Source organism: Amycolatopsis sp. NPDC052450, assembly GCF_044547565.1.
Lineage (GTDB): Bacteria > Actinomycetota > Actinomycetes > Mycobacteriales > Pseudonocardiaceae > Amycolatopsis.
Genome location: NZ_JBIUAQ010000018.1, coordinates 55,342 through 159,044 on the forward strand (window position 1 = coordinate 55,342; position 103,703 = coordinate 159,044).

89 protein-coding genes and 2 tRNA genes (1 of these 91 running past the window's edge) are annotated in these 103,703 nt (G+C 69.7%); 39 read left to right on the forward strand and 52 right to left on the reverse strand.

Features of this window, described 5'->3' with window-relative positions; translation table 11 throughout:
• The 3 genes from ACIHAO_RS26750 to leuC form a co-directional block, all read right to left on the reverse strand.
• A protein-coding gene (locus tag ACIHAO_RS26750; protein ID WP_396562234.1) for an HU family DNA-binding protein crosses the window boundary here: on the reverse strand, window positions 1-465 show its 5' portion. Its footprint begins 204 nt before the window's first position; the window shows 465 of its 669 coding nt (coding positions 1-465); its start codon is at window positions 463-465; its stop codon lies beyond the left edge, outside the window.
• Between the two features lie 253 nt (window positions 466-718).
• Window positions 719-1,321, reverse strand: coding sequence for a 3-isopropylmalate dehydratase small subunit (gene leuD, locus ACIHAO_RS26755; RefSeq protein WP_396562236.1), 603 nt, complete (start codon window positions 1,319-1,321; stop codon window positions 719-721).
• A 31-nt stretch (window positions 1,322-1,352) separates the two neighbouring features.
• The gene (gene leuC / locus ACIHAO_RS26760) at window positions 1,353-2,771 is read right to left on the reverse strand and encodes a 3-isopropylmalate dehydratase large subunit (RefSeq protein WP_396562238.1); all 1,419 of its coding nucleotides are present in this window, start codon (window positions 2,769-2,771) and stop codon (window positions 1,353-1,355) included.
• An 80-nt stretch (window positions 2,772-2,851) separates the two neighbouring features.
• Between leuC and ACIHAO_RS26765 the strand changes: the two genes are divergently transcribed.
• The gene (locus tag ACIHAO_RS26765) at window positions 2,852-3,553 is read left to right on the forward strand and encodes an IclR family transcriptional regulator (protein ID WP_007031477.1); all 702 of its coding nucleotides are present in this window, start codon (window positions 2,852-2,854) and stop codon (window positions 3,551-3,553) included.
• Window positions 3,554-3,771: 218 nt separating this feature from the next.
• Here the strand turns inward: ACIHAO_RS26765 and ACIHAO_RS26770 are convergent, their stop codons facing one another.
• The 6 genes from ACIHAO_RS26770 to eccCa form a co-directional block, all read right to left on the reverse strand.
• Complete coding sequence (locus tag ACIHAO_RS26770; protein ID WP_396562240.1) at window positions 3,772-4,164, reverse strand: hypothetical protein; 393 nt, start codon at window positions 4,162-4,164, stop codon at window positions 3,772-3,774.
• A gap of 103 nt (window positions 4,165-4,267) precedes the next feature.
• Window positions 4,268-5,452: a hypothetical protein gene (locus tag ACIHAO_RS26775; protein WP_396562242.1), complete on the reverse strand. Its 1,185-nt coding sequence runs from the start codon at window positions 5,450-5,452 to the stop codon at window positions 4,268-4,270.
• 43 nt (window positions 5,453-5,495) lie between these two features.
• On the reverse strand, window positions 5,496-5,912 hold the full coding sequence (locus ACIHAO_RS26780; RefSeq protein ID WP_396562244.1) for a hypothetical protein: 417 nt from the start codon (window positions 5,910-5,912) through the stop codon (window positions 5,496-5,498).
• 12 nt (window positions 5,913-5,924) lie between these two features.
• The gene (locus tag ACIHAO_RS26785) at window positions 5,925-7,418 is read right to left on the reverse strand and encodes a hypothetical protein (protein WP_396562246.1); all 1,494 of its coding nucleotides are present in this window, start codon (window positions 7,416-7,418) and stop codon (window positions 5,925-5,927) included.
• Window positions 7,419-7,425: 7 nt separating this feature from the next.
• Window positions 7,426-7,809, reverse strand: coding sequence for a hypothetical protein (locus ACIHAO_RS26790; RefSeq protein WP_396562248.1), 384 nt, complete (start codon window positions 7,807-7,809; stop codon window positions 7,426-7,428).
• 85 nt (window positions 7,810-7,894) lie between these two features.
• Window positions 7,895-11,863: a type VII secretion protein EccCa gene (gene eccCa, locus ACIHAO_RS26795; RefSeq protein ID WP_396562250.1), complete on the reverse strand. Its 3,969-nt coding sequence runs from the start codon at window positions 11,861-11,863 to the stop codon at window positions 7,895-7,897.
• A gap of 140 nt (window positions 11,864-12,003) precedes the next feature.
• Here eccCa and ACIHAO_RS26800 point away from each other — a divergent pair, with 140 nt between their 5' ends.
• A complete protein-coding gene (locus ACIHAO_RS26800; RefSeq protein WP_396562252.1) occupies window positions 12,004-12,306 on the forward strand; it encodes a hypothetical protein in 303 nt (100 codons plus the stop codon).
• A 4-nt stretch (window positions 12,307-12,310) separates the two neighbouring features.
• Window positions 12,311-12,613 (forward strand): hypothetical protein, encoded by a 303-nt coding sequence (locus ACIHAO_RS26805; protein WP_396562254.1) that lies wholly within the window; start codon window positions 12,311-12,313, stop codon window positions 12,611-12,613.
• 205 nt (window positions 12,614-12,818) lie between these two features.
• On the opposite strand, the gene mycP is transcribed toward ACIHAO_RS26805, so the two are convergent.
• Complete coding sequence (gene mycP / locus ACIHAO_RS26810; RefSeq protein ID WP_396562256.1) at window positions 12,819-14,099, reverse strand: type VII secretion-associated serine protease mycosin; 1,281 nt, start codon at window positions 14,097-14,099, stop codon at window positions 12,819-12,821.
• Window positions 14,100-14,216: 117 nt separating this feature from the next.
• Between mycP and ACIHAO_RS26815 the strand changes: the two genes are divergently transcribed.
• Genes ACIHAO_RS26815 through ACIHAO_RS26830 form a run of 4 tightly spaced genes read left to right on the forward strand, consistent with a single transcriptional unit; the run spans window position 14,217 to window position 26,892 of the window.
• Window positions 14,217-14,588, forward strand: coding sequence for a YbaB/EbfC family nucleoid-associated protein (locus ACIHAO_RS26815; protein WP_396562258.1), 372 nt, complete (start codon window positions 14,217-14,219; stop codon window positions 14,586-14,588).
• Window positions 14,585-14,929 (forward strand): hypothetical protein, encoded by a 345-nt coding sequence (locus tag ACIHAO_RS26820; RefSeq protein WP_396562260.1) that lies wholly within the window; start codon window positions 14,585-14,587, stop codon window positions 14,927-14,929. Before ACIHAO_RS26815 ends, ACIHAO_RS26820 begins: the two co-directional genes overlap by 4 nt.
• A gap of 15 nt (window positions 14,930-14,944) precedes the next feature.
• Window positions 14,945-24,817 carry a toxin glutamine deamidase domain-containing protein gene (locus tag ACIHAO_RS26825; protein ID WP_396562262.1) on the forward strand — a complete coding sequence of 3,291 codons (9,873 nt, stop codon included), beginning with the start codon at window positions 14,945-14,947 and terminating at the stop codon, window positions 24,815-24,817.
• Window positions 24,817-26,892 carry a YrhB domain-containing protein gene (locus ACIHAO_RS26830; RefSeq protein WP_396562264.1) on the forward strand — a complete coding sequence of 692 codons (2,076 nt, stop codon included), beginning with the start codon at window positions 24,817-24,819 and terminating at the stop codon, window positions 26,890-26,892. The genes ACIHAO_RS26825 and ACIHAO_RS26830 overlap by 1 nt, the downstream gene beginning before the upstream one ends.
• 146 nt (window positions 26,893-27,038) lie before the next feature.
• On the opposite strand, the gene ACIHAO_RS26835 is transcribed toward ACIHAO_RS26830, so the two are convergent.
• From ACIHAO_RS26835 to ACIHAO_RS26855, 5 genes are all read right to left on the reverse strand, one after another.
• Window positions 27,039-28,001, reverse strand: a complete 963-nt coding sequence (locus ACIHAO_RS26835; RefSeq protein ID WP_396562266.1) for a DUF6177 family protein — start codon at window positions 27,999-28,001, stop codon at window positions 27,039-27,041.
• On the reverse strand, window positions 27,986-28,342 hold the full coding sequence (locus ACIHAO_RS26840; protein WP_396562268.1) for a hypothetical protein: 357 nt from the start codon (window positions 28,340-28,342) through the stop codon (window positions 27,986-27,988). The genes ACIHAO_RS26835 and ACIHAO_RS26840 overlap by 16 nt, the downstream gene beginning before the upstream one ends.
• A gap of 63 nt (window positions 28,343-28,405) precedes the next feature.
• On the reverse strand, window positions 28,406-29,068 hold the full coding sequence (locus tag ACIHAO_RS26845; protein ID WP_396562270.1) for a winged helix-turn-helix domain-containing protein: 663 nt from the start codon (window positions 29,066-29,068) through the stop codon (window positions 28,406-28,408).
• Between the two features lie 108 nt (window positions 29,069-29,176).
• Window positions 29,177-30,835: a right-handed parallel beta-helix repeat-containing protein gene (locus tag ACIHAO_RS26850; protein ID WP_396562272.1), complete on the reverse strand. Its 1,659-nt coding sequence runs from the start codon at window positions 30,833-30,835 to the stop codon at window positions 29,177-29,179.
• Window positions 30,835-31,488, reverse strand: coding sequence for a LuxR C-terminal-related transcriptional regulator (locus ACIHAO_RS26855; RefSeq protein ID WP_396562274.1), 654 nt, complete (start codon window positions 31,486-31,488; stop codon window positions 30,835-30,837). The genes ACIHAO_RS26850 and ACIHAO_RS26855 overlap by 1 nt, the downstream gene beginning before the upstream one ends.
• Before the next feature lie 180 nt (window positions 31,489-31,668).
• On the opposite strand from ACIHAO_RS26855, the gene ACIHAO_RS26860 reads away from it, so the two are divergent.
• A complete protein-coding gene (locus ACIHAO_RS26860) occupies window positions 31,669-32,334 on the forward strand; it encodes a response regulator transcription factor (RefSeq protein ID WP_396562276.1) in 666 nt (221 codons plus the stop codon).
• Window positions 32,331-33,584: a sensor histidine kinase gene (locus ACIHAO_RS26865; RefSeq protein ID WP_396562278.1), complete on the forward strand. Its 1,254-nt coding sequence runs from the start codon at window positions 32,331-32,333 to the stop codon at window positions 33,582-33,584. The genes ACIHAO_RS26860 and ACIHAO_RS26865 overlap by 4 nt, the downstream gene beginning before the upstream one ends.
• A gap of 118 nt (window positions 33,585-33,702) precedes the next feature.
• Here ACIHAO_RS26865 and eccB read toward each other — a convergent pair whose 3' ends face one another.
• Both eccB and eccD read right to left on the reverse strand, forming a co-directional pair.
• On the reverse strand, window positions 33,703-35,136 hold the full coding sequence (gene eccB, locus ACIHAO_RS26870) for a type VII secretion protein EccB (protein ID WP_396562280.1): 1,434 nt from the start codon (window positions 35,134-35,136) through the stop codon (window positions 33,703-33,705).
• A gap of 3 nt (window positions 35,137-35,139) precedes the next feature.
• Entirely contained in the window at window positions 35,140-36,516 is a 1,377-nt protein-coding gene (gene eccD / locus ACIHAO_RS26875) for a type VII secretion integral membrane protein EccD (RefSeq protein ID WP_396562282.1), read from the reverse strand.
• A gap of 102 nt (window positions 36,517-36,618) precedes the next feature.
• On the opposite strand from eccD, the gene ACIHAO_RS26880 reads away from it, so the two are divergent.
• A complete protein-coding gene (locus ACIHAO_RS26880) occupies window positions 36,619-38,040 on the forward strand; it encodes a serine/threonine protein kinase (RefSeq protein ID WP_396562284.1) in 1,422 nt (473 codons plus the stop codon).
• A 335-nt stretch (window positions 38,041-38,375) separates the two neighbouring features.
• On the opposite strand, the gene ACIHAO_RS26885 is transcribed toward ACIHAO_RS26880, so the two are convergent.
• Genes ACIHAO_RS26885 through ACIHAO_RS26900 form a run of 4 tightly spaced genes read right to left on the reverse strand, consistent with a single transcriptional unit; the run spans window position 38,376 to window position 44,756 of the window.
• Complete coding sequence (locus ACIHAO_RS26885) at window positions 38,376-40,547, reverse strand: DUF3488 and DUF4129 domain-containing transglutaminase family protein (protein ID WP_396562286.1); 2,172 nt, start codon at window positions 40,545-40,547, stop codon at window positions 38,376-38,378.
• Window positions 40,544-41,671 carry a DUF58 domain-containing protein gene (locus ACIHAO_RS26890; RefSeq protein ID WP_396562288.1) on the reverse strand — a complete coding sequence of 376 codons (1,128 nt, stop codon included), beginning with the start codon at window positions 41,669-41,671 and terminating at the stop codon, window positions 40,544-40,546. Before ACIHAO_RS26890 ends, ACIHAO_RS26885 begins: the two co-directional genes overlap by 4 nt.
• A 2-nt stretch (window positions 41,672-41,673) precedes the next feature.
• Complete coding sequence (locus ACIHAO_RS26895; protein WP_125786723.1) at window positions 41,674-42,627, reverse strand: MoxR family ATPase; 954 nt, start codon at window positions 42,625-42,627, stop codon at window positions 41,674-41,676.
• On the reverse strand, window positions 42,624-44,756 hold the full coding sequence (locus ACIHAO_RS26900; protein WP_396562290.1) for a fibronectin type III domain-containing protein: 2,133 nt from the start codon (window positions 44,754-44,756) through the stop codon (window positions 42,624-42,626). Before ACIHAO_RS26900 ends, ACIHAO_RS26895 begins: the two co-directional genes overlap by 4 nt.
• Window positions 44,757-45,057: 301 nt before the next feature.
• Here ACIHAO_RS26900 and ACIHAO_RS26905 point away from each other — a divergent pair, with 301 nt between their 5' ends.
• A complete protein-coding gene (locus tag ACIHAO_RS26905; RefSeq protein ID WP_396562292.1) occupies window positions 45,058-46,374 on the forward strand; it encodes a type VII secretion protein EccE in 1,317 nt (438 codons plus the stop codon).
• Here the strand turns inward: ACIHAO_RS26905 and ACIHAO_RS26910 are convergent.
• Window positions 46,367-46,843 (reverse strand): TspO/MBR family protein, encoded by a 477-nt coding sequence (locus ACIHAO_RS26910; RefSeq protein WP_396562294.1) that lies wholly within the window; start codon window positions 46,841-46,843, stop codon window positions 46,367-46,369. The genes ACIHAO_RS26905 and ACIHAO_RS26910 overlap by 8 nt on opposite strands.
• A gap of 270 nt (window positions 46,844-47,113) precedes the next feature.
• Here ACIHAO_RS26910 and ACIHAO_RS26915 point away from each other — a divergent pair, with 270 nt between their 5' ends.
• Window positions 47,114-49,252: an ATP-binding protein gene (locus tag ACIHAO_RS26915; RefSeq protein ID WP_396562296.1), complete on the forward strand. Its 2,139-nt coding sequence runs from the start codon at window positions 47,114-47,116 to the stop codon at window positions 49,250-49,252.
• Here ACIHAO_RS26915 and ACIHAO_RS26920 read toward each other — a convergent pair.
• Both ACIHAO_RS26920 and ACIHAO_RS26925 read right to left on the reverse strand, forming a co-directional pair.
• On the reverse strand, window positions 49,153-49,530 hold the full coding sequence (locus ACIHAO_RS26920; protein WP_396562298.1) for a hypothetical protein: 378 nt from the start codon (window positions 49,528-49,530) through the stop codon (window positions 49,153-49,155). The two genes, ACIHAO_RS26915 and ACIHAO_RS26920, sit on opposite strands and share 100 nt — an antisense overlap.
• Window positions 49,515-50,717: a hypothetical protein gene (locus tag ACIHAO_RS26925; protein ID WP_396562300.1), complete on the reverse strand. Its 1,203-nt coding sequence runs from the start codon at window positions 50,715-50,717 to the stop codon at window positions 49,515-49,517. Before ACIHAO_RS26925 ends, ACIHAO_RS26920 begins: the two co-directional genes overlap by 16 nt.
• A 318-nt stretch (window positions 50,718-51,035) precedes the next feature.
• On the opposite strand from ACIHAO_RS26925, the gene ACIHAO_RS26930 reads away from it, so the two are divergent.
• From ACIHAO_RS26930 to ACIHAO_RS26945, 4 genes are all read left to right on the forward strand, one after another.
• Window positions 51,036-54,050 carry an AfsR/SARP family transcriptional regulator gene (locus tag ACIHAO_RS26930; protein ID WP_396562302.1) on the forward strand — a complete coding sequence of 1,005 codons (3,015 nt, stop codon included), beginning with the start codon at window positions 51,036-51,038 and terminating at the stop codon, window positions 54,048-54,050.
• A 333-nt stretch (window positions 54,051-54,383) separates the two neighbouring features.
• Entirely contained in the window at window positions 54,384-54,728 is a 345-nt protein-coding gene (locus ACIHAO_RS26935; RefSeq protein WP_396562304.1) for a hypothetical protein, read from the forward strand.
• 59 nt (window positions 54,729-54,787) lie between these two features.
• Window positions 54,788-55,549 (forward strand): nucleotidyltransferase domain-containing protein, encoded by a 762-nt coding sequence (locus ACIHAO_RS26940; protein ID WP_396562306.1) that lies wholly within the window; start codon window positions 54,788-54,790, stop codon window positions 55,547-55,549.
• A 90-nt stretch (window positions 55,550-55,639) separates the two neighbouring features.
• Complete coding sequence (locus tag ACIHAO_RS26945) at window positions 55,640-55,765, forward strand: hypothetical protein (protein WP_007031507.1); 126 nt, start codon at window positions 55,640-55,642, stop codon at window positions 55,763-55,765.
• Window positions 55,766-56,265: 500 nt separating this feature from the next.
• On the opposite strand, the gene ACIHAO_RS26950 is transcribed toward ACIHAO_RS26945, so the two are convergent.
• Window positions 56,266-56,445, reverse strand: coding sequence for a hypothetical protein (locus tag ACIHAO_RS26950; RefSeq protein WP_396562308.1), 180 nt, complete (start codon window positions 56,443-56,445; stop codon window positions 56,266-56,268).
• A 77-nt stretch (window positions 56,446-56,522) separates the two neighbouring features.
• The gene (locus ACIHAO_RS26955) at window positions 56,523-57,128 is read right to left on the reverse strand and encodes an HSP18 transcriptional regulator (RefSeq protein WP_396562310.1); all 606 of its coding nucleotides are present in this window, start codon (window positions 57,126-57,128) and stop codon (window positions 56,523-56,525) included.
• A gap of 117 nt (window positions 57,129-57,245) precedes the next feature.
• Between ACIHAO_RS26955 and ACIHAO_RS26960 the strand changes: the two genes are divergently transcribed.
• The 3 genes from ACIHAO_RS26960 to ACIHAO_RS26970 all read left to right on the forward strand — a co-directional run bounded on the left by ACIHAO_RS26960 (window position 57,246) and on the right by ACIHAO_RS26970 (window position 59,110).
• Entirely contained in the window at window positions 57,246-57,686 is a 441-nt protein-coding gene (locus ACIHAO_RS26960; RefSeq protein WP_396562312.1) for an Hsp20/alpha crystallin family protein, read from the forward strand.
• 79 nt (window positions 57,687-57,765) lie between these two features.
• Window positions 57,766-58,146 (forward strand): DUF6292 family protein, encoded by a 381-nt coding sequence (locus ACIHAO_RS26965; protein WP_396562403.1) that lies wholly within the window; start codon window positions 57,766-57,768, stop codon window positions 58,144-58,146.
• Window positions 58,147-58,360: 214 nt separating this feature from the next.
• A complete protein-coding gene (locus ACIHAO_RS26970) occupies window positions 58,361-59,110 on the forward strand; it encodes a decarboxylase (RefSeq protein WP_396562314.1) in 750 nt (249 codons plus the stop codon).
• Here ACIHAO_RS26970 and ACIHAO_RS26975 read toward each other — a convergent pair.
• A complete protein-coding gene (locus ACIHAO_RS26975) occupies window positions 59,100-59,957 on the reverse strand; it encodes a SigB/SigF/SigG family RNA polymerase sigma factor (RefSeq protein WP_396562316.1) in 858 nt (285 codons plus the stop codon). The two genes, ACIHAO_RS26970 and ACIHAO_RS26975, sit on opposite strands and share 11 nt — an antisense overlap.
• 171 nt (window positions 59,958-60,128) lie before the next feature.
• Between ACIHAO_RS26975 and ACIHAO_RS26980 the strand changes: the two genes are divergently transcribed.
• Window positions 60,129-60,461, forward strand: a complete 333-nt coding sequence (locus ACIHAO_RS26980; RefSeq protein WP_396562318.1) for a plasmid stabilization protein — start codon at window positions 60,129-60,131, stop codon at window positions 60,459-60,461.
• A gap of 11 nt (window positions 60,462-60,472) precedes the next feature.
• A complete protein-coding gene (locus ACIHAO_RS26985; protein ID WP_396562320.1) occupies window positions 60,473-61,915 on the forward strand; it encodes an aminotransferase class I/II-fold pyridoxal phosphate-dependent enzyme in 1,443 nt (480 codons plus the stop codon).
• A gap of 10 nt (window positions 61,916-61,925) precedes the next feature.
• Here the strand turns inward: ACIHAO_RS26985 and ACIHAO_RS26990 are convergent, their stop codons facing one another.
• Entirely contained in the window at window positions 61,926-62,276 is a 351-nt protein-coding gene (locus ACIHAO_RS26990; protein WP_396562322.1) for an STAS domain-containing protein, read from the reverse strand.
• Window positions 62,277-62,323: 47 nt separating this feature from the next.
• Window positions 62,324-62,875, reverse strand: a complete 552-nt coding sequence (locus ACIHAO_RS26995; RefSeq protein WP_396562324.1) for a hemerythrin domain-containing protein — start codon at window positions 62,873-62,875, stop codon at window positions 62,324-62,326.
• Window positions 62,876-62,966: 91 nt separating this feature from the next.
• Here ACIHAO_RS26995 and ACIHAO_RS27000 point away from each other — a divergent pair, with 91 nt between their 5' ends.
• Together ACIHAO_RS27000 and ACIHAO_RS27005 are read left to right on the forward strand one after the other, a co-directional pair.
• Window positions 62,967-63,344, forward strand: a complete 378-nt coding sequence (locus ACIHAO_RS27000; protein ID WP_396562326.1) for a VOC family protein — start codon at window positions 62,967-62,969, stop codon at window positions 63,342-63,344.
• 85 nt (window positions 63,345-63,429) lie between these two features.
• Window positions 63,430-64,212, forward strand: coding sequence for a GAF and ANTAR domain-containing protein (locus ACIHAO_RS27005; RefSeq protein ID WP_396562328.1), 783 nt, complete (start codon window positions 63,430-63,432; stop codon window positions 64,210-64,212).
• A 74-nt stretch (window positions 64,213-64,286) separates the two neighbouring features.
• Here the strand turns inward: ACIHAO_RS27005 and katG are convergent, their stop codons facing one another.
• Together katG and ACIHAO_RS27015 are read right to left on the reverse strand one after the other, a co-directional pair.
• Window positions 64,287-66,521 (reverse strand): catalase/peroxidase HPI, encoded by a 2,235-nt coding sequence (gene katG / locus ACIHAO_RS27010; RefSeq protein ID WP_396562330.1) that lies wholly within the window; start codon window positions 66,519-66,521, stop codon window positions 64,287-64,289.
• A gap of 25 nt (window positions 66,522-66,546) precedes the next feature.
• On the reverse strand, window positions 66,547-66,972 hold the full coding sequence (locus ACIHAO_RS27015) for a Fur family transcriptional regulator (protein ID WP_396562332.1): 426 nt from the start codon (window positions 66,970-66,972) through the stop codon (window positions 66,547-66,549).
• Window positions 66,973-67,098: 126 nt separating this feature from the next.
• On the opposite strand from ACIHAO_RS27015, the gene ACIHAO_RS27020 reads away from it, so the two are divergent.
• Complete coding sequence (locus tag ACIHAO_RS27020) at window positions 67,099-68,154, forward strand: hypothetical protein (protein ID WP_396562334.1); 1,056 nt, start codon at window positions 67,099-67,101, stop codon at window positions 68,152-68,154.
• Here the strand turns inward: ACIHAO_RS27020 and ACIHAO_RS27025 are convergent.
• The 4 genes from ACIHAO_RS27025 to ACIHAO_RS27040 are packed head-to-tail and all read right to left on the reverse strand — an operon-like array spanning window position 68,037 to window position 72,785.
• Complete coding sequence (locus ACIHAO_RS27025; RefSeq protein WP_396562336.1) at window positions 68,037-69,419, reverse strand: MATE family efflux transporter; 1,383 nt, start codon at window positions 69,417-69,419, stop codon at window positions 68,037-68,039. The genes ACIHAO_RS27020 and ACIHAO_RS27025 overlap by 118 nt on opposite strands.
• Window positions 69,416-70,468, reverse strand: a complete 1,053-nt coding sequence (locus ACIHAO_RS27030; protein ID WP_396562338.1) for a PLP-dependent cysteine synthase family protein — start codon at window positions 70,466-70,468, stop codon at window positions 69,416-69,418. The genes ACIHAO_RS27025 and ACIHAO_RS27030 overlap by 4 nt, the downstream gene beginning before the upstream one ends.
• Window positions 70,465-71,811 (reverse strand): alanine racemase, encoded by a 1,347-nt coding sequence (locus ACIHAO_RS27035; RefSeq protein WP_396562340.1) that lies wholly within the window; start codon window positions 71,809-71,811, stop codon window positions 70,465-70,467. The genes ACIHAO_RS27030 and ACIHAO_RS27035 overlap by 4 nt, the downstream gene beginning before the upstream one ends.
• Window positions 71,802-72,785, reverse strand: a complete 984-nt coding sequence (locus ACIHAO_RS27040; protein ID WP_396562342.1) for an ornithine cyclodeaminase — start codon at window positions 72,783-72,785, stop codon at window positions 71,802-71,804. The genes ACIHAO_RS27035 and ACIHAO_RS27040 overlap by 10 nt, the downstream gene beginning before the upstream one ends.
• 291 nt (window positions 72,786-73,076) lie before the next feature.
• Between ACIHAO_RS27040 and ACIHAO_RS27045 the strand changes: the two genes are divergently transcribed.
• Complete coding sequence (locus ACIHAO_RS27045; RefSeq protein ID WP_396562344.1) at window positions 73,077-74,351, forward strand: amidase family protein; 1,275 nt, start codon at window positions 73,077-73,079, stop codon at window positions 74,349-74,351.
• A gap of 169 nt (window positions 74,352-74,520) precedes the next feature.
• Here the strand turns inward: ACIHAO_RS27045 and ACIHAO_RS27050 are convergent, their stop codons facing one another.
• Window positions 74,521-74,664, reverse strand: a complete 144-nt coding sequence (locus tag ACIHAO_RS27050) for a hypothetical protein (RefSeq protein WP_396562346.1) — start codon at window positions 74,662-74,664, stop codon at window positions 74,521-74,523.
• 83 nt (window positions 74,665-74,747) lie between these two features.
• Here ACIHAO_RS27050 and ACIHAO_RS27055 point away from each other — a divergent pair, with 83 nt between their 5' ends.
• The gene (locus ACIHAO_RS27055; protein ID WP_396562348.1) at window positions 74,748-75,227 is read left to right on the forward strand and encodes a hypothetical protein; all 480 of its coding nucleotides are present in this window, start codon (window positions 74,748-74,750) and stop codon (window positions 75,225-75,227) included.
• 24 nt (window positions 75,228-75,251) lie between these two features.
• Here the strand turns inward: ACIHAO_RS27055 and ACIHAO_RS27060 are convergent, their stop codons facing one another.
• Together ACIHAO_RS27060 and ACIHAO_RS27065 are read right to left on the reverse strand one after the other, a co-directional pair.
• Window positions 75,252-76,052 (reverse strand): SDR family NAD(P)-dependent oxidoreductase, encoded by an 801-nt coding sequence (locus ACIHAO_RS27060; RefSeq protein WP_396562350.1) that lies wholly within the window; start codon window positions 76,050-76,052, stop codon window positions 75,252-75,254.
• A 102-nt stretch (window positions 76,053-76,154) separates the two neighbouring features.
• Window positions 76,155-76,343, reverse strand: a complete 189-nt coding sequence (locus ACIHAO_RS27065; RefSeq protein WP_396562352.1) for a DUF2795 domain-containing protein — start codon at window positions 76,341-76,343, stop codon at window positions 76,155-76,157.
• Window positions 76,344-76,500: 157 nt separating this feature from the next.
• On the opposite strand from ACIHAO_RS27065, the gene ACIHAO_RS27070 reads away from it, so the two are divergent.
• Window positions 76,501-76,716 carry a hypothetical protein gene (locus ACIHAO_RS27070; protein WP_396562354.1) on the forward strand — a complete coding sequence of 72 codons (216 nt, stop codon included), beginning with the start codon at window positions 76,501-76,503 and terminating at the stop codon, window positions 76,714-76,716.
• 23 nt (window positions 76,717-76,739) lie between these two features.
• The gene (locus tag ACIHAO_RS27075) at window positions 76,740-76,937 is read left to right on the forward strand and encodes a hypothetical protein (RefSeq protein ID WP_396562356.1); all 198 of its coding nucleotides are present in this window, start codon (window positions 76,740-76,742) and stop codon (window positions 76,935-76,937) included.
• A gap of 12 nt (window positions 76,938-76,949) precedes the next feature.
• On the opposite strand, the gene ACIHAO_RS27080 is transcribed toward ACIHAO_RS27075, so the two are convergent.
• Window positions 76,950-77,687, reverse strand: coding sequence for an ANTAR domain-containing protein (locus ACIHAO_RS27080; RefSeq protein WP_396562358.1), 738 nt, complete (start codon window positions 77,685-77,687; stop codon window positions 76,950-76,952).
• A gap of 199 nt (window positions 77,688-77,886) precedes the next feature.
• Here ACIHAO_RS27080 and ACIHAO_RS27085 point away from each other — a divergent pair, with 199 nt between their 5' ends.
• Window positions 77,887-78,723 carry an SDR family oxidoreductase gene (locus ACIHAO_RS27085; RefSeq protein ID WP_396562360.1) on the forward strand — a complete coding sequence of 279 codons (837 nt, stop codon included), beginning with the start codon at window positions 77,887-77,889 and terminating at the stop codon, window positions 78,721-78,723.
• A gap of 157 nt (window positions 78,724-78,880) precedes the next feature.
• Window positions 78,881-79,396, forward strand: coding sequence for a DUF4188 domain-containing protein (locus ACIHAO_RS27090; protein ID WP_396562362.1), 516 nt, complete (start codon window positions 78,881-78,883; stop codon window positions 79,394-79,396).
• Here ACIHAO_RS27090 and ACIHAO_RS27095 read toward each other — a convergent pair.
• Both ACIHAO_RS27095 and ACIHAO_RS27100 read right to left on the reverse strand, forming a co-directional pair.
• Window positions 79,372-80,412: an AraC family transcriptional regulator gene (locus tag ACIHAO_RS27095; RefSeq protein ID WP_396562364.1), complete on the reverse strand. Its 1,041-nt coding sequence runs from the start codon at window positions 80,410-80,412 to the stop codon at window positions 79,372-79,374. The two genes, ACIHAO_RS27090 and ACIHAO_RS27095, sit on opposite strands and share 25 nt — an antisense overlap.
• A 519-nt stretch (window positions 80,413-80,931) precedes the next feature.
• Window positions 80,932-81,978, reverse strand: a complete 1,047-nt coding sequence (locus ACIHAO_RS27100; protein ID WP_396562366.1) for a ferritin-like protein — start codon at window positions 81,976-81,978, stop codon at window positions 80,932-80,934.
• A gap of 154 nt (window positions 81,979-82,132) precedes the next feature.
• On the opposite strand from ACIHAO_RS27100, the gene ACIHAO_RS27105 reads away from it, so the two are divergent.
• The 4 genes from ACIHAO_RS27105 to ACIHAO_RS27120 all read left to right on the forward strand — a co-directional run bounded on the left by ACIHAO_RS27105 (window position 82,133) and on the right by ACIHAO_RS27120 (window position 85,975).
• A complete protein-coding gene (locus ACIHAO_RS27105; RefSeq protein WP_396562368.1) occupies window positions 82,133-82,891 on the forward strand; it encodes an SDR family oxidoreductase in 759 nt (252 codons plus the stop codon).
• Window positions 82,858-84,618 (forward strand): L-aspartate oxidase, encoded by a 1,761-nt coding sequence (locus ACIHAO_RS27110; protein ID WP_396562370.1) that lies wholly within the window; start codon window positions 82,858-82,860, stop codon window positions 84,616-84,618. Before ACIHAO_RS27105 ends, ACIHAO_RS27110 begins: the two co-directional genes overlap by 34 nt.
• 62 nt (window positions 84,619-84,680) lie before the next feature.
• Window positions 84,681-85,589 (forward strand): RNA polymerase sigma-70 factor, encoded by a 909-nt coding sequence (locus tag ACIHAO_RS27115; protein WP_396562372.1) that lies wholly within the window; start codon window positions 84,681-84,683, stop codon window positions 85,587-85,589.
• A 20-nt stretch (window positions 85,590-85,609) separates the two neighbouring features.
• Window positions 85,610-85,975, forward strand: coding sequence for a hypothetical protein (locus ACIHAO_RS27120; protein ID WP_396562374.1), 366 nt, complete (start codon window positions 85,610-85,612; stop codon window positions 85,973-85,975).
• Window positions 85,976-86,108: 133 nt separating this feature from the next.
• Here the strand turns inward: ACIHAO_RS27120 and ACIHAO_RS27125 are convergent, their stop codons facing one another.
• The gene (locus ACIHAO_RS27125) at window positions 86,109-86,435 is read right to left on the reverse strand and encodes a cupin domain-containing protein (RefSeq protein ID WP_396562376.1); all 327 of its coding nucleotides are present in this window, start codon (window positions 86,433-86,435) and stop codon (window positions 86,109-86,111) included.
• 149 nt (window positions 86,436-86,584) lie between these two features.
• Here ACIHAO_RS27125 and ACIHAO_RS27130 point away from each other — a divergent pair, with 149 nt between their 5' ends.
• Complete coding sequence (locus tag ACIHAO_RS27130; RefSeq protein WP_396562378.1) at window positions 86,585-86,752, forward strand: hypothetical protein; 168 nt, start codon at window positions 86,585-86,587, stop codon at window positions 86,750-86,752.
• Here ACIHAO_RS27130 and ACIHAO_RS27135 read toward each other — a convergent pair.
• The 4 genes from ACIHAO_RS27135 to ACIHAO_RS27150 form a co-directional block, all read right to left on the reverse strand.
• On the reverse strand, window positions 86,731-87,480 hold the full coding sequence (locus ACIHAO_RS27135; protein WP_396562380.1) for a hypothetical protein: 750 nt from the start codon (window positions 87,478-87,480) through the stop codon (window positions 86,731-86,733). The two genes, ACIHAO_RS27130 and ACIHAO_RS27135, sit on opposite strands and share 22 nt — an antisense overlap.
• Before the next feature lie 266 nt (window positions 87,481-87,746).
• A tRNA-Glu gene (locus ACIHAO_RS27140) sits at window positions 87,747-87,819 on the reverse strand.
• Window positions 87,820-87,949: 130 nt separating this feature from the next.
• Window positions 87,950-88,021: transfer RNA gene (locus ACIHAO_RS27145), tRNA-Gln, on the reverse strand.
• 51 nt (window positions 88,022-88,072) lie between these two features.
• Window positions 88,073-88,807, reverse strand: coding sequence for an HAD family hydrolase (locus tag ACIHAO_RS27150; protein ID WP_396562405.1), 735 nt, complete (start codon window positions 88,805-88,807; stop codon window positions 88,073-88,075).
• 555 nt (window positions 88,808-89,362) lie between these two features.
• Between ACIHAO_RS27150 and ACIHAO_RS27155 the strand changes: the two genes are divergently transcribed.
• Window positions 89,363-90,601, forward strand: a complete 1,239-nt coding sequence (locus tag ACIHAO_RS27155) for an FAD-dependent oxidoreductase (RefSeq protein WP_396562382.1) — start codon at window positions 89,363-89,365, stop codon at window positions 90,599-90,601.
• Window positions 90,602-90,671: 70 nt separating this feature from the next.
• Here ACIHAO_RS27155 and ACIHAO_RS27160 read toward each other — a convergent pair whose 3' ends face one another.
• From ACIHAO_RS27160 to ACIHAO_RS27185, 6 genes are all read right to left on the reverse strand, one after another.
• On the reverse strand, window positions 90,672-91,442 hold the full coding sequence (locus ACIHAO_RS27160) for a fumarylacetoacetate hydrolase family protein (protein ID WP_125786767.1): 771 nt from the start codon (window positions 91,440-91,442) through the stop codon (window positions 90,672-90,674).
• Between the two features lie 9 nt (window positions 91,443-91,451).
• Complete coding sequence (cimA, locus tag ACIHAO_RS27165; protein WP_396562384.1) at window positions 91,452-93,086, reverse strand: citramalate synthase; 1,635 nt, start codon at window positions 93,084-93,086, stop codon at window positions 91,452-91,454.
• A 286-nt stretch (window positions 93,087-93,372) separates the two neighbouring features.
• Window positions 93,373-94,416: a 3-isopropylmalate dehydrogenase gene (locus ACIHAO_RS27170; RefSeq protein WP_125786769.1), complete on the reverse strand. Its 1,044-nt coding sequence runs from the start codon at window positions 94,414-94,416 to the stop codon at window positions 93,373-93,375.
• Between the two features lie 236 nt (window positions 94,417-94,652).
• Window positions 94,653-98,057, reverse strand: coding sequence for a S8 family serine peptidase (locus ACIHAO_RS27175; protein ID WP_396562386.1), 3,405 nt, complete (start codon window positions 98,055-98,057; stop codon window positions 94,653-94,655).
• 320 nt (window positions 98,058-98,377) lie between these two features.
• Entirely contained in the window at window positions 98,378-99,976 is a 1,599-nt protein-coding gene (serA, locus tag ACIHAO_RS27180; RefSeq protein ID WP_396562388.1) for a phosphoglycerate dehydrogenase, read from the reverse strand.
• 101 nt (window positions 99,977-100,077) lie between these two features.
• Window positions 100,078-100,644 carry a TetR/AcrR family transcriptional regulator gene (locus ACIHAO_RS27185; RefSeq protein ID WP_396562390.1) on the reverse strand — a complete coding sequence of 189 codons (567 nt, stop codon included), beginning with the start codon at window positions 100,642-100,644 and terminating at the stop codon, window positions 100,078-100,080.
• 97 nt (window positions 100,645-100,741) lie between these two features.
• Here ACIHAO_RS27185 and ACIHAO_RS27190 point away from each other — a divergent pair, with 97 nt between their 5' ends.
• The 3 genes from ACIHAO_RS27190 to ACIHAO_RS27200 are packed head-to-tail and all read left to right on the forward strand — an operon-like array spanning window position 100,742 to window position 103,423.
• Entirely contained in the window at window positions 100,742-101,650 is a 909-nt protein-coding gene (locus tag ACIHAO_RS27190) for a TIGR03620 family F420-dependent LLM class oxidoreductase (protein ID WP_396562392.1), read from the forward strand.
• Window positions 101,647-102,483 (forward strand): TIGR03620 family F420-dependent LLM class oxidoreductase, encoded by an 837-nt coding sequence (locus tag ACIHAO_RS27195; protein WP_396562394.1) that lies wholly within the window; start codon window positions 101,647-101,649, stop codon window positions 102,481-102,483. Before ACIHAO_RS27190 ends, ACIHAO_RS27195 begins: the two co-directional genes overlap by 4 nt.
• Entirely contained in the window at window positions 102,467-103,423 is a 957-nt protein-coding gene (locus tag ACIHAO_RS27200; protein ID WP_396562396.1) for an ankyrin repeat domain-containing protein, read from the forward strand. The genes ACIHAO_RS27195 and ACIHAO_RS27200 overlap by 17 nt, the downstream gene beginning before the upstream one ends.
• Window positions 103,424-103,703 lie beyond the last annotated feature (280 nt).

The window sequence follows — 103,703 nt, forward strand, 5'->3', positions numbered from 1 at the left end:
CGCCTTGGCGGCCGGCTTCGCAGCCGTACGCGTCGTGGCGGCGGCGGCGCGGGTCCGCGTGGTGGTGGAACGCGTCGCGGCCGGGCGGCTGGCGGCCGTCCGGGTCGTCGTCGCGCGGGTGGTGGTGGCGGCGCGAGTGGTGGTGCCGGCGGTCGCGCGCTTCACAGCGGTGGCCTTCGGCAGCTTCTTCGAACCACTGATGACGTCCTTGAAGGTCGTGCCGGCGCGGAAAGCGGGCACGTTGGTCTTCTTGACGCGAACGGTCTCACCGGTGCGCGGGTTCCGCGCGGTGCGGGCGGCGCGGGCGCGCTTCTCGAACACACCGAAGCCGGTGATGTTCACCTTCTCGCCCTTGTTGACCGTCCGGATGATGATGTCGACAAGGCCATCGACGGCCTCCGACGCGACCTTCTTGTCGCCCAGGCGCTCCGACAGCGCCTCGATCAGCTGGGCCTTGTTGGCCATTCCAGTCCTCCAAGAAGAACTACTTGTACACGGCCCCGTCGGCCGACTTAGCGCACACGGTATTACCAATGCAGCACAAATTCCAAACGACGCGCGGAAATTTCCCTTGTCTCGGGGGCTGTTCCGCCTCCCGAGGGACCCCTTCAGGGCCTCTCGAGGTGCCGTTCGGTGTGGTTTCGGGGCTGTGTCGAGTACCCCCGGCCGGGGTGCGGATTCCCTGCTCAGCAAGGGAATCCGCCCCCTTTGACCGGCCCTAGGAGTGGGCGGCCGGGAGGGTCACCGGCTTCCAGGAGGGGCGCTGGGTCTCGAAAGTGTCGATCTCCTCCGCGTGGCGGAGTGTCAGGGCGATGTCGTCGAGCCCTTCGAGGAGCCGCCAGCGGGTGTAGTCGTCGATCTGGAAGGGCGCGGTGAAGTCCTTGGCTCGTACCGTCTTCGACTCGAGGTCCACCGTGACCTCCGTCCCCGGCTCGTTTTCGAGCAGCTTCCAGAGCAGTTCGACGTCCGCCTGCTCGACCTGAGCGGCGACGAGACCCTGCTTGCCGGAGTTGCCGCGGAAGATGTCCGCGAACCGGGAGGAGATCACGACCCGGAAGCCGTAGTCCATCAAGGCCCAGACGGCGTGCTCGCGGGAGGAACCGGTGCCGAAGTCCGGGCCCGCGACCAGGACCGACCCGCTTTTGAAGGGCTCCTGGTTGAGGATGAACGACTCCTCGGAGCGCCAGGCGGCGAAGAGCCCGTCCTCGAAGCCGGTGCGGCTCACGCGCTTGAGGTAGACCGCCGGGATGATCTGGTCAGTGTCCACGTTGGACCTGCGCAGCGGGACCCCGACGCCGGTGTGGTGGGTGAACGCGTCCATGTTGGGAACTCCTTCGCGGATGTCAGCGATGTCAGCGGGCGACGGCGGGCTGCAGGTCTTCGGGGCTGGACAGGGTTCCCCGCACGGCCGTGGCGGCCGCCACGAGCGGTGAGACCAGATGCGTCCGGCCGCCCTTGCCCTGCCTGCCTTCGAAGTTGCGGTTCGAGGTCGACGCGCTCCGCTCGCCCGGCTTCAGCTGGTCCGGGTTCATGCCGAGGCACATCGAACAGCCCGCCTGACGCCATTCCGCGCCCGCTTCGGTGAAGATCCGGTCCAGCCCTTCGGCTTCCGCCGCCTGGCGGACCCGCATCGAGCCGGGGACGACGAGCATCCGGACCGAATCGGCGACCTTGTGCCCGCGCAGGACGTCCGCGGCGGCCCTCAGATCCTCGATACGGCCGTTCGTGCACGAGCCGAGGAAGACGGTGTCCACCGCGATCTCCCGCAGCGGCGTGCCCGGCTTCAGGTCCATATAGGACAGGGCCTTCTCAGCGGCGATGCGCTCGTTCTCGTCACCGATCCGCTCCGGGTCGGGCACCTCGGCGCCCAGCGGGAGCCCCTGGCCCGGGTTCGTGCCCCAGGTCACGAAAGGCGTGAGCTCGTCGGCGTTCAGGTGCACCTCGGCGTCGAAGACGGCGTCGTCGTCGGTGCGGAGTTCGCGCCAGTTTTCGACAGCCGCGTCCCAATCCGCGCCCCGCGGCGCGTGCGGACGGCCCTTCAGGTACGCGAACGTCGTCTCGTCCGGCGCGATGAGCCCGGCGCGCGCGCCGGCTTCGATGGACATGTTGCACACCGTCATGCGGGCTTCCATCGACAGCTTTTCGATGGCCTCGCCGCGGTACTCGAGGACGTAACCCTGCCCGCCGCCGGTGCCGATCTTCGCGATCACCGCGAGGATGACGTCCTTCGCGGTGACGCCGGGGCGCAGGGCGCCGTCGACCGTGATCGCCATCGTCTTGAATGGACGGAGCGGCAGGGTCTGGGTCGCCATCACGTGTTCGACCTCGGAGGTGCCGATCCCGAAGGCCATCGCGCCGAAGGCACCGTGCGTCGAGGTGTGACTGTCACCGCACACCACGGTCATTCCCGGCTGGGTCAGGCCCAGCTGCGGGCCGATGACGTGCACGATGCCCTGTTCGTCGTCGCCCATCGGGTGCAGCCGGACGCCGAACTCCTCGCAGTTGGCGCGAAGGGTGTCGACCTGGGTGCGGGACACGGGATCCGCGATCGGCAACTCGATGTCGATCGTCGGGACGTTGTGGTCCTCGGTCGCGATGGTGAGATCGGGGCGGCGCAGTTTCCGGCCTGCCAGACGGAGTCCGTCGAACGCCTGCGGGCTGGTGACCTCGTGCAGCAGGTGCAGATCGATGTAGAGCAGGTCAGGCTCGGCCCCCTCGCCGCGCCGCACCAGGTGCGACTCCCACACTTTCTCGGCCAGTGTCCGGGGCATTTTCCGGCTCCTCACATGCGGTGAAATCGGTACTTCCCACCATCTGGACATCTCAAACTTCGGGAAGATAGTATCGGCTTGTGGGACAGCATAGCGGTATCGGAGTACTCGACAAGGCCGTGGCCGTGCTTCAGGCCGTGGCCGAAGATCCTTGTGGCCTGGCGGAACTGTGCACGCGGACCGGTCTGCCGCGCGCGACGGCGCACCGGCTCGCGGTCGGCCTCGAAGTGCATCGCCTGTTGCGCCGCGGCCCCGACGGCCGCTGGCGGCCGGGTACCGCACTCGCGGAACTGGCGGGCGGTTCGACCGACCCGCTGCTCGACGCGGCGAGTTCGGTGCTGCCGAAATTGCGCGACATCACCGGCGAAAGCGTTCAGCTGTACCGCCGCGACGGCGTCCAGCGCGTCTGCGTCTCGACCGCGGAACCGCCGAGCGGGCTCCGTGACACGGTGCCGATCGGTTCACGGCTGCCGATGACCGCGGGCTCCGGCGCGAAGGTGCTCGCCGCGTGGTCGGATCCGCACACGCAGCGGACGATCCTCACCGAGGCGGTGTACGGAGAGCGCACACTGCTCGAAGTCCGCCGCCGCGGCTGGGCCCAGAGCGTGGCGGAACGGGAACCCGGTGTGGCGAGTGTCTCGGCGCCGGTACGGGATTCGACGGGCACCGTCGTCGCCGCGGTGTCGGTTTCCGGGCCCATCGAACGCATAGGGCGTAAACCGGGGGCGCGCTGGGCCGCGGACCTGCTCGCCGCCGCGGACGCGCTCCAGGAGCGCCTCTGAGCCCGACACGCGGCGCCGGGCGAGCCGTCCGTGTCGCGAAAGCCACTTTCGGGACGCCAGACGTCGCGAAAGTGGCTTTCGCGACACGCCTTGGACTCGGTTTCGCCCGGGGACCGCAGGCGAACACCGGGAAGGCACAAGTCCTGCCTCAAGACGAGTGAAGGCCCCCTGCGGCGCAGGGGGCCTTCACCGTTTCCGTCCTGAATGGACCGGCGGGCTCAGAACTCGTCGGCCTCGGTCAGCTCGTGTTCGAGGGCGTCGGCACGCGCGACGAGGGACTTCAGCGGGTGTTCGAACTCGTTGACCAGGTTCAGGTCGACCAGCGGGACCGTGTGCTTGAGCAGTGCGACACCGTCCACCACCGCCGCGCCGCCGACCGAGTCGCCGCCCGCCAGCTCGAGCAGGCGCCGCAGATCGATCTTGTCGGCCCAGCCGACCGGAGACGAGATCTCCACCCACTCCGCGCCGTCGTGTTCGGGCAAGTGGTGCAAGGACACCTGCTGGCCGCGGCCGTCGCCGGTGTCGACCCGGAACCGGAGCCAGCCGTCCCGCTCTTCGAGCACCTCGTACCGGCCCCGGACGAAATTGATCACGCCTGCCCAGATGGACACCCTCGTCACCTCTCGGTTTCGCCGCCTCGTGCGCTGTCGAGCATGGCACATCCGGGGCAAAGGAGTGTCGATGGTCTCGTTGAGCCGAGGTGCGGGGGCCGACTCACTGCCAGGTGTCGTCCTCCAGCAGTTGCAGCGATCCCGTGTCCGACTCGGCCGCCCGCCGGTGGCCAGGGATCGTGAAGCCGTTCCCGTCACCGTCGACGGACCGGCCCCGCAGTGCGGCCACCACACCGTCGGCTCCCGAAGCGGGCCTTGGCGCGTCTTCGGAACGCTCCTGCGGGTGCTCGGCCGCTCCCGGTCGCACCGTTCCGGCCGTCCCCGCGGCGTGCTGCGGCATCCCCGGCGGCATCATCCCGCCTGCGGCGCCCTTCGCCGAACCGATCGTGCCGCCCGGCGGGATCTCCGCAATCGAACCGAGGGCGCGCTTTCCCGAGCCTGCCCGCGATGCCGCCGGAACCCCGCCGAGTCCACCGGCGGCGCCGAGCGTTCCCAGCGGCATGGGCGGCAGCGACCCGAGGCCGCCCGACGGCAGGCCGCCGCCGGACAGGCCGCTCAGCGGGCCGCCGGAAAGGTTGCCGGACGCCATGGTGTTCGGCGCCAGCCCGGCCAGCGTCGGCCCGTTCCCGGCGGACGAGGCGAGGCCGGACGCGGACGGCGCTTCAGACCCGTTCCAGCCGTCGAGAAGGCCGGACGAGTCCGGCAGCTTCCCGCCCGCCCCGCCACCGAGGGATTCGCTCAGGCTCTGCACCTCGGTGAGCAGGTTCACCGCCGCGTCGGCCGTTTTCACCGCGTCCGCGGCGGAACCGGTGACCTGGGGGAAACCTGGCAGGAGATCGGCCGGATTCGCGATCCCGGCGGCGGCGCACATCGACAGCATCGTCGTGTCGAAGCGAGTACCCAATCCGCTCAGGAAGACGCCCGCCTGCTGCTGAACCCCGAACGCTCCCGGGAAGTTGAGACTGAGCAACATGGCCTCGTACTCGGCGGCCATCCCGAGCACGATCCCCTGTGCCTCCGGCAGGGCGGCCGCCAGCGAGGCCAGTTTCTCCGACACCTGGGAGTCGTCGATCCGCTGACCCCACATCGTCAGGTCGGCCAGTGACAACTTGGTCTTCTCCTCGAACGCCCGGCCCGCGTCGTCGGTCCAGTCCGGGGCGAGGTCGTTGGCGCGGGTCTGCAACTCGACCTTGGCCTCTTCGACCCAGACGCGCGCCTCCTTCCACATCGTCGACTTCTGCATGAGGACCGGGACACAGGCCTGCGTCTGTGTGATGCACCCGACCATGACTTCCATCGGAAGTACGCCATACGGGAACAAGAAAGGCTCCTTAGGTCGTCTGCGGCGAGCCGTCGCCCGCGGCCGTCTGGGTGGGATCCGTCGTGCCGGACTGCGAGCCCGCGGCCCCGGACACCTGCTTCGCGACGCCGACCACCTTCTGGCCGAGCTTGACCCCGGACGTGGCCAGGTCGAGCGCGCTGGTGATGTCGGCGAGGGAATAGGTCGCGGCCGCTTGCTTGACCTTCGCGCCGTAAGTGACCATGTCCGCGGTGACAACGCCCAAATAGGCGTTGATCTCGGCGGTGACGGCCGTGTCCAGCACCGACAAGAGCGCGCTTTCGACCATCCCGGACAGATTCGCCGGTGTCGCGAGGCCCGCGGTCACCGAGGCCGGTATCGGTGGTGCCTTGAGTTGCTGGGAATAAGCGAACATCGAACTGGTGTCGCCGTCTACGACGTCGGACATGAGCCCCTCCTCCTAGTATCCGGTGCGGTATTTCGGTTGATCGGTGGCCGGGTCGAGTTGCCACAGGTCTTCGTCGAGCACGTGCACGACGTCGTTTTCGACGGCCGGGCGCTGCCGGGTGCCCGGCGGGCGCGGCGCCGTTCCCGCCCTGCCTCGCAGTGCCACGCCCGGTTCGCCCTCGGGTTTGCGCGAACGGACCGCGTTGACGTGTTCGGCGGCTCCCGGCCTGATGTCGCCGCCGCCGCCCGCTCGCCCGCCCGCGCCGTTCTGCGGATACATCGGCATCATCCCCGGGCTTCCGCCGAGGCCCGCCGTTCCGCCCGCCGACCCCACCGCGGCGGAGGTTCCCGGCACCGCGGCCCCGAATCCCGCGACGCCGGCCGCCGGGGAAGCGGTGCCGGGCATCGGCGAAACGCCGCCACCCGAGCCGATTCCGCCCGCCCCCAGGCCAGCGCCGATTCCGCCGCCACCGTCGCCGAGGCCCGCGAGGGTCGGCAGGCCCAGCGGATTGTCCGGGGACGAGAGGCCGCTCAGCGACGGAGACTCGCCGGGCTTCCAGCCTTCCAACGGGTTCGGCACGGTCGCCGGATCCGGCACGTCCACCGATCCGGCCCCGCCCGCGCCGAGCAACTGTTCGGCGACCTTGCTCCCGAGGTCGACCGCCTTGCTCGCGACGTCGAGCCCCGACGAGGCCAGATCCAGCTGTTCCTGGAGCGTGAGCGGCTTCTGTTCTTCGGGGGTCTCCGGAGTGTCTGCGGGATTCGGTTCTTGGGTCTCACCGGGGTTCGCCGCTCCCGGGTCGCCTCCGGTGCTGCTCGGGTCCCCGCCTCCCCCGGGGTCGGTCGCCGGTGAATCGGATTTCACCGTTGGGACGACGTCGCTGCGCGGGCCGGTCCACTGCAGTCCCCTGGCGTCGGGCAGCGCGTTGTCCGAGACATCCCGGTAGTGGCGCGCGAGGTTGTCGAGCGCCATGCCCGCCTTCACCCGGTAGTCGTCCTCGACCGCCTTCCTGTCCTCGGCCTGGACGCCCGGCCTGTTGTCGAACAGGGCGTGATAGTCGCGGTACAGGGTGTCCACATAGTCGAACGTCCTCTGGATGTCACCGGCCAGCTCGCGAAGCCGTTCGGCCACATTGGACATCGTGATTCCGTGCGAAGGGCGGCTCAGCGGCGAGTGGACGGTACTCGGCAGCATCGGGAGGATGATCCCGTTGTCCACCGGGATCGGCGCGTCCGCCGTCTGCACCCAGGAACGCAGGGTGTCGATGTCCTGCTTGGCCACGGCACCGAAGGTGGCTCCCGCCGCGTCCGGCCAGTTCGAGACCAGGTTCTCCACCTGCTGGTGAAAGGCGACGGCCTTGTCCGCTATCCAGGTGGCCGCTTCGACCCACATGTCGGCCGCCGCGTGAAGCCTCGCGACATGCGGGAGTTCGGCCGTGATCTTGTCGTGCTGCTCCTTGAGTCCGTACAGGCTGTACCCGAATTGGGACTCCCAAACTCCGCCCATGGCCGCCCTACTTCGTCTGCGGGGCGCCGGACACCCCGGGAGGAGACGGCTGCGTGATGTTCGGAAGCCCGGCTCCCTTGTCGTCGCGCCATTCCTTGAGAATTCCCGCCGCGGCCGCTTCGTCCGCGTCCCGGTAGGCGATTCCGGAGCGCTGGGCGAACTTCCCGTACGCCGCGATGCCGTACCTGACGTCCTGGACGAACGTTTGCAACGCGTTCGTCGCGTAGGCGTCGGCCTGCACGAGCGGACCGCATTCGGTCAGGCCGCCGCCGCACGCGCCGTCGACGGAACGGCCCATCAGCTTCGGGACGTCCTGCACGATGTTGTGGAAACTCTGCGCGGCCTGCATCATCACCGCGACGTCGCCGTCGACGGAATCACCGGATCCCATTGTCCCGCTCCTCATTTTTTCGGTCTGGTGAAGGCAACCACGCCGGCGGCGTGGCGGGCGGGCCGCGACAGGAAGCGGCCACGGGTCATTCCTTCGGTGGCAACCAGGCGACCTGGGTCAGGCTCTTGGTCCCGCGCCGGTCGACGAGCCAGCCACGGCCGGGTGGGAGCACCTGAGGCCGCATTCCGCCGAGCAGCGGCCCCTCGTCCCGGTCACCCGACATCATCAGGCCGGACGCGCCGACGTCGCGCAGCCTGGCGAGGAACGGCTCGCCGAGGCCGAGACCCGCGCCACCGCTGCGGCGGGCCAGCACGACGTGCAGGCCGATGTCCGAAGCCTGTGCGATCAACGGGAAGAGCGCGAACAGCGGATGGTCCTTGTGCGTCGCCACCAGGTCGTAGTCGTCGACGAGCACGAAGATCTCCGGACCGGTCCACCAGCTGCGGTTCCGCAGCTGGTCGGTGGTGACGTCCGGGCCCGGCAGCCGGGCGGTGAGCCGCTCGGCCACCTGTGCCAGCAACTCGGAACTGTGGGAATCGTTGACACCCATGCCGATCAGGTACTCGCCGTCGACCTCACCGAGCAGTCCCCTGCGGTGGTCGACGAGGACGATCTGTGCCTCTTCCGGCGTGTACGCCTGGCAGATCCGCCTGGCGAGCACCCGGAGGAAGTTGGTCTTGCCGCTGCGGATGTCCGCCAGGACCAGGAAATGCGGGTCGTCGGCGAAGTCGAGGCGCAACGGGCTGAGGTCCCGCTCGTGGATGCCGACGGCGAAGCCGGCGTCCGATCCGGACAGTTCGTCGGTCGCGGGGAGTTCCAGGTAGGGCAGGACCGGCGGCAGCAGCCGGACCGAGGGAGCGGGCGCTCCCGGCCATGCCTTCTTGACCGCGTCCACCAGCGTCGCCACCCCGGCCGCCAGATCCTCGGTGCCGGACACGCCGTCCACCCTCGGCAGCGAGACGAGCATCTGGTGCCCGCTCATCGCGACGCCTCGTCCCGGCGAATCGGGCGGCACACTCATCGCGGCCCGCCGGTCGATCACCGAATCGATCGGGTCGCCGATCTTCAGCTCCAGCGTGCTGACGAAGAGATCCCGGACGTTCATCCGCAGATCGAAGGCACGGGTGGCACCGGCGATGACGTGGACACCGAAGGCGAGGCCACGCACGATGATGTCGTTGACCGTCTCCTCGAGGTCCATGAAGTCGTTGCGCAGCGTCAGCCAGCCGTCGATGACGAGGAACACGTCACCGTGGAGGTCTTCGGCGAAGCCACCCTCGGCCCGGAGCTTGCGATAGGTGGCCATCCCGTCGATCTGATGCTGGGCGAACAGCCGTTCCCGTTGCGCGAGCAGCGTCGCCACTTCGGCGATGGTGCGCCGGACCGCGCCCGTGTCGAGACGGCCGGAGACACCGCCGACATGCGGCAGGCCGGCGACGGAGCCGAGTGCGCCACCGCCGAAATCGAGGCAGTAGAAGGTCGTTTCCCGCGGCGTGTGCGTGAGCGCGACGCTGGTGATGATCGTGCGCAGCGTGGTGCTCTTGCCCGAACGCGGCCCCCCGAGCACCAGGACATGCCCGGCGCCACCGGACAGATCCAGCATCAGCGGGTCGCGTCGTTGCTCGTACGGCCGGTCGACGATGCCGAGCACCGGACGCAGCGCGCCCGCCGCCTCCGCCGAATTCGGGGTCACCCCGCGCTGCGGATGGATGACCAGCGAGGGCAGCAACTGGTCCAGGGTCGGCGAGTCGCCCAACGGCGGCAGCCACACCTGATGCGCGGCTCCCCGTCCTTCCAACCGGTCGACCAGGATGTCCAGCAGGGTCTCGCCGGCGCTCAGGTCCGGATCGTCGTTTCCGGTGGGCTCCTCCAGCGGATCGTCGAGTTCCGGGGCGAGGTACGCGGTGGTGTACTCGTGCAGCGCGAACGCCTCGGCGGACGCCGACGCCGAGCCCGCCCCCGTGGCGCGCTGGTACACGCCGGACACGTAGGCGGACCGGAAGCGGTCCATCGGTTCGGTGCCGACCTTGAGAAAGCCGTGCCCCGGCGCCCTCGGCAGTTTGAACGCGTCCGGCACCCCGAGCACCGCGCGACTGTCCATATCGGAGAAGGTGCGCAGCCCGATCCGATACGACAGGTGGGCTTCGAGACCGCGCAGCCTGCCTTCGTCCAACCGCTGGGAGGCGAGCAGCAGATGCACGCCGAGCGACCGGCCGACCCGTCCGATTTGGACGAACATGTCGATGAAGTCGGGCTTGGCGGAGAGCAGTTCGGAGAACTCGTCGCAGATCACCAGGAGCGTCGGCACCTCCGGGAGCGGCGCACCCGCGGCCCTCGCCTTCTCGTAGTCGCGCAAGGAGGAAAAGTTCCCGGCCGCGCGAAGCAGTTCCTGACGGCGGATCAACTCACCGTTGATCGCGTCGGCCATCCGGTCGACCAGGTGCAGCTCGTCGGCGAGGTTCGTGATCACGGCACTGGTGTGCGGGAGCTTGTCCAGCCTGCTGAAGGTGGCGCCACCCTTGAAGTCGACCAAGGCGAAGTTCAGCGAGTTCGGCGGATGGGTGACCGCCAGTGCCAGCACGAGTGTGCGCAGCAGCTCCGACTTGCCCGAGCCGGTCGCGCCGATCAGCAGGCCGTGCGGGCCCATCCCGTCCTGAGCGGATTCCTTCAGGTCGATCTCGATCGGGGTCCCGTCCTCCTTGATCCCCAGCTTGATCCGGAGTCGGTCGCGATTGGGGCGGGGAACCCAGGTGTCATCGGGATGGAAGTCGTAAGGGTCACCCAGTTCCAGCAGTTCGGCGAGACCGAGTTCACCGCTCATCGGCGCTTCCCCAGGCAGGCCCGAGGTCAGCCGCAACGGCGCCAGCTGCCTGGCGAGGCCTTCGGCGGCCACCGCGCCGAGCCGGTCGGCCCGGCCGAGTGAGACCGCGCCGTCGACGGTCTCACTGAGCAGATCGCCGTCCGCGGCGACGTCGAGCAGCACGGTGGTCCGGTCGAAAGCCCTTGGCGGCGCGGTGCTCAGGTCCACCACGGTCACCCCTTCGACACCGCCACCGGTCATCAAATGGTCCGAACCGGCGACCGCACCGCCGTCCAAGACCACCACCAGATGCGGGCCGGGCAGGCGCGTCGCCGCCTCCGGGTCGAACCTCGGCCGTTTGGTGAGCTCCTCTTCGAGCATCGACTCCAGCGCGGGAATCGTCGTCGCGACCAGGCGCAGCGGGCCGAGTGCGTCGGTGCGCTCCGGGTGCAGCACGTGCGGAAGCCACTTGACCCATTCCCAGTCGGCGCGGCGATCTTCGCCGACGCAGACCGCGACGCGCAGATCGTCCGGGGACTGCATGACGGCCAGCTGCGCCAGCAGCGCGCGCACCATGCCCAGTACGGCGTCGCGATCGCCGCGCGCGTGGATCCGGCTGAACCCGTTGACCGCGATGGCGATCGGCAGCCGGTCGATCGTGGCGTAGGTCGTGACGAACCGGCGCAACGCCAAGGCGGACAGCGGTTCGAGCTCTTCGAGCGGCTTCGTGTCCGGGGCGACCACGGTGAGCGCGGGACGCTGCCGCCCGCGGGCGATGCGGGCGACGGCGAAGTCGGGGTCTTCCTTGCGCCGTTCCCAGAGCCGGTAACTGACGGCAAGCGACCACAACGAGGCGGGATCCGGATGCAGGTACTCCATCGCCGCACGCTGTTTGCGGGCCGATCGGCGCAGCCGCAACCGATGCTGGGAAAGGTGGCGCAGGTACTTCCGCCTGGCGTGGCCCATCTCCCGTTTACTCGGGCCGCCTCCCTGCAGGAACCCCATGGCGACCATGCCGAGCATGCCGACGCCCATCAGGCCATAGACGACGAAGCGCATGGATCCGCCGATGGATCCGGAGTACATCAGCAGCATCGCCGCCATCATCGCCACCATCGGCAGCACCATGAAAATCTGCGCCCACTGCCTCGACGGCGGTGGCGGAATCTCCGGCGGCGGCTGCAGGAGCAGCTCTCCGGCGGGCATGTCCGGAGCGGGCCGGCGGGCCGGCCTCTTCACGACGACTGTCGACATACCCGAATCGTCCGCGCCCACACGGTCTCCGCGACGGCGATGGCAGGAAGATGCCGGGCGGTCGAGTGAGGGCGCCACACCGCCTACCTTCGCTGAAGAAGGACATTGATCGTCGATCCGGCGAAGGAAAGGAGAGCCCCTTGTCGCATCCAGATGTCGATCTCGATCTCGTGCGGGGTGAACGCCAGGTTTCGTTCATCACCGAGTCGGTCGGCCTGATCAACGACGGCCAGCAGCGGCTGAACGGCACCACCCAGGAGATGATCGCGCATAACAGCGGCCGGATGAACATCGCGGCCAACGACACCTTTGACCAGCTCGGGACACAGGTCACCAAGGTGGGCACCCAATACAGCGATACCGCCGACGGGATCCACTACGGTCTGCGGACTCACGAGTCCGCAGACGGGGACGCCGCGGGCGGATTCCCCTACGGAAGGTAGAAGGATGGCGTATAATCCGGACAGGGTCACCGTCCATGTGGGCCAGACTCTCGATACGGCTCAGACCACCAAGAAGACCGGCGCCGAAGCGCGCGACAACACCGATCTCCTGCACCAGCGCGCTCAGAACTTCAGTTATGAAGGCGCCCAGGGCGAATACGGCCAGGCCGTCTTGGAGAAGGACCGCTTGAACAAGGCTCTCGCCAATGAGCAGTGGGACGGTCACGACCGGACGAGCTACGCCCTGACCAACGGGACCCACTCGATGGTCAACGCGCGTGACATGTCGATCAATCACCTGCTCTGACTCCGTTCCAAGTACGTGAAGGCCCCCTTCATTGCGCTAGACGCGGTGAAGGGGGCCTTTACGTACTTGGGGCTTGGGGCGGCCCGTGACACGACACTGGCTTTCGTCTCGGCGCGCGCCGGCGCTCACCCTGAGTCTCGGTGCGCCCAATGCGGCATTGGGGACGTTCAATGCCTCCGATGCCACATTGGGCGCACCGAGACGGTCACCGTTCGCGGATCAGGAAAACCTGCTCGGGAGGTTCCACCACGCGCGGCCCGGCGGCTACCGAAGCCACCTTTCCCGGCCGCCAACGGCGCCTGTTCCCCCGCGGGACGAGGGCCGCGACCAGCCCGGCCAGTACCAGCGCGCCGATCGCGGCGACGGTCAGCCACTTCGCCGTGGTCCCGGTTTCCTCGATCCGCGCGGCCTTCTCGAGTCCCGCGAGATCCGGAGGCGGCGGCAGGTAGACGGGCATCGCCGCGGGTTTCTCCGGATCGAGACCGTCGGTCACCGCGCGGTACGGGTCGACCAGTCCGGCGCCATATGCGTCGCTGCCGAGTCCGCCTCGCGCCGGATCCGCCGTGGCCTTCAGCCGCTGGATCACCTGCGGGGCGGGCAATCCCGGCCACGCGGAGCGCACCAGAGCCGCGGTCGCGGCGACGAAGGGCGCGGCGAAACTGGTTCCGTCGACCTGTGCGTGCCCGTCCGCTCTGGTCGTGGTCAGCACCTCCGCGCCAGGCGCGACGATACCGACGTACGGGCCGATCTGAGAGGTGCCCGTCCGTGCACCCGCCCGGTCCACCGCGCCGACGCCGAGCACGCCGGGATACGCCGCCGGATAGGACGGCATTCCGGCAGGCGCGTTCTGCTGCGCGTTGCCTGCCGCGGCCACCACGACCACGTCCCTGGCCACCGCGTGCGCCACCGCCGCCCGGATGGCGGGGAAGTCGTTGAACGCCGCCAGCGACAGGTTGAGCACCCGGGCACCTTGATCGGCCGCGTACCGGATGCCCGCGGCCACCGCGTCCGGGTTGATCCGCAGCGAATCCCCCCGGTCGCTGATGTCCCGGTCGGTGATCCGTACCGGCAGGATCTCCGCGTCGGGCGCCAGGCCGTGGAAGCCGACGCCGGGCAACGGATCGGCGGCGATGATGCCCGCGACCCCGGTCCCGTGCGACACACAGTCGAACGAGCCGGGCAACCCCCCGGGCAGGTAGAAGTCACGACCGGTACGCACTTTGCCCGGCCTGCGCAACTGGGGATGGTCGGCGTCGACGCCCGAATCGACCACCGCGACCAGCACTCCCGCGCCCCGGGTTCGCGGCCAGACCCGTTGCGGGTCCAGGGTTTGCTGAGGCCAGGGAAGGGCTTGGACCCGTTCGTGAGCCGGTTCGGGATCGTGACACACCCCTGCCGGTGGAGCCGCGGACGCCGGAACGGCCCCGCCGACCAGATGTACCGCGGCCAGCGCGCCGGCCGCCGCGAGTGCCGGAAGTCGTCTCATTTCGGCAATCGTCGGGCAGGACGGGCCCGGTCTCGCCGGCGTGGCCGCAACCTGTCACGCCGTCTCGCGGTTCCCCTCGTTCCGGCGACACTCGTACCGACCGAACGAGGAGGCACGGTGGAAACCTTCGCCGACAGGAAAGCCGGATACCTGAGGACGGAACAGGGTCTGCGCGAGCAGCAACGGCGGATGGCCGAGATCCGGGCCACCGCCGAATCCGACGACGGGCTGATCGGCGCGACCGTCGGCGGCTATGGCGAATTGGTGGAACTGCGCCTCGACCCGAGGGTCTTCCGCACTCCCGATTCGACGGGTCTCGCGCGAGAGATCACGAAGACCGTCCACCGCGCGGCCGACCTCGCTCACGAGGAAGGTTTCGCCCTCGTCTCGGAACTGTTCCCGGCCGGTGCCACCGCCGCGGAAGCCGATCTCCGCCTCGGTCCCGCACTGCACGAACTGGACCGGCGGATCGCGGGAGGCGAGCGATGAGCACGGACGACGGCGTCCGCATGGACGGTGACGGTCTCGTCGACATGTACACCGATGGCACCGCCCAGCAGATGAACGCGATGTCCGCGGAAGGTGATCGTCTCCAGGAGGCCTGGAACACCATCAGGGCCACGCTGCCCGCGCCGGGGACATTCGGCCATGGCCTGATCGGCGACGCGTTCAACCGGCGGACGTCCGAAGTGGACACTTCGATCCGTACCGCCGCGGACTCCGTCCCCGTCTTCTACCGTGATCTCTCGGTCGCCGGTCAGAACCTGGTGAAGGCGTACGTGGCACGCGACGCCGAGGCCGCCAACTTCATCCTCGTCCAGCTCTCCTGACGGGTTCCGGCGAGTATGGCTGACGGCGACATCCCGGAACCGAACTGCGACCTGTGGCACGCGGTCCGCGCACTCCTGCCCGCCAACGAGGGCTGGCCCCCGGACAGCGAGGCGCTCGCGAAGGAGCAGGCCGCGCACTGGCGCAAGGCCAAGGACACTTTCGAGGCCTCCCTGAACGTCGTGGACGGTGTCGCCGGGAAGATCCACCAGCCTGGCGGGGGCGGCACCTGGCCGGACGCGGCAGGCGGCTACATGCGGAACTTCATCACGAGGACGAATGGCGACCAGGGATTCCGCCAGATCGTCGAATCGATGAAGGGCATGGCCGGCGAATACGAGTATTACGCCGCCGTCCTCGAGAGCGCCAAAACCACCATCAAGGACTACGTCGAGGATCTGAGCTGGCAATACACCGCGCTCGGCTTCGACATCCCGTCGCACGCGAGGCGGAAGAAGGCGGACTTCGCCCGGAACGTCGCCAAGAACGTCCAGCAGACCGTCAAGGACCACGCCGGATACGTCACGGATCCGTCCACCCGTCCGCAGCCCGAGGCGGTGAGCAACAACCCGCTCAGTGGGCTCTGGAAGTCCGCGATCGACCAGGGCAAGGCGTTTTTGGGCCTGTTCGGGCTCGGCAAGGACGGCGACTGGTCCGTGTTCAACGCCCAGGTCGCCTGGGGCCATCTGGAGAAGCTCCTCGGTGCTTTGGCGCTGTACTCCATCCCAGGCAACGACGTCGACCGGCGGATCGACGACATGCTGTTCGACGGCATGCTCGGGGAAACCCTGACCGAGGCGGGAAAGGCCTTCATCGACTACGACAACTGGACCGAGGAAGGCGGCTCGGCCCGTTGGCACGCCCTGGGCTACTCCGCCGGTATGGTCATCGGCCTGCTCGGTCCCACCCGCGGCGCGGGTGCCGTCCTCAAGCTGGGAGGGAAGGTCTTCAACGCGCCGAAGGTCATCAAATTCGGTGACAGCGTCGGAAAGTTCACCTTGACGCATGGGGCGCTCAAGGTCATCGACAAGCTCGGCGACACCGCCAAACCCAAGCCCGGTGTGCTGCCTCCGTCGGTCACCGCCGACGTCGCGCGTGCGATCCACGACCGTCCCGCCGAGGTTCCCACCGCCGGCTCGCGCGGCCCCGGAACTCCCGAACCGCACGGACCCGGCCCCACCAAACCACCGGCACCACAGACGCCGCATCCCGAAGCCCTGCCCGAGCCGAAACCGCCGCACGACGGGCCTCACCCGCCGCGAGAACAGCTTTCGCCGTCGTCCGGTGGTCACGGCGAACGGGTTCTCGACCAAACCCCACGAGCACCGCACGCCGAGCCGACGCCGGTGACCAAAGGCGACGGTCCCGGAAATCTCAGGCGAGATCCGGTCCCTTCCTCCGCCGAACCGCCCGCGGCCCGCCACGAGCCCTCCCCTGGTTCTCCCGAGCCGCGGCAACCGCAACCACACCAGGACACCCCCGGAGGCACGCCACCGTCGGCGGCCGCGGACCACACGCCTGCCACCAAGGCCGAAGGTCAGCACGGCCACAGCGGTCAGCCGTCGGGACACGGCGCCGAGGCCGCGCAGACCCGGGGTGCCGACGCACCGGCGAGCACACCGGGCCGGGAAGCATCCGCGGCACCGATGCACACGTCAGCGGGCGACGCGGCGAAACGAGCCGACACCCCAGCGGCGGAGCGCGGGACGCCGCCCAAGCCGTCCGCCGAAGAACTCAGGCGGCTGTACGAAAACCGCGAGCTGGCCCGGATGGAGCGGAAGTTCTACGAGGAAGCCCAGCGGGCCGCCGGTGGTGTCGTCTATCCGGACCACGTCGTCAAGGCGTGGTCACAGCACGCGGCGTTCGCCGAATCCGTCCGGGGCGGACACGGGAAACCCGGCGACGCGGGCGCCCGGCCTGACGCAGGTTTCCGTTCGAAGGAAATACTCCAAAACCGCGGCGCACACCCCGAAAGCGGCCCCCCGACCGGCGGCGACAAAAGCCTGGACGGAAACTCGGGCCGGAACAAGGAAGCGGGCGGACAAGACACCCCGAAACCCGACCGGAGCGGACACGGGTCACCCCGTGACTCGGCCACCCGGCCAGGCCACGGCCTCCGCTCGACCGAAATCTCCCACAACCGCGGGGCGCACCCCGAAAGCGAAACCGGCAGGCCGAACGGCAACGACAAGCATCCGGACCGGAACACGGAAGCAGGCAGGCACGACACTCCGGGACCGGACCGCCCCGAACCCACGCCGAAGCCGGCTCGGCGGATGTCACTCGACGAGTTCGCCAAGGAACGGTTTCCGGACGAGTACCGCAAAGCACACGAGGACGGCGGTGGCGGACCTCGGGACGACGGTTCGCCGGGCACGGGAGCCGGAAGTCCCGACCGCCCTTCGCCAGGACCTCACCCGTCCGGCTCCGGGGGTGCCGCGCAGATCGAAGCCGCACGAGGTGGCGTTCTGCTCGAAACACGTCCGCACGTCGCCGAGCCGGTCGTCGAAAAGGTCCCGCACCCGGACAGCGCTCCGGCCGCCGCCAAGGCCCGGGTCGAAGCACCGGTCCGCGAAGCCACCCGGCCCGAGCCGCGGACCGCCGAACCCATCCCGAACAAACCGATCGTCCTGCACCCGGACGGCACTCCGGAGCCATTGCGCCCGATGACGGTGACCCCGGTACCCCGGGAGGAGATACTGCCCGGGCACAGCACCGGACCGGGAAAACCGGTGGAGCCCTCACGGATGAACCCCGGCTGGGCCGAGCCGCCGCGGGTCGGCCGGGCGGAACCACCCCGCGTCGGCTGGGACGAACCGCCCCGCGTCGGCGACCCCGCATCGCCGCGTGTCGGCTGGGAAGAACCGCCGAAGATCGGCCGGCCTGCCGACCCGGCCCCGGGATCCCCCGCCCCGACACCTCCGAAGCCCGGCCCGGCGCTTCCCACCCCTCTGCGGACTCCCGGCATCGAGTCGTCACCCGAAATCCCACCTGGCCGCGAAATGGCCCCGGTCGCTCCCGCTCTCCCCGAGATTCCGGGGCTGCCGAAGGAACCGGAGATCCGGGAACTGCCAACGGATCCCGAAGTCCGGGTGGCCATCGAAGGAACCGAAATCCGCGAGCTGCCGAAGGATCCCGAGATCCGGGCGCTGCCTCGCGATCCGGAGATCACGGAGCTGCCCAAGGAGCCGGAGATTCCGGCGGATCCACTCCAGGCCGCGAGGGACAAGCCCGCCCCCGCGTTCCGGCCGTGGGAGCACTGGTCCGATCCGGGGCGACAGGTTCCGTGGCCGCAGCCGGAGGGCGTCCAGGAGTACATCGACGGCGCCATCGAACGAAGCGCCCAGCGAGCGGAGGCCACCGCCGCGCTGGAGGAGTGGAACGCCGCCGCCGAATCCGCCGCGCGGGAGCACCCGCGGGAAGCGCACCTCGACAATGTGGCGTTCGGGATCGGGACCGACAAGGAGCTGACCCCCGAGGACCGGGCGAAGGTCGCGGCGATGGACGACTACGCCCCCGAACTACCCGAACTTCGTGGCAAGCTGGATCAGCTTCAGGAAAGCAACCCGGAGCAGTACCGCGACCTGGTCACCTTGCTGTCCGATCCCGAATACTCGCTCGACAAGAAACTGTGGCTCGCGACGACGTTCCTCATGCCCGGTGGCGTCGCCTCGCCGTCGAACCTTCCGGCTCGGGCCGAAGCCGCGGCGCCCGAGGTCCGGAATCGGCTGGAGCGGGCCGTGGCGCAAGGCAGGATCTCGCCCGCCGAATTCCAGCGACGGATGGCGGCATGGGCGGACTTCGTCGTACGGGCCGGCGGCCTCCGCGAAATGATCGACGAGGCGAACCGGACCGACGACGTGCGACCGGTGCTCGAAGAACTGCGCGCGTTCAGCGAATCCCTGCGCGAATACGCCAGGGCGCACGCCGATTCGCCCGTCCCGGCGTGGCGTGAGGTCATCCGGTTCGATTTGCTGGATCCCCATCGCCTGCGAACCCTCCAGCCCTCGGTCACCGAGGAGGGCCACTTCGATGTCGTGACCCAGGCGATCGTGGCGCACTGGTTCGAATCGATCTTCGGCACGCCGGGACTGGACTACGCCACCAGGGCCGCCGCTCTCGCGGTGCCGTTGGACAGAGCGGCGCTGAACCAGCGCTACCCGGGTGTGGACATCGACGGGATCTTCGGGGATCTGCTCAGGATCGACAGCAGGCGCGACGGCGTGTTCATGCCGGATTCCGGCACCGGGTTGATCCGCCCCTTGCTCGGGATGGCCGAATTCCTCACCACGATGATGCACGAGTTCGCGGTGCACGGACTGCAGGATCCGGCTGCCCTCGTCGCCGGGGAAGGCGCCGCGCGGCTGTGGGCCGAAGCCCTTTTCCGGGTGGCTCATGAATTCCAGGGCCGCAGCGGGGAAATCCTCGTGGCCGAGGCGATGCGCGCCGAGGCGGAGAAGTCGATCGTGCCTCCAGACCTGCGCCGTGACGTGTCGGAGCTGCCGCGGTTGTCGCCCATGGCACGAGATCTGGACCAGCTGAGCCGCGTGATCCAGGTCGAGTTCGGCAATCTCGCCCCGGAGTACACAGCGGCGCTGTTCCAGCAACTGATGGCGATCGGGGTGAGCCACGAACGTGACCTGGCCCGGATCCGCGAGGCCGTGGCGGGCGGCCCGAAGATCGGCAACCCCGTCGCCGAAGCCTTCGAGGCCGATCCGCACGGATTCACGACAAGGTACCCCCGGCCCGAACCACCGGACCCGCCCGAACCACCCCCGCCGCCGTCCCCGGATCCGTCCGGGCCGGTGACGCTCGGCGGGTCACGGCGTCCGGACCCGGATCTTCCGGCCCGGCTGCCTGAATCGGGCGCCAAGGCCGCCACGCCGACGTCCTCACCCTTGCCGCCGCCGGGAATTCCCTTCACCGTGTGGCGAGAGCTGAACGCCGCCGAACGCTCGGCGCTCGCGAGTATCCATTCCCGCGGCCTGAACGCCGCCGGCACCTTGGCGGCGACCGTCGCCCAGGTGCGGGACAAGACGAAACCGCCGCCAGTGCGGAAACTCCCCAAGGTGCTCGGCAAGATGACCGGGCAGCAGCGAACGGACCTCGAAGCACGGCTGACCGGTTTCGCGATCGAGGGCACGGTCCCGGCGTTCCCTCCGCGCTACCTCGACCGGACCGGGGACCTCAGCGGCCCGGCCACTTTGACCCGCACCGATCACGAAAGTCTGGCGCACGTCGCCGCGCTCGACCGGGCGATCAGCCGTTCCTGGGCGAACCCTTGGCGGCAACGACGGTTGCGGGACGAGCTCAGCGGACTCCTGGACGAGCTCGGCCTGAATCCGAACCATCCCGATTTCGCCCACCGGGCGGCCGCACTGGAGAACCATCGGGTCGCACCGGTGGTGTGGCGGCATCTCGGTCCGCTCGACGATCCGTTCGGGATCGCGACCACCGCCGACCACCTCTTCACCCAGTTCAGCGGCACGGTCGCCCCCGGCCTGGCCTCGAGCGGGGTGCTCGCCGCCATGGGCAGCGTGCCCGCCGCCGTCGCCGCCGGCCTGACCACCTTCCTCGCCGCCGTGGCCGCCGGGCTTCTCGCCCGCGGTCACGAGAAGAGGGACGACGCCGCCCTAGCCGCGCTGAGGAAACATCTGGACGCGCAACGACAGTTCGAGGGGGTTTTCCGGCCCACCGACCGGCAACGCCAGCTGCTGTCACGCATGGGGCTCGAAGGACACGGTCCGGATCTGGCGGCGGTCAAATCGCCGGAGGGATCCAGCTCGTCCGGCACCCAGAAACTGCGGAACTTCTACTTGCGGTACGGCGTCCCACCCGTCACGGCGGCCAGCGTGAGCATGCTCCCCGTACTGGAGCTGGCGACGTCGACCCGGCTGGGGCTCGCCATCGGCGGCGGGGTGACGGCTGTCGTGGCACCGCTCCTGCACTGGAAACGGGCGCGCACCAAGGTGAACACCGAACTGCGGGCGGGCGAACGCAACGCCAGGGGGCTTCTGCCAGAGGCATACCACGCCGAAGACAAAGCGGACCGCGACCTGGTACGCGTGGTGAGCGGCCGGCCGGTCCCCGACGCGCCGGACCCCGTCCCCGGGCCGGCGCCCGCGGACCCGAACCTGCCGATGCGCGCCACCTTGCCCGAAGGCCTCGACGGGCCGGTCCAGACCGTGAAGCAGGCGGTGCCGCCGTCGGAATCGAAGCCGCTCGACCCGGACGCGGCGTTCAAGGTCACCTTCTACGAAGCCATGCTCGACTACGGCATCGGCAAGGCGTTGTTCGCGCTCCCGGCGGTCCCGTTGATCAACCGGGTGGACAAGATCGAGATGATCAACAAGGTCGCCAGGACGGCGGTCGACAAACGGGCCAAGTTCGAAGCGGAGCAAGCCAAACAACAGTCGTTGCTCGCCGGACAGCTGGCCGCGCTGGAAGCCGCCCGTACCGCGGCGGACGACGCCGTGGCACAGCGACCGGGCCTGCTCCGCCGGCTGTTCGGCGGGACCGAACCGGCGGCTCCGGTTCCGGCGCGACCGGTGGAGACCGCGCCTCCGCCCTCACCGATTCCCGCCGACAGGCCGGGCTCGGTGACGAAGTCCGACTACAAGCACATCTGGCGCGGCCTCTATGTCCTCGGCGGCCTGGGGTCCGCCGCCACCGCGCTGGCACTCGGCCTCGACCTCTCTTACGCGGTGGCCGCGCTGACCGCGCTGGCCACCGGCGGCTGGGTGGGCCGGGACAAGTGGCGGCATCGGCAGGTCGAACTGGCCGCGAGGAACAAGAAGGCCGACTCCGACGCGCTGAAAGGGTTCGCCGAGTTCGAACGCGACGCCACCGCGCTCGCCGGCTTCCTCACCGAACGGCTGACCGATCCCCTCGTGTCCATCGCGGACGACGCGGCGCGAGCAGGCCGTACCGACGTACTCGCCCTGCTGTCGGACGTCTGGGGGATGCTGGCGCGACAAGTCGAGACCGGTTCCCGGGCGACCCCGTTCGACGAACTCGGGCCGCTGCGGATCGAAGGTGACCGCTGGCACGACCAGGCGGTGCGGAACCAGGCGAAGGCCGCGCTCGACGAGATCCGCCGGTCGGTCCGAACCGAACGGATCGAGCTGGGCGTCCGCTCGGGCGACTGGTCGACGCTGGCCAAGCGGCTGGGCCTGCTGGCAAGCGTCCTCGACCTCGCCGGCCGTGCCTCGACACATCTCGACGCCATCGGCGAGTACGGCGCCGGGCCGGCACAGACGACGATCGCCGCGCTGAACGACGCCGTGCACGAATACCAGCTGAACGGGCCGAGGTATCTCGAACCGCCCGCGGCCGTCCAGGCCACCCGCGCCGCCTTGTCCAAAGTGGACAACGCCGCCGCGCGTTACCTGGACCGGAGTGCCCCGACCTGGCGCCGTCCCCACACCTCGGACGTGCGGGCGGCACTCGGCGCCGTGGACGAGGCCGTCCGCCGGTATCGGGAGCCGTCCGCGCCCGGCGCACGCGCGACGGGTGACGAATCCGCTGTGCACAAGGCCATCGACCGTTATGAGTCTCTTCGGGATCCGAAGCGGCACGAACCGTCCGCCCCTGCGATGCGGGCCGCGGTCACCGACCTGCGGAACGCGATCGCGCGTCACCAGGAGGCGACCGCGGCGGGCTGGCGCCGGCCGGAATCGGCCACCGACGAGGTCAGAGACGCGCTCACCGGGCTGAAGCACGCGATCACCCGCTATCACCAGCTCAACGCCACCCGACGGACGGGCGCCCAGGCCGGGAACATCACCTCGGCACTCAACGAAATCGAGCGGGTCATCGACCGCTACCGGCGCGAAAGCGCACCGAAATGGCGTGAGCCCGCCGGTCAGGACGCGAAACTGGGGCAGGTGCTCGGCGAACTGCACTGGGCTCTCCACCATTACTGGCAGGTCAGCGCTCCTCGCGGCCGCGGATCCACCGGTTACGACAAGGCGCTGAAAGCGGCGGAAAAGGATCTGAAGAAGGCGGCTTTCGCCGTCAAGAAGCTGGAAGTACCCGGTATGAAGGGGAAGCCTGTCGAGGCGACCCCTCCGGGTCATGCGCTGAGCACAGGGCAAGACGTCCATTACGCGCCGTCGGGGATGTCGGTCGGCTCCGCCGCGGAGACGCAGAGGGCACACCTCCGGACGATGATGGCGAACCGGCCGGATCCCGACCGGCCGTATGTGGTGACCGTGCACGACGACGGCGCGCTCCCCAGCCCGGAGGAACTCGCGGCGGCGACACTGCGCAGCGAGTACTACACGCCGGGCCGGCCGGTGCGGCTGCATTCCTGTAATTCGGCGACGTGGGCGCGGCGGTTCGCCGTCGCGCTGGGTGCCCCGGTGGTGGCCTCGGTTTCCGACCTGCACGTGCTGGGCCGCCGTACCGAACTGCCGGACGGCACCGTGCTGCGGTTCGGACAGGAGATCGTCGAGGGCTACGGCGTCGGCGACGGCTGGGCGGAATTCCCGCCGAGCGGGAAACGTCCGGTCATGCTCCACTCGGCCGGGGGCTCCCGCCCGATCACGCTCGACGAACTGCACAACGCGAACCCCGTGGCACTGGGGCATCCCGACGACTTCGCGAAACTGTTCAGGAGCACCTCGCTCAACGAACTGAGCGCCCTGCACGCCGGAACCGCGCGGCTGCGCCCAGCCGACGTCAAGGCGTACCTGGAGAAGTTCCATCCGCAGCTCGGCAAGGTCAATCCCGGTTTCCACGGCGAAGACGCCGCGGCGGCCGGCTACACGACGAACTGCACCCGGGCGGTGGTCTATCACGAGCGCCGCCGGCTCGGTGAAGACGTCACCGCACCACCGCTCCGGCCGGAGGACGCCGAACTGGGCAGCCTCGGGTACGTTTCCGACCGGCTCGGCGGCGAGTGGGACCACGGTCACGGCACCGCTTACGACAGCGTCATCTCCGCGATGCTCGACCGGCCGGTCGGCGCGCTGGCCGTGATCGCCGTGGATTCGCGGACCCCCACGGGAGCGGAGAACAAACACGTCGCGCTGGTGAGCCGGGACAAGCACGGCATCGTGTTCCTCGACCCGCTGGACGGCGGACTGATGGAACTGCCGCCGAGGCCCACCAGGATCGCTTTGCTGCCCTACACCGATCCTGACACACCGCCCGGGAATCTCCACCTGCCGGAACCCGCGAGAAGCCGTGAACTGGGCGAGAAGATCGTCACGACCTCTCCGCGCGGCGACGCCGTCTACCGTTCGCTGCCGGAATTCTCCTCCGACTTCGGCTACAACGGGCATCCCGCCTACGACCGATACCCGCCTTCGCCGGAATCCGGCCAGCAGGACGGTTCGGCGATGTTCCGCGATACGCCGCTCCACTCGCTGCCCGCGATGGACGCGGACACCGTGGACGGCCGCTGGAAGGAGGCCGTCGCCTTCATCCTGGAACACTTCCCCCAGCTGCCGGAAACCAATCCCGGCTATTACGCGGACTGGGCGGATCGGCTCGGCTTCCACACGAACTGCACTCGGTCCGTGGTCTATTACGTGCGAAGGCTGCTCGGTGAGGACCTGACCGCACCGCCGGTTCCGATGGAGCTCAAGGACGAGATCGCCAGGTTGAGTTACGTGTCGGACAACCTCGGCGGGCAATGGACGGAAGTGGACGACGCCAGTTACGACGGTGTCATCTCGGCCATGCTGGCTCGCCCCGTCGGCTCGCTGGCGGCGGTGAACTTCTTTTACCAGAAGGACAGGAAGACCGGATCGCATGTGGCGCTGGTCGCCCACCATCCGAGCGGAGTCGTGTTCCTCGACCCGCTCACGGGCTGGCTGACGCTGCTGGAGGAATTCCCCTTGCAGATTCTGCTGCTCCATTTCCCCCGAGAACGAGGTGCGTAGTGCAGGCGCAGGAAGCGGCCGCGAAGGTCGAAGAATGGCTGCGGTCCGGTACGTCCGCCGATCTGACAAGCGGCGAGTACGCGGTCCGGGTCGATCACGCGAACGTCCTGCGTGTTCCCGAAGGCTGGTTCGTGCCATACGACACGGTCCGCGCGCTGGACGGCGACAGGCTGGCTTCGCTGGTGCCGAAACCGGCTCTGATCGTGCGTGAGGACGGGGAGTTGCGCCGTCCGGACATCGGCCGGGACGGGACCGGGCCGAGCAGCCCGGTGCCGATGGCGGGCGAAGACGATTGGCGCGAGATCCTGGAACCCGAGTTCCGGCGAAGCGGCGTGGCGTATCTCGGCGTCGAGTCCAATGCCGTGATGGCGTGGCACAAATACGCTCCGGACGGCTCCGCGACCGGCGAGATCCGGGTCAACCCGGACTACCGGCCCGGTCCGGAACGGCTGGGGTACTCGCCCATGGACACCCCGACGGACCGTCTCCTCGGTCTCCTGGCGGCTGACCGGTACGACCGCCCGCGCTACCTCGCCGGGCTGCTGGGTTCGGAAGTCCTTCTCCCCCTGGACTTCCGAACCGAAACGCCGCTTCGGCAAGACCAGCCGGACACGCTGCGGGTGTTCGGCTCGCGGCGCCGGTTGCCGCCCCGTACGGAGAAATGGCTGCGCACGGACGTCCTTTCGTTCGTCCGCGAGTTCCCCGGAGTCGGTTTGTCGATCAATCCCGGTTCGTTCCCATCGGACACGGTCGGCGCTCGGGAACTGGCGGACACGGTGGCACGCTGGCCGGAACTTCTCCCTTTCACCCGGGAAGTGGAAGTCTCACCGGAGTACTCGGAGTCCGTACTGGTCGCGGCCGAGCGGATCAGGGCGGAATCGGGGGCCGCCGAACCGGCGGCCGGGCTGGCGGAAGTGGCGGCCAAGGCCAGGTCCGCCGGGTACGAACTGTCGGAGGGGGAATGCGAACGGTTCGTCCGCGGCCGGGCCTGGGAACAACGCAATGGCGTGTCACCGGCCGGGGTCGACTCCCCGCTGGACGACCTCTCCGGACAGCACTGGCCGGACGACCTCCACGCCAACGGGCTCGCCGCCGGCTACGATGCGGCGGGCCGGATCCGCCCGCACGTGGCGACCGGCGGCAAGTTCTTCCGCCAGGAAGCCGTCGACGGCGAGTCCGCCTGGCATCGTGTCGCCGGCGCGTTCGCCGGGTTCGCCCTCGGCGAGTCGCTCGGCTCGGCGGTGGACACCGGGGCGCTCAGGATCGGCCCGCTCACGCGACGGTTGCTGTTCTGCACGGAAGGCCTGCTGCGAGCGCTGCCCGGTCCGTATCGTGGCGCGGTGCCGAGCGGGCTGATGACCGTCGGCGTACGGGCGAGGCGACGCCTGGAGGACGCTCAGGACCGCGGCTGGCTCTGCCGCGTCCGGGAACTGCGGACGATCCCGCCGGACCTGCCGGGTCCCGGCGACGACGCCGGATTCCTCGTGCCGGGCATCGTGGCCGCGCTGTGCGGCGGCACGGCCGCGCGCGTCGGCCGCCTGCTGGTCTCCGGCGACGGAGCCGACGAAGTGACCGCCGAGGCCGCCGCGGCGGTGGCGACGCTGTTCGCCGGACTGTTCCAGCCCGAACCGGCGCCCCCACACGTCCTCGCGAGGCGACTGATCGACTCCGGCGCGACGACGGGGCCGGTGGCCGAAGCGCTGGCCACCGCGCTGCACGCACGGGACGACGTCCGCGCCGATGATCACAAGCCGTTCGCCGGCGTTTCCGCCGTGGACGCGCTGGGGAGCTCGATGACCGCGGTGTTCCGGCACTTCTTCGATCCACAATGGACGATGATGGCCGCGCTCGACCGCTCCGGCGGCAGCGCGATCACCGCCGCGATCGCGGGCGCCGTCGCCGGGTCGCGGGCGGGCATCCCAGGACTGCCGGAAAAGTGGCTCGACCGGCTCGAGGCACGCGACCTGGTCGAGACCGTGGCAGGCGACGCGTTCTGGCACTTCTCCGCGCAACCGCCGTCGGCGGACGAACGCTACGCCGCGGAGTGGGCGATGCGTTACCCACGAGAGCTGTGACCGGCCCTCTCGGGCGTGTTCGCCGTCTGATCAAGCGTGTCCCGCCCCCGATCACGCGAGTTCGCCTTCTTCGGCCATGGGGGTGGGTTCCAGCCATCAAGCGGACATTCAGGCTCCCGCAGCCGGTCCGGAACCCATCATCGCGATCAGGAAGCGTCCGGCACACCGAAGTGACGGAGCAGGTCGGCGAGCTGTTCGTACGGCGGCCGCCGACCGCCGTCCATCGTGCACCAGGCGGCGGACCCGAGGAGCGTGACTCGCGCGGCCGGGGCCCGCTCGGCGTGGGCCACGCCGCGAGCCGCGACTATCTCTTGTCCGACAAGGAGTCCGTAGGGCAGGGCGGGCCGGGTCGGGCGACTCGAGCGAGAACCGCCCCGCCTGCCGGGATGCACCGCGGCCAGCATCAGCCGCGCGCTGCCGGAGACCTGCTCGGCCAGCGCCGTGAGATCCTCCGGCCGCAGCTTCCCGGACTCAGGCCCGCTGAGCCTGGTTTCCTCGATCGTCCCTTCGTCCGTGGGCGACACGCGCAACTGCCCGGTCACTTCAGCGCCGACCACGACCAGCTGGGTGCGTCCGGGCGCGCGGTTCCGGCAGTACGCGGTGATCTCGTCGGCCGACCACGGCAAGTTGGCGGGTTCGGCGTCCCCCCAGCCGTCCGGCGCGCCACCGGTGAACGCCCGCAGCACGGCTTCGGCGGTGGAGCCGAGCCGAAGCGGCTCGGAGGCCGGGTGCACGGTGGTGATCCGCACCTCGACGTCACCGGAGTCGATCTCCGGCTTTACCGGGGTGGCGGCCCGCCCGCGCGGATCGCGGACGAAGCGCGTTCCGGTCCAGGTCATCGGAACGCCGCGAATCCCGTCGCGGTAGCGGTCGGCATCCTCCTGCACGATCCACTCGGCCGCGACGTCCCGCAGCAGCAGCTCCATCGGGTAGGTGAGCCTGCTTTCCTCGGGCGTGAGCAGCTGGAGAACCCGCTTGCTCCGCAAGGCGGAGCGCGCCGCGTCGATCATCCACGAGGAAGCGGGCACGACACCGCGGGACTGTTCGACGACCAGTGCCTCCGAGGTCGCCCAGTCCGCGGCGGGATGCCCGGTCACCTGCTCGACCACGACAACCCTCCGGTCCCGCCCACCAGCGCCTCGGTGAAGGCCCTGGCGACGGCTTCCGCCTCCGGGTCCGCTTCGGGAGCACGGCTCTCCACCCACCACAGGGGATGCGGCACCTCGATCCCGACGTCGATGCCGAGCAACCGCCGAGCCTCCCCCGGGACGCGTACGAGCCGGGCGTCATCGATGCTCAGCAGCAGCCTGCCGTCGGGGTGACAGAGCTGGACCACCGGTCCACCCTCCACTGTGGACACGGTCAGTCCGCCGCTCAGCGGCAGGACCGACTCGACGGCGGTCACCGGATCCGGCCGGTCCGCGCACAGGCCGATGATGTCGAAGGTCACCCGCCGATCAGACACCGGACGAGGGCGCCGTGCGCGCCGCTGGCCGGAACCTGCCGGATCCGGTCAGTGCGGCGCCATCCGGTACCCCGACCCCCGGACGGTATGGATCAACGGCGGATCCTTGAGCTTCCGCCGCAACCGGGCGATCACGACGTCCAGCACGTTCGACGCCGGGTCCGCCATCTCGTCCCACGCGTACCGGATGAGTTCCCGTCGCGAGACCGCCCGCCCGCCCGCGGCCATCAGCCGCTCCATGACGAGATACTCCTTGCGGGTCACGGTGAGCAGCACGCCCGCACGGGAGATCTGGTGCCTGCCGGTGTCGAGTTCGACGTCGGCGCACCGCAGGATCACCGCCTGCCCGGACATGTCGCGGCGGCACAGGCTGCGCACCCGCGCGATCAGTTCCGGCATGGCGAACGGCTTCACGAGGTAGTCGCCCCCGCCGACCCGCAGGCCGTCGATGCGGTCGGCCACACTGTCGCGCGCGGTGAGGAACAACACGGGCAACTGCCACCCGGCACCTCGCCTGCCGCGCACGTAGGCCAGCGCGTCACCCGATGGCAGCATCCGGTCGAACACCGCGCAGTCGTAGGCGTTCACCGTCAGCGCCTCGTCCGCGCCGGGCAGGTCGCCGGCGGTGTCCACCGCGAACCCGTCGCCGCGCAGGGCGAATTCCAGCGCCACCCGCAAGTTCTCGTCATCCTCGGTCACCAGCACCCGCACACCGGCACCTTACTGGCTGTCGGTGAACCCGTGTCCGCGATCGACGCTCGGCAGGGCCGTCAACCTCTCTAGGTGAACCCGTGTCCGCGATCGATGCTCGGCAGGGCGTCAGCGTGTGGTCGCGACCTCCACGTCGGCCACGTGCAACGCGCGCAGTTCCTCGACGGTCGGCATCCGGCCCAGCAGCCGTAACCGCTGCGCCTGCGCCTTGCGCGCTCCTTCGAACAGCCTGCGCGCGTCCCGCGCGTTGCCGAAGTTGACGTCGCCGGAAACCAGCCGGAAATACTCGGTCAGCACCGGGGCGGCGCCGGGATCGAGTGCGTAGTCACCCGCCGACACCATGCGCCCGAAGATGGAGAGCAGTTCGCCGGGGCTGTAGTTCTCGAACTCGATGGTCTTGCCGAAGCGGGACGCGAGACCGGGGTTGGCGGCGAGGAAGTCGACCATCTCGCCGGTGTACCCGGCCACGATCACCGCCACCTCGTCGCGATGTTCCTCCATCAGCGGGACCAGGGTGTCGATCGCCTCCTGGCCGAAGTCGCCACCTGAACCGGCGAGCCGCGACAGCGTGTACGCCTCGTCGATGAACAGGACGCCGCCCTTGGCCTTTTCGAAGACGGTGGCGGTCTTCTCCGCGGTGTGCCCGATGTACTGCCCGACCAGATCCCGGCGCGAGACCTCACAGAACTGACCCCGCGGCAGGATTCCCAGTGCCTTCAGCAGTTTGCCGTAGATCCGGGCGACCGTGGTCTTCCCGGTGCCCGGCGCACCGGCGAAGATGAGGTGATGCGCGGCCGCGCCGATCGGCAGCCCCGCCCGGCGGCGCCATTCGTTGACCTGCAGTTCGTCGACGAGTGCGCGCACCTCCTCCTTCACCCCCGGCAGGCCGATCATGGCGTCGAGTTCGCCGAGCATGTCGTCGAGCTCGAAGTCGCCGGAAGTACCGCGCCCAGCCGGATCCACCGCCGCCGTGACGATCGCGGTCGCGCTCTCCGCGATCGCGATCCCCGGTTCGGCGGTGTTTTCGACCCGGCAGGCGGTGACGGAACCCCCGCAGCCAGGGCCGAACGCGATCCCGGGCCCGCCCACCTCGTTGACCGTGCACCGCTTCAGCACGGGAGCACTGTGGTGCGCCACGGCGATGCCTTCGTGACCGGCGTTCGAGATCGCGCAGCCCTCGATGACGGGCCGGGCGTACTGGTAGACGTAGAACCCGCGCAACCCGCAGCCGGTCACGGTGCAGTTGCGGATGACCGGATCGGCGCCGGACCCGATGGTGATCCCGTCACCGGTCACGTCCTCGACGGTCGTGTCCTCGATCCTGCCCGGCGCGCCGTCGACGGTGATCCCTTGCTCCGCCGACGAAATCACGCAGCCGGTCACGGTGAAGGCCACCGTCCCGCGGAGCAGGACCGCGGGACCGCGCCCGCCGGAGACGGTGCAGCGGTCCATGACCAGCTCGGTGTCATCGGCCACGACGGCGGACGACGTGTCGGCCAGCAGTTCGATCCCCCGCAGCACAAGCGCTCCGCCGGTCGCGCGGAAGACCGGACGGTCGGCGCCGCGGCCGTCGATGACCACGCTGGCCCCCTTCGCAGCGGCAAGGGTCACCCGGCGGCCGGTCACTTCGACGGTCTCCGCGTATTCACCGCCGTCGATGGTGATGACAGCGCCGTCGGACGCCTCGAGCAGCGCGTCGCCGATGGTCGGGAAAGCACCGGGCCGCCGCGCGACGAGCATGGCGCGGCCGGGGGTCGAAGTGGTCATCAACCCGCCTTCGCCATCAGCCAGCCGCGGTCGACCGCCTTGGCCCCCGCCTGGAAGCGGCTGCGGGCGCCGAGCCGGTTCATGATGTCGGCGACCATCCGCCGCACCGTGCGCACCGAGACGCCGAGCCGCGCGGCGGCGGATTCGTCGGTCGTGCCGGAGAACAGCAGTGTCAGCAGCTCCTGCTCGCGGCCGGTCAGGATCGAAGCGTTTTCGGACTCCGGGAGGTCCAGCGGGACGAGCGGCGCGGCGGCCTGCCAGATCCGCTCGAACAGGCCCACCGTCGCGGTGACCACGCCGGGCAGCCGGAACACCGCGGAACCGGCCTGCCTCCCCTCCGCGGGAAGGACTACCGAAGTCCGGTCGATCACCAGCGCGTCCATCGGGACCTCGGCGTCGGTCCGCACCTCGGCCCCGGCCCGCGACAGCCGGTTGAGCGCGCCGGACATCCGCGCGGAGTCGGGGAAAAGCACCTTGTGGCGTACACCGGGGCGCACGTTCGCGAGCGCGATCCGCTGGAACGCGGTATCCGTTCCCGTGCTCATCACGAGCACCTCGCCGGTCGCTTCCGCGAGCAGCTCGCCGAGCCCCGCCCGGTCGCCGCCCTGGCCCGTTCCCGTGACCAGGCTGAGCTGGCCGGTCTGCACGGTCATCGCAGGTACCTCCCTCTTCCCCCGGCGCGGTGCCGCCGACGACGTCCTGTTCATGCCAGTTCCCCGCCGTCCGGGCGGCCGTGGGCGCCCGACGCGTTAGCGTTCAGGGGCATCACGGCCGGCACGGTGGGCCGGGGCAACTGCACGCGTCTACTTTCGCTGTCCGAACATGAGGTTTTGATGACACGGGTGATGGTCGTCGAAGACGACGAAAATCTGCGGCTCGCGCTGGTGACGCAGCTACGCTCGGCCGGTTTCGCCGTCGACGAAGCCGGCGACATCGCGACCACGGACCGGCTGCTGCGCGGAACGCATCACGACTGCGTGGTGTTCGACCGGATGCTGCCGGACGGTGACGCCATCGAATACGTCCACATGCGACGACAGCTGGGCTGGCGGGCGCCGGTGCTGTTCCTGACCGCCCGCGACGCGCTCGCCGACCGGGTGGCAGGCTTCGAGCACGGCGGCGACGACTACCTCGTGAAGCCGTTCGTGATGGCCGAGCTGACCGAGCGGGTGACCAATCTGTGTCACCGCTCCGCGTTCGACCGGCCCTCGATGCTGCAGCACGAAGACCTGGTGATGGATTGCGCACGGCGTGAGGTGCGCCGGGCCGGCGTGCTGCTCACGTTGACCAACAAGGAGTACGCGGTGCTCGAATACCTGCTGACCAGGGCAGGCCTGCCGGTGCAGCGGGCGGATCTGATCGAACACTGCTGGGACGCGCAGGCCGATCCGATGTCCAATGTGGTCGATGTGGTGGTGAAGCGGTTGCGCCGCAAGCTGAAGGAGCCCGAACTGATCCACGCCGTCCGCGGCCTCGGCTACCGGCTGGGCGCCCGGTGAACACCCACTCCTCGGCCGATCAGCTGCGAAGGCTGCGCTGGACACTGACGGCGTTGTTCACCGCGATGAACACGCTCGGGCTGGTGCTCTTCGCGTGGCTGCTCATCAACGAGGACGGTGACCAGGGCGAGGAACGGATCGACGCCGCGCTGACGCAGGTCACGTCGTCGGTGAGCAGGCTGGTCGAATTCGACGGCACCGTCGGCTTCGGCCTGGTCAACACCGACGTGCTGAACGACCGCTGCCCGCAGTTCGCGATCCTGCCCGGCAGTGCGCCCGCGTTCGAGCCGCATCTTTCGCGGGCGACCTGCGTGCCGATGAGCATGCAACTGCTGACCGGGCTCGCCACCGAAGCGGTGAAGACCGGCAAGCTGGTGCAGGGCCACCAAAAGGCGACCAACGGCGACGTGGTCAAGGTCCGCGCCGAACCGCTGCGCGACGGTGACGGCAAGACCTTCGCGGCCGTCGTCGCGGTGCAGTCCACCGAGACCGAAGACGCCGCGCACACCCAGTTCACGCTGCTGGTGATCGGCGGCACCGTGCTGCTGGTCGCGATACTGGGGTTCGCGGGCCATCTGCTGTCCGGCCGGTCGATCCGGCCCGCGGCCGCGGCCTTGCAGCAGCAAGAGGTCCTGCTCGCCGAAACCGCGCACGACCTCCGCACCCCGGTCGCCGCCCTGCGCGCGCTCGCCGAAACCGCGATGGCCAATCCGGCGCAGTCTGCGGAACTCCTGCCGCGAACCGTCCGCCTCGCCGCGAGAATGGGCGGCATCATCGACGACCTGCTCGTCCGCGCCCGGCTCGCCGCGGGGGTGGAACAGCTGAGCATCCAGCCGATCTGGCTCGACCAGCTGGTGGTGGGCATCGTCGAAGACACCGCGACCGACGGAGCCGAAGTCACCGTCACCGCCGCGCCCACGAAGGTCGACGCCGATCCCGCGCTGCTGCAACGGGCCATCGGCAACCTTCTCGACAACGCCGTGCGCTACGGCCGCCAACCGGGAGCGAAGGCTTTCGTGCATCTGACCGTCGCCGGCGGCACCGTGACCGTCGCGGACCACGGCCCGGGTATCGACGCCGCGCTGGCGGGCGAGGCGTTCGACCGGTTCGCCAGCACCGGCGGATCTTCCGGGCTCGGGCTCTCGATCGTGCGCTGGGTCGCGCAGGCGCACGGCGGCACGCTCGCGGTGTACAACGCCGACGAGGGCGGCGCGATCTTCGAACTGCGGTTCCCGGTCAGCGGCTCCTGACCGCACCGCGGTGCGCGAGTTCCGTCTCCAGGCACGCGAGTCGCGCGTGGGGGGTCGTGAGTGGCGATTCGAGTTAGAACCCGAGTCGCCACTCACGACCCCGTCGAAAACCGGAGCCTCAGCCGCCCAGCGTTTGCTTCCTGGCGGCGGCGGGGTCGAGGCTCGGGCCTTCGGGCAGGCGCGCGACCAGGCCGGCGGGAAGCCGCACCGGACGCGCCGACGGGTAGCCGAGCATCTTCAGCACGTCGGGTGAAGCCAGCGGATAGCGGCGCCCCAGGTCGGTCACGACGGTCAGCGTCCCGGCGGGGGCCTGTGCCGAAGGCATCGCCTCGACGACGATCGCGCTGCCGGGCGGCACGTGGACGCGGTCCGCGAGCGGGGTCCCGGACGCGGTCCGGCGGGCGGTGGTGGACATCGGGTCCGCGGGCGGCAGCGTGGGATCGACGGTCAGCGAAGGGGCCATGGAACCGTCGCCGAAGGTGGCGCACACGGTGGTGTCCTGGTCGCGCAGGCGCGCGATGGCCGGACGGGTGGCGGGTGCCGAGCCCGCTTCGGCCTGGACCGGGTCCAGTTGCCGGGACATGGTCGCCAGCGAGGGCGGCAGCGGCACGGTTTTCGGCTCCGTGCCGGGATAGGCGGCCATCATCTGGGCGCTCGCGCGCTGGACGTCGTACTGCAGCTCGGTGATGGGCCGCAGGGCGTCTCGTTCGGCGAGGTAGTGCTGCTGTCCGCCGCCGGAGGTCTGCACCATCAGCAGCATCCCGTTCCGGATGTCGGTCCGGCCCGGCACCGCGGTGGACACCTCGCCCGCCGCCGCCACCGGGAGCGGGCCGATCGGCGTGCCTTCCGGGAGTACGTCGAGCCATGCCCGGCCGACCCGCGCCCACGGCTCGGCGGTGAGCGCGAGGCCGGTGCCGACGGCGCCGTAGTCGTTGATCCGGTGCCGGTGCCCGCGCCATACGACGAACCGGTCGCCGGTCGACGTCGATTCCACCAGCAGCGCCTGGTCCCCCAGTGCCGCGCCGCCCGAAGGCGAGGCGCCCGCCAGCAGCACCGACTCCTCGATCCGGCTGCCCGCCAGGTCGCTCGCGGGCGCGGAGCACAGCGACCACGATCCGGTGAGCAGCTTTCCGGGGCCGGGTAAGCCGTCCGGCGCGTCGGCGATGCCGATGCGGGGCCCTCGCGGGACTCCGGCGAGGGAGTCGCGTGAAACCCGTTCCGTGGTGCCGTGTTCGCCGAGCAGCAGCAGTGCGGACGCGTAGTTCGCGACGGGATGCAGCCGTTCGCCGAGATAGACGTAGCGGGTCCCGCTCTCCTTCTCCACGATGACGGCGGCGTTCTTGCGCCAGGCGTTGTTGCCGCCGGGCACGATCATCCCGTAGACCCCGACACAGGCCAGCGCCACGATCGCCAGCGCGACACCGGCGAAGGCGGCGCCGGACGGGCGGCGGAACGGCGGCTGCTCCGGGTCGGTCTCCCTGGTCACGAGCGCGGAAATGGCGCGCTGGACCAGGAATTGGTACGCCTGCAGTTGATCTCGTTTGGACGCCACGGTTCAGCCCCCCAGTCCGCGCACGTAGCCGTACAGGCCGAGCACCGAACACGCCACCGGGACGACGGCGATCGTCAGCAGGATCTCGAAGTACTCGGCGATCCTGCCGAGGTACGGGTTGGCGGCGCGGGTGCTCAGCACGACGCCGGAGGCGATCACGCCCGCGGCCACCGCCAGGGACAGCGGGCCGGCGAGGACGAGCAGCAGCGAGCGATCCGCCATGAGCGGCCCCGCCAGCAGGCAGCCGGCGCCGAAGATCCCGGTCACCAGTAGCGGCACCCGCTGCCGCAGGATCGGGTACAACCGTGCCCGCACCAGGAAACCGGCCGCGAGCAGGGCGACGAGGACGACCGCGGCCTCGCTGTCGCTGCGGATCAGCTGAACTTGGCAGTACACGACGACGATCGCCGCGCCGCCCAGCATCCCGGTGAGCAACGCGTCCGCTCTGGCCACGGCGGCGTGCACGAGTTCGAGCGGTGGCTGGGGATCGTCGCGGACGAGGTCCGCGGTCGACCGCGGCAGTACCGGCATCGGCACCCGGCCGAGCCGCAGCGCCAGCGGAGCGAACGTGGTCGAGAGCATGAGCACGCCGCCGCCGATCACCGCCGCCGACCGGTAACCCGCCAGATCGTCGAAGGTGGCCAGCCAGCCGCCGAGCACGCCGAGCAGCCCGACGGTGGCCGCCCCGGTGAACAGCTCCGGCGCGGCGACCACCCCGAGATGGCCGACGACGGCCGCGAGCAGCAGGGCCGCGCTCGCCAGCAGCAGATGACCGGCGGACAGCGTGCCGATCGGGTCGTCGCCCGCCAGCAGCAGACCGCCGCCGGCGAAGGCGAACGGCAGCGCGACGGCGGCGACGACCGCCCCGGCCCCGGCGTCACGCAGCGCCCGCGCGAGCAGGACGCCCGCGGTCAGGAGCAGCGCGGAAACGGCGAGCGCCCACGCCGCCGGCGTCGTCCACGGCGGCCCCGCGCGCACCACCGCGACCAACCCGAACAGGGCGGCCGCGGCGCCGGCCGCCAGCCCCGCCCGGCGCGTATGCCGCGGCCCCCAGGCCCGGCCGCCGGATCCGGTGGCGATCGCGTCCACGAGATCGTCGTACTCGAGCTCCGGCCATTCGGCGCGGCGCGGCGTCAGATGGAGGATCTCCCCGTCCCGGACCCGGTGCGCGCCCAGCGTCCGGTCCGGATCGAAGGCGGATCCGTCGGCGCGGCGCAACTGCCAGCCGCCGCCGGCGACCCCGTCGTCGGCCATCCCCTCGCCCGCCCGCGCGAGCAGGCCGGGGAGGATCTCGGCGACGGACGCGTGTTCCGGCAGCGCCATGTCGATGCGCCGGTGCGGAGTGGTGATGGTGACCCTGACCAGGCCGGCAGTCTGCATGGGAAAAGGGTCGGCCAGCGGACGGGCCGCCGGGCCCCGGCGGCAGGAACCTGCCGCCGGGAAAGTACGCCGAATCGGGTCTTCTTGCGCGACAATGAGGTCATGAGCATCGAGACAGGCGTCGGCGGACCGCGGCTACTCGCCCAGGGTCCCATCGCCACCGTCTACGCGGGCCGGGATCCCGTCACGGGTAACGACTTCGCGGTCAAGATGTTCCCCGGAATCTTCGACCGCGAGACCTCCGCGTGGCTCGAACGCGAGCGGAAGGCGCTGGCCGCCGTGCGGGCGACGCGGTCGGTCCTGCAGATCGACGACGTCCTGACCCGGTCGGGCCGGTCCGGCATCCGCCGCGAACTGTGTCCCGGTTCACTCGCCGGACTGCTGGATTCCGGTGCGCGGCTGGGTGTTCCCGACGTGCTCGCCCTCGGCGCCGCGATCGCGTCGGCACTCGCCGCGGCGCACGGAGCGGACGTCCTGCACGGCGGGGTGAGCCCGCACAACGTGCTGTACCGCGCGTCCGGCGAATTCGTGCTCGCCGACTTCGGCGTGGCTCTGCGGCGGCGATTCCCGCGCGATCCGATGTACGCGGTCGAGTACACCGCGCCGGAAACCCTGCGTGACGACACGCTTTCCCCCGCGTCCGACCTTTATGGACTCGGCGCGGTGCTCTACGCCGCGTTGACCGGCACACCGCCCTTTCCCCGGCACACCGGGCAGCAGCCCGGCGAGCGGATCCTCCAGGTGCTGCGGGAACCGGTGGCGCCGATCAAGGAGACGGGTGTCCCGAGGGAACTGTCCGCGACGATCCTCCGGTTGCTGGCCAAGGAACCGGCCGACCGCCCGCGCGACGTCGCGTCGCTGGCACGGCTGTTCACGAAGCTGCGCTCGCCCGGCGGCGAGGTCGTCACCGGCGAATCCTTCGACGTGCCAAGTGAAGAAGAACCCATCGACGTCGAATTCGACGACTTCGCCGAGGTACACCGGCCCGCCGCGCCGCCGCCGGTGCACGCTGCCCCGGCGCCGGTCCAGGTGGTGCAGGCGCCGCCGCCGGGTGGCCGCACCCTGATCCGGGAGTTCAGCGGTCCCCTCAAAACCGAGCGCAAGCTTCCTTGGAAGACCGTCACGCTGGCAGGTGCGGGCGCGCTCGCCGCCGGGCTTGCCGTGGTGCCGCTGGTCCTCGGCCCGGCGGAGATCGGCGGGCAGGCCCTCCCCGTGGCGGCCGCGATCCCGCCGCCCTCACCGGTTTCCGCGCCCGCGCCGGACGTGAAGCTGGCCCTCGCGCCGCCGAAGGACCAGAGCGATCACGTGCAGCTGACCTGGACCGCGGAAGGCGAACTGGACTTCGTCGTGATCATGGCGGGCGAGCGCATCGAGACGAAACAGCTCGTCGCCCACCGCCAGCGCAGCCTCGACGTCCCGGTCGACCCCGCGCGCCGGTACTGCTTCCAGCTCAGGGCGACCGACGGCCGCCACATCTACACCACCGAACCGGTCGCGATCCGCGGCGCCCGCTGCAACCCGTAGCGACCTGGCCGCGGCCAGTACATGAAAGACCCCTTCCTTGCGCCTAGGTACAGGAAGGGGTCCTTCACGTACTTCGCCTGTGCCGAATCGGCGGGTTCGCGTGACTGAGCGGACGACACACGTGATCAGACGGACGACACGCGTGACTGGATGGACGGCACACGCGCGACCGGCCTCCGCCTCGAGTCGTCCGTCTGAACACGCGTGTCGTCCCTCCCGACACGCGTGTCGTCCGTCCAAGCACGCGTGTCGTCCGTCCGATCACGCGAGACCGCCATCCGCGCTCGCCGGAACGGCGGAACTCGCGTGATTGGGGACGGAACTCGCGTGATTCTTCAGTGGCCTTCGCGGGACTTGATCGGCACCAGGGTCCGCGGCTCGAGTGCCGCCAGCACCCGAGCCGCGAACGGTCTGGTGGCCAGGCCCCGGCGTACCTCGCCGACCTCCTGCCACGCCCGCCGGACGGCGCCGTCGCCCACCGGGACGCCGGACCACAGCGTCACGTCCAGCACCTTGGCCAGCCGGGCGACCGGCTCGCGGATCCCGTCTCCGGCGAGCGATCCGGCCGATTCGGCGAGATCGCGCGGGGTCATCCCGATCCGGAACGGCACGCCGTGCGCGCGCAACCGGTCGCGGATCTCGTCCCAGGCGCCGAGCACCCCTTCGGCACCGGAGCGGCGGCGTCGCCGTCGTGCACGGAAGACCTTCGCGGCCGGAACCCCGAAGAGCCACATGAGTCCGAAAAGGACGATCCCGGCGGCGACGGCGATCCACCATCGGCTCGCACCCGCGTCGGCGGTCTGGTCCTCGGCGTTCTCCGACGGCGTTCCCGGCGGGAGCTGAGGCGGCCGCAGTTGCTGTTCGGCTGGCAGCTGAGCCCTCGCCTTGGCGACGGCTTTGCCGGGTCCTGCCGAACTCTGTGCGGCCTTGCCCGCCTTGCCGGTCGGGTCGAGCGCCACCCAGCCCGCCCCGGCGACCGCGACTTCGGGCCACGCCAGGACGTCGCGGTTGCGGACGACGTGCATCCCGCCGTCGGTCTCGGCCGGACCGCGGAACCCGACGACGAGCCGGGCCGGGATGCCGTTCATCCGCGCCAGCGCCACGTACGCGGCGGCGAACTGCTCGCTCGTCCCCCGCTTGCTCTCCAGCAGGAAGTGCCGCAGCTGCGGCCAGCCGTGCCCGGTCGGCAGTTCGTCGGTACCCGCCGCGACCTGATAGTTCGTGCTGAGGAAGCGTTCCAGCTGCAACGCGGTCTGGAACGTCGGGCGCAGACCGCGTACGGCGTCCTTGGCCACCTGCTCGACGTCCGGCGGCACCGCGCCTAGTCCGCCGAGACCGCCAGGGGCCCGCGCGTCGACCTCGCCCGAACCGAGATCGACCTCGGGCGAAGACCAGCTGAGCCGGTAGTTCCGTTCTCGGTCCGCCGACGGCGATTCCAGCATCAGGGTGCCCGCGGCCTGGTCCACCAGCGGCGTCACACCGTCTACACCGGTCAGTCCCTGATGGCTCGGCAGCCAAGGCCCAGAGAGTCCGCGCACTTTCAGTTCGGCGGTGCCACCCGTGCCACCGGGAGCGCCGTCGAGGCCCGCGCCGAGCCGCTGGAACCGGGAATCGGGCAGCCAGTTCACGCCGTCGAAACCGGGCAGCACGATCAGCCGCCACTGCTCGACCGGGGTGTCACCGCGGTAGCGGAACACCTCCTCGTCGGGCCGGATGAGCCGCTGGGCGATCTCGTCCAGCGGGTTGCCGAGCCTGCCGCGCGGCGGCGGCGCGGCCTGGGTGTCCTTGAGCGTCAACGGATCGCGGCCGACCGGATCGAGCCCGGCGAACGCGACCGCCCCGGCGACAAGTGCGACCACAGTGGACAGTGCGGGCCAGATCGCCGATCCCGTCACGCGCCAGGACCGCGGCACGCCGGGTGCCCGGCTGACGGACCGGACGCGGCGCCCCGACCACAGCACGAGCCCGGCGGCCAGCGCGTATCCGAGCGCCGCCGCCACCGCGACGACACCCGTCAACGCCTGATACGCCTGCGCGAGCCCGGCGACGGCCAGGCTCGGCACGAGCGCGACCAGCGGCTTCTTGAGCCGCAGCACCAGTTCCAGCCCGAGCACCACGGCGAGCAGCACCGACAGCGGGACGAACAGCAGCTGTTCGGGGATCGGCCGCGCGGGCCAAGTGGACTGGAGGGTGAGCTGCCAGCCTTCGGTGAAGCCGCGCGCGATCCCTTGCAAAGAGGCGCCCGTGGGAAGGAACGCGAACGTGGTCGAGGCCAGGACCGTCTCGATCAACCCGAGCAGGCCGAACAGCGCGACGAGCAAAGGGCGGTAGGGCACGAGTTTCGGGAACTTCGCGGTCAGCTCGGCGCAGCCGTAGCCGACGAGGACGACGACGAGCACCGGGACGAGCAGCGGCGCCCAGCCGAACACGGGCGCGAACAACAGTCCGGCGACGCCCGTCGCACCGAGCAGCCCGGCGACCGCGATCCGATCGAATCCGGCGCTCATGCCTTCGCCACCAAGGAATTCCATTGGGCGGCCGCACCGGCGGCGTCGACCGCGATGATCACGCCGCCGGACCCCGCCGACGGCCTGAGGTCGCCGAGCCGGACCACGGTGTCGGGCCGCCAGCGGGCCGCGTGGCCGAGATCGGCGTCCGGACCGGTGATCACCACCAGCACTCCGCCGGGGCGTTCGGCGGCCGCCAGCACCGAGGGCAGCAGCGGCGCGTCGTCCGCCGCGTCCTGGGTGACGAGCGCGAGTTCGTCCAGCAACGTCCTCGCCGCGCGCACGCCGCTGTCGGTCAGCGTGTCCGCGCCGGCGGCGGTGATCAGACGGCAGTGCTGTCCCGCCGACGCCGACGCGTAGAACAGCGACGCCGCCACCTCGACGGCCTCTTCGAAAACGGCCGGGCTCATCGACGCGGGCCGCGTGTCGAGCACCGCGGTGAACCGGGGCTGGGCGGGGTCGGCGTACTCGCGCACCATGAGCCGTCCGGTCCTGGCCGTCGCCTTCCAGTGCAGATGCCGGACCTCGTCACCCATGACGTACTCCCGCACCGCGCGCAGATCCGCCGAACCACGCAGCGGCGGGTCGGTGATCGGGCCTTCGTGGTGGTGGCGTGGATGGCCCGCCTGCGCCGCGCGCACCGAATGCCGTCGCGGATGCACCCACAACCACGCGGTACCGCCGACGGTCTGGTCGCCGCGCGCGAGGTCGAACAGGTCGGGCCGGTGCACCACGAGCGGGCCGACCCGCAGTTTCCCGCGGGTCGTCGTCGGCAGTTCGTAGTGGTACGTCGCTTCCGCGCCGGGCGCGAGCGGGCGGACCCGCAGGCGATGCGTTTCGCTCCCGATCCCGTCGCCGGCGGCGAAACCGCCGTGCCGCCGCGCACCGGTGTTGCGTACGACGAGCGAGGCCAGCGCGGGTTTCCCGCGCTCGACCCTGTCCGGCTGGACGGTGCGGCCGATCTCCACCCGGGGCCGGAATCTGGTGGTGGCCAACGCGATCAGCACCGCGCCCGCCGCGATCCCGGCGAAGGCACGGAAAAACGTGTACCCGGCCAGTTCGCCGAGGGCGTAGAACCCGGCGGCGAAGGCCAGCACGATGACGCCGCGGCGGGTGAGCCGCACGCCTACCTCCCCATCGCGGCCATGGGAGCGGCCGTCGCGCCCAGGAGTTCGTCGACGATGTCGGCGGTCCGGCGCTGGTTGAGTTCCGCGTCGGGGCTCAGCACGAGCCGGTGGTCGAGCACCGGATGCGCGACGTCCTTGACGTCGTCCGGGGTGACGAAGTCGCGGCCGAAGGTGGCGGCGAGCCCCTGTGCGGCCCGGATCAGCGCGATGCTGCCACGCGGGCTGGCACCGTAGCGGACGTCCGGATGCGAACGGCTCGCCGCGGCAAGCCGCACCGCGTAGTTGACGATCTCCGGTGCCAGATGGGACTTCCGGACCTCGTCGATGACGGACTGGACGTCGGCGATGGTCAGCACCGGCTTCAGCTCGTCCGGTGTCACGCCCGCGCAGTCCCCCATCACCACGCGCATCTCGGATTCCAGATCCGGGTAACCGACCGAAATGCGCATGAGGAACCGGTCCAGCTGCGCTTCGGGCAGCCGGTAGGTGCCCTCCAGTTCGATCGGGTTCTGCGTGGCCACCACGAGGAACGGCCGCGGCACCGCCTGGCCGACCGAATCCACGGTGACGCGGCGTTCGGCCATCACCTCCAGCAGCGCGGCCTGCGTCTTCGGCGTGCCCCGGTTGATCTCGTCCGCCAGCACCACGTTGGCGAAGATGCCGCCGGGGTGGAACTGGAACCGCTCGTTGTTCTGGTGGTAGACCATCACGCCGGTGATGTCGCCGGGGAGCAGGTCCGGGGTGAACTGGATGCGGTTCCACCGGCCGCCGATGCTGGCGGCGAGGCAGCGCGCGATCGTCGTCTTCCCGACGCCGGGCACGTCCTCCATCAGCAGGTGCCCTTCGGCGAACAGCGCCGCCACGGTGAGCCGGACGACCTCCGGTTTGCCGCGCACCACCGATTGCACGTTCTCGGCGATCTGCTCGAAGGCGACCCTGGGTGTGAGCGTCACAGAAGTTCCTTTTCCTTTCGTCGGCGCAAGCCGACCAGTGCCAGCGGGCCGAGCCAGAACAGTGCGCCACCGGACACCGTGGGGACCCCTCTCCACGAGTCCGTGGCGGTGCCCGCGGAGGTCTTGATGGTCGCGGTGATCGTGATGGAGCCGACCCAGGCGACGCTGGGGATGGTCAAGGTCGTCGCTCCGGAACAAGCCACTGGCTTCGTCTCGGCGAAGAACTCCGCCGTGCAGGTCGCCGGAGCACCCTTTCCGTTGGCGTTCACGGAAACGAACAGCGTGTTGTCCTTGCCCCGCACCTGGGTGATCGTGATCGTCGGCGGTCCGGAGACGACCGGCACCGTGACCTTCCTGCTGCCGGTGGCCCCGGTCAGATTGGCCCCGGAACCGAACTTCGTGACCGCGCGGACCGTGACGGTCGCGGCGCCGGTGACCCCGGTGAATTCCGCGGACGTGGCCGTGACCGTGCGCTGGCCTTGGCCCGTCACGCTCACCAGGTAGTGCACCAGCGTGCCGCCGCGCAGGTCGGGCTGGGTCCAGCTGACCGACACCTTCCCGGCCGCGGTGGCGTTCGCGGTGACGACCGGCGCCCCGGCGGGCCGGTTCGCGGGCCCCGGGGTGACCACCTTGGCGCTGACGCCCGGGCCGATCCCCGCCGAGTTCTCCGCGATCACGGTGATCACATACGGGGTTCCGTTGCGCAGCCCGGAAATCGTCGTACCTCGTGACGATCCGCCGACCCGGGTGGACCCTCCGGTCCAGGTCAGCCGGTAGCCGGTGATCCGCGCGCCGTTGTCCGCGGCCGGGCTCCACGAGACCTTGATCGAGCCGTCCCCGGACGACGCGCTCACCTTGCGCGGCGCCCCGGGCGGAGTCGCCCTCGCCACCGGCGGGGGCGCCTGCTGGGTGTTCGGAGGTGCCTGCTGTCGCTGTTCCCGCTGCGGCGGGGGCTGGTCGCCGGACGGTTCCGGTTCGGCCGACGGCGCGCCCGCGGTCTGGCTGTTGGCCGCCTTGTCGACGTCGACGTCGACCACCGAGCCGTCGTCGCCGTTGACGACCAGCACGTGCGAGCCGTCGGAACTGTCGACGTAGATCCGGTTGTCCTCGCCCTTGGCGAGCCTCGGTGCCGTTCCCTGGCCCGGCACCTTCGCGGTGGACTTGAGCTTGCCGGCGACGTCGTAGGTCAGCACCTCGCCTCGAGTCTCGTCGACCATGGCGACGACGTTCGACGACGAGAGCGGGCCGTTGAACCGGCTGCCCTTGGTCAGCTCGACCGAAATCGGCTTCGCGGAGGGGCGGTCCTGGTCGAGTCCGCTGATGTCGATGAGGTGCAGCTGGTTGCGCTCCGGGTCGGCGATGGCCAGCCGGTCGCCGACGGCGCTGTTGGCGACCTGCGCCGACGGCGAGAGCTTGATGCCGAGGGGAAGGGCTTCGCCGAGGCCGTCCAGGCCGACGCGGTGGAGGCTGTCGCCGGTGGTGTCGAGCACGACCGGCCGGTCGCCGACCAGGGTCAGCCCGCCGCCGTGCCCCGGCGGGAGCTGGGCGGGGCAGGTCATGACGGCGGCGCCCTTGGGCAGCTCGCAGATCGCGCCGTTGTCGACGCGATGCGCCCACACCGTGCCGTCGTTCGTCGCGACCGGCCGGGACAGTGGCCCCCCTGCGGGCACCGTCGCGGCCGGGTCACCGAGCCGCACGATCTGGCCGGCGTTGCGGTAGACCAGGTACGGACCGCCCGCGATCTCCATCACGAACGGGGTTTCCGGCGCGGGCGGCGGCGTGGACTCCTCGACGCTCAGCGTCGCCTTGTCGAACTGCGTGATGCGGTTCCGCTCGACCACGTAACCGGAATCGTCGCCTTGCAGGACCTGGCTGCCGTTCGCGGCGCCGGGCACGTCCGCGCGCGCGTCGACCCGGTTCGTCGAACCGTCGACGTGGAACGCGGACTGGGCGGCGTCGTTGTAGACCCAGTGGCCGACCTGGACGAACTCCAGCCGTTCCGGGGTCGACGCCTGTCCGGTGACGGCCAGGCCGACCAGCGCCAGGCAGCCCGCGACCACCAGCGCCACGGCCATCCTCGTTCTGGCCACCACGCTGAACCGGTTCGTGCCGCGCTCGTCGGTGTTCACGCGATCAAGCTAGAGAGCGACCATGAAATTTCGATGAAACAGCCTGTATCGGGCTCGCGCCCGCTTGTCATCGAAACCTCATGTTCGCCCGGCAGGCTGAGGCGCACACGGCTTGAGTGCCGGTCGGCGGAGCTGAGATGGGATCGAAAGACACCAGACGCGTGAACCCGCCCGGCCGCAGGCCCCGCTATCGCGGTGGCAGGGCGCCTCGACCGCCACCGCGGCGTGGAAGACCAGGCAGCGCCCTGCCGACGTCGATCGCGGACGCGGGTTCACCAACGGACTCTGAGGAGGCACGACGATGACCGATCTCGGCGCGGCCAGGACGGGCGGGCGGTACCAGGCGCCGCCTCCGCCGCTTCCCCAAGCGGGGGCTGCCGTACCGCGGACCGCGGCCATATCCGACTCGCTTGCCTACGCGGCGCCTGCCGCGCGGGCGGCCGCACGTGAGGCGGCGCTGGCCGCGCTCACCGCCGCTCGCCAGGCGGAGCAGCAGCCGCGCTGGGCCGCGGCGGTGCCCGTTCCCGCTCCGGCGCCCGGCCCGCCGCGGCCGATTCAGCCGGTGCCCGTCACGGGACGCCGGCCGCGCCGGTTCGGCGGGATCGGGATCGCGCAGATCGTCTGCTGGCAACTCGTCCTCGTCGCGCTCGTCCTGGTGGCGGGGCGGCCCTGGCCGCTGGTGGCCGCGGTGCTCACCGCCGCCGTGGTGGTCCTCGCGCTGACCGCCGTGCGGATCCGCGGACGCTGGCTCTACTCGTGGCTCGGTTCGGCGTCGGGTTACCTGACGCGCGACCGCGACCGGGATCTCCGGAACGCGGGCGAGGCGGGCCGGGCGCTGCTGCGCCTGCTGTCGCCGGAAGCGACGGGGATCACCGGCGAGATCGGCGACGAGACGGTGTTCATGGTCAGCCGCGCCGGCGGGATCACCGCTGTACTGCAACCGAAGTCGGCCGTCCGTGAGCGGCCGATGCCGTCGCCGCTGACTTTGCTGCCGCCGTCGCGGGAACAGGCCATGGACGTCGCCGCGCAGGTCATCCACCACGTCGGCGCGGATCGCTCACGGCCGCCGCGCGGCTGGGTCGCGCTGCAGGCGCTGCGCACCGTCGACGTCCACCGGGACGCCGACGTGCGGCAGGCTCTCGGGAACACGATCCGGCGCGTACGGCGGCAGCTGCGGCGCGACGGGCTCCCGGTGCGGGCGCTCGCCGAAAACGAGGTCCTCGGAGCGCTCGCGTCGCTGGCGCACGTCACGGCGGGCCGGGCGCGGATCCGGGAGGACTGGCGGTTCTGGCACAGCGGCCCGATCTGCCAGGCGACCTTCCACCTCGACGGCTGGGACGCGCTTTCACCGGCGCACGCGGCGGATCTGACGCGCCGTCTGCTCGCCGCCGCGCCCGGCGCCGCGGTGACCCTCGCCGTGACCGCCCGTCGTGGTGCCGCCGATTCCGAACCCAGGGTCAGCGCGGCGATCCGGATCGCCGCCGCGGGTGCCCATCCGGTGGAACACGCGGCGCGGGACCTGGAACTCGCCGCACGCCGGGGCGGGGTGACCTTGGACCGGCTCGACGGCAGGCACGCCAAAGGGGTGGCCGCCACCCTGCCGATCGGCGTCAGTTGAGCACGACGATCGCGACGGTGAGCGCGGTCGCGTACAGCGTCCAGGCGAGGTACGGCAGCAGCAACGCGGCGGAAACCCGGGAAGACCGGCGGAAGTACAGCGCGGTGACGACGATGGCGGCGTCGAGCACGAGGATGTCGGCCAGTGCGAGGCCGTACGCGCCGGCGGCGAAGAACAACGGTGTCCAGGCGGCGTTGAGGACCAGTTGCGCCGCGTACCAGACCAGTCCGCGCCGTTCTCCGCCGGATTTCCAGTACAGCCAGCCCGCCACCGCGATCCCGAGGTACAGGACCGTCCACACCGGACCGAACAGCCAGGCGGGCGGCGCGAACGGCGGCAGCGTCAGTCCACTGTAGACAGAGCGGGCACCGGACGCGGCCAGGCCGCCGACGAGCGCGACCACCGCGACCGCGACCAGGAACGGAAGGAACGCCAGCGGCGCGCGGAGTCGTCCTGGCATCGTGGTCATTCCCGGCTCCCGTCTTCGGCTCGTTCGAGCGTAAGTCAGGGAGCACGCCCTCGCAGCGCCGATCCACACCACACCAGGCGATTACCTACACCGTTCGGGTGGCCCTTGGCACGGAGTGCAATACCCGCCGTGCTTTGTACCCGGTTGATAGCTCGACAAAAACCCGATTCGCGCCGATCCAGTAGTGGACATCACATTCAGCTTAGCTGTGAAAGCGGTACCGCGGCGGGCCTCGTGTGACCAGACTCGGTGCAGGGGGTGCTGCTCGGAATGGACTCAGGTGACAGACGCGAGAACAGGATAACCGGAGACGTCTCCGGAACCGCGGTACAGGTCGGCGCCGTTCACGGCGACATCTTCCTCCAACAGGGGGTCAAGCCGGTCATTCCGCGGCAATTGCTTCCGGTGTCCTCGTCGTTCACCGACCGGGAACGGGAACTGACCGCGCTGACCCGGTTGCTCGACGACGACCAGCGGCAAGGGCCGGCGCTGGCGGTGATCACCGGATCCGGCGGAATGGGGAAGACGGCGCTCGCGTCACGCTGGATCACGAATCACGTCGACCGTTTTCCCGATGGCCAGCTTTACGTGAATCTGGGGGCCTTCAGCGCCGACGGGCCGACGACTCCCGACGACGTGCTCGGCGGCTTTCTCCGCGCGCTCGGCGTGCCCGCGGAGCAGGTGCCCGCCGAGATGGCGGAACAGGCGGCCATGTACCGGTCGGTCACCGCGGGCAAGAGGTTCGCCGTCCTCGCCGACGACGCGGATTCCGCCGCGCAGGTCCGGCCGCTGCTGCCCGCGTCGCCGGACAGCGTCGTCGTCGTGACCAGCCGATGGCGGCTCGGCGCACTGGCCATGGACGGCGCGCGGGCGCTCGTCGTCTCCCCGCTCGACGAGGACGCGGGTTTGCGGCTGCTGGAAAGAACCGTGGGAACGCACCGTGTCACGACAGAACCCGAACGCGCCCGGGAATTGGTCTCCCTCTGCGGCGGTATGCCGATCGCCCTGTGCGTGGCGGCCGCTCGGCTCTCGACGCGGCCTCAATGGCCGATTTCCCGTTTGGTGGGCGTGCTTTCCGACGAGAAACGCCGTCTTTCGGGCCTCAAGATCGCCGACGAAGCGGTCGTGCAGGCGAGTTTCGACCTTTCCTTCGACGAATTGGACGCGGAGACGGCGCGGGTCTACCGCCTGCTCGGTCTCCATCCCGGCCGCGAGTTCGGTCTCGGTCTCGCCGCGGCCGCGATCGACCGTCCCGCGACCGAGACCGAGGACGCGCTGGACTCCCTGGTCGTTTCGAGCCTGCTGACCGACATCGGGCCCGACCGGTTCCAGTTCCACGATCTGACGCGGGTGCACGCGCGCCAGAAGGCGGCCAAGACGGAGGACCAGTCGACCCGATCCGACGCGCTGCGGAGAATGCTGGACTGGTATCTCGATCACGTCGCCGAAGCCGATCTCGCCATCATCCCGCACCGCCATCGGCTCAGCCCGCGCCACGAACACGCGCGGCCGTCACGGTTCCCCGATTCCCGGGGCGCCTTGGACTGGGTGGAGCAGGAACTCGCGAACGTCGTCGCGACCATGCACACCGCCGTCGAAGAGGGCTGGTGGCAGGAAGTCTGGCAGTTCTGCGAGGGCCTGTGGGGTTTCTTCCTCTACCGCAAGCATTATCGCCAGTGGGAGAAGACGCACAAATGGGCGGTGGACGCCGCGCGGCACTGCGCGGATCCCGCCGCGGAAGCGCGCATGCACATCCAGCTCGGCTACGCCTACCTCAACACCGAGAAGTTCGAAGACGCGCGGACACAGTTCGCGGCCGCCATGGAGGCTTCGCGAACGATCGACGACCCGGCCGGTGAGGCGACCGCGTGGGAGCACCTCGGCGTCGTCGCGCAAAGCACCGGAGACCACCAGCGGGCGCTGGAGTACTTCACCCGCGCCCTGCGGCTCGCGGAACGAGCGGGACAGCGCCGCGGTGTGGTGCTGCATCTGAGACGGATAGGAGAAGCCAGCGCGGCTTTGGGGCGGACGCAGGAGGCGATCGGTCACCTGGAGCGCTCCGCCGCCGAAGCACTGGCGATCGGCGACGTCGTCCTCCACGCACGGGCACAGACCCGGCTCGGCAACGCCCACCTCACCCTGGGCCGGGTCGGCGAAGCCTCCCGGCTGCTGCAAGAAGCGGCGGCGACCTTGCACCGTTCCGGCGCCGATCCGTATTACGCCGAAGCACTCGAAAGCCTCGCGGAATGCGGGCTGCGCGAGGGCGACACCCACGCGGCCCGCACCCATCTCCAGCGGGCGCTGGAGATCTACCGTCGTTCGAGGGACCTCAAGGCACATCGGGTGGAAGCGCGGATCGCGGCGATCGCGGACGACACCGAAAGCTCCTCCGCGCCGCCGCCGGAATAGCGGGGCCAGCCGTCGATCCCGGACCCGGCCGGGCCGGCGACGAACCGGTGGTCCCGGAACCGGACCGAATCCCCGGCGATGACCGCCAGCGCCCCGGGCAACGCGCTCAGGACGTCGTCCGGCGCGGCGGAGCAGATGATCAGATCCGCGCGGCGCAGCCAGGCTTCGGGCGTCTTGCCCGCCCAGGCGACCAGCACGTGGTCCGGCAGCCCGTATTCGTCGGTCCACCGCACCTCGACGACGGCGCCGCGCACCCGCGCCCTCATCTCTCCGGCCATTCTCGGGTGAGCAGCGGAACCGGCGTGACCTCGGCCGGGCGGTCCGGCTCGGGCATCGCGAGGATCCGGTAGATCTCCTCGCGCAGTCGCGCCGCCGCCTCCCCCGGCATCGAGGTGATCCGTTTCCCGATGGCCGTACGCCGCGAACCGCCGGTGATGAGTTCGTCCACCTGCCCTCGCAAGGACCGCGCGGGGTCGAGAACGGACGCGGACTTCCAGAGCAGGTCGGCGAGACTCCCCTTCCGGACGTCGAGTACGGAGCCGGGATTGAGCAGGACCGGCTTCCCCAGCCCCGCCGCGTACTGCGTCACCGAGCCGTGGTCGCCGATCACGCAGTCCGACGCCACCAGCGCGGCCCGCCAGCCTTCCTCCGGCGGCAGGAGCCGGATCCCGGCTTCGAGCGCCTCGGCGAGCCACGCACGCACCTGGCGCGTCCCGTGGGCCGACCACGTCAACGGGTGCAGAGCCACCATCACCCGGTACTCTGGACCTCGCAGCACCGAGGCCAGCCGGGTGATCAGGTCCAGGTTCCCGCCGAACAGGGAATGCGGGGACCAGGTCGAACTGATCATCACCAGTTTCCGGTCCGCCTCGATTCCGGCCGAGTCCCGATACCTCAGCCGCAGCGGCATGCTCGCCCGGAGCCTGTCGTAGCAGACGTCGCCGGCGACGACGACCCGCGAAGCGGCCTCGGGAAAAGCCCGGCACATCCGCCTGGCGTCGTCCTCGTGCGCGAACACCATCGCTTCCGGCACCACCCGGCCGTCGCGGACGAGCAGATCCCTGGGATGTCCCGCGATCCCCGTCCCGTGCGGACTGACCCGCGACCGGATCCCGCCGGTGCCGTGCGGCAGCACCAGCACCGGCGCCTCCAGTTCGTCGATGCCCACATGACTGGACGCGAGGGCCAGGTCGAAGCGCATCCGCGACGCCTGGTGCCACGGCAGGACGAGACCGCCCGAACGACGCAGATACTCGTCGACCCCTGGCCACGTGTCCGGGCCGTCGGGCGTGGTGAAGGCGATCTGCACCCGGGCGTCCGCCTCCAAGAGCGGCAGTACGTCCGCCAGCCGGGTACCGGCCGTCATATGCGGCACCACCGCGAGCACCCGGCGGCACCCCGTCCTGGTCAGCCATCGCTCCGCCGTCCTGCTTCCCGGCACACGCGCCCACGAGATCCCGGTCATCGTCGCCCCCGTCCCGCCGCCGACGAAATCCGCAGTCGTCCCGCCATTCCCGCCTCCACTCGTTTCAATGATTCATCGTCACTGCGGAAAAGAGTGGCGACCCGATCGGTCAGCCTCCTGTTCCGGGAATAACACCGCCCTTTCACGAGATGCCAGAGAGATGACAGATACCTGTCAGGCACGCGTTGACCTGGCCAGATCCGGATCCACCTGCGAAACTCGACCGCGGGAGCGCGGTCACTTCGGTGACACCTTGGGAGGGGAGGCGCCGTGGAGCAGCACATTTCGTTCGGATTTCTCGGCAAGACAATCGTTCGGATGCACGGTCGTTTGACCGTGCAATGGGGAAGAGCGCAAGAACACGCGGTCCTCGCCGTCCTGCTCGCTCAGGCGGGGCGGCACATTCCCATCCAGACGCTCGTCAGGCAGGCTTGGCCGGAGGACCGGGCACCACGAAATCCCGCTGCCACACTGCATACCTACGCCAACCGGGTGCGCGCGATCCTTCAGGACAGCGACACGGACGCGAGACTCGACAATACCGGCGGCGGTTACCAACTCCTTGTCGACCGTAAGTCGATCGACTACTTCCGGCTCACCGAATCGATCACCTCCGCGCACCAGGCGTTCCGCGAACACGATCACGAACTAATACGCACGCTACTCGAAGGCACCCTTCCGCTCTGGCGCGATATTCCGCTCGCCGAAGTGCACACCGAATGGGCGGAGAACTGGCGGAATTCCGTCATCTTCGACGAATGGATACCCGCCAACGGCCTGCTGATCGACGCCTACATCGGCCTCGAAAAGTTCGATCCGGCGCTTCGCAGGCTCAACGATCTCCAACGCGAGCACGGTTTCATCACCGGTCTCGCCCGGCGCCGGTTGACCCTCCTGCACAAACTCCGGCGGTACGATGACGCCACCGAATACTATTTCGCCGCTCGACGGCAGCTACTGGCCGACGGCGACGACCGAGGCGCCGAAGAACTCCGTCTTTTCCAGGATTCCCTCGCCGAAGCCGACCCCCCGCCGCCGGCCACCGGGCTCACGGCGCCCCGCCGAGAACCGAACGTCCCTTTGCTGCTGCGCCGATTGCCCCGCGACATCACCGACTTCACGGGCCGCGAAGCGATCCTGGCGTCGCTCGACCGGCTCACCGGAGCGCACGAAGGGCCACCCCGGCCCGCGGTGATCGCGCTCGTCGGCGCGGCCGGGGTCGGCAAGACGGCCACCGCGCTGAGATGGACCCACCGCACGAGCGCCCGGCATGCCTGGGGCACCTTCTTCATCGACCTCCACGGCGACGGCACCGCGCCGCGGGTCGAGACCACCCAGGTCATCGACGACCTCCTCGGCGCCTTGGGGTACGAGATCACCTCCATCACCGGCACCGCCGGACGTGAGACGAAACTCCGCGCACTGCTCGCCGAACGCCGGATGCTGATCGTCCTCGACAACGCGGCCGACAGCGCGCACGTCGGCCCGCTGCTCACCGCGCTGGCCGACTGCGTCGTCGTCATCACCTCACGCCGCCGCCTCACCGCGCTGTCGGTCCGCCACGACGTCCGGAACCTCACCCTTGACACCTTGCCGCCGGACGATTCCGCCGAATTCCTTGCCCGGCGCATCGGCGCGCGGACGACGCGGGAGCCGGCGGCCGTGGCACAACTGGCGCGGATCGGCGCAGGACTCCCGCTCGCCCTCAGCCTCATCGCCGAACGCGCCGCCAACCGGGCGGGCACCACCTTGACGACTCTCGTCGGCCAGTTGCGGGATTCCGACATCCTGCTGCACATCGGCGACGACGGCGACAGCGCGGACGCCAGCCTCAATTCGGCGTTCTCCTGGGTTTATCGCGCACTGCCTCCGGCCTGCGCCCGCGTCTTCCGGCTGCTGGGCATCCACCCCGGCGCGGAGATCAGCGTCGAAGCGCTGAGCGCGATGGCCGCCGCCGGCCGCCTGGAAACCCAGCGAGCCCTGGATGCGCTCGTTTCGGCGCATCTCGTCTCTCAGCCCGCCGACATCGACCGTTACCGCGTCCACGACCTCCTCCACCGGTTCGCGGCGGTCCTCGTCAGGGACGATCACGAATTCGTGCCCGCCAGGAACCGCATGTTCTCCTATTACCTGCACAGTGCGGACGCGGCGCAGCGGACCGCTTCCCCGCATCGTCAGGCGCCGCCGATGCCGCCGCTCGAACCAGGCTGCGTTCCTCACCGCTTCGACGACGTGTCCGAGGCGCTGCGCTGGACCCTCCTCGAGCGTTCGAATCTCGTGTCCATGGTCCGCCGCGCCGCGGAGGACGGCCTGCACGGCTACGCCTGGCGGCTGCCGCATTGCCTGATCGACACGCTGAAGCGCTATGGGCTGTACGAAGACTGCGTCAGCACGATGACCACCGCGGTCTCGTCCGCCGCCGCGGACGGGAACGCCCACGCGGAAGCGTCTTCCAGTAATGATCTCGGAGAGATCCACCTGATCACCGGCGCGTACGACCTCGCGGACCGCTACCTCGGCCGGGCGCTGGAGCTGTCCCGGCGCCACGGGATCGCGGTGGGGGAATTGTCGGTGACGCTGAACCTGGCGCGCCGTCACCAGTACGCCGGGCGGCTCCCCGAGGCCGTCGCCCTTTACCGGGAAGGTCTGCGGCTCGCGGAATCCCTCGGCGACCGGGAACGGCACGCCAAGGCCGCCCACCGGCTGGGCGACGCGCTCGTCGAACTCGACCTCCATCACCAGGCCCTACCCCACTATCAGCTCGCCCTCGACCTGCGCCGGAAGGCCAACGACGTGGCAGGCACGGTGGCCACCCACACCGCACTGGTGGATCTCTACACGAAACTCGGGAACCTGGACGCCGCGGACGCGCACCAGCGTCCCGCTCACGAACTCCTCGGCCAGGTCGGGATGACGGTCGCGACACGGCTGTACACCGTGATGGCGGAACTGGCCCACGCGCGCCGCCAAGACCGCGACGCGCTCCGTCACGCGCAGCACGCCCTCGAACTGGCCGAAAGGGCGAAGCATGTCAACGGGAGGGCGCGGGCCTACGTCGCGCTTGGTTCGATACTGGCCGATCGCGGGAATCGTGAGGACGCGCGGTGGGTGTGGCGAAAGGCCGCCGGGCTCTACCGGGATACGGGCAGGGACCGGAAAGCCGGGAAAATCGACGGGCTCCTCGCCGAGATCGACGAGCCCGAACCGGTCGTCCCGCTCGCGAGGTCGGGGGAAGAGGACACCGTGGCTCTCCCGGCACCTCCTCGCCCTATAGGCTCACGGGGTCCTCGAAAGAGTGATCAATTGCGTCACGGCACGCCACCGACTACTTGATTTCTCTCGAATGCGCATGTCCGGCAGGTATCACCCGGATGGCCGAACAACTCTGAGTAGAGGGCGATTTGCAGTAGGGCAAGTTGATCTCCTACGATGCGCGCGAGGCTGAAAATGAGCCCGTCATGCTCGTATTCCGAGGAGAAACTTGTTCACGACCACGTTTTTTGCTGCACTGTCTGATCTCCCCACGGTTTTCGCGGTCGTCGCGAGTTGGTGGAACTGCTGAGACACCCCGGGTCGCCCGGACTTCGGTCCGGGCACCATCAAGCTCCCGAAATACCGGTACCGTGAGGTGACCGTGCCCGACCGGACCCGACGGGGAGCGATCCGATGCCAGAACCGGTCCTCATTTCTCTCGCCGCAGCTCTCGCGGCCCGATCCGTGGTCGGTTTGTACAAGCTGGTGAAGGAAAAATTCTCCGAAGACCCCGCGGCGACGGCGGCACTCGAAGCCGCCGAAGGCGCCGCGGAGGATTCCGCGGAAGTGCGCGCGCTCGCGACGCGGCTGTCCACGGCCGAAGCCGAAGACCCCGAATTCGCGGAGCGGCTTCACCGCGAGTGGGACAAGGCCGGCGGGAACAGGGCCGAGACCGGCGGCGTGGTGAACACGGTCTCGGGCACGGTTTCCGGGAAGGTCGTGCAGGCCCGCGACATCCACGGGAACATCTCGTTCTGACCCGGGGCCACGGAAAACGCGTCGCGTCCGCCTTGGCGCGTCACTAAGATCATCGCGCGATGAACGACGAGACCTTTCTCGCCCACGTGGCGGACGGCCTGGCCGCGTTGCCCGCCGTGCACGCCGTCACGCTCGGCGGATCACGCGCCCAGGAAACCCACAACCCCGGCAGCGACTGGGATTTCGCCGTCTACTACCGCGGTGGTTTCGACCCGGCGGAGCTGCGCGCCCTCGGCTGGGAGGGCGAGGTCTCCGAGGTCGGCGCCTGGGGCGGCGGCGTGTTCAACGGCGGCGCCTGGCTCACGATCGACGGCAGGCAGGTCGACGTCCACTACCGCGACCTCGACGCCGTCGAGCGGCACCTCGCCGAAGCACGGGAAGGGAAGTTCCACTGGGAGCCGCTGATGTTCCATCTCGCGGGCGTCCCCAGTTACCTGCCGGTCGCCGAACTCGCCGTCAACCGTGTGCTGCGCGGCGATCTACCGCGGCCAAGCTACCCGGAAGCGTTGCGGGAAACGGCTCCGGCGATGTGGCGGGGCCGCGCGGAACTGACGCTGCGCTACACCCGCGGCGCCTTCGTCCCACGCGGGCAGGCCACCGAGGTCGCCGGTGCGCTGGCCACCGCCGCCATGGAGACGGCGCACGCGGTCCTCGCGGTCCGCGGCGAGTGGGTCACCAACGAGAAACGGCTGTTGCGGCGGGCGGGTCTGCGCGAGGTCGACGCGATCATCGCCGGTCTGCGGGCGGACGCGAATGTCCTCGCCAAGGCTGTCGACGAGGCGGAGACCCTGTTCCGCGCGGTGGATTCCGCCGCCGGGTAGCTGCGACCGTCCTGTGGCGCGTGTCACGGAATGACCGGCGATCTTCAGCGCTACAGAGAGGTGAGACCCGTTCCGTACCAAGGGAGTGACATGTCCGCCACCGCCACACCGGAAGAGACCGCTCTGGCCGTCCCCGCCCTCGACGACTTCGACTTCCCGCTCACCGACGGTGCCGCTTGCCGCATCGACGACCCGGACTGCGAAGCCTGCCAGTAAGCCGCCTGCCGATTCTCACGCGGTGAAGGACGCTTTGCCCGCGTGTGACGCGGGGCCCCGGCAAAGTCGAGATCTTCAGGTCAGGCGACTATTCCTGCACTGTCGCGGGGCCGCATGTGCCGGTGGTGGAGCTTGATTCTGGGCGCAGGAGGGGCTTCAGTGTCCACAAGGGACACCGCCAGGCGATTGCGCGTCCGATTGATGCCGCTATGTGCGGTTCTGCGGGGGGGTCGTGAGTGGCAACGAGAGTTAGAACAACAAAATCACTCACGGCCCCTTCGCGAAACCGCGCAAATCACCCAAACCGGGCACATTCGCCTCGCAAAGGGTCCCTTGTGGACAGTCAAAAGCCGGGTGAGGCTCCTTGCGGGAGCCCGCTCCAGTCGGGTCCACCGCGACACGTTCGCCTTGTCCCGCTCCAGCGGCGGAGCCGACCAGCAGTTAGGCGACTTTGCCGGGTCCCGGCATGTGACGCGGGGAAAGCGTCCTTCGACCCGGACTCAGTTCACCCGCCCGTCGACGGCCGCCACGATCAGCGCGGCGCACCGCTTGACGGGCAGACGCCGTTCCCGCGCCATCGTCTCGAGGGCGGCACGGGCGGCCTGCCCACGTAATCCTTGGGTGGCAAGCACTTTCAGCGCCAGGCTGATGACGTCGGCGGAAGGTGGCGCTTCAGGCATGAGGGACCTCCGGCTCGCTCGGCAGACAGGCGACCGGCCACGGGTACCCGCTCCTGACCGCGTTCACACCTCCCGTTTCACCGCGAAGACCGCCGGTCGTGGACGGCGTCCCGCCGGACCTGCTCGGCGTGCACACCGATCTCCCCGAGCCGTTCGGCGAATCCGGTGTGCTCGCGGGGAAGCTGCGCGCGCAGGTCGGCCAGCGGCGCCAGCAGACCGGTGACGTCGTCTTCGCCGAGCACCGCGCTCACCCGGTCCGCGCTTTCCCTCGCCCTGGCGTTCAGCCCGTCCAGCGCGCCGGCCTGGCCGGCCAGCTGCCGCAGGATCGCCGAGTTGCGCCGGGCCCACTCCGCCACCGCGCGATCACCCGCCCGCCGATCGCGCTCCGCGTCGACCCGCGCCTCGCCGGTGTGCTCGCCGCCGGTGGACGGCCGCAACCGCAGGAACCGCCGCTCCGCCGCCTGACGGCTCGCGACCCCGAGCGCCGGGGCCAGCGCCGTCCAGCTGGTGCCGCCCTCGCGGGCGGCCGCGATCAGCTCCGGTTCCCACGCGGCCAGCTGTTCGCGCACCGTCTTCAGTGCGACCAAAGCCTCCAGGAGCCGCTCCGGTTTCGAGGCGCCGGAACGGGCCTCGGCCACGATGTCGTGCACGGAGCGCACCGTCCGAGCGGGGTCTTCGTCCATCCCTGTCATCCCATCCGTCATCCTGTCGACGACTTGGCGGTTGTCATCGTTTCGATGACATGCTACAACAGTGGTGCGTGTTGACACCAGAGACAACGAGCCAGGAGGTGGAACCCGATGTTGATGCGCACCGACCCGTTCCGTGAGCTGGACCGGTTCACCCAGCAGATGTTCGGCGCCACGACGCCCGGAACGTGGTCCAAGCCGGCCACGATGCCGATGGACGCGTACCGCGACGGTGACGAATTCGTCGTCTGCTTCGACCTTCCCGGTGTCGCCGCCGACGCGATCGAGCTGGACGTCGAGCGCAACGTCCTGACGGTCAAGGCGGAGCGGCGGCCTGCCCCGGGTAAAGACGTCCAGATGCAGGTTTCCGAACGCCCGCTGGGTGTCTTCTCCCGTCAGTTGTTCCTCGGCGACGCCCTCGACACCGACCGCGTCGCCGCCGGGTACGAGGCCGGCGTGCTGACCTTGCGCATCCCGATCGCCGAGAAGGCCAAGCCGCGGCGCATCGAAATCAAGGGCGCCGAGTCCGACCGCAAGGAGATCCAGGCCTGAGTGTCCCTTCCGGTGCGGGGCCCGTTCGGGCCCCGCACCGGCGGAGACCGGGGAAGAAAGGAAGTCCTCGTTGCTCACCATGCCTGTCCGGCACCCCCACACCCGCGAAGCCGTGTGGGGCTACCTCGCCGACGTCACGAAGGCCCTCGGCGTCGGCCTCGAGTCCTGCACCGTCGACCACGACAGCCCGGTCTCGGCCTACGTGGCGCTCGACGGACGCCTCCCCACCCATCCAGAACGCGACGTGGCCCTGCTGTGGGACGAAATCCACGGCTGGGCCGTGGCGATCGAGACCCATTCCGGCGAAGACCTCATCGTGCTCCGTTATCTGGGCGGGGACACCGCCACCCCGGAGCCCGCCAGGGTCGCGCGCTTCGTCAAGGCCGTACGCGAAGACGACCACCGCTTCGGACAACTCACCCCACCGGATTTCGGCACGCTCTCCGCCATCCACGAGTGACCGCGGCTCGCGTCGGGTACCTCCGAAGGGCTTAGGCCGTGTCCTCCAAGTATCGCCGGGTGTGCTGACCCGCGAAAAGGGAGCGGGGGACCTTGGGTATCGCGGGAGGGGCGTGTGGATTTCGGTGCGTTGGATGACCTGAAATCCGCACGGTCACCGGAGGGGGACCGCGAACATGGCTCGCAGGACACGGCTTCGACCCGGAAGGAGTGCCGTGACCAGGATCGGCCTGTTGTACCCGACGCGAAACTGCGGCGAGGACGATTTCCTCGCACTGGCGGCGAAACTGGATCCGGACCTCGTCGTGGACTTCGCGTACGTCCCGTGGGGAGAGAAGATCGGCCGGGTCGACGACCTCGACCCGGCCGGGAAACACGAAGCCGTCCGCGAACTCGGGGCGCCGGACCGGCTTTCGGCCGCCGCGCGGTTCGACACGACACCGCGGGTCGTCAGCTGGGCCTGCTCCAGTTGCAGTTTCACGCGCGGCCTCGAAGGAGCGCTCGAACAGAGCCGCGTACTCGGTGAGCGGCTCGGCGTGCCCGCGCGCAGCACTTCCTTGGCGTACCTCACCGCGCTCGCCCATCTCGGCGCCGATCGCGTCGCGCTCGCCTCGGTCTATCACCGCGACACGACCGCGACTTTCGTGGACTTCCTCGCCGAAGCGGGAGTCACCACCGTTCACTCGGTCTCCGCCGACGCCCCCTCGGACCGCGCCCTCGCCACCTGGGATCGCGGGCGGATCACGGAACTCGTGGTCGCGGCCGACCATGCCGAGGCCGAAGCGGTGTTGATCCCCGAAACCGCCCTGCATACGGCACCGCTGCTCGAAGAACTCGAAACCGGGCTCGGCAAACCCGTGCTGACGGCCACCGCGGTCACTCTCTGGGATTCCTTGCACGCACTGGGCACACCGCCGATCCGGCCGGGGCTCGGGAAGCTGTTCGGGGCGGCCTCTACGCCTTGAGCCTGCCGCGCAACTCGTGCAGCGTCTTCGTGAGCAGACGGGAGACGTGCATTTGGGAGATCCCGACGCGCTCGGCGATCTGAGACTGGGTCAGCCCGTCGAAGAACCGCATCGCGAGGATCGCCCGTTCGCGTTCCGGCAGCTTTTCGAGCAGGGGGACCACGGTGTGCCGGTCCTCGATGTGCTCGAACCGGGAATCCAGCTCCCCCACCACGTCAGACAGGGGAAGCGAGCCCTCGCCGTCGTTGACCGGCCGGTCCAGTGACGAGGTCTGGTAGCTGTTCGCGGCGAGCAAGCCTTCTCGGACGGTGTCGACGTCCAGGTCGAGGTGACCGGCGAGTTCGGTGGGGGTCGGCGCGCGGCCGAGGGTCTGGGTCAGCTCCGTGGTCGCCCGCGAAAGCCGGGTGCGCAGCTCCTGCATTCCGCGCGGGACGTGCACCGCCCAGCCGGTGTCACGGAAGAACCGCCGCACCTCGCCCATGACCGTCGGCACCGCGAAGGCGAGGAAATCCCCGCCCATCCCGGGATCGAACCGGTCGACGGCCTTCATCAGCCCGATCCGCGCCACCTGGACCAGGTCTTCCTTCGGCTGGCCTCGTCCGCTGAAGCGGGCGGCGATGTGCTCGGCTATCGGCAGGAGTTCGAGGATGAGGCGTTCGCGCAGACGGCGCCGATCCGGGTGACCGTCGGGCAAAAAGGCCATCTCGTCGAACAAGGGGCGGCAATGCGAATAGTCGTCCTTCCGCGCCCTGCCGCTTCGGCGGTCACGCGGGGACGGCACCACTTGGTCCCGCTCTTCCCGCAGGAAGGAGTGGCTGAGGTCTTCCATGAGCGACGACGCGTTCATCAAAGTCACATTCGTCCCTTGTGGACTGGCATGGGTCGCTCCCCTCGTCTTCCCCGGATTACCCGGCAGGCGGACACGACAAACATCGACCGCCCTGACCTGGACGGGTGATCTCACGATTCGCCCGCGATCCGAAGGGGTATTCGCAGGTCACGAACCCAAGGAGGAGCCGTGCCTGAACAGAGCTGGAGCGACAAACGCGAACGTCAGTACGAGCACATCAAGTCCTCTCAGAAGAAACGCGGCGCGAGCACCGACCGCGCCGAGGAGATCGCCGCGCGCACGGTCAACAAGAACCGCGCGCAATCCGGTGAATCCAAGACCGCGAGCAAGAGTTCGATCAGGGACACCTCACCGCAGAAGCGCGGCGGCCAGCGGTCCGGCAACCGGAAGGGCCCCGGCGGACCGACCAAGGACCAGCTCTACAACGAGGCGAAGAAGCGCAACATCAAGGGCCGCTCGAACATGAGCAAGAAGGAACTGCAGAACGCCCTCGGCCGCTGATCGGAGGCAGGATGGACCACTCGCGCGCACCGGTGCTGGAAGCCATCGACGCCTACCGCCGCGCGGGTGGGCTGGCGTTCACCCCGCCGGGGCACAAACAGGGGCGCGGCGCGGATCCGCGGGTGCTTGACCTGCTCGGCAGGGACGCGTTCGCGTCGGATCTGCTGACCCTCAACGGTTTGGACGACCGCAGGATGTCGCGCGGCATCCTCTCGAAGGCTCAGGCCCTGATGGCCGACGCGGTGGACGCGGAACACACTTTCTTCTCCACCTGCGGAAGTTCGCTCTCGGTGAAGAGCGCCATGCTCGCCATCGCCGGCCCCGGTGAACGGATCCTGGTGTCCCGCAACGCCCACAAGTCGGTCGTGGCCGGGCTGGTGATCAGTGGCGTGCACCCGGTCTGGGTCCGGCCCCGGTACGACGAGGAGCACCACCTGGCGCATCCTCCCGGCCCGGAAGAGACCAGGGCCGCACTGGCGGACGCACCCCAGGTCAAAGGCATGCTGCTGATCACCCCGACCGACTACGGCACCTGCGCCGACATCCGAGGTGTCGCCCGTGCCTGCCATGACGTGGACAAACCGCTGATAGTGGACGAAGCGTGGGGTGCGCACTACCCGTTCCACGACGACCTGCCGACCTGGGCCATGGACGGTGAAGCCGACCTGTGCGTCACGAGCACGCACAAGATGGGCGGCGGCCTCGAGCAGGCCTCGGTGTTCCACCTGCGCGGTGACCGGATTTCGCCGGACCTGCTCAAGTCGAGGGAAGACCTCCTCGGCACCACGAGCACTTCCGCCCTGCTGTACGCCTCCCTCGACGGCTGGCGCAGGCAGATGGTCGAGCACGGTTCAAGGCTCCTGGGCGAAGCGCTGGCCCTGGCCGCCCGGGTACGCGAGGAGGTCGAACGCATCCCCGGCCTGCACGCCATGGCGGACGAGTTCTACCCGCCGGCCTTCGAACACGACCCGCTCAAGATCGTGATCGACGTCGCAGGCCTCGGCATCACCGGCTACCAGGCGGCCGACCATCTCGCCGAACGCCATCTGCACGCCGGCCTGTCCGACCACCGGCGGATCGCGGTGCAGATCACCCACGCCGACGACGAAGACACGGTCTCCGCCCTGCTGGACGGCTTGCGCGGACTGGTCGACCACGACTTCGAGCGGCGGCCGCCGGTCGACCTGCCGTCCGCCGCCGAACTGACGCTGGAAATGCGGATGCTGCCCCGTGACGCGTTCTTCGCCGAAGCCGAACACATACCGCTGGACAAGGCCGAGGGACGCGTCAGCGCGGAGATGATCAGCCCCTATCCGCCCGGGGTCCCGGCGATCGCTCCCGGCGAGGTGTTCACCGACGCGATCGTGGACTACCTCCACACCGGTGTCCGGACGGGCATGTTCATCTACGACGCCGCGGATCCGGAGCTGGGCACGGTACGCGTCGTCACCTGACCCCAAACACTCACGCCCCGGGCGTGACCACCTTCAGCGTCGGCAGCAGCCCGGTGAGCTCAAGAGCGCGGAGCAGGACCTTGGACGGCGCCAGACTCAGGTCGATACCGGCCTCCGCGCACTGACGGTTCGCCTGCACCAGCACGGAAAGGCCCGACGAGTCGCAGAAGCTGACTCTGGTCAGGTCGAGTACCACGGCTGCGGGACGGCGCTCCAGCAACGCCTGGAGCTCGGCCCGGAGCCGCGTGCTGGTCGCGATGTCGATGTCACCCGCCACCTCGACGGTGAGCGCGTCTTCAGAGCGCACCGTCTCGGCCACGACGAGGGGAGCGGCCTGCCCGGCTTCGGTGTCGATCGCCATGCATCGACGGTAAAAGGGCTCGGTCCGGACCGCAACCGTCGTCTCCCTCAGGACGACTGGACGACCTGCCGCGTGATCTCGTCCTTGCTCATCTTCGAAGCGCCCGTCACACCCGCGTTTCGCGCCTGGGTCAGGAGTTCTTCCTTCGTGGCCTCGCCAGGGCGGTCGCCGAGGTGCGAAGTGCGGCTTGTCACAAAGGCTTCACCGAGCTCGCGCCGCCGTGCCTCGTTCAGTTCGCGCCGCATCTTGGGCAGGACGGTGGATTCCTCTTCCTTCACGTGATGCGTGACGGCCTCGACGAGGTCGGAAAGCACCTTGTCGAACTGTTTCGACCGGGGATCGGTGTCGTTCAGCTTCACCAGCAGTTGCTCGGCTTCGGCGTGTTCCTTCTGACCGTGCGCGACCTCGTCGGACTCGTCCGCCTCGCCTTTGGCTGCCGGGTACACCTCGGCCTCCTCGGCCCGGCTGTGCGCGGTGAGCAGCGACGAAAGCACCGGGACGAGCAGTACTCGTTTCTCCGGATGCCGTTCGAGTTCGCCGAACAGCCGCTCCACCTCGCGATGGTCCTGCATGATCAAGTCCACTACGTCGCCCGCCACAGCCGCCTCCTCGGTCCGGGATCACTTCGACGCCACCGGGTACCCACACTGAGCCGATTCATTCCTCTTGGCGCCGGGATATCCTCACCGCATGGCTTGCCGTATCACCGAACTCATCCTCGACTGCGCCGATCCGGTCCGGATGGCGGCGTTCTGGTGCGAAGTGCTCGGGTACGTCGAAATCGGCAAGGAAGGCGACGACATCGAGATCGGCCCGCCGGGGACCGGCTTCGGCGGCCCTCAGCCCACGTTGATCCTGAGCCGCAGCGACGATCCGAAACCCGGCAAACTCCCCCTGCACATCGACGTGAACCCCACCGACCGTGATCAGGAGGCGGAACTGGAGCGGCTGCTCGCCGCGGGGGCGGTGCCCGCCGACGTCGGCCAGACGGGGGAAGAGTCGTGGCACGTGCTCGCCGACCCCGAAGGCAACGTGTTCTGTCTCCTCCGCAGGCGGGTCGACCCCTGAGGCACTGTCCACATCGGACTTTCGATTGGCGGAGGACACGACGGGGTACCCGAAAGGGACCTCGAACCCGACTGGATGGTCAGTGATGGCGGACGAACGACTGTGGCAGCGCGACAAGGCCGGATTCGGCTCCGCCGAGGACTTCTCGGCAGGCCCGCTGGCCGAGCAGTTCGCCGAGCTCACGCGTCTGCTGCTGTCCGCGTCGACACCCGCCCAGGTCCTCGAGCAGATCGTCGACGCCGCGTACCGGGTGGTCCCTGGCGCGGATCTGGTGTCGGTCACCCTCCGTGCCCCGGACGGGACCTTCCACACGCCGGTCTTGACCGGTGAGGTGGCGATGGAACTCGACGAGGTGCAGTACCGCGCCGGGACCGGGCCCTGCGTCGACGCCGCGGACAGCGAATGCCCCGGTCACGTCCGCAGCGACGACCTGGCGTCCGAGAAGCGGTGGCCGGACTTCTCCCGGGCCGCCGCGGCGCACGGGTACACCGCGATCCTGTCCACCGTGCTGGTTCCCCACGCGGCTCCGCCGAAGCTGCCCGGGGCGCTGAACATCTACAGCCGCCGCCCCGACGCCCTCGACGCCGTCGCGGAGGACACCGCGTTGCTGCTGGCCACTCACGGCTCACTCGCCTTGGCCAGCACCAACGCCGTGAGCCGGATGGAGCTGGAAGCACACCACCTTCGCCTGGCCGTCGAATCGCGCGACGTCATCGGGCAGGCGAAGGGCATCCTCATGCAACGACGCGGCCTGACCGCCGACGAGGCCTTCGACGTGCTGCGCCGCACCTCTCAGGACCTCAACGTCAAACTCGCCGAACTCGCCCGCACCCTCGCCACCCGGCACACCGAACTCGACCTCCCCTGAAGCGCGTGAAGGCCCCCTTCCCTCGGCTGAGCCGAGGGAAGGGGGCCTTCACGCGCAAACGGCGGACCCGCTGATCAGGCGAGGTCGAACCGGTCCAGCTCCATGACCTTGGTCCAGGCGGCCGCGAAGTCGGCGGCGAACCGTTCGCGCGCGGCCTGGCCCGCGTAGACCTCGGACAGCGCCCGCAACTGGGAGTTGGAGCCGAAGACGAGGTCGACGGCGGTGGCCGTCCACTTCACCGCGTCCGTGGCGACGTCACGGATCTCGTAGACGTTCTCCTCGGCCTCCGACACCTTCCACCGGGTGCCCGGCGAGAGGAGGTTGGTGAAGAAGTCGTTGGTGAGCACGCCGGGCCGGTCGGTGAGGACACCGTGCCGGGTGCCGCCGGTGTTGATCCCGAGTGAACGCAGGCCGCCGACGAGGACGGTCATCTCGGGGGCGGTCAGGTCGAGCATGTAGGCGCGCTCGACGAGCAGGACCTCCGGCTGCAGCTTCTCCCCGGGACGCAGGTAGTTGCGGAAGCCGTCGGCGCGCGGCTCGAGCAGCGCGAACGAGTCGACGTCGGTGTCCTCCTGCGCGGCGTCGGTGCGGCCGGGGCGGAACGCCACGGTCACCTCGGTGCCGGCGTCGCGCGCGGCCTTCTCGACGGCGGCCGAGCCGGCCAGCACGATCAGGTCGGCCAGCGAGATCTTGGCGCCGCCGGCGTCGTTGAACTCGCGCTGGATGCCTTCCAGGGTCTCCAGGACACCCGCGAGCTGCTCCGGCTGGTTGACCTCCCAGCCACGCTGGGGTTCCAGGCGGATCCGGGCACCGTTGGCGCCGCCGCGCTTGTCGGTGGACCGGAAGCTCGCCGCGGAAGCCCACGCGGTGCCGACCAGCTGAGCGACCGTGAGGCCGGATTCGAGCACCTTCCGCTTGAGCGCGGCGATGTCGTCTTCGCCCACGAGTTCGTGGTCGACCTCCGGCACCGGGTCCTGCCACAGCTGCGGTTCGGGCACCCACGGTCCCAGGAAGCGGCTCACCGGGCCCATGTCACGGTGCAGGAGCTTGTACCAGGCCTTGGCGAAGGCGAGGGCGAACTCGTCCGGGTTCTCCAGGAAGCGGCGCGAGATCTTCTCGTACGCCGGGTCGACACGCAGCGCCAGATCCGTGGTGAGCATGGTCGGCTTGTGCTTCTTGGCCGGGTCGTGGGCGTCCGGGATGATCGCCTCGGCGTCCTTGGCGACGTACTGCTTCGCGCCGCCGGGGCTCGTGGTGAGCTCCCATTCGTAGCCGAAGAGGATCTCGAAGAACCGGTTGCTCCACTGCGTCGGCTTGTCGGTCCAGGTGACCTCGAGACCGCTGGTGATCGTGTCCGGGCCCTTGCCGCTGCCGTGATCGCTGAGCCAGCCGAGGCCCTGCGTCTCGATCGGGGCGGCTTCCGGCTCCGGGCCGACGTGGTCGTCGGCGATGGCCGCGCCGTGGGTCTTGCCGAAGGTGTGGCCACCGGCGATGAGCGCGACGGTCTCCTCGTCGTTCATCGCCATCCGGGCGAAGGTCTCCCGGATGAAATGGGCCGCGGCGGCCGGGTCCGCGTTGCCGCGGGGTCCCTCGGGGTTGACGTAGATGAGGCCCATCTCGGTCGCGCCGACGTCGGGCACCATCTCGGTGTCGCCGGCGTAGCGCTCGTCACCCAGCCAGGTGTCTTCCGGACCCCAGAAGATCTCCTCGGGCTCCCAGGTGTCCTCGCGGCCGAAGCCGAAACCGAACGTCTTGAAGCCCATCGACTCCAGCGCGACGTTGCCGGCGAGCACGAGCAGGTCGGCCCACGAGATCCGCTGGCCGTACTTCTCCTTGACCGGCCACAGCAGCCGCCGCGCCTTGTCGAGGTTGGCGTTGTCGGGCCAGCTGTTGAGCGGGGCGAAGCGCTGCGCGCCGTCACCGGCCCCGCCGCGGCCGTCGTGGATACGGTAGGTGCCCGCGGCGTGCCAGCTCATCCGGATCATCAGGCCGCCGTAGTGGCCGAAGTCGGCGGGCCACCAGTCCTGCGAGGTGGTGAGCACCTCGACGATGTCCCGTTTGAGGGCCTCGACATCGAGTCCGGCGAACTCGTCGGCGTAGCTGAAGCCCGCGCCGAGCGGGTTGGCTTTGGACGAGTGGGCGTGCAGCACCGAAAGGTCGAGCTGGTTGGGCCACCAGTCCTTGTTGGTGCGCGGGCGGCCGCCGGACTTCGGCGTCGGCGAGTCGATCGCCGGGTTCTCGCTCTCGCTACCGTGCGCGGTCACGGAGTCGTGGGCCACCGGGCAGCCCTTCTCCGGGGTGTCACTCATTTCTTTCCTTCCGGGGCAGGCGAATTCATCGCTGGACGGGTTCGGCCGCGCAGTCGGGGCAGACGCCCCAGTAGACGACCTCCGCCTCGTCGATCACGAAACCGTGGTCGGCGGAGGCGGTGAGGCAAGGGGTATGGCCGACGGCGCAGTCGACATCCGCGATCGCGCCACAGGACCGGCATACGACGTGGTGATGGTTGTCCCCCACCCGGGTCTCGTAGCGGGCGAGCGTGCCCGCCGGTTGGATGCGGCGGATCAGGCCGGTTTCGGTCAGCGCCCGCAGCACGTCGTAGACCGCCTGGTGCGAGACCGTCGGCAGGTCGGCCCGCACCAGCGCGATCACCGTTTCGGTGTCGACGTGCGGATGATCGCGCAGCGCGGCGAGCACGGCCAGCCGGGGCCGGGTCACGCGCAGCGAAACCGCTCGCAGCTGTGCCTCGAAGTCGGACATCACCAAGGACGATAAGAGCGTCTCTGGAACGGGTCAAATCAAGGCCACTGGGGAGTGACGGCCGGTTTCGGGGGGATCGACGCCGGGTAGCCGGTGAGCAGGCCATGACTTGCGTGAGGTGAGTTCATGACAACGACCGGAAAAGGCCAGCCGCCGGACCGCATCGAGACAGCCGACGTCGAGTGCCTCGAAAACGCGGTCGACGTCCTGCGCGCACTGGATTACCGCCAGGGTGGCGCCTTTTCCCGCGACGCGGTGCACGTCGTGAAAAGGGTCAGCCTCCTGCTTCATTGGGGCGCGGTCCCCGGCACGCTCCGGGCACGGCTGCTGACCGTGCTCGCCGATCTGCACAATCTGCTCGGCTGGACGGAATTCGACATCGGCCGCCGGATTCCGGCACGGCTCCGGTTCGACCGCGCGCTCACTCTCGCCACCGAGGCCGGGAACGACGGTCTCGTGGCCAACATCTGCTACCGCCTCGGCAGGCTGGAACTGCACCATGACGACGTCGAAGCCGGGCTGAGCCATCTCCGCCGCGGGCAGGCGGCCGCCCACCGGTCCGGTTCCGCGCGGGCGCAGGCGATCCTGACCGTCAACGAGGCGTGGGCCTTGGCGAAGGCCGGTGACGAGCGCGCCGCCCTCTCCTGCCTCTCGGAGGCGGAGTCCCGGTTCGAGCGGGCGGACACGTGGGCGGCCGCGCGGCCATGGGAAGCCTTCTTCGGCACCACGGACATGGAAGCGATGCGAGGCACCGTCCTCACCGAACTGGCTCAGACGGTCACCGCACGGCACAGTGACGAGGCGATCGCGCGGCTTCGCGAAGCGACCGGCCGCTACGGCGCGGAAATGTCCCGCAGCCTGGCGCTCACCCTGACCATGCTCGCGCAGAACCACGCGCTCCAAGGCGATTTCGACGAAGCCGTCCGCATCGGCACCGAGGCGGTGGACCTCGCGCGTGGTCTCGGCTCCGCCCGCACCAAGGACCGGCTCGCGCCGCTGGCGGAATTGCTGCGAACACACGCGGCCGATCCCGACTCCCGCGCTCTGCTCGCCCGGATCGACGCCTATCGCGCCGAACCGGTCCCGGCTCCGGCGAACCGCCGCCCGAGCAGTGCCGCGGTCGACGCGAAACCGACGCACAATCCGGCCCAGACACCCCAGCCACCCCAAGCGAACACGTAGGCGCACAGGACCATGGCCGGTACCCCGACCGCCCAGTACCCGACGAGGGTGCACCGGAGCCCGGAAACGGTGTCGCCGAGGCCGCGCAGCAGGCCGACGAGGATGTTCTGCGTTCCCTTGCTGAACTGCTGCGCGACGGCGAACACCAGCAGGGTCGACGCGGTGCCGAGCACCACCGCGTCGGCCTCGTCGTGCAGGAACGGCCACAACAACACCTGCGGTATCACCAGATACGCCAGGCTCACCACCGCCATGAAGGACCACGACAGGGTGAGCGCCTGCCGGGCGATCACCGGTGCCCGCCGTCGTTCGCCGTGGGCGACCGCGCGACTGACCAAAATGGACGATCCCTGCGACAGTCCGATGTTGACCTGGTAGACGATGTAGGCGAGCTGGTTCGCGACGTTCGACGCGGCGAGCATCGCCGGGCCGAAAGCCCCCATCAGCACCGTCGCGATCGAGGTGATCGCGGCCTCGGACCCGTAGGTGAAACAGATCGGCGTCCCGTGCCGGACGATCCGCCGGACCACCGCCGGATCCGCGCGCCAGAGCGCGAGCGACACCATGGGGCGCAGCAACGGATCCCGCCGGACGGCCGAGGCGAACACGGCGAGGGTGAAGAACTGGACCAGTGTCGTCGCCAGGCCGATCCCGGCGACGCCCAGTGACGGCAGGCCCGCCCAGCCGTAGACGAACGCGGCGTTGAGGGCGGCGTTGACCGCGATCGACACCAGCGTGACGGCGAGAAGGGAACCCGGGCGCCGCAGCCCGACGGCGAACTGGCGCAGCACGTTCAGCCACACCATGGGGAACAGCCCGCCCGCCAGCGCGAACATCATCGCACTGGCGAGTGCGGCGATCTCCGGTTTCTGGCCGAGCAAAGGCAAGGCCGTCGCGAGTCCACAGAGGACCGCCGCGCCGATCGCCGCGGTCATGGTCGCGACGAGCAGCGCCGACCGCAGGAGCGACCGGATCTCGTCCCGCGCGCGTTCGTCGAGTTCACCGGTGCCGGTGCGGAGTTCGCCCGCACCGGCGGCCGTGGCCACGAGGTTCCCGACGCCGGTGACCATGCCGACGCACATGGTGCGGATCTGGTTGTAGAGCAGGATCGCCAGCCCGCCCGCCGCCACCGCGGTCACCCCGAGCAGGCCGAGCATGGCCAGGTCGACGCTGGTGAGCGCCACCTGTGCCAGCTGGATTCCCGCGATCGGCGCGGCCAGCGCGACGAGCGCGCGGTAGCCGCGCGCGGCCACCATCGTGGTCATACGCCCACCGCCACCGGACGAGCCGTCCTGTCGCGGATGGCCACTCGCACGGACTCGGCGTAGGCGGCGAACCAGCGATCCATCCGCCGGTGGGCGAGTTCGTCGAGCACTCCCCTGGCACGCAGCCATTCGTCGTCGTAGACCGAGTCGAGGTACTTCTCGCCCGAGTCGTTGCACAGCACCACGACGATACTTCCGGCCGGATACGCGTAGAGCCGCCGGAGCGCGACCTGGATCGCGCCGCCGGTGGTCCCGCCGACCAGCACACCGGTGCGCCGCCCGACGACGCGTGCCCCGGCGAAGGCGTCGCCGTCGGACACGCGGTGGGCTTCGTCGATCACCGATCGGTCCACGTTGTCCCCGACCGGGAAACCGGCCGGGCTGCCCGCCCCGGTCTGGTGGTAGATCCCCGGCGCGCCGCCGAAGATGATCGAGCCGACGGGTTCGACCGCCACCGCGTGCGTACCCGCTCCCGCCGCGCGCAGGGCGCGGGCCGTGCCGCACAGTGAACCGCCGGTGCCGATCGCCGCGACGAGCACGTCGACGGCACCGAGCTGCTCGAGAAGTTCCCGCGCCAATCCGGTGTAGCCGTTGCCGTTCCCCGGATGGTTGTGCTGATCGGGATGGTAGGCACCGGTTTCCGCGGCGATCCGGGCCGCGACCCGCCTCCGCTGTACCGAACTGACGCCGCCGTCCGCCGGGGCCTCGACGAACACCAGTTCCGCGCCCAGCGCGCGCAGCATCCGGAGCTTTTCGCGGGCCGCGTGATGGTCGACCACGGCGGTGAACCGGTAGCCGCGTTCCAGCGCCACCAGCGCGAGCCCGTTGCCGGTGTTGCCGGAGGTGGGCTCGACGATGTGCCCGCCCGGCCGCAACCGTCCTTCGAGCTCCGCCTCGTCGATCATCTGCCTTGCCATGCGCACCTTGCACGAACCGGTCGGATTGAGGTGGTCGAGTTTGAGCAGGAGGCGCGTGCCGGTGCCGGTGCGCGCGAGCTCCAGCAGCGGCGTGTTCCCGATCAGATCGGACGCGCGCTGGACGATCGTCATCGGATCTCCTGGATCGGGTAGTCGGTGTCGACGTGCCAGTGATCGCCGTCGAGCACCACCTTCGGCGGCAGGGGAAGCTGGTGGAAACCGCTCTCGTTCTTGTCCATCTGGTAGCCGGCCGTGTTGGGGTACACGAGCAGGTCGCCGGTCCTCGGCCGGGCGGGCAGTTCCACCGCGCGCCAGGTGAGCACGTCGTACTCCATGCAGCTCGAACCCCCGACGACGGTGCGCACGTGTGTGCCGTCCGTGGCTTCCCTGCGCACGAGAAGCGGGTCTGGCAGGAATTCGCTGCCCTTCCACTGTTCGGACAGGCTCATGGACAGGCCCGCGACCGTGGTGATCAGGTGACCTTCGGCGGCTTTGCAGCCCAGCACCGGGAACACCGAGAACCCGGCGCCGTCGACGAGCGCCCGGCCCGGTTCGAGCAGCAGCTCGATCCCTGCCGCACGCAGCTGATCAGCCAGCGGCTTCCCGGCGATCTCGTGCCGCAGGATGGCGGTGACCATGGCCGCACCGGTCGGCGACTGGTGGTACGGATAGGTCCGCGCCGGGTTGCGGCCGGCGTGGAACCAGCCGTCATGCCTGCCGGACTCGAACCGCGCCCAGTCGTCGGCGTCCACATAGGACACGGCGATCCCGCCGCCGACACTGATCTTCGACGCGGGATGCCCGAGCGCGCGGGCGTCCTGGCAGAGCTCGATCAGACGCGCGGCGAGTTCCGCCCGCGGCACCGGGTCGTAGCCGTCGAGATGGAACGAGAAACCGCGCAGGACGACCGGTTCGGCACACTGCCGCACAGCAGCCTTCAAGGCGTCGGGAGCGAAGCCGAACCGGCTCTCCGGCGCGGACGGCGGCCTCACCCGCAGCAGCACCTGGGCCGTCTCCCCGAGTTCGGCGGCCATGCGCGCGACGCGTTCCAGTTCGTCGGCCGCGTCCACCGCGATGAGACAGCGATGCCGCAGGGCGAGCCAGAGGAGGCCGTCCGGTTTGGCGGCGCCGGTGACCCCGATCGCCTCCCCGCGCAGGCCGTTGCCGAGGGCGTGCACCAGTTCGGGCACACTCGCGACGTCGACGCCCGTGCCGGGCCGGACGCATTCCCGCAGCCACGCCGCCGCCTTGTTGGCCTTCTTCCCGTAGTAGACGGTGCCCTCGACGCGTTCGGCCGCGAGCGCCGCGACCATTCCCCCGAGGTTCTCGGAGAAGGTGGCCGGATGGATCACGTGGAACGGGCCGCCACCGATCCCGCGGGCGATCTCCCAGAAGGTCTCCGAGGCACGCAGCCGGTGCGCCCAGGGACGTTCGAGCGCGGGCAAGGGCGGGGACAGGGTGTCGATCAGGTCCACAGGGCCACCTCACGGCCGCGGCCCGCCGCGATGGCGCGGGCGGCCAGCGCGTGCGCCACCGGGATGTCGGTGATGATCATGCCGCTGCTGAAGGCGAACACCCGGTCTTCGTCGGCGCGACGGCCGGGCGCGCGACCGGCGAGGATGTCGGGGAGTTCGGCGTCGATGCGGAACACGCCGTCCGGACCGGCCATCCGCTGCCCGGTCACCTCGACCTGCGCGCCGTTGGTGGCCACGGTGTAGTCGGCCTCGGCGAGCGTGCCCTCCTGGACTCCCTTGCTGGCGACCGAGATCAGCAGCCCGCCCGGCGGCAGCCAGCCGAGGCGGATCTTCGGATGCGCGGCCCGGCCCGACGCGGCGACCACGATGTCGGACTCGCGCGCCGCGGCCTCCACGTCGTCGACGAGTTCGACCGCGCGGTCCGGGAACCGCTCTTCGAGTGCGGCGACGCTGTCGCGGAGACCGTCGGGATGCGTGCCGAACAGCCGCAACCGTTCGAGGTCCGGCAACGCGGTGAGCAGGTACGGCAGCGTCCGGATCCCCTGCGCGCCGGTGCCGACCATGAGCGCGGACAGCGCCCCCGGCCGGGCGCACGAACGCGCGATCAGCGCGGTGCTGGCAGGCGTGCGGGTGGCGCCGACGCGGTGGCAGTCCATGAGCGCGAACGGCAGGCCGGTCGTGTCGTCGTACAGGGTGATCGTCGTGTAGTACTTCTCGGCCGACGTGCTGCCCTGCCGGTAGCTCGTCTTGAACGCGGCCTGCTCGAGGGAGCCGTCGTAGCCGAGCATCGAGTACGCGACGGCGTCCCGAGCGGGGTCCGGCATCGGCACCATCAGCTTCGCCGGATTCCGCGAGGCTCCGGACGCGTACGCCAGATAGCCGTCTTCGACCATGGTGATCGCCTCGTCCGGCGTGAGTTCGAGGTTGTGCAGATCCGTGCGCGTGAGAATGTGCAGCGAGGGACCGGAGCTCATGAACGTTCGGCCTTTCTGGTGGACGGGGTGACAGGCGCGTCCCGGATCTCGGGAACACGACAGGGGAAAGCCCGGCCGCAGCTTAATGAAAATGATTGTCTTTATCAGCTAGTGTGGCCTTTGTCACGCCTTGGGCGACATGTCGCGAAAGCCGGGTGCCGCCGTGAGTTCCGCCTCCAAGCACGCGAGTTCCGCCTCCAAGCACGCGAGTTCCGTGTGTGAACACGCGAATCCCGCCTTGGCTTTCGCCTCCCTCGCTAAGCTGGCCGCCCGCGACCCCAGGAGCTGCCGGTGAGTGGAACTCGAAGTGCCGCCGAATGCCGCGCTCGGGCGGAAGAGGTCCGGGACCTCCACGCGATCAGCCACCTCGCGCCGGAGCCGATCGGCCCGCCGTCGGGCTTTCCGCTGGTCGTCAAGGACAACATCCACGTCGCGGGCATGCCGAACGCCGCGGGCACCCCGGCACTCGCGCACTACGTCCCACGTGAGCACGCGACCGTGGTCCGGCGCCTGCTCGACGCGGGCGCCACCGTCATCGGCAAGGCGGCCATGCACGAACTCGCGCTCGGCATCACCTGCGACACGACTCCGCTGGGTCCGGTGCGCAACGCCCGCGACCCGTCCCGCTTCGCCGGCGGCAGCAGCGGAGGGACCGCGGTGGCCGTCGCGGCGGGCATCGTCCCGGCGGGCATCGGCACCGACACCGGGGGTTCGGTGCGCGTGCCGGCCGCGCTCAACGGGGTCTGTGGTTTCCGGCCGACCACGGGCCGCTACCCGTCCGACGGCGTCACGCCGTTGAGCGGCACCCGGGACACGGTGGGGCCGATCGCCCGCACGGTCACCGATCTCGCGTTCCTCGACGCCGTCCTCGCGGCGGAGGAACCGGGACCCCTGCTCGGACTCCCACCGATCCGGCTGGGCGTGCCGCACGGTTTCCTGACCGGCGACCTGGCCGACGACGTCGAAGAACTGTGGACGTCCGCGCTGGCCCGCCTGCGCGCGGCCGGGGTCACCCTGGTGCCGGTCGACGACACGCCCCTCGCCGAACTCGTCACCGATCAGGGCATGCCGCTGGTCATCCACGAAGCAGGCATCGGGCTACGGGCGTACCTCGCCGAGTACTTGCCCGAGATTTCGTTCGAACGACTCGTCGACGAGATCGCCGCGGCCGACGTCCGGGCGATCTTCGCCGAGTCGGTCGTGCCCGGTGTCGCGCCGGCCGTCTACGAGGCCGCCCTCGCCAACCGCTCGGCCTTACGCGGCGCCTACGCGAAGATCTTTCGCGAGACCGGCATCGACGCACTGGGATTCCCCACGACACCGGCGACAGCCCAGGACTTCACCGCCGTCGAGAAGTTCGTCCACCGTGGACGCGCGGTCCCGACCTTCCCCACCTTCATCCGCAACTGCCAGCCCGGCAGCATCGCGGGTGTCCCCGGATTGACCGTCCCGATGGGACACGGCCACGGCGGCCTGCCCGCCGGGCTGGCACTCGACGGCGCCATCGGCGGAGACCGGAAACTGTTGGCGGCCGGGGCTTTCGTCGAACGGATCCTGACGGGCTAGGCCGTGTCCGGTATGTCGTGTTCGCGGTCTTCGCGCCCAGGCGATAGCAAAGGTCCCTTGCTCTCCCGCGCGGTGACCGTGTGGATTTCGGGACATCTGACGCCCCGAAATCCACACGGTCAGCGATGGCCACAGGTCAGCACGCCAGGCGATACCCACAGGCCGCGGCCTAGGCACCTTCCTCGGTGTCGTTGCCGGGTTCGTTCTCGACGGTTTCCCGTTGCCGCTCCGCCGAATTCGGGTCATCGCCTCGATCGGCGCCCTCGGCGGGTTCCGAGGGATGCGCGCCGCGTGTCTTGTCATCGTCCGTCATGCCGTCCGGTTACCCGATCACCCACCGGACAATCACGTCTTCCCGCGGCGATTGATGACACGGTCAGCGGGTACGTCCTCAAGATGAACGAGGAGCGGAAGCCCGCGGCCGAGCCGGATGTCGGGTCGTTCACGGAGGAATTGCTGACCGCGGTGCGCGAAGAAGCACTCGATGACATCGCCGACGCGCTCGCGATCTTGGCGAACGCCGGTTCGGCGGCGACCTCGGCGGCGGTCTTGAACGAACTCGTCGACCGGTGTGCGGCGACGATCCGCGCCCGGTTCCCCGCCGAACCCGAAGATCTGTACACCGTGGCTTTGACGGATCGATCGGGTTGCGGAGTCACCATCGACTGCATGCCGCCTGGCCCGCGGGCGGCGTTGCGCGCGCTGCTCGCCGAGTTGGCCGGAGACAGTGGCGGCCGAGCCATTCAGGTGCGGCTGGCAGGCGACGGCGAAGCGACCGACTTCGTGTTCGCGGTCTTCAACTTGCTCATGTGGCTGACGGAACTGTCCGACACCACCGCGGGAACACCGCCGGTCTTGAGTTGCTTCACACCCTGACGCGCCGGCTCGGCCGCCACCGCGTCATTCGTTCGCCGACCCGGGCTTCATCATCTTGCCCTGCATCCCGGCCTTCACCTCGTCCGGCGCCACACGTGAGCCTGCCGCCTGGATCTTGTTCTTGATCGAGCCCGCCACGACCTTGTCGTCCCCGGCCATCAGCGCTTCGTAGCCCGCCTCGGCGACCTGCTCGGCGGAGTCCTTCGGCCCGGCTCCGATCTTGGTGTCCTCCATCCCGGCGCGTTCGAAGAACTCGGTATCGGTCGGACCGGGCAGCAGCGCCGTCACGGTGATCCCCTTGTCCTTCACCTCACCGCGGAGGCCTTCCGAGAACGACGTGAGAAACGCCTTCGAGGCCGCGTAGACCGCCTGGTAGGGCCCCGGCGCCGTGCCCGCGACCGACGAGGTGAACAGCACCTTGCCCCGGCCGCGCTCGATCATGCCGGGTACGACACGCTTGGTCAGGTGCACCGCCGAGCGCACGTTGAGATCGACGACCGTGAGCTGATCTTCCAGCCGGGTGTCGCCGGCGAACTCGCCGTTGACGCCGACACCGGCGTTGACCGCGAGCACTTCGACAGGGCGGCCGGCGGCGTCGACGCGCCGGACGAGTTCCTCCACGCCGTCCGCCTCGGCCAGATCCGTTCGCACCGTGTCCACGTGAGCCCCACACGACCGGACCTGCTCGGCGGCCGCTTCCAATTCGGTGTCCTCCGCCGTGATGACGAGGTCGAAATCGTGCCGGGCGAACTGTTTCGCCAATTCGAGTCCGATCCCGCTGGACGCGCCGGTGACGACGGCGAGCGGCCTGATCGCGGTGGTCATGCGTACTCCTTTCGACGGTTTTCGCCGCGTACCCCGATAGTGCGGCCGGCAACCATGGTGTGGCGGCCTGGGCAGCCGTGCCGCCCAGGTCCGCCCGGCGAGTCAGCCGCCGATCTCCTTGCTCACGCCGCTCGGCCCCTCGTAGGTCCGATCCGGCAGATCGCGCAGCAGGTCCACCGTGTTCTGGTCGGCGCCGTTCCGCTCCGCCGCGCGGACGAGGTCTTCCCGGCTCGCCGGGTAGTCGACGCCGGACAGGTGCTTTTGCACTTCGATCGGGTTCGCCTTGCTCATGGAATCTCCTTCCGTTCGGCAAGTAGCCCGGTTACCCGGTCCCGCGGCGGGCACACGCGGATTCACCGATCAGGGCCACGCCGGCCCGCGGAATGAACGTTCCGATTCCGGGTACTCCGATGATCAACCGGGTCTCAGCCTGGACGAGGAGGCAGTCATGCCGACAGATCACTCCGACCGGCCGACTCGCCGTGACCGGGATTTCGACTACGCGAAGATGCCGACCGATGTCACCGGCAGGCTGTCGGCGTTCGACCGGTTCGCCGACTACACGAGCAAGGTCGTCTCTCGCGCCGGGTTCTTCGCTTTCTGTCTGCTGCTGGTCATTCTCTGGGCGCCGTCGATCCTTCTGCTGAAGAGTGTGGACAGCTGATCATCAACACCGTCACCACCATCGTGACGTTCCTGCTGGTCGCACTCCTGCAGAACACTCAGAAACGCGCCGACGACGCCGTACAGCACAAGCTCAACGCCATCGCCGACGCGCTGTCCGACCTGATGAGGACAGTCGGCGAAGACCACCCCGAGCTACGGCGCGATCGCGACGAACTACGACACGCCGTAGGCCTGGAGGACCGCGAAAGCGCGGCATGAACGAACCACCGGTCAAGCCGGGGCGGCGCCGGTGGTCTCGATGACGAACCGGATCGCGACGTCACGAAGCTTGAGGTTGTCCCGCTGGGATTGTTCGACGAGCCGTCTGAATGCCTCGTCGGCATCGATCTGGTGCACCACCATGAGAACGCCTTTGGCCTGGTCGATCACCGCGCGGTTCTGGAGCGCGGTCCGGAGTTGCTCGGCGGTGTCGCGAGCGTGCTGGTACCGGGCGTAGACGCGCAGCAGGGCGGTGACGGCGCTGGTGTAGAGGTCGAGCAGTTTCTCGTCCAGTTCGGCGAAGCCGTGTCCGTGCCTGGAGTAACAGTTGACCGCGGCGGTTTCGCCGTCGCCGACCACCAGTGGCGCGGAGAGGAAGCTGCCGTACCCCGCCTTGTCCGCGCCATGGGCGAAGAGCGGCCACCGCTCGGCCGCGTCGGCGACGGAGACCCGCACCACCACGCCGGTGGCGGCGGCCTGGAGGCAGGGGCCGTCACCGGCCTTGTACTGGTCGTGATCAAGAAGGGTGACGACGTCGCTGGTGCTGGCGACCGTGGCCGGATCGTGGTCACGCAGAAGCGTGATGGTGGCTTCGTCGACGCCGGGCACGGCGTTGATGGCCTGCTCGCAGGTCCGGCGGAGCAGGACCGCGAAGTCGTCCTCGGTCTCGAGCGTGGCGGTCAGCGACTCCAGCGCCCCGGTGACCTCGTCGAGCACCGCGGACCAGGGCTCGTCCGGCCGAAGGTCCATGAGCGTCTCCTCCCACCCGGCGCCACTGGCGGAGGATGATCTTTCCATGCCCGGCGCCGGGCACGGGGAAAGGTCTGCCCGAATACCATATCCGGTCCGCCCACCAGCCGGATCGCGTCTTCCCCCGATCGTTTCGTCGTCGGCGTACCGGGTACGGCCAGAGGAGGCGCTCGAGAAATCCGTGCTGGAGGAGATAGCCGTGAACGGTCATGAAGCCGCCCCCGCCCCGCTGCCCGCCGAGGCCGAACCACCGCGGCGCGCCGTCGTCACCGGCTCCGATTCGGGGATCGGCCGCGCGGTGGCCGTCGCCCTCGCCAAGGACGGCCTCGACGTCGGCATCACTTATCACTCCGACGCGGACGGCGCGGAATCCACCGCGGCCGAGGTGCGCGAACAAGGCGTGGCCGCGCACGTACGAAGGCTCGACCTGACGGAACTGCCCGGCGCGGCGGGCGTCATCGACGCGTTCGCCGAGGACCTCGGCGGTATCGACGTCCTGGTCAACTGTGCGGGGACCGGCAGCACCGAACGGGCGGTCGACATGACCTACGACCGCTGGCGGCAGGTGCTCGACGTCGACCTCGACGGCGTGTTCCTGTGCTCGCAACGCGCGGCACGGCAGATGGTCGACGCCGCGCACGGCGGCCGGATCATCACCATCACCAGCGTCCACGAGCACGTTCCGCGGGTGGGCGCGGCGCCGTACTGCGCGGCGAAGGCCGGTGCCGGCGCGCTCACCCAGGTGCTGGCGCTGGAACTGGCGGAACACGGGATCACGGTGAACTCCGTCGCGCCGGGCGAGATCTCCACCCCGATGACCGGGCAGACCGACGCGGACCCCCGCGACCAGGAACGGCCCGGTATCCCCCTCGGCCGGACCGGGCACGCCGACGAGGTCGCGGCGGCCGTCGCGTTCCTCGCCCGGCCCGCCGCCGGATACATCACCGGCGCCTCACTGGTCGTGGACGGCGGCCTGATGTTGATGGGCGCCCAGGCCGGAACGGCGTACCCCGCGCACGACTGGCGCTCGCCCTGAGCTTCCGGCGTCGTCTGTCCACTGTGGACACACTTCGGGGCGGGCCCGGCACGTGTCCGGTTCGCCCCCCGTGGTGGCCGTCGCCGCCCTCCACGTGAAGCCCCGCCACACGGTGAACTGATCCCCGTACGGAGCCATGTTCACCAAGGAGGAAACCGTGAAGATCACCCCAGGCAGGGTCACGCACCAGTACGACGGGGAGCTGGTGGTGTTCCACATCGGCATGACGTTCAACCAGTGGTGGCGACCCGATCTCTATCTGCCGGTCTTCTTCGCCATGCCGGCGATGATGCGCGAGCTCGCCGAAGACCCGGACTCGGGACTGCTCGGCTACGAGTTCCTGTTCAACCGCAGAGGACCATTCGCCGTGCAGTACTGGTCCTCGGCCGAGAAGCTCTACGCCTACGCGTCCGCCGGATCGATGAGTCACCGGCCGGCGTGGACCAGGTTCAACGCGATGGCGAGGAAACACCCCGAGGCGGTGGGAGTCTGGCACGAGACCTTCGTCGTCGAACGTGCCGAGAGCATGTTCGTCGGGACGCCGTCCATGGGACTGCCCAAGGCGACGAAGACCGTATCCGTCGACAAGCGGCACCACCGGGCACGCACACGCCTGGCGGAGGGCGCCACCACGCTGCCCGCGAGCCTTCAGACCGCCGAGAGGCCGGCCTGAGACCCGTCATCCGAGGTGCGGGCGGCGAGTGGGGTCCGGCCGGTCCAACGGCGATAGGCACGGCGGAACTCGCGGCCGTCACTGAAGCCGACTTCGGCGGCCACAGCCGAAATCGGCACGTTGGAGTGCCGAAGCAACGCGGTCGCGTGTCGCTCGCGGACGCGGTCGCGGATGGCGCCGAACTGGTCGCCCGCCTCGGCGAGCTGCCGGCGCAACGTGCGTTCGCTGATGTGCATCTGCGCGGCGATCTCGGCCATCGTGAGCGGGCGGTGGAGGTGTGCGTTCAGCATGGCCTCCACCGCGGCGACGACTCCGGGCCTGGTCCGTGCCGGAGCGATCAGGCTCCGGCACACCGCGAGCGCCGTCCGCAGCGTCGGTTCGTGGTGAGTGGGGATCCGCGATCCCAGCACGTCGGAACCGATCACGAGCCGGTCGGCGTCGGCGGCGAAGTGCACCGGGCAACGGAAGAACCGCTGGTACCGGGCGGCATACACCGGCGGCGGATAGGACAGGAAGAGCCGGGTCGGCGTCCAGGTCTCACCGAGGACGGAGCGCAGGAACGCGATGGTGCTGGCGAACGCCTCCTCCGCGAGGAACGGAAGCAGGGCGGGATCCGGCCAGCGCTCCCGGAGATACAGTTCGATCTCGTCCCCGTCCAGCCCTTCCGCGAGGAAGTCGGCGAGGCTGCCGGAAGCCCGATGCAGTTCGCCGAGCACCCCGAACGCGTCGCCGACGGTCGCGGACGATCTCATCGCGACGCCGACGAAGCCGAAGGACAGCAACGCGTCGCGGGCTCCGACCTCGATGCCGAGGGGCCGTTCGGGCAGCGCCGCGACGGCTCTGCGGAGCACCGTCCTCGCTTGGTCCAGCGACACGCGGACATCGGCGTCGTCGAGGAGTCCGGGCTCGAGCCCCGTCCCCGAGAACCAGGCCGAGACCGGCAGCCCGGCCTGGCGGCCGATCGTCACGACCGCGCTCAGCAGCGTCGGCGGAATGGCCGCGTCAGCGGATGTCATCGACGAAACCAGGCCATCACCCGATCCTAGGAGAAATCCGCCTCGGGCCGCCTTCGAGCGCCAAGACTCCCTCTGCCCGCGCGGGCAGAGGAGTGTGCCTCCCCGGCGGCGACGCCCGCCGGTACTACTTCCGACCCGCAGCCTTGACGTACGAACCTCCGCCAGGGCCGCCGAGAGGCCGAAGTGTCAGCTGTTCCGCACCACACTCGGATCGACCGTGGCGAACTCGCGGCTTTCCGGTGAATGGAAGGACTCATCGGCGAGATCGATCGGCCGTCGCGCGATCAACAGGTGAGGCGTGTGGCCGAATTCGCCTCTGCCCGACCATTCCACAACGAAGATCACCAGGGGCCCGGACCGGCGGCGTCCGGCAGATCGTCGCCGGATATCCCGGCGGACGGCAGGCGTTCCTCCGCCGGTCCTCTTTCCGGTCCACCGGCACAGGCACGTGCGACGTCGTTCACCTGGCGGGCGCCGGGCCCATCACGTGCATGCGCGATCCTCGGAGCGGCCCGTGCGTCAGTTCCGCCGCTCGGGTGGCACGTACTCGAACGTCGGGCCCGCGGTCGTCTTCCCGTCGCCGGTGGGCATCTTCATCAGCGCCAGCCCCTGCTTGCGCAACCCGAACATCGTGCCGACGGCATCCGTCATCCCGCCCGGGTTGCCGGTGAAGGTCTCTTCCAGCTGGTAGAGCAGCAGGCTGTAGGTCTGGTTGAACTCCTCCTGTGCGACGCGGACGGCGCTGCCCTCCGGGTAGTCGGCGGTCCGCGGGTTGTGCCGCATCGGCAGCACGCCGCCGAGGTCGACCGCGATCTCCTCGCCGGTCGGGCCCGACCGCGGGGTGTCGCCGGTCCGGTAGCGACGGCCCGCTTTCAGCTCCTGGAACCGGAAGTAGTGCGCGACTTCTTCCCGTTCGGGGTGGAACACGTCGCGGTCGCCGTCCCACACGTCCGTGCGCGCGGCCCCTTCACCCTGCTCGACGATTTCCGCCAGCGCGGCCGACGCGGACTTCAGGTCGTGGACCGGGAGCACCGCGCCACCTCCGCCGCGGAGGTGGAACTCGCCGATCTGCCGGGCCGGGTCGCCGGTGAACACCTGCTCCTCGCCCAGCTTGTCGCACAGCGTGCGCAACCCCTGCTCGATCGCGGCGTAGAACTGGCCGATCGTCCGGTACCCGTCGCTCTGCGGTGGCGCGTCCGCCGACGCGGGCTGCTCGATGCGCAGGAACAGCTCCAGGGCTTCGGGGCCGAACGGGGCCAGGTGGACGTGCACGGACCGGTCGCCGTGGGGCAGCGGATGCGGGTACGGCGGCAACAGGTCCGGCGTGTCGAGCTTGGGCGAGCCGCCGACGGCGTTGAGCAGGTTCGCGGCCAGGGCCAGGTGGATCATCTCCTCGGCGAGGACCGTTCCCACGACCTGCGTGGCTTCGGGGTTGCGCGCCGGGTCCAGCGAGTACAGCGCGCACAGGTAAGGCGGAATCGTCGCGTGCTCGAGTTCGATCGCCCACTGCAGGTGGCGGCGGAGATCGTCGATCGTGTCGATGGCGTGGGCGCCACGGGTTTCCATGCGGTACTCCGCTTCGTCGGGTCGGTGTCGCCAGCCAAGACAGGACGTCACCCCGGTTTGTGACAGCCGGGCTGTCACAAACCGGGAGCCTGTCCGGTCCTTGCTGGAGAACGACGTCCCGGAGCGGCCGGGACGCGGGAGGAGCAGGCACACCATGAAGATCGTCGTGATCGGCGGCAGCGGGCTGATCGGCTCGAAGCTCGTCCGGAAACTGACCGCGCACGGCCACGAAGCGGTCCCCGCGTCACCCGATTCGGGCGTGAACACGCTGACCGGCGAAGGGCTGGCCGAAGTACTGGAGGGCGCCCAGGTCCTGGTCGACGTCTCGAACTCACCCTCGTTCGCCGACGACGCGGTGCTGGACTTCTTCCGCACCTCCACCGGAAACCTCCTCTCCGCCGGGGAGAAGGCCGGGGTGGGGCACCACGTGGCGCTGTCGGTCGTCGGCACTGGGCGGCTCGCCGAAAGCGGTTACTTCCGCGCGAAAATCGCGCAGGAGAAGCTCATCAAGGAGTCCGGGCGGCCGTACTCGATCGTGCACGCCACGCAGTTCTTCGAGTTCGTGGGGAGCATCGCCCAGGCGGCGACCGAGGGGACCACCGTGCGCCTGTCGGACGCGCGCATCCAGCCGATGGCCGCCGAAGACGTGGCCGCCGCGGTCGGCCGGGTCGCCGTCGGCGCACCGCTGAACGGCATCGTCGAGGTGGCCGGTCCCGAACAGTTCGGGCTCGACGAGCTGATCCGCACCGGGCTGGCCTTCCGCGGCGACCCCCGCGAGGTCGTCACCGACCCGGACGCGCGCTACTTCGGTGCCCTGCTGGACAAGGACATGCTCCTGCCCGGTCCCGACGCGCGACTGGCCGCCACCCGGTTCGCCGAGTGGCTCCCGCTCAACCCGCCGCCGGCGAAGTGACCGTGGCCGAGCACCAGATCGCGACGTCGGTCCTCGTCATCGGGACCGGCGGGGGCGGTCTGCGCGCCGCGATCGAGCTGGCCGAGCGGGGTGTCGACGTCCTGGCGGTCGGCAAGCGGGCGAAGTCGGACGCGCACACCACGCTCGCCGCCGGCGGCGTCAACGCGGCGCTGGCGACGATGGACCCGGAAGACTCGTGGCAGCAGCACGCGGCGGACACGCTCAAGGAGAGCTACCTGCTGGCGGATCCCGAGACCGTGCGGATGGTGACCGAGAACGCCGCCCGGGGCATCGAGGACCTCGAGCGCTACGGGATGCCGTTCGCCCGCGAGGCCGACGGAAAGATCTCGCAGCGGTTCTTCGGTGCGCACACCTACCGCCGGACCGCGTTCGCCGGTGACTACACCGGACTGGAGATCCAGCGCACGCTGGTCGACCGGGCGGCGCGGCTCGGCGTCCCGGTCATGGACACCGTCTACGTCACGCGGATCCTGGTCCGGGACAACGTCGTCTTCGGCGCCTACGGGTTCGACCTCGCGGACGGGACGCGGTACGTGATCCACGCCGACGCGGTGATCCTCGCCGCGGGCGGGCACACGCGGATCTGGCGGCGCACCTCGTCCCGCCGCGACGAGAACACCGGGGACTCCTTCCGGCTGGCCGTGCTGGCCGGCGGCCGGATCCGGGACGCCGAACTGGTCCAGTTCCACCCGTCGGGTCTGATCGCGCCGGAGAACGCCGCGGGCACGCTCGTCTCGGAGGCGGCCCGCGGCGAAGGCGGGGTGCTGCGCAACGCGCTCGGCGAGCGGTTCATGGCCGAGTACGACGCGGATCGCATGGAACTGTCCACTCGCGACAGAGTGGCGCTGGCGGCCTACACCGAGATCAAGGAGGGACGCGGGACGCCGGATGGCGGGGTGTGGCTCGATGTCTCGCACCTGCCGAGGGAGACGATCATGCGACGGCTCCCCCGCGTCTACCAGACCCTGCTCGAACTGCAGATGCTCGACATCACCCGGGAACCCATCGAGATCGCGCCCACCGCGCACTACTCGATGGGCGGGGTCTGGGTCCGGCCGGAGGACCACGGCACCGGCGTCGAAGGCCTGTACGCCCTCGGCGAGGCGGCGAGCGGTCTGCACGGCGCGAACCGGCTCGGCGGCAACTCCCTGATCGAGCTGCTGGTCTACGGCCGCATCGTCGGTGAAGCCGCCGCGCGCCACTCACGCGGCCTGGGAGCGCAACAGCGGTCGCCGGCGGCGACGGGGGAAGCCCGGCGCGAGGTCGACGAGCTGCTGGCCGCCGACGGCCCGGAGAACGTGCGCGCCCTGCAGCGCACGGTGCGGAACACCATGACCGAACACGCCGGGGTGGTCCGCCACGAGACCGGTCTGCGCGCCGGCCTGGCCGAGCTGGACGAACTGGAAAGCCGGATGCGTGCCGTGGGCGTCCACCCCGACATCGCCGGGTTCCAGGACCTCGCGCACGCGTTCGACCTCAAGGCGGCGGTGCTGGCCTCGCGGGCCACGCTGGAATCGGCGCTCGAACGCCGCGAGACGCGAGGCTGCCACAACCGCGCGGATCACCCGGACCTCGACGAGTCGCTGCGGGTGAACCTCGTCTGGTCCGGGCCCGGGCGGGTCGCGCGCGAAGAGCTTCCCCCGATCCCGGGGGAAATCACTTCGCTCATGCGCGAAGTGTCCACTGCGGGCAAGCTCGTCGAGTGAGCCTCCGGGGGTCCCTGCCGCGCGGCGGGGACCCCCGGGAGCCGACGTCGTAAAGTCGTGGGGTGGCGGATTCCGGGATGAGTGCCGAACTCGGCGATCTGGCCGATCTCGACGCGGCCACGGCCGCCTTCACCCAGGTGCGGCCGCGCCTGTTCGGGATCGCCTACCGCATGCTCAGCAGCGTCACCGAGGCCGAGGACCTGGTGCAGGAAGTCTGGCTGCGCTGGCAGACCTACGAGCGGTCCACGGTGACCAACCCGGAAGCGTTCTTGGCGACGACCACCACCCGGCTGGCCATCAACGTCCTCCAGTCGGCCCGGAAACGCCGGGAGACCTACATCGGGCCGTGGCTGCCCGAACCGGTCGACACCGCCGCGGACCCGTACCTTGGCGCCGAACGCGGTGAAGCGCTGGAGTTCGCGACCCTGCTGCTGATGGAGAAGCTCACCCCCGGCGAACGCGCGGCCTACATGCTGCGGGAAGCCTTCGACTACTCCTACGCCCAGATCGCCGACATCCTGTCGTCGACCGAAGCCGCTGTGCGCCAGCTGGTCAGCCGGGCCCGCAAACACCTCACGAGCGAGCGGCACGCGTCCGTGCCCGCGGCCGAGCAACGGGAACTGCTGACCGCGTTCCTCGCCGCCGCCCGGTCCGGCGACCTGGCCGAACTGGAGCGGCTCTTCACCCCGGACGTGACCAACCTGTCCGACGGCAACGGCCGCAAGGGGGTCGCCCGCCGTCCGCTCGTGGGCAGCGTCCGGGTGGCGAAGTTCCTGCAGGCGATCTCCAGCTGGTTCTGGGACGACATCGACATCGAATGGACACAGGCCAACGGGCGGACCGCCGCCGTGCTCCGCCAGGACGGCATCGTGTACGGCCTGCTCACGGTCAGCGCCACCGCCGAGGGCATCGATCAGCTGCTGTGGCTGGTCAACCCCGAGAAGAACAAGGCGGTGCCGGTCCCGGCCTGACCCGCCGTCGGGAGGAATCCGTGTTCGACCCGCATGACGCGACCGTGCGCCGGTTCGCCGCGGCGTGCCGCCGACGGGACCGTGCCGCGCTCGAAGCCGTCCTCGGCCACGACGCGGTCGCGACGTGCGACGGCGGCGGCCTGGTGCCCTCGCCGCTTGGGCCGGTGCGCGGTGCGGCGGAGGTCGCCCGGCTGGTCATCGACGTCATGGGCGGGCACGCGGGCGCCGAACTGACCGTCGAATCCGTCAACGGCCGCGCCGGGCTCGCCCTGCGGCACGTCTCCCGCGCCGTCGCGGTCGTCGCCGCCGAGACGGCCGGGCCCCAGGTCACCGCGCTCTGGATCGTGCTCGACCCGGCCAAGCTGACCGGCTGGCACCGCGGTTGACCGGGCCCGCACCGCGACCGCCGTGCGGGCCCGGTTCCCTCACCGTGCCCGCCACTCCCGGTGGGTGGTCTTCGCGCCGATGACGGCGATCGTCACTTCCTCGACCACCCCTTCGCCCGAAGTTCGTCCTCGGTCACGAGGTCGACCATCGGTTGCCCGGTTCGCAGAGCATGGTGACGGTGAACCGCACCGGGACGTCGTCGCGGTTGTTGCCGTCCTGGTAGTGGATGACGTCGCCGCCCGGCTCCCAGAACGCTTCGCCGGCCCGGACGACCCGCGGCGGCTCGCCTTCGAGCTCGAACACCATCTCGCCCTCAAGCACGTAGCCGAAGGCCGGTCCGGGGTGGCGGTGCGGCGGGGTGCCGGGGTCACCCGGCGGGTACTCGATGACGATGGTCATCGCATGCGCCCCCTCCGGGATGAAGGGCGGTTTCGCCTCCTGCAGCACGGTCAACGACATGAGAGGACCTCCTCGGCCGAACGGGTACACCGCTAGGACCGGACAGCCCCGCGATTTGTGACCGGCCGACCGTCACGTGCCGCGGGGCGGCGTCGCGAGAGTGCCGCTCGCTGGGACTCAGCTCCTCCAGAGGTGCCCGCGACGATGTCGTGCTGCACGGGCGGCACATCGCGGAAAGCGCGCGAGCGGCTTTGTCCACTGTGGATCCGATACCGTTCTACGCCAAGTACGGCGACGACACCTGGGCGGCGGTGACGGCTCACCTCGACACGGCGACCGAGTACGCCGCGCCTTATCAGGGTGAAGAAGCGAGATGACGCCGCAGCGCGGCGCGGACGGCATGCACGGGAATCCCGGCCGCCGTGAGATCACAGATTCGCAGAAACCCGCTTCGCGAATGGTAAATCGACATCGTGGGCGCTGTCGTCAGCAACGCCGACGTCGCATGTGGACGAGCGACCAGGTACTTCGTGAGAATTCCCCCTCGAACAGTGGCACCGGATACTTCCGACCACGGCACGTCCAGGCGATACCGGCCACGGTGAAAGACGACCCCCGAGTCGGAAATCTCCAGTACACCGCGAGGGCTTCCCCGCCCGACCCTCACGGCATAGGCCAGGATCATCGCGCAGACACAACCGAATCCGATCGAAAAAGCCCAAGGGCTGGTATCGAAAAGCGAGGGAGCGCCGGGCGGCGCCTGATGGATCGGCAGTCCGGCTCCCGGACCTGGCGTGAACGCCATGGCCACCGGGAAGCTCACGATCACCAGGGCCGCGAACACCACGCCGGCCGCCCCAGCCCAGCTTCCGGTACGACCTCCGCCGAGCACCGTGACCGCCGCGGTGGGCGGTACTCGAACCGCCGCCGCACCAGGGGAACGCCGGCCCACCGGCCAGTCGAACTGGGCGGCCCCGGCGACCATGGTCAGCAAGACCGTCACCCCGGCGCCGACCCAGACCCACGGGGCCGCCGAGGACGAGATCCGCAGGGTGCCGGTCGCCATGTTCCCCACGAGCCCCGCCACGGCGAGCCCGAACAGCATGACCCACATGAGCACACGTCTGATCCACACGGCGTGCAGATCGTCTCCTGCCGACTCGCCGATACACGGTTCGCTCAAGTCGCGGAAGTCGTTGTCACACCGAGACAACCAAGGACGCACGGTCTCTCCGCATGCCTCGCCGGAATCGCCGAGGTGGATATCCACAGGCTGAATGAAGCCAGGGCCGCGGAAAGGATCAACGCCGCGATGACTTCCACCGAAATGCGAAAAAGTCCCGACCGGACCGGTCGAGACTTTTTTGCGAGTACCCCCGATGGGATTCGAACCCACGCTACCGGCGTGAGAGGCCGGCGTCCTAGGCCGCTAGACGACGGGGGCTAGGATTTTCTCCTCTGGGAGGAGATTTTCAGTTGTTCACCTGCTGTGTTGCTGCGGAGAAACTTACCAGACCGGGTTTCCCTCCTTCGCAGGGGGGTCACTCTGTGTTTCACTCCGGAGAGTTCTCCAGCTGGGGTACCAGGACTCGAACCTAGACTAACTGGACCAGAACCAGTCGTGCTGCCAATTACACCATACCCCAGTGAGGTACCGTTCCGGCCTTGACCGGCTCGGTGCCGCACGAGAAAGAATACTAGAGCACGCTGTTCCGCACCGTGAAAGCGGGGGTCTCCGTGGCCCGCTGGGCCGGGACGCCGAGCTTCGCGAACTCGGAAACCAGCAGCTCAGGCAGCTCGTCGAGGCCGGCGATGGTGTGCACGCCCGCCGGGGCGCGCTCGGCGATGCCGTCCCGATCGAGCCAGACGGCGCCCAGTCCGGCGTCGCGGGCGCCGATGGCGTCGGTGTCGAGCTTGTCGCCGACGTGGACGGCCTGCGCCGGGTCGCAGCCGAGGCCGAGGCAGACCGAGTGGAACATCGCCGGGTCCGGTTTGGCTACTCCGAGTTCACCGGCGATGGCCACGTGGTCGAAGAACCGGGCGAGCCCGAGGTCGGCGATCTTCTTGCGCTGGTGTGTGCCAGAGGCGTTCGTGACGGCCGCGACGAGGACGCCGGCGGCCCGCAGCCATTCCAGGCACGGGAGGACATCTTCGAACAATTGCCACGAACGGGTGAGAATTTCACGACGGCGTCTTTCGAAGCCGTTGACCTGGTCTTCGTCGGCCAGAATGCCGATCTCGGCGAGGAAACATTCAGTACGCTTGCGATGCATGGTCGCGTAATCGATTTCGCCCGCGACCACCAGCGCGACGTGCTCTTCGGTGATGAGATCCCACAGTGGCCAGAGATCGTTTTGGCCGGTGAGCGCGCGCAGGCTGAGGCGGATCGCCGCCGTGCAGTCGATCAGCGTGTCATCGATGTCGAGGCACACCAACCGCAACTCCGGGGGCTCCCACGGGGCTCCCTCCGGAGCGTCCGGCGTGGTTCGTGACGGGGTCCGGGGCACGAGAGCGAAATCCACCAAGTGAGGCTAGGACACTCAGCGCGATCGCGACTCTGCCGATGAGGTGATTAAGGCTGGTCTGTTCCGGCGCGGGCACTCTACTCCCAGTTGGTGAGATGTCGTGTTTTAGTTACCGGACAACGAGTAACGCGGGCGGCCGGGTGAATTGCCGAGACCCGCGCTCCCGTCCGATTCGCGCCGCGCACACCCTGTGACGACAACGAAATCCTTATACCGCTTGAGACGCGGACCGTCCACAAGGGCACTCGCGCGATCGCCGTCCTTCCAGGACTGTCACGCGACCTCGTGAGTCCTTTTTGGACAGTCTTTGCCCGCGGCCGGGAAGCTCGCGCGAACCGGTGAGACGCAGGCCATAGGCCGAACAGGGCATCCGCTCGGATGGCGCTTGACGCGCCCGTCGGACAGGTGCATGCTGAGCTTATTCAACACGTGATGAATAAGGGTTTCGAAGGGGTGGGACGGATGAGCGAACGCACGAACTGCGTGGTCGTCGGCGGTGGCCCCGCGGGCATGGTCGCCGGATTGCTGCTGGCCAGGGCCGGGGTCGAGGTCACCGTGCTGGAGAAGCACAAGGACTTCCTGAGGGACTTCCGCGGCGACACCGTGCACCCGTCGACGTTGACGTTGCTCGACGAACTGGGCCTCGGGGAGAAGTTCCTCAGCCTGCCGCACAGCGAGATCTCCTACGCCGGTTTCCCCGCCGAGGACGGCACGATGATGCGCCTCGCCGATCTGACCAGGCTGAAGGTGGCGCATCCGTACATCGCGATGGTCCCGCAGTGGGACTTCCTGGATCTGCTCGCCGACGCCGGCGCGAAGGAGCCCACGTTCACGCTGCGGCAGAGCACCGAGATGACCGGGCTGATCCTGGAACGGGGCCGGGTGAGCGGGGTCCGCTACCGCGACGCCGACGGGAAGACCGGCGAACTGCGCGCCGACCTGGTGATCGCCGCCGACGGCCGCTGGTCGCTCGCCCGGCGCGAGGCCGGGCTGATGACGAAGGATTACGCCATCCCGTTCGACGCGTGGTGGTTCCGGATCTCGCGCCGGGACGGCGAACTCGAGGGCGTGCTGACGCCGAAGATGCGGGACCGCCGCTTCGCCGTGCCGCTGCCGCGCAAGGGCTACTTCCAGATCGCCTACCTCAGCCCCAAGGGCGGCGACCTGCGTGAGAAGGGCATCGAAGCGTTCCGGGAGAACGTGGCCGCGATCCTTCCGGAGCTGGCCGACCGTGTGGACGAGCTGAAGACGACCGACGACGTCAAGTTCCTCGACGTCAAGATGAACCTGCTTCGGAAGTGGCACCTCGACGGGCTGCTGTGCATCGGTGACGCGGCGCACGCGATGTCGCCGGTCGGCGGGGTCGGCATCAACCTCGCGGTGCAGGACGCGGTCGCGGCCGCCACCCTGCTCGCCGGACCGCTGCGCCGGGGCAGGCCGTCGGTGGCGGACCTGGCGAAGGTCCGCAGGCGCCGTCTCGCGCCCACGATGCTGGTGCAGGGGCTGCAACGGATGTTGCACAAGAACGTCATGGGGCCGGTCATGGCGGGCAGGCGCAACGGCCCGCCCGCGGCGATGGTGAAGCTGTTCAGCCGGTTCCCCGTGCTGTCCTACGTCCCCGCGCGGCTACTGGGCCTGGGCCTGCGACCGGAGCACGCCCCCGCCTTCGCGCGGCGGGCGATGGAACCGGCCGGTAGCTAGGTCCCGGATGTCATGAAAGGGTCGTTCAGGACAAAAGATGTCCTGAACGACCCTTTCATGACACTTGAGGTCAGATCTCCTGCACCGGATTCGTCAGCGTGCCGATGCCTTCGATGGTGATCGAGACCGACTGGCCGTCCTCGATCGGGCCGACGCCCTCGGGCGTGCCGGTCAGGATGACGTCGCCGGGCAGCAGGGTCATCACGCCGGACACGAACTCGACCAGCTCGGGGATCTTGTGCACCAGGTCCGAGGTCCGGCCGTCCTGCTTGAGCACACCGTCCACCTCGGACCTGAGCGCGAGGTCGGCCGCGTCGAGTGAGGTCTCGATCCACGGGCCCAGCGGGCAGAAGGTGTCGAACCCCTTCGCCCTGCCCCACTGGCCGTCGGACTTCTGCAGGTCACGGGCGCTGACGTCGTTCGCCACGGTGTAGCCGAGGATCGCGCTCGCCGCGCGGGCGGCGGGCACGTTCTTGACCGGCTGGCCGATGACGATCGCCAGCTCGCCCTCGAAGTCGACGCGGCCGATGCCGCGCGGACTGCGAATGGGCGCGTTGGGGCCGATCACCGTGGTCGACGGCTTGATGAACAGCATCGGGTCCTGCGGGACCTCGTTGCCGAACTCGGCGGCGTGCTTGGCGTAGTTCCGGCCGACCGCGATCACCTTCGACGGCAGGATCGGCGCGAGCAGCCGGACGTCGGCGAGCGGCCAGCGCTTGCCGGTGAAGTTGGGGTTGCCGAAGGGGTGCTCGGCGATTTCCAGTACCTGGGCGTCGTCGCCGTCCCCTTCGATCGAAGCGAACGCGACACCACCGGGATGAGCAATTCGGGCTAGGCGCACTCCCCCACTCTACGACCTGTGCGCGGGTGCCTCGCTGAGGGACTTGTGCACGAGCGCGTCGCACAGCGCGAGCCAGCTCGCCTCGACGATGTTGCCGTGCACGCCGACGGTGGTCCATTCCCGTTCGCCGTCGCTGGTCTCGACGAGCACGCGGGTGACGGCGTCGGTGCCCGGATGGCCGGGCAGGATCCGCACCTTGTAGTCGGCCAGCTCGACACTGTCCAACCAGGACAGATGCGGGCTGAGCGCCTCGCGCAGGGCGGCGTCGAGCGCGTGCACGGGGCCGTTGCCTTCGGCGGTCGCGATCACGCGCTGCCCGGCGACGTGCACCTTCACCGTCGCCTCGGAGACGACCTCGCCGTCGGACCGGTGGTCCAGCACGACCCGGTACGACTCGAGTTCGAACGGCGGTTCGTCGAGGACGTCGCTCTGCGGGCCGTCGACCTCCCGCCGCAGCAGAAGTTCCAGTGAGGCGTCCGCGGCTTCGAAGGACCAGCCTTCGGATTCGAGGCGCTTCACCTTGCGGATGGCGCTCGTCAGCGCCTCGGGCTGGCCGGCAAGGTCGACCCCGAGCTCACGTCCCTTGAGCTCCAGGCTGGCCCTGCCGGCCATCTCGGTGACCAGTACCCGCATGTCATTACCGACAGAAGCTGGATCGATGTGGTTGTACAGCAACGGATCCACCTTGATCGCGCTCGCGTGCAGTCCCGCCTTGTGGGCGAAGGCCGACGCCCCTACGTACGCCTGGTGGGTGTAGGGGGCGATGTTCGCGATTTCGGCTAGAGCATGGGAGACCCGGGTGAGCTCGGCGGCGCCTCCGGTCGGGAGCACCTTCATGCCGAGCTTGGTCACCAGATTTCCCGTCACGGCGAACAGATCGGCGTTACCCGCCCGTTCGCCGTAACCATTGGCGGTGCACTGGACGTGCGTCACGCCGGCCTGCACGGCGGCGACGGAATTCGCCACCGCGCAGGAAGTGTCGTCCTGGCAATGGATTCCGAGCCGGAATCCGGTCTTTTCCTTGACCTCGCGGACGGTCTCCGCGAGGCCGAGCGGCAGTTGACCGCCATTGGTGTCGCACAGCACGGCGACGTCGGCGCCCGCGTTCACTCCCGCGTCGAGCACCTTCAAAGCGGTGTCCGGGGAGAACGCGTAGCCGTCGAAAAAGTGTTCCGCGTCGAGGAAGACTCGACGTCCTTCGCCGACGAGGAACGCGACGGTGTCTCGCACCATCTCGCACGCTTCGTCGACGTCGACCCGCAGCGCCCGCTCGATGTGCCGCAAGTCCGATTTGGCCACCAGCGTGACCACCGGCGCCTGGGCGTCGAGCAGGGCCCGCACCTGCGGATCCTGCTCGGCCTTGGCACCCGCCTTCCGCGTCGCGCCGAACGCGACGAGCGCGGCGTGGCGGAGTTTCAGTTCACCCGAAGCCGCGCGGGCGAAGAATTCCGTGTCCTTGGGCAGCGCGCCCGGCCATCCGCCTTCGATGAACCCGACCCCGAGATCGTCGAGCAGCCTCGCCACCGCGAGCTTGTCCGTGACGGAGTAGGAGATCCCCTCGCGCTGCGCACCGTCGCGCAACGTCGTGTCGTAGAGGTGGAAGGCGTCGCCGAGCGGCGTATCGGCGGGCTCCTTGCGAGTCACGGGGAACTCCTCATGGTGGTGGCAAAACGTGTTCAGGCAACAAAAAAACCTCCCGCATGGGTGCGAGAGGTTGCGCGCCGGGGGCTCTTGTGGAGCTGTTATCCGGCGCGCTCGGCGATAATGATGGTGCAGGAGGTCACGAACGCATCATGGCACACGCTCCGAGGGGCGTCCACAAGCCGGGCCGAAGATTCCACTCCCTGGGAACCTCAAACGCAATGAAGGGGCCTTTCATCGCAAAATTTGCGATGAAAGGCCCCTTCATTGCAGAGCTCTTCCCGAACGACTACTGAGTGACCGGGCGCACGTTCGACGACACCAGCGCCGCCAGCCGGTCACCGATCGCGTGCGTCGCACCCGGCGACGCCTGGTCGCGGGTCGCGAGGTCGAAGGCCACCGATGCCTCGATCCGCCGCGCCGATTCCTTCTGTCCCAAGTGGTCCAGCAGCAGCGCGACCGAAAGCACCGCGGCGGTCGGGTCGGCGAGACCCTGGCCCGCGATGTCCGGGGCGCTGCCGTGCACCGGCTCGAACATGCTCGGGTTCCGCCGGGTGATGTCGAGGTTCCCGCTCGCCGCCAGCCCGATGCCGCCGGTCACGGCGGCCGCGAGGTCGGTGATGATGTCGCCGAACAGGTTGTCGGTCACCACGACGTCGAAGCGGGACGGGTCGGTCACCAGGTGGATGGTCGCGGCGTCCACATGGGAGTACGCGACGGTCACCTCCGGGTGCTCCAACGAGACCTCTTCGACGATCCGCGACCACAGCGAGCCCGCGTACTCCAGCACGTTCGTCTTGTGCAGGAGCGTCAGGTGCTTGCGGGGCCGCGCCTCGGCACGGTTGAACGCGTCGGTCACCACGCGCCGGACGCCGAACGCCGTGTTGACGCTGACCTCCGTCGCGATCTCGTGGTCGGTGTCCTTGCGCAGCAAGCCACCGTTGCCCGCGTACGGGCCTTCGGTGCCTTCGCGCACGACGACCATGTCGATCTCGCTCGAATCGGCGAGCGGGCCGCGCACGCCCGGGTACAACCGGGCGGGCCGCAGGTTCACGTGGTGGTCGAGCTCGAACCGGAGGCGCAGCAGCAGACCGCGCTCCAGAATGCCGCTCGGCACCGTCGGGTCGCCCACCGCGCCCAGCAGGATCGCGTCGTGCTGACGGAGTTCACCGAGTACCGACTCCGGAAGCAGCTCACCGGTGGAGTGCCACCGGGCGGCGCCGAGGTCGTAGTTCGTGATCTCCGCCGTCGGTACGACCTCACCGAGCACCTTGAGCGCCTCGGAGACCACTTCGGGCCCGATCCCGTCTCCTGGGATCACCGCGAGCCGCATCCACACACCTCCGTAGACCAGGCCACCGGCAGTCCGGATGGCCCATCCGCAAGAAAACGCCAGCAGCGGAAGGTTACCGGCCGTAGCCCGGTAGCCGTAGCCGCACCACCCTTATGCCGGAATCTCCCACAGAGCGAGACAGCCGAAAGGGTGAATACAAGAAGGGACGCCCTGGCGGAAAGCTTGCCGCCAGGGCGTCCCTCACCTCATCGAACGCGGGTCACCGCACTACCGCGTCAGCCCACACCGATCGGCTGACGTCCGGTGTGCCGCCCGCCGTTGCCCGGCCGGTCGACATCGGCGTTGCCGCCACCGGCGTTCGCCTGGATCTTCACCACGTTCGCCCGGTTGCCCGAGGCGTTGTGGTGTTCGATCGCCAGCAGGCCCAGCACGGTGTCCTGCGCGGCCGCGTTGCGGTTGACCACCAGCGCGGTGCCCGGCTTCGCGACGTAGCCCAGCGCGGAGTCGCCGCCGCCCTGGACGGTGTACGCGGGAGCCAAGGCGTCGAACGAAAGCGGCGTGCCGACGTAGTCGATCGTCGACGAGTCCGCACCCGGCGCCGCGTAGAACCCGGAGGTCCCGACCGTGTAGCTGATCTTGTGCGACGCGGCGTTCGGGTCGATGCCCAGCGCCGCGATGCTCACCGGCAGCACGACGACGTTGGTGTCGTACACGTTCGTGTCGACGTCGCCGAGCTGGCCGTTGATCGGCTGGATGTCCACCTGCGGGAAGCCCGGCTTCAGCGCCACGGTGACCGCCACGAGGACGTCGGTGGCCGTCACCTTGGTCACATAGGTCTCGAAGTCCGGCTGCCCGTCGCCCGTGGTGTCGATGTCCACGAACGGCGAGGTGTTGCTGCCCAGGTTGGCCAGGTCGCTCCAGGTGGTGAGACCGAAGGCCAGCAACGCGTTCTCCGGCTCACCCTGCGCCTTGGCCAGCGGGGCCGTGGACGCCGCGCCGATGTAACGCAGGTCGGCGCCCTTGGCGGTCTGGTTCAGCGTGCAGTCGGTGGTGACGTCGCCGTCGCACTCGGGCAGCTGCGGGGATTCCGCCTGCAGCTCGAGCACGCTGATCAGCGAGCGGTACCGCTGCGGACCGGTGCCCTGGTCCACGCCCTTGCCGGTCAGGTTCAGCACGGCCTGGTTCTGGCCCGCGCCGAAGTTGACGTTGCCCGGGGTGTTGATGGACGAGACGGGCTTCGGCGCGGAGTACACCGAAAGCCGCAGGGATGAGGTCGTGCCGCTCTTCGGGGTGAACGCGATCCGGCCGGAGGCGTCCGCCACGAACTGCCGGGCGAGCCCGACCTGCGAGGCCGCCATGGTCGGGTCCATGACCTTGCGGAGCGCCTTGGGGTCGGCGATCTTCAGGGTCACCTTCACCAGCGCGACACCGCGCGGGCTCAGCTTCACCGTCGGCTTGTCCACTGTGTACTCGACACCGGGGAGCGAGTTCACGGCTTCGTAGCCCACCGAGTACTCGACCGGCTTGATGCCCTTGTTGACCACCTTGACCGTCTTGGTCAGGGTGACCGGGCCGCCCGCTTCGACGACACCGAAGTTCACCGAGACGAAGCCGGGGTTGTCGACGACGTAGGCCAGGACCTGGTTGTCCAGCGCGGCCTTCGCGTCGATCCGGCCGCTGCCGACGCGCTGCGGGCCGTAGGTGCGGCCGGCGGCGTCGCGGATGTCGTGGCCGGCGGTGTTGATGACCGAGGCCTTGACCTCCTCGACCGACCAGTCGGGGTGCGCCTGACGGATCAGGGCGGTGATACCCGACGTGTGCGGAGCCGCCATCGACGTCCCGGAGATGACCAGGCGACCGGATCCGCTTCCGCTGAGCGCGGACGAGATCGAGTCACCGGGCGCCGCGACGTCCGGCTTGACGGCCGGGCCGCGCCCGCCACGCGAGGTGAACGAGCTCGGGGTGTCCACAATGGACTGGTCGGTGGTCGGCACGGACACGCGGCCCTTGCCGGTCATGCGGACCTGCAGCGTTCCGGCGGCCAGGGCCGGACGGACCGAGGCGGTCGCGCCGCCGGTCAGCTGGAACGTCGGCACGGCCGCGTTGCCCGCGATTCCGGCCGAGAAGTGCTCCAGCGTGGACGAGAACAGCGCGCCCTTGGCACCGGCGGCCTGCGCGTTGTTCGAACGGGCGCCGGAACCGCAGGCGCGGGTCGCGTCGTTGTCGTCCCATTCGAGGAACACGATCTTGCCCGCGGCCTTGGCCTTGTCGGCTTCGGAGTACGGCTTGCAGCCGGCGGCGTTGTCGGCCGACAGCGTGACCACCGGCGCGGTGACGTCGAGCGTGTCGTAGGCCGCGTAGTTCTGGCTGAACTGCCCGGTCTTCGCACCCTTGACACCGTCGGGAGCGACGGCTTCGACGGCGTCGCGCAGGACGGACGCGTCACGGCTGCTGGCGACGGTCAGCGCCTCGGGCGTGTTGCCCGGCGCGCCGCCCACGTCGTTGAGGTCGCCGCCGTTGCCCGCGGAGAACACCGGCACGACGTTGTTCGCGGCGATCTTGCGCACGAACAGCGAGTCCGGGTCGTCCGGGGTGGCGAAGTCGCCGCCCAGCGACAGGTTGACCACGTCGAGGTGGTCGGTGAAGTCGCCGTCACCGTCCGGGTCGAGCGACCAGTCGAGTGCCTGCGAGGTGACGTTGGTCGAGCCGTCGCAGCCGAAGACCTTGATCGCGTACAGCAGGGCCTTGGGCGCGGTGCCCGGGCCGATCTGCATCGCTTCGATCTTCTTCTTGTTGAGCTTCTTGTAGTCGCCCGTGAAGGTCTTGCCCGCTTCGTCCACACCGAATCCGGCGACCGTGCCCGCGACGTGCGTGCCGTGGTGGCCGCAGGAGATCGGGTTGGGGTCGGGCTTCGGGGTCTTGAGGGCCGGGTCGTCACTGCCCGAGTCGTAGGCGTCGCCGACCAGGTCGATACCGCCGACGACCTTGTCGGTCGGGAAGGCGGGGGTGGCCTGGTCGCGGTTGATCGCCTTGTACGCCTCGGCCGTACCCGGACCGCCGAAGGTGGCGTGGGTGTAGTCGATGCCGTCGTCGATCACGCCGACGCGGATGCCGTCGCCGTAGCGGCCGGTCTGCTGCCACGACGCGAGCGTGTTGGTCAGCTGGACCGCGCTGGAGTTCGTGCGGGTCTTCGGCACCACCTTCTTGACCGAGACGACGTCCGGCCGCTTCGCCAGCTCGCGGATCTTCGCCGCGTCGGCCGTGACGACCGCGCCGGCGACCGCGTTCGAGGTCTGGGTGACCAGCTGGGTGCCGGCGTCGGCGGCCTTGAGCTGCCCGACGACGGAGTCCACCGTCGCCGCGGCGGCGGCCTTGGCGTCCTTCGCGGCCTTCTTCGCCTTTTCCTTGCCTGCGCCCTTGTTCTGCTCGGCGTTGAAGGCGTCGACGGCGGGCTGCTTCGCCAGCTCGACGAAGGCGGTGATCTGGCCCTGTGCGGCCTTGAGCTTCGGCTCGACCTTCCCCTGGAATCCGTTACGGTCGATCTTCGCCGGCGTGACGCCGTCCGCGAGCGGGACATCCTGTGCGGCTGCCGTCGCCCCGGTCACGGACGTCGCGAGCAGTGCGGCGAAGACCGCGGCCGATGAGCGGATGGCCCATCGGGGTACGCGGGATCTGTTCATGAGTACGTGCCCTCACTCGAGGCCTTGACTTCGAACCTGCCTGCCGCTCGAACACACCCCCGACGGTGAGCCCCGGCGCCGCGCCGTGCCCTTGACGACGCGATGGTTCGGCCTCGCCGGAAAAACCTATCGGCCCATCCACCCGACTTCAGTAGGCAATTTTCACCGTTATTGAATCTTGCTCTCGTTCTCGCGAACCCCGCACATACAACGATCGCAGTTAGTCGACTAATTGCGAAAACGCGTGAAGGCCCCCTTCCCTCGGCTGATCACTCAAACCACAGCAGAGGGAAGGGGGCCTTCACGCGTATTGACGGAGGTCAGCCGAAGTTGACCGCGCGAATCGTGTGCGCGCCCACGGTGGCGCCGATCGGCTCCAGCAGGTGCGAGTCGACGGAACGGTCCACCCGCAGCAACATGACGGCGTCCGCGCCGTCGGTGGTCTGGCTGATCTGCGCGGCCTCGATGTTCAGGCCCGCTTCGCCGAGCAGCGTGCCGACGCGGCCCATGATGCCCGGGCGGTCCGGGTATTCGAGGAGCAGCACGTTGCCCTCGGCACGCAGGTCGAAGTGGCGGCCGTTGACCTCGACCAGCTTCTCGACCTCGTCCTTCCCGGTGACCGAACCGGACACCGAAAGGGTCGTGCCGTCGGCGTGGACCGCGCGAAGGGTGACCAGGCTGCGGAACTTGGGGCTTTCCGGCTCGATGACCAGATCGACCTGGACACCCAGCTCTTCGGCCACGCGAGGCGCGTTCACGAAGGTGACCTGGTCCTCGACGACACCGGAGAACACACCGCGTTCGGCCGCGAGCGGCAGCACGCTGACGTCCTCGTTGGACAGTTCGCCCTTGACCACGACGGTGACCGAGGCGGGCGCCTTCGGGTTGAGCGCGGTCAGCACGGTGCCGAGCTTCTGGGTGAGCGAGAGGTACGGCCGCACGTGCTCGCCGACGGTGCCGCCACCGGCGACGTTCACCGCGTCCGGCACGAAGTCGCCGCGCAGCGCGAGCAGCACGGACTTCGCGACGTCGGTGCCCGCGCGGTCCTGCGCCTCGGCGGTCGACGCGCCGAGGTGCGGGGTGACGACGACGTTCGGCAGGCCGAACAGCGGGCTCTCGGTGGTGGGCTCGGTGACGAACACGTCGACACCGGCGCCGCCGACATGGCCGGAGCTGACCGCGTCGGCCAGCGCCTGCTCGTCGATGAGGCCGCCGCGCGCGGCGTTGACGATGATGACGCCCTGCTTGGTCTTCTTGAGCGCCTCGGCGCCGATCAGGCCCTTGGTCTCGGGGGTCTTCGGCAGGTGGATGGAGATCGCGTCGGCGCGCTCCAGCAGCTCGTCCAGCGTGACCAGCTCGATGCCGAGCTGCGCGGCACGGGCGGCCGAGACGTAGGGGTCGTACGCGATGAGCTTGGTGTCGAACGCGGCGAGCCGCTGCGCGAACAGCTGGCCGATCTTGCCGAGGCCGACCACACCGATGGTCTTGCCCTGGATCTCGACGCCGGAGTAGGCGCTGCGCTTCCACGCGCCGGCCTGGAGGCTCTGGTCCGCGGCCGGGACCCGGCGGGCGACCGCGAGCAGCAGCGCGACGGCGTGCTCGGCGGCGGAGACGATGTTCGAGGTCGGCGCGTTGACGACCAGCACACCGCGTTCGGTGGCGGCGGGAACCTCGACGTTGTCCAGCCCGACGCCGGCGCGGGCGACGACCTTGAGCGAGGTGGTGGCACCGAGGACCTCGGCGTCGACCTTGGTGGCGGACCGCACGAGCAGCGCGTCCGCCGTCTTCACGGCTTCGAGCAGCGCGGGGCGGTCCGTGCCGTCCACATGCTGGACCTCGACCTCGTCGGAGAAGACACTCAGCACGGAAGGCGCGAGCTTCTCGGCGATGAGGACGACGGGCTTGTTCGGCTTGGTCACGATACGGCTCCCACTATCTGGTCTGTGCCTGCGACTCACTGTTGACGGTCACGCCGTTGTGCCCGGTTGCGCCGCAGTTTAGACCTGGTGACAGGGGATTGTTAACTCGCCCGTAATCCGGCGAAAACGAGATCGAGGAGCCGTTCGAGGCCCTTGTCACCCGAAAGGTGTTCACTGGCCCAGGAAAGCGCGTGCAGCATGACCAGGATTTCGGGCACTGTGACGTCCGCCCGGAGCTCCCCTGCGGCCTTCGCCCTTTCCACCAGGTGGGACACCTGGTCTCGCATGGCGTGACAGGACGCATAGAGCGGCGAAGTCTCGTCGTTGAGGACGTCGACCATCAGTTCGGGCAGTCCGCGGTAGCGCGCCGACTGTTCACCCATCCCGGCGAGCCAGGCCTTCAGCGCGTTCAGCGGCTCGGGTGAGTCCAGGAGTTCGCGGGCCGCCGCGGCCTGTATGTCGAAGCCTTCTCGAAGCACCGTCTCGACGAGGGCTTCCCGCGTCGGGAAGTGCCGGTAGAGCGTGCCGATGCCGACACCGGCCCGGCGCGCGATCTCTTCCAGTGACGCCTCGACGCCGTGCGCGGCGAAGGCGCGCCTCGCCTCTTCGAGGAGGCGCTCGTAGTTGCGCCGGGCGTCCGCCCGCAGCGGCTTCTTCTCGGTGTCCATCGCGCTCCCGAGCCTAGTCTCGACAAATCGGAGGCAGCCTCCGTATAGTCGGATCAGGTAAGCGGAGGCTGCCTCATGTTAGCGGGGAGACGTTGCGATGAACCTGATCGAAGAAACCCGGAACCGGCTGGGAGCGGTGGGTGTCTGGCTGCCGGTCGGCATGTTCGTGCCGACACCCGACGAGGAACGGCAGGCGATACAACGGCTGGAAGAGCTGGGTTACCGCACCGTGTGGGGCGGCGAGGGGCCGGGGAACCGGGAGCTGTTCGCGTACAGCGCCATCACGCTCGCCGCCACCGGACGGGTGGTGGTCGGCACCGGGATCGCCAACATGTGGTCCCGGCCCGCGTACACCGCCCAAAGCGGCGGGCGGACCCTCGCGCAGGCCTTCCCCGGCCGGTTCGTACTCGGCGTCGGGATCGGGCACAGCCATCAGGCGGCGAAGACCGGCTCGGACTATCGGCCGCTCGAACAGACCCGTGACTACCTCGCGGCGATGGACGCGGCGGAGAAGGAATTCCCTTCACCGGTGCCGTTCCCGCGCGTCCTCGCGGCCGTCGGCCCGAAAATGCTCGAACTCGCAAGGGAACTGGCGGACGGCGCGCATCCGTTCGCCCAGCCCTTCGAGCACACGCCGTACTCCCGCGAAATCCTCGGCGAGGACAAACTGCTCATTCCCACCCATTCGGTCCTGCTCGGTGATCGCGAGCAGGCACGGGCGAGCGTGACCAGGGATATCGAACTGATGAAGCGATACGACGTCCCGCATTACTTCAAGGGCTGGAAGCGGCTCGGCTACACCGACGCGGACATCGACGGCGTCAGCGACCGGCTCGTGGACGGGCTGACCGCGTGGGGCGACGAAGAGCGGATCGCCGGACGGATCAAGGAACTCGTCGACGCCGGCGCGGACACCGTGCTCGTCAATCCGGTCGGGGACGATCTTCCGTCCATGGTGGACCAGCTGGAGCGGCTCGCCCCGGCACTGGCGGAGGTGACCCGATGAGCGTCGGAGTCTGGACGTTCTCGTTCGACGGCAAGGAAATCGGCGAAGTCCACGAGGCGGCCGCGGAAGTCGAGGAACTCGGCTTCGACACGGTGTGGTTCGGGGAGTACCTGGGACGGGAGGCGTTCACGCAGGCCGGCCTGCTGCTGGCGGCGACCTCCCGGCTGACCGTCGCCACCGGCATCGCGCGCTTCTCCCACCGGGCACCCGTCGCCGCGGCCGCCGCCGAACGGACCCTCGCCGAGGCCTATCCGGGACGGTTCGTCCTCGGGCTGGGCGGGCATTTGCCGGGCGCGAAACCGCTGGAGGCGATGCGCGGCTATCTCGACGAAATGGACGGGGCCGAACTGTCCACTCCGGACTCCCCGCGCCGGCGCGTGCTGGCCGCACTGGGCCCGAAGATGCTCGCCTTGGCCGCCGAACGCACCGATGGGGCGCATTCCTACTTCGTCCCCGTCGAGCACACCGCACTGGCGCGGGAGATCATGGGGCCTTCGGCCTTCCTCGCCGTCGAGCAGGCCGTCGTCCTCGGGCCGGACCGGGAGATCGCGCGGCGGCACGTGTCGATGTACCTGGACCTGGCCGCCCACCATCGGGCGAATCTGCGGCGATTCGGGTTCACCGAGGAGGACTACGGCTCCGACCGGCTCGTGGACGCGCTGGTCGCCGTCGGGGAGGACGCGATCTCCGAGCGGGTGCGGGCGCATCTGGACGCGGGCGCGGATCACGTCTGCCTGCAGGTCCTCACCGGGGACGACCGGATCCCGCTGGCGGAATGGCGGGTTCTGTCGGGGGTCGGGGGTAGCGTGCGGAAGCGTGACGTCACCGGCTGAACTCGCTTTCGAACGGGCACGGGAACTGATCGACGCGCGGGACCTCGCGGGGGTCGCGCGCCTGATCGGCGACCTGCCCACGCTCGTCCACGCGCACGGGAAGAACGGGAACGACCTGCTCGGCATGGCCGCCGCGACCCGCGACGAGCGGCTGTGCCGGATCCTGCTCGACCACGGCGCCGATCCGGCCTCGGCCAACGTCCACGGCTGGACGGCGTTGCACCAGGCCGGGTACGCCGGGCTGCCGCTGCTGGTCACGATGCTGCTCGACGCCGGCGCCCCGGTCGACGTTCCCGCCCGCGGCGACGGCGGGACGCCGCTGGTGGTCGCGTTATTCTGGGGCCATCGCGAGGCGGCGGAACTGCTGGCCGCGCGTGACCTCTCCCCCGGCAACCTCCGGGTGGCCGCGGGACTCGGCCGGGCCGACCTGCTCGATTCGCTGCTCGCGCCGGACGGCACGCTCTCGCCCGCGGCGGGCGCGCATCGCGAGTTCCACCGGCCGCACAGCGGTTTCCCGGAATGGCGGCCGAGTGACGATCCCGCCGAGATCGTCGACGAGGCACTTTCGTGGGCCGCGCGAAACGATCGCTCCGACGCGGCACGGACCCTGGTGGCGAGGGGCGCGGCGGTGGACGCCGACGTCTACCGCGGCACAGCGTTGACCTGGGCCGCGGCTCAGGGGAAGGCTTCGGCGATCAGGACCTTGGCGGAACTCGGCGCTTCGGTCGACCATCGGGGGACGTTCGGCGGGTTTTCCCACGGGCAGGGCGTCACGGCGCTGCATCTCGCCGTGCAGGGCGGGCATGTGGACGCGGTCCGGGCCTTGCTCGAGGTGGGGGCGGATCCCTCGGTGGAGGATTCCCTGTACTCGTCGTCCGCTTTGGGGTGGGCCGAGCACTTCGAGCAGAGGGAGATCCTGGCGGTCTTGCGGGGCGCCTGAGGTCGGGCCACGGCGTGCACGCGGGTGTCGCGAAAGCCACTTTCGGGACACCTAGCGTCGCGAAAGTGGCTTTCGCGACGCCGGGAAGTCGGCTGGCGGGCGACCCCGCCACCGCCGCTCTTCCCGCCATGGTCTTGGCAGTGCCGTCACCGATTCCGGGCGTTGCGAAAGCCACTTTCGCAACGCTGAAGGTTGCGAAAGTGGCTTTCGCAACACGCGCTGCCCCCGACCGCAGGCCCAAACCCCGGCCCCCTAGAGCGGCCTGTTGGGGCGGCGCCCA

What these genes read in the sequence shown, in the direction of transcription:
- leuD (WP_396562236.1), bottom strand. Translation starts at nt 1,321, where the DNA reads ATGGACGCGTTCACCCACCACACCGGCGTCGGGGTCCCGCTGCGCAGG.
- leuC (WP_396562238.1), bottom strand. Translation starts at nt 2,771, where the DNA reads ATGCCCCGGACACTGGCCGAGAAAGTGTGGGAGTCGCACCTGGTGCGG.
- ACIHAO_RS26775 (WP_396562242.1), bottom strand. Translation starts at nt 5,452, where the DNA reads ATGGTCGGGTGCATCACACAGACGCAGGCCTGTGTCCCGGTCCTCATG.
- ACIHAO_RS26780 (WP_396562244.1), bottom strand. Translation starts at nt 5,912, where the DNA reads ATGTCCGACGTCGTAGACGGCGACACCAGTTCGATGTTCGCTTATTCC.
- ACIHAO_RS26785 (WP_396562246.1), bottom strand. Translation starts at nt 7,418, where the DNA reads ATGGGCGGAGTTTGGGAGTCCCAATTCGGGTACAGCCTGTACGGACTC.
- ACIHAO_RS26790 (WP_396562248.1), bottom strand. Translation starts at nt 7,809, where the DNA reads ATGGGATCCGGTGATTCCGTCGACGGCGACGTCGCGGTGATGATGCAG.
- eccCa (WP_396562250.1), bottom strand. Translation starts at nt 11,863, where the DNA reads ATGTCGACAGTCGTCGTGAAGAGGCCGGCCCGCCGGCCCGCTCCGGAC.
- ACIHAO_RS26805 (WP_396562254.1), top strand. Translation starts at nt 12,311, where the DNA reads ATGGCGTATAATCCGGACAGGGTCACCGTCCATGTGGGCCAGACTCTC.
- mycP (WP_396562256.1), bottom strand. Translation starts at nt 14,099, where the DNA reads ATGAGACGACTTCCGGCACTCGCGGCGGCCGGCGCGCTGGCCGCGGTA.
- ACIHAO_RS26820 (WP_396562260.1), top strand. Translation starts at nt 14,585, where the DNA reads ATGAGCACGGACGACGGCGTCCGCATGGACGGTGACGGTCTCGTCGAC.
- ACIHAO_RS26825 (WP_396562262.1), top strand. Translation starts at nt 14,945, where the DNA reads ATGGCTGACGGCGACATCCCGGAACCGAACTGCGACCTGTGGCACGCG.
- ACIHAO_RS26850 (WP_396562272.1), bottom strand. Translation starts at nt 30,835, where the DNA reads ATGACCACTTCGACCCCCGGCCGCGCCATGCTCGTCGCGCGGCGGCCC.
- ACIHAO_RS26855 (WP_396562274.1), bottom strand. Translation starts at nt 31,488, where the DNA reads ATGACCGTGCAGACCGGCCAGCTCAGCCTGGTCACGGGAACGGGCCAG.
- ACIHAO_RS26860 (WP_396562276.1), top strand. Translation starts at nt 31,669, where the DNA reads ATGACACGGGTGATGGTCGTCGAAGACGACGAAAATCTGCGGCTCGCG.
- eccD (WP_396562282.1), bottom strand. Translation starts at nt 36,516, where the DNA reads ATGCAGACTGCCGGCCTGGTCAGGGTCACCATCACCACTCCGCACCGG.
- ACIHAO_RS26880 (WP_396562284.1), top strand. Translation starts at nt 36,619, where the DNA reads ATGAGCATCGAGACAGGCGTCGGCGGACCGCGGCTACTCGCCCAGGGT.
- ACIHAO_RS26885 (WP_396562286.1), bottom strand. Translation starts at nt 40,547, where the DNA reads ATGAGCGCCGGATTCGATCGGATCGCGGTCGCCGGGCTGCTCGGTGCG.
- ACIHAO_RS26905 (WP_396562292.1), top strand. Translation starts at nt 45,058, where the DNA reads ATGACCGATCTCGGCGCGGCCAGGACGGGCGGGCGGTACCAGGCGCCG.
- ACIHAO_RS26910 (WP_396562294.1), bottom strand. Translation starts at nt 46,843, where the DNA reads ATGACCACGATGCCAGGACGACTCCGCGCGCCGCTGGCGTTCCTTCCG.
- ACIHAO_RS26915 (WP_396562296.1), top strand. Translation starts at nt 47,114, where the DNA reads ATGGACTCAGGTGACAGACGCGAGAACAGGATAACCGGAGACGTCTCC.
- ACIHAO_RS26920 (WP_396562298.1), bottom strand. Translation starts at nt 49,530, where the DNA reads ATGGCCGGAGAGATGAGGGCGCGGGTGCGCGGCGCCGTCGTCGAGGTG.
- ACIHAO_RS26925 (WP_396562300.1), bottom strand. Translation starts at nt 50,717, where the DNA reads ATGACCGGGATCTCGTGGGCGCGTGTGCCGGGAAGCAGGACGGCGGAG.
- ACIHAO_RS26930 (WP_396562302.1), top strand. Translation starts at nt 51,036, where the DNA reads ATGCACGGTCGTTTGACCGTGCAATGGGGAAGAGCGCAAGAACACGCG.
- ACIHAO_RS26935 (WP_396562304.1), top strand. Translation starts at nt 54,384, where the DNA reads ATGCCAGAACCGGTCCTCATTTCTCTCGCCGCAGCTCTCGCGGCCCGA.
- ACIHAO_RS26940 (WP_396562306.1), top strand. Translation starts at nt 54,788, where the DNA reads ATGAACGACGAGACCTTTCTCGCCCACGTGGCGGACGGCCTGGCCGCG.
- ACIHAO_RS26945 (WP_007031507.1), top strand. Translation starts at nt 55,640, where the DNA reads ATGTCCGCCACCGCCACACCGGAAGAGACCGCTCTGGCCGTCCCCGCC.
- ACIHAO_RS26950 (WP_396562308.1), bottom strand. Translation starts at nt 56,445, where the DNA reads ATGCCTGAAGCGCCACCTTCCGCCGACGTCATCAGCCTGGCGCTGAAA.
- ACIHAO_RS26955 (WP_396562310.1), bottom strand. Translation starts at nt 57,128, where the DNA reads ATGGACGAAGACCCCGCTCGGACGGTGCGCTCCGTGCACGACATCGTG.
- ACIHAO_RS26960 (WP_396562312.1), top strand. Translation starts at nt 57,246, where the DNA reads ATGTTGATGCGCACCGACCCGTTCCGTGAGCTGGACCGGTTCACCCAG.
- ACIHAO_RS26965 (WP_396562403.1), top strand. Translation starts at nt 57,766, where the DNA reads ATGCCTGTCCGGCACCCCCACACCCGCGAAGCCGTGTGGGGCTACCTC.
- ACIHAO_RS26975 (WP_396562316.1), bottom strand. Translation starts at nt 59,957, where the DNA reads ATGAACGCGTCGTCGCTCATGGAAGACCTCAGCCACTCCTTCCTGCGG.
- ACIHAO_RS26985 (WP_396562320.1), top strand. Translation starts at nt 60,473, where the DNA reads ATGGACCACTCGCGCGCACCGGTGCTGGAAGCCATCGACGCCTACCGC.
- ACIHAO_RS26990 (WP_396562322.1), bottom strand. Translation starts at nt 62,276, where the DNA reads ATGGCGATCGACACCGAAGCCGGGCAGGCCGCTCCCCTCGTCGTGGCC.
- ACIHAO_RS27000 (WP_396562326.1), top strand. Translation starts at nt 62,967, where the DNA reads ATGGCTTGCCGTATCACCGAACTCATCCTCGACTGCGCCGATCCGGTC.
- ACIHAO_RS27005 (WP_396562328.1), top strand. Translation starts at nt 63,430, where the DNA reads ATGGCGGACGAACGACTGTGGCAGCGCGACAAGGCCGGATTCGGCTCC.
- katG (WP_396562330.1), bottom strand. Translation starts at nt 66,521, where the DNA reads ATGAGTGACACCCCGGAGAAGGGCTGCCCGGTGGCCCACGACTCCGTG.
- ACIHAO_RS27015 (WP_396562332.1), bottom strand. Translation starts at nt 66,972, where the DNA reads ATGTCCGACTTCGAGGCACAGCTGCGAGCGGTTTCGCTGCGCGTGACC.
- ACIHAO_RS27020 (WP_396562334.1), top strand. Translation starts at nt 67,099, where the DNA reads ATGACAACGACCGGAAAAGGCCAGCCGCCGGACCGCATCGAGACAGCC.
- ACIHAO_RS27025 (WP_396562336.1), bottom strand. Translation starts at nt 69,419, where the DNA reads ATGACCACGATGGTGGCCGCGCGCGGCTACCGCGCGCTCGTCGCGCTG.
- ACIHAO_RS27030 (WP_396562338.1), bottom strand. Translation starts at nt 70,468, where the DNA reads ATGACGATCGTCCAGCGCGCGTCCGATCTGATCGGGAACACGCCGCTG.
- ACIHAO_RS27040 (WP_396562342.1), bottom strand. Translation starts at nt 72,785, where the DNA reads ATGAGCTCCGGTCCCTCGCTGCACATTCTCACGCGCACGGATCTGCAC.
- ACIHAO_RS27050 (WP_396562346.1), bottom strand. Translation starts at nt 74,664, where the DNA reads ATGACGGACGATGACAAGACACGCGGCGCGCATCCCTCGGAACCCGCC.
- ACIHAO_RS27055 (WP_396562348.1), top strand. Translation starts at nt 74,748, where the DNA reads ATGAACGAGGAGCGGAAGCCCGCGGCCGAGCCGGATGTCGGGTCGTTC.
- ACIHAO_RS27060 (WP_396562350.1), bottom strand. Translation starts at nt 76,052, where the DNA reads ATGACCACCGCGATCAGGCCGCTCGCCGTCGTCACCGGCGCGTCCAGC.
- ACIHAO_RS27065 (WP_396562352.1), bottom strand. Translation starts at nt 76,343, where the DNA reads ATGAGCAAGGCGAACCCGATCGAAGTGCAAAAGCACCTGTCCGGCGTC.
- ACIHAO_RS27070 (WP_396562354.1), top strand. Translation starts at nt 76,501, where the DNA reads ATGCCGACAGATCACTCCGACCGGCCGACTCGCCGTGACCGGGATTTC.
- ACIHAO_RS27080 (WP_396562358.1), bottom strand. Translation starts at nt 77,687, where the DNA reads ATGGACCTTCGGCCGGACGAGCCCTGGTCCGCGGTGCTCGACGAGGTC.
- ACIHAO_RS27095 (WP_396562364.1), bottom strand. Translation starts at nt 80,412, where the DNA reads ATGACATCCGCTGACGCGGCCATTCCGCCGACGCTGCTGAGCGCGGTC.
- ACIHAO_RS27100 (WP_396562366.1), bottom strand. Translation starts at nt 81,978, where the DNA reads ATGGAAACCCGTGGCGCCCACGCCATCGACACGATCGACGATCTCCGC.
- ACIHAO_RS27105 (WP_396562368.1), top strand. Translation starts at nt 82,133, where the DNA reads ATGAAGATCGTCGTGATCGGCGGCAGCGGGCTGATCGGCTCGAAGCTC.
- ACIHAO_RS27125 (WP_396562376.1), bottom strand. Translation starts at nt 86,435, where the DNA reads ATGTCGTTGACCGTGCTGCAGGAGGCGAAACCGCCCTTCATCCCGGAG.
- ACIHAO_RS27135 (WP_396562380.1), bottom strand. Translation starts at nt 87,480, where the DNA reads ATGCTGTTCGGGCTCGCCGTGGCGGGGCTCGTGGGGAACATGGCGACC.
- ACIHAO_RS27155 (WP_396562382.1), top strand. Translation starts at nt 89,363, where the DNA reads ATGAGCGAACGCACGAACTGCGTGGTCGTCGGCGGTGGCCCCGCGGGC.
- ACIHAO_RS27170 (WP_125786769.1), bottom strand. Translation starts at nt 94,416, where the DNA reads ATGCGGCTCGCGGTGATCCCAGGAGACGGGATCGGGCCCGAAGTGGTC.
- ACIHAO_RS27175 (WP_396562386.1), bottom strand. Translation starts at nt 98,057, where the DNA reads ATGAACAGATCCCGCGTACCCCGATGGGCCATCCGCTCATCGGCCGCG.
- ACIHAO_RS27185 (WP_396562390.1), bottom strand. Translation starts at nt 100,644, where the DNA reads ATGGACACCGAGAAGAAGCCGCTGCGGGCGGACGCCCGGCGCAACTAC.
- ACIHAO_RS27190 (WP_396562392.1), top strand. Translation starts at nt 100,742, where the DNA reads ATGAACCTGATCGAAGAAACCCGGAACCGGCTGGGAGCGGTGGGTGTC.
- ACIHAO_RS27195 (WP_396562394.1), top strand. Translation starts at nt 101,647, where the DNA reads ATGAGCGTCGGAGTCTGGACGTTCTCGTTCGACGGCAAGGAAATCGGC.